Raw genomic sequence first — 110,608 nt, 5'->3', positions numbered from 1 at the left:
TCCGATGCTGGTGCGATTTGCGTTGCACTCTCGCCCGCCTCCCGACTCGGCGGTCAGCAGGTGCCCGTTGGCCGTCAGAAAACTCGCCGTCCCGTCCCCATGCTTGATCAAACCCCAGCGCTCCCACGCGCCCACCTTCGGGCGGTTTGCGTAGACGCCCTTTCCGCCTCCATCGACAGCCGAGAAATGACCCATGTGCGAGATCAGCGAAACCTCGCTGCTGTCGCGGCAGGTTCCGATTTCGAACGCTTCCCATTCACCGACCTGGTTGCGGTTTGCGACCACGGGGCCGAAGGTGTTGGGGTCGGGCTCGCTGTCGAGCACCAGGCCCAGCGCCGCGCCGATTGCAAGGCCGAGTGGCGTCCCGATCGAGACCGCATTGGCGATCGCCGCCAGGGGCGCAAACTGCAGTGCGCTTGCAAGAGCCGGTGACTTCGAAATGGCCGCGACGAGCCAGGCGGTGATGGTTACCCCGGCGACGCCGATCCTTGCGCTGTCAGCGAGAAGTTCGAACCGGCCTCCCATCAGGCGGGGATGAACGAGGATCCCCTGGACGCCGACGACACCATTGATCTCCACGCCATTGTTGCCGCCGAGCCGATCCACGAAGTTGATGTAGACGATGGAGGCGAAAAGGGCGCCGGCAACGACCGGAGCCGCGACGCCGGCTGCGGCAAGGAGCGGTCCTCCACCTTCGATGAGAACCTGCCGCAGCTTCGCCGTCTGATCGTGATCGAGGATCAGCGTCCACACCGGACCCTTCATCTTGAACTCGCCGGCCGACGGGCCTTCTCGAACGATCTCGTGGATCGCCTTATAGGTCTCGGGATCGGCCAGAAAGTGGTCGATGTCGAACGCGCCGCCATGCAGGAGCAGCCCTCGTTGCGACCGGTCGGGATCGGCAACACGATCCTCGACGCGCCCGATCGGCCCACCGCGATTGGCGCGGCCTTCAACCTGTCCTTCGGCACCTCCTATCGGTCGGAGAACCATCTGTCCCTCCATCGTTCAACAGGATATCTCGTCGCCCGTCATCTCAGGCGGATTGCACGAGGCCTTGTTCGACTGTCCTCCCTTCGGGCACATCGGCCGTCTTCCGGCTACGGAAGACCACCACGGCAAACAGGAGCATCGACGCGAGGGTGAGAACCGAGCCGACCTTGGCCAGCAACTCGCCTGCACCCGAAAGTGCCATGGCTATTCCCGGGACGATCAGCACCACCCCGGCGGTGGCCACAGCGAAATGCAGCTTCGCCAGCACGTGTTCGCCGGCTTGGGGAACGAGGTGGTAGTAGATGCCGAAGAGTGCCAACGTTACCCAGCCGACGAGATTGAGATGGGCGTGGGCGGCCGCCAGCCTGTGGTCGCCGGTCGCGGCCATGACGATTCCCCAGATCATCCCGAGCGTCACGTAGACGACCGCCGTCATGAAAAACCAGAAGGAGATGCCACGCATGTCCGTTGCTCCTGTTCGCGCTTGCGAGATCAGGCCGCGCCGAGCGGCGGCCCGGTGAATGTCAGGCCGAAACGCGCGCCGATCGCGGTGACCTGATCCATGTCTTCGGGGATACGGCAATTGTGTTCGGCCATTTCGGCAAAGAAGCCTTCGAAGCCGCCGGGGGTCATGATCGTGAGCATTCGGGCCGGCAGATCACCGACGACCCGGAACGTGTGCTCCGTGCCGCGCGGTACGAAGACGACGCTGCCCGGACCTTCCAGTCGTCTTTGGCCATTCACCCAGAACTCCACTTCGCCGGACTGGATGTGAAAGGTCTCGTCCTCGCGATTGTGAATGTGGCGGGGAGGGCCGTAGCCCGGCTGGTCGAGGCTCTCGAAGATGCCGACGCGCGTCTGCGTCTGCTCCGCCGTCAGGGAAATCCTGTAGGTCGTACCGAGCCACTGGACGCTGTAGGGTACCGGACGCGCAACCATCGAAGCCTCCCGCCGTCGTGTCATCGTGATCGATGCGGGAAAGCGTGCCAGATCGGAGTCTATTATTGAAATCGATAGTTGTTATAGAATAAATTCGCCGAATGAATTTATCGAGCTTCGACCTCAATCTTCTGCGGGTGCTCGATGCTCTGTTGCACGAGCAATCCACCGTGCGGGCCGGCGAACGCATCGGCCTTTCGCAGCCGGCGGTCTCCTCGGCGCTCGGCCGTCTTCGCCATGCCCTGAACGATCCACTCTTCGTGCGAGAGGGGCAGCGTCTCGTTCCGACGGAATATGCAAGAAGTCTCGAGTTCCCTCTCCGTCACATCCTGGAGGATGTCGAGGCGCTCCTTGCCGGGCCTGCCAGCTTCGACCCGGCGAACGCCGAGCAGAGCTTCAAGATCTCCGGCTCGGACTTCTTTGCGGAAATGCTGATGCCCTCGCTTGCAAACGCGCTCTCGCGGCTGGCGCCGAAGATCCAGGTGCAACTCGTCGATCTGGTGCCTGACAATTACGTCGGGACCCTCGAAAGGCATGGGATAGACCTCGCCTTCGTGCCGAAGATCGACTTTCCGACCTGGACCGACTACGCGCCGGCCTTCCGCTCCCGCTTCGTGATGATTGCGCGCAGAGGACATCCGCGGCTCGGGCGGGCTGAAGTCCGGGAAGGCGAGATCGTGCCGATCGATCTCTTCTGCGATCTCGGCCACGTGGTGTTCTCGCCCGAAGGCAAACTCAAGGCCATGGGCGATGCGGCGCTGGCACGGGTCGGGCGGGAACGGCGTGTCGTCATGACCATGCCGGTCTTCGGAGGGGTCACTAATGCGGTCGCGGGCAGCGACCTCGTCGCGCTCTTGCCGGAGCAGCTCGCGCGCAAGGTGGCGCCCCGTCTGGGCCTCGCTATCTACACGCCACCCATGCCGATCAACCCGGTTCTGATCTGCATGATCTGGCACCGGCGCAACACCAATCACCCGACCCACCGCTGGCTGCGGGACCTGGTTTTGGAGCTTCTTGCACCCTTGAACGACGATGAAGAACGGGCGTAGTTCAGCGTCCGAGGAAGGCGACTGCCTGTTGGTTTTCTGAGTTTTGTTAACAGCCATCGCAGAGAAACCCGCGGTCTCGGCATATCCTCATGCCATACCCGATATCCGCGGCTGCCCCGGATAGGTCGAAAAATAACCTTGCAATTCTGGAATTAGGTTCCATAAATGCAAGGATGATCCCCAGGAGAAAAACCGCGCAGCTCGTTGAGCTACTAAACACCAACCCGGCCGTAGCGCTTCTCGGCCCAAGGCAGGTCGGAAAAACCACGCTCGCCCTTGAGCTTGGCGAAAACCGGTCCGCGGTGTACCTCGACCTCGAATCCGACGCCGACCGGGCAAAGCTTGCAGAACCCGAGCTTTTTCTTTCGAATTTCGAGAACCAGCTCGTCATCCTGGACGAAGTTCACCGGGTCCCGGATCTGTTCCAGAGCCTGCGAGGATTGATCGACCGTGGCCGTCGCAAAGGCATTCGTACCGGCCGCTTCCTTTTGCTCGGATCGGCATCTATTGATCTGTTGAAACAATCTGGAGAAACTCTTGCAGGTCGCATAGCGTATCTCGAACTCGCACCGATCGACGCGCTTGAGGTAACGGAAGGTGACCTCCAAAATCTGTGGCTCCGCGGAGGCTTTCCGGACAGCTTGCTTGCCGCGAGCGATCGGATCAGTCAGCGCTGGCGCCAGGATTTCATCCGGACATACCTCGAACGCGATATCCCGATGCTGGGTCCCAGGATTGCGGCAGAGACATTACGACGTTTCTGGACCATGCTCGCTCACCATCAATCGGGCTTGTTGAATGCAGCGGAATTTGCTCGATCTCTCGGTGTCGACGGCAAGACGGTTTCTTCTTATCTCGACCTGATGGTCGACCTGCTTCTGGTCCGCCGACTTGAGCCCTGGCACAGCAATGTCGGCAAGCGACTGGTCAAATCCCCTCGCGTCTATGTTCGAGACTCCGGCCTCCTTCACACGCTTCTTGGACTGGAAGGCCTGGATGACCTCCTTGGTCATCCAGTGAGCGGAGCTAGCTGGGAAGGCTTTGTGATCGAGACTCTAATTTCCGCTATGCCTGAGGGTTCTCTGCCGCACTTCTATCGCAGCTCCGCCGGCGCCGAGATCGATCTGGTTCTAACGCTGCCTCGTCAACGGCGGTGGGCAATCGAGATCAAGAGAAGCCTCAGTCCAAAAGTTGAACGCGGTTTCCATCACGCGTGCGAAGACATCCATCCCGAGCGACGGATTGTTGTCTATCCCGGTCGTGATGCTTACCCGCTCAGCGCTCAGACCGAGGTTCTTCCGTTACGTCAACTGGCAACCGAACTTGCCGAACTCGGGCAATGAGACGATGTCGAGCGGGCGAGGATCTTCGACGGTCGCAGAGCAGGTGTGATTGTTCCGGGTCTGATCGTATGTTCAGCGTTCTTCGAGCTCCGCCGGGAAGTACTCGGCCTCTCACCTCGCTCCGCGCTTACCTTCCACTCGTTGAAGGAGGGCCAGCAATCCTTCGAGCAAGTGGGTGGGCGAGGGCGGGCAGCCGGGGATATGAAGGTCGACCGGAACGACGTCGGACACGCCGCCCGTCACCGCATAGCTCCCGGCAAAGCAGCCGCCATCACGGGCGCAATCGCCGACCGCGACCACCCATTTGGGGCTGGGCGTTGCGGCATAGGTCCGCTCCAGCGCCTCGCGCATGTTCCTGGTCACCGGGCCGGTGACGAGGAGAACGTCAGCGTGGCGCGGCGAGGCAACGAAGCGGATGCCGAAGCGCTCGATGTCGTAGAAGGCGTTGTTGAGCGCGTGGATTTCGAGTTCGCAGCCGTTGCAGGACCCTGCATCGACCATCCGGATCGAGAGGCTGCGGCCGAGCCGGCGGCGCGCGATCTCGTCGACGGCCCTAGCCAGCTCATCGACTGCCACGTCCGAAGGAGCCGGGCCCTTCTCGGTCAACGGCTTTCGCACTAGGCTCTCGAAGAGGAGTTTGCGCATGGCTTCCGTTCCTCCCTAAAGATCCTGGCCCGAATAGGAGCAGTTGAACGACTTGTTGCAGAGCGGGAAGTCGGCGACGATGTTGCCTTCGATCGCGACCTCCAGAAGTGGCCACTGGAACCAGGACGGGTCGCGCAGGTGGCACCGTTCGACCGTGCCGCTCGCCGAAAGCCGCAGCCAGACGAAAATGTCCCCGCGAAAACCCTCGACGAGGGCCGCACCTTCGCAAGTCCTGGCGAGATCCGGCACGGGAACCGCGACCGGTCCGTCGGGCAGAAGGTCGAGCAGTTGCTCGACCATGGAGAGGCTCTGCTCCACTTCGCGGATGCGTACCCAGACCCGCGCGTTGACGTCGCCCTCGGCGAAGACCGGGACGTCGAAAATGAGCCGGTCATAGGGCGCGTAGCGCAGCACCTGGCGCGCGTCGAAGCCGCGTCCCGAGGCGCGGCCCACATAGCCGCCGGCGCCGTACTGTCGTGCCAGCTCCGGTTTCAGGATGCCGGTCGTGACCGTCCGGTCCTGGAGCGAGGCGGTGTTGTCGTAGAGTTCGACGAGATGCGGGAAGCGCCGGCGGATCTTGGTGACGAGCGCCCGGATTGCGGTAATCCCGTCGCCTTCGAGGTCGGCGGTCACGCCGCCCGGCACGATGCGGTCACGCATCAGCCGGTGGCCGAAGGCGGTGTCGGCGGCGCGCAGCACCTTCTCGCGCAGCACGCCGCAATGGGCGAGCATCAGCGGGAAGGCCGCGTCGTTGCAGATCGCGCCGATGTCGCCCAGATGGTTCGCCAGTCGTTCGAGTTCGGCCATCAGCGCGCGCAGCCAGACGGCCCGCGGCGGCGCCTCGAAGCCGATCGCTGCCTCGACGGCCCGCGCGAAGGCCAGACCGTAGGCGACCGTGCTGTCGCCGGAGATCCGCCCCGCAAGCTTGGCCGCCCGGCCTATGTCGGCGCCGGCCATCAGCCCCTCGATACCCTTGTGAACGTAGCCGAGCCGTGCCTCCAGCCGGACGATCGTCTCGCCGTTCGCGGTAAACCGGAAATGCCCCGGCTCGATGATGCCGGCGTGGACGGGACCGACGGGAATCTGATGCAGGCCTTCACCCTCCGCCGGCAGGAAGGCATAGGGACGGCCGGTGTCGCTCGCAGGCTCCGCCGCGCCGAGGGGCGCGCGGGCGCCCCAGCGCCCGTGGTCGAGCCACGGCCGCGGATCGGGAAGACCGGCCGGCTCCAGTCCGAAGAGATCGCGGACTGTTCGCTCGAGGCGGAGCGCCGGCGGATGATGGCGCGCGACGGAGGGATAGCTCCCGCTCAGGCCTTCGAGGCTGACGACCCCGATCGTTCCGGGCGCCTCGAAAAGCGCCATGTGGACGGCCTTCGCTTCGCCCCAAAGGCCGAGAAGCGTCCAGCGTCCGGTGGCGAGTCCCTCGCTCGCAGCGAGCCAGCCGGCCTCGTCGACGACCGCACGTGCGAACGGGCGATGCTGTTCGACTATTCGGCCTTCGAGGAGGAATTCGGCGAGTGTTGTCACAACGATCTCCCTCCCGTCAGCGAAGAAGGTTGGCGATGTGCTGGAACCAGGCGACCAGCGGCGGCGGCAGATAGACGCCGGCGATCAGTACCAGCGCAAGATGGGCATACATCGGCAGATAGGAAGCCTCCGCCGGCGCCGTGCTGCCGCGCGGCCGGCCGAAGGCAGCCCCCGTCAGCCGCAGGAGGAGCGCGCCAAAGGCGACGAGAAGCCCGAGGACCAGCAGGACGCCGAGCACGGGCTGCTTGGAGAAGGCCGAGCTCACGATCAGGAACTCGCTCATGAAGATGCCGCCGGGAGGCAGGCCGGCAATCGCCACGACTCCGGCGAGCAGCCCCCAGCCGAGGCCCGGATGGGTCTCGGTCAGCCCGCGGATCGCCGAAAGCCGCTGCGTCCCCTTGATCTGCGAGATGTGGCCGACGGCAAAGAAGATCGCCGACTTGGTGAGCGAATGCATGACCATGTGCAGCAGCCCGGCGAAGTTTGCGAGCGGCCCGCCGAGGCCGAAGGCAAAGACGATGATGCCCATGTGCTCGATCGAGGAATAGGCGAACATGCGCTTGATGTCGCGGCGCCGGTAGAGCATGAAGCCGGCGAAGATCAGCGAGGCGAGCCCCATCGTCATCATCAGCGGTCCGGGCGCCAGCGCCTCGGGACTTGCCGAAAGCAGCATCTTGAAGCGCAGAACGGCATAGAGCGCGACATTCAGCAACAGACCGGACAACACCGCCGAGATCGGCGTCGGGCCTTCTGCATGCGCGTCCGGCAGCCAGGCATGCAGGGGGGCGAGCCCCACCTTGGTGCCGTAGCCGAGGAAAAGGAAGACGAAGGCGATGTTGAGGAGCGCCGGGTCGAAGGCGGCGGCATGCTGGATCAGGATCGTCCAGACCATGGCGTCATAGCCTTCCCCGACCACGGGCTGGGCGGCGAGGTAGACGAGGATCGTCCCGAACAGGGCGAATGCGATGCCGACGCTGCCGAGGATGAAGTATTTCCACGCCGCCTCGAGCGCCTCGTGGGTCCTGTAGATGCCGACCATCAGCACGGTGGTCAGCGTCGCCAACTCAACCGCCACCCACATCAGCCCGATATTGTTCGATACGAAGGCGAGGTTCATGCCGAACATCATCACCTGGTACATCGCGTGGTAGAAGCGCAGGTTCGCCGGCGTCAGCCGGCCGATCTCCAGTTCATGGGCGATGTAGCTCGCGCTGAACACGCTGGTCGTAAAGCCGACGAAGGTGTTGAGCACGATGAAGACGATGTTGAGGTCGTCGACGAGCAGATACTGCCCGGCCTCGGGCCGCGGCGTGACGAAGAGCGAAAGGGCTGAAAGAAGGGTGAGCAGGCTCGCGACCACGTTGAGCCGGGCAGTGAGGCGGTAGCCGGGCAGGAGCGCGAGCACCACGGCCGCGACGATCGGGATGACGAGGACGGCGCGTTCGGCGTCGAAGGCGAGGAGGGGCGAGAGCGCATTCATTTGCGCATCCTCCCTTTGAAGTCGTCGAGAGCGGCGACATCGACGGTGTCGAAACGTTCGCGAATGCGGAAGAGGAAGACGCCGATGACGATGAAGGCGACGAGGATCGAGAAAGCCACGCTGATCTCGACGACGAGCGGCATGCCCTTGGCGCCGGTCGCGGCCAGCACCAGGCTGTTTTCGAGCGACATGAATCCGACCACCTGGCTCACCGCGTTGCGGCGTGTAACCATCACCAGCAGGCTGATCAGCAGCACCGAGAGCGCGAAGGCGAGGTCCTCGCGCACCAGCGGATTGGCGCCGGGGGTGACCCTGAGCATGACCACCATGGCGAGCGCGACGAGCCCGATGCCGGCGAGCATGGTCGGCCCGATACCAACGACAGTCTCGATTTCCCGGTGAATGCCGAGCTGGCGGATCATGCGGTGCAGCACAACCGGAATGACGATTGCCTTGAAGATGAGCGCGATCGCCGCCGTCACATAGAGGTGGGGTGCATCCTGGATATAGGCCTGCCAGGCGACCGAAAGGGTCAGCACCAGCGAATGCAGCGCAAAGACGTTCAGAAGCGCGTAGAGCCGGTCCTGATAGAGCATCATCATGCTGACGACGACGAGGCCGCCGGCGAGAAGATGTGCGATGTCGAAGACGAGACCGTGCATCAGAGGCTCCTCGAAACGAAACGCAGAAGGGTCGCGAGCAGCCCGAGCATCAGGGCCGCGCCGAGGAATTCCGGAACGCGGAATATCCGCATCTTGGCGGTCGCGGTTTCGAAGACGGCGAGCAGGACGCCGGCGACGGCGAGCTTGACGGGATAGGCGAGTGCCGCGGCCACGTAAGTCGCCGGCGCGTCACCGGGGCCGGCGAGCTGGAAGGGCACGAAGATGCAGGCGATCAGCGAGACGTAGAGCAGGAGCTTCAACGAGGCGGCAAGCTCGATCATCGCCAGATGCCGGCCGGAATATTCGAGCACCATCGCCTCGTGCACCATGGTGAGTTCGAGATGGGTCGCCGGATTGTCGACCGGAATGCGCGCATTCTCCGCAATCGCCACCATGACGATCGCGACGAGCGCGATGCCGAGCGAGACGCGCAGGCCGACCTCCGGCGAGTTGACGAAGGCGGCGATACTCGAAAGCTGCGTCGAGCCGGCGACGAGCGCCAGCGAGAAGATGATGAGCAGCATGGCCGGCTCGGCAAGGGTCGCGATCATCATTTCACGGCTCGAACCGATCCCGCCGAAACTCGTGCCGACATCCATGCCGGCAAGGGCGAGAAAGAAGCGGGCGCTGCCGAGAAGCGCCACGATGGCGATCAGGTCCGCCGTCCAGCTGAAGATGAGCCCGGTCGCAAAGGTCGGCACGATCGCCGCCGCAACCCAGGTCGCTGCGAAGATCAGATAAGGCGCCACCCGGAAGAGCCAGGAGGCGTTTTCCGCCACGATCGCTTCCTTGCGGAAGAGCCGCAGGAGGTCGCGGTAAGGCTGGAAGACCGGAGGCCCGCGGCGGCGCAGCAGACGTGCCTTCACCTTGCGCACGAAGCCGGTGAGCAAGGGCGCCAGCGATATCACCAACGCCATCTGCAGGGACTGGATCAGGAAGGAAGAGATCACGTCCATAGCGCCACCACCAGAAGCAGGAGGATCAAGGCGACGAAGACGAGGCTGAGATAACGACGGATCGTCAGGAATTGCAGGTGATTGAGCTTTTCGGCGACGTAGCCGACGACGCCGGTCAACGGCGCATAGAGCCAGTCCCAGATGAGATCGCGGGTCGTGACCGTCAACCGCGCCGGCCGCAACTCGCCCGGCGCCGGCATGTCGACGCGTTCGCGGGCGCGGAAGACCAGCGTGCCGAACACCCGGCGGATCGGCTGCGCGAAACTGCCCGCCGAATACTGCGTCATCGGGCTCGGCTCGGGGAAGCCGCAGTCCCATGCCGGCGCCCGCCGGAGCGCCCGCGAGCCGAGGCGGTGGACGAGGAAGGCGGATAGTGATGCGGAAAAGGCGATGAAGAGGAAGACCAGCAGGCCGTTATAGGAGCTGTGGGTTTCGGTGATCGGCACGATCGACAGCCAGGCAATGGCGGCCTGTTCCGGCAGGCGGTTGCCGAGAAGCGCAAGCGCGACCGGGGCGAGGCTATCCATGACGAGACCCGGCAGGATACCGGCGAGGAGGCAGAGTGCGGCAAGCACCAGCATCGCGGCAAGCGAGAAGTGGTCGACCTCCGTCGCCGTGGAGGCGATTGCCGTGCGCGGGCGCCCGAGGAAGGTGACGCCGAACGCCTTGACGAAGCAGGTCGCAGCGAGTGCCGCCGAGAGTGCCAGCAGTCCGCCGATCGCCGGCACGATGATCTTCAGGCCCCATTGTGGCAGGTCGGGACTCTGCAGGATCGCCTGGAATGCCAGCCATTCCGAGGCGAAGCCGTTGAAGGGCGGCAGCGCCGAGATCGCTACGCTGCCGACGAGGAAGGCGAAGCTTGTGACCGGCATCCGGTGGATGAGGCCGCCGAGTTTTTCCATGTCCCGCTCACCGGTTGCGCTCAGCACCGCACCGGCACCGAAGAAGAGCAGGCTCTTGAAGAAGGAATGGTTGAGGACATGGAAGAGCGCCGCCGTGAAGGCGAGCGCCGCCGGGCCCGTCATTCCGTTCGACGCAAAGGCAAGCGTCAGCCCGAGGCTCACGAAGATGATGCCGATGTTCTCGATCGTGCTGTAGGCGAGCAGGCGCTTGAGGTCGCGTTCCATCAGCGCGTGCAGGATGCCGAAGGTCGCCGTCGCCCCGCCGATCACAAGGACGAGGATGCCCTGCCAGGGTGCGGGCTGCCCGAGCAGGTCGAACACGATGCGGATGAAGCCGTAGATGGCGACTTTGGTCATGACGCCGCTCATCAGCGCCGAAACATGGCTGGGTGCTGCCGGATGGGCGAGCGGCAGCCAGACGTGCAGCGGCACGAGCCCCGCCTTCGAGCCGGCGCCGAGAAGGAGAAGAACGAGCACGGTCCCGGCGACAGCCGGCGTATGCTCCGCGGCGCGGATCGCCGCAAAGGCGTAATTGCCGTCCGCTCCCGCCAGCAGCCCGAAAGCGAGCAGCAGCGCGAGTGTACCGAAGCTCGCCATGACGATGTAGATATAGCCCGCCTTTCGGTTGGCGGCCTCCTGGTGATGCGCCATCACCAGCGCCCAGGACGCGAGCGACATGAATTCCCATGAGATGAGGAAGGTGAAGGCGTCGGCCGCCAGGATCACGAGGTTCATCCCGGCGAGGAAGGCGGGAAAGAAGGGAAGCACGCGCTGCGGCGCCTCTTCATGGTGCCCGTAGCCGAGGCCATAGAGACTCGAAAGGACGCCGCCGAGCCCGACGACGGAAAGAAAGAAAGCCGAGAGCGCATCGATCCGCAGATGCGACCCGAGCCAGGGAAGCCCAAGCGGCAACGATATCTCCGAGGCCGGTCCCCCTGTCGCAGCGCCGAGCAGCTGCGAGACCGCGGTCGCGACGATTACCGCGGATATGCAAAGGGTGAGCGCGTAGACGAGGGATGTTGCCCAGGGCTGCCGTCCCGTCGCAGCGCCAAGCACCGTTGTGCCCAGATAGGCGCTGACCGAGACGAGGATGACCTGGAGCGCCGTCATGAGCGACCCCCCGCGTCCGGGGCGTTTCCGGCTTCTTCGGTTGCGCTGCGCGGTGGAGCCTTCAATCGCACGCCGCGTCCGCCGGTCTCGCTTGCCGCGCCCTCGTCGATCAGTTCGATGCCGGCGCCGTCGAGCGCACGCAGAAGGCGCACCAGCGAGTCGACATTGCCGCGGATGACATGGGGGCTCGCTTCCATGCGCTGGATGGTCGGGACGGACACACCGACGAGGCCGGCCAGTTGACGCTGGTCAATTCCGAGAAGAGCCCTGGCGGCTCGCAATTGAGCGGATGTAATCACGGTTCCGCCATCGCTTCTCATGTTTCAGCCTTGGTGATTCATGTTTACTACCAATCTTTTGATGTTTCAAACCATATTCTCTCGGCTCGGCGTTTCTCTGTCCGAGGCGAAAAGTCCTGCCACCCTCACCGTCCTCTTCTTAGGTTTCGTGATGTCATATCTTTCTGCCGAGCGCTGGAGGGACAAGTCCGCCCGCAAGATCGGAGCTGACGCCTCCGCACAATTGGTCGCGAGAACGTGCAGTTCGTGCCGTCCTCTTCCCGCGCAGGATGCCTGAAAGGCTGTCGTCTCCACACCAAAGCTCGCCTCGGTTTCCGGTCTGCGCAGGCGGCCAGCCTACCGGGAAAGGCAAGGCAAGTGGGCGAGAGGGAGAGTGGGGAAGGGGGTTTCTTGGCGGAGTGAGGCGTCCGGAGAGAGGCTCCGGGCGATCCGCCATGGAGAAACCCAGATGGCAAAGGCTTCTGAAAAGATCACACTCAATGCCGGGCGCGAAATCCCATTCAACAAGCTTGTCCTCAGTCAGCGGAATGTTCGTAAGACGAAGGCGGGCATATCCGTAGCGGATCTCGCCGAGGACATCGCCCGACGCGGACTTCTGACCAGTCTGAACGTTCGTGTTGAACATGACGCGCAAGGGCACGAAACCGGGTTCTTTCGTATTCCGGCCGGCGGGCGCCGTTACCGGGCGCTCGAGCTCCTCGTCAGCCAGGGACGGCTTGCCAGAACCGTCGCCGTTCCCTGCATCCTGAGCAAATCCACGACCGATGAGGTGGAGGACTCGCTTGCGGAAAACGTTCAGCGCCTCGACCTGCATCCACTGGATCAGTTTCGGGCGATCATGACGCTCTGGGAGGAGGGGGTCGGAGAAGAGGAAATCGCGGCACGCTTCTTCATATCTGTTGCGACTGTGCGGCAAAGGCTGCGGCTTGCATCCGTCTCTCCGCGCCTTCTCGAGCGGTATGCTGCCGACGAGATGACGCTCCAGCAGATCATGGCGTTTTCGATCACCGATGACCATGCACGCCAGGAGCAGGTCTGGGAGTTGATTTCGCTCCAGGCGTCGCGCGAACCCTACTTCATTCGTAGGCTCCTGACCGAAACGACCGTGCGCGCGACGGATCGCCGTGCAGTCTATGTCGGCATCGCGGCTTACGAAGCGGTGGGCGGGATCGTGATGCACGATCTCTTCGATGACGATAACGGCGGATGGCTGGAGGATCCATCCTTGCTGGAACAACTCGCAATCGAAAAGCTCAGGGTAGACGCCGAAGCTCTGAAGACTGACGAGGGCTGGAAATGGGTCGAGGCTGCCTTTGATTTCCCCTACGGTCACACCGCCGGTCTTCGTCGTTTCTACCCAGAGCGGGCCGAGTTGACGGACGACGAGTTTGCCCGCCGTCAAGAGGTTGAGACGCAGTACAAGACGCTCGACGCTGACTATGCAGAGGCGACCGAATACGACCCCGACATCGAACAGCGACTGGAGGAACTCGGCGATGAACTTGATCGTCTGAACCATCGCCCCTTTGTCTTTGATCGGCTGGAGGTTGCTCGCGGCGGCGCCTTTATCTCGCTTGGCGCGGACGGCAAGCCCACAATCGAGCGCGGTTTCGTCCGTCCTGAGGACGAGTCCGCTGGTGATGCTGAAGGCGACGACGCCAGCGGCAGTAGCGAGGAGGACGACGGCGACGGAGATGGTACCTCGTCCACAACGGAAGGTGCCCGCTCCGGCGCAGAGACGAACACGGTGGATGGAGCCGAGGAGGAAGATAGTACTGCGCGTGGGCTTTCCGACCGTGTCGTCGAAGACCTGACGGCCGCGCGCACCCTGGCACTCAGAAATGCGCTCGCCAACGCTCCAGCGATTGCCTTCGCCGCCGCCCTGCATGCTCTCGTGCTCAGGACCTTCTTTTTTCAAGGGTCAGTCTCCTGCCTTGAACTGACGGTCGGGAGCGCAAATCTCGGGCAGACGCCGGGTCTTTGCGACACCGTCTGGGCAAAGGAGATCGACCAGCGCCACGAGGCGTGGGGACATGAACTCCCACAGAATCCCGGCGCGCTCTGGGACTACCTGATCGCGCTCGACGATGTCAGTCGACTGGCCCTGTTCGCACACTGCATTTCGTTGTCGCTCAACGCCGTCGTCCAGGCATGGAACCGGCGGCCTGCCGCGATTTCGCATGCAGAACAGCTTGCCCGGTCCCTCGGCTTCGATATGGCCGAGGCAGGCTGGATACCGACCGTCGACAACTACCTCGGAAGGATCACCAAGACGCACATCCTAAAGGCCGTTCGCGAGGCATGTGGAGAGCAGTCGGTCCAGCTTATCGACCATCTCAAGAAACCCGACATGGCACGCGAGGCCGAGCGACTGTTACGGTGTAGCGGATGGCTCCCGGAACCGCTACGCGCACCTGTCCCCGAAGACCCGCTGCAAGAGCCCGCGGCTTGTGCCGGCGCGGTCGATGCGGATGCCGGTGGTGATGGGAGCAGCGCGACGGGTGTGAACACGCAAACAGGAGCACCGCGGTCTCCTGCGCAGGATCCGGACGCCGGAGATCTTACTTCCGGTCCCGTCGAGGATGGGGACGCTTTGGTCTCGGCCACAGGTTGACTCACGCCCCAAGAAGGTCCGGCGCGCGAGCCGGGCCTTCGCTCTAAACCGCCAGTTGCCCTCTCTTCTGCAGCAACCACCCCAACAGCCCGGCCCTTCGCGCCGGGCGATCTTGTCTTAGGAGACAGCACATGAATACCACGATCTCCAATTCAGCCCCTGCCTCGACAACAGGTTTCAAGGTCGACATCTCGCGTGGCGAGCGTATCGGACGTGTGTCGTCGGAGTGGTTTTCTCGCCCCGCCGACGAGCGCTATCTGTCGCTCGGCGCTCTCTACGACGCCGTGAAAACGCGATCTACCCGTGCTCAGGCCCGCACCGTCGAAAGTGCCGCGATCCGGGTCGAGGCCAAGCGCGCTGATGCCGACAGAATCGAGCTGATCGTCCCCGGTCAAAGTCGGCCCCTTCTCCCGACCCACTGGAGTTATGGACAGCTTTGCAGTCTCGTGGGCGCACCGGCGACCTATATGCGCCAGCTTCCCGCGCCCCTTGCCGGCATCAACCTCCAGCATGGACTGCTCTCCCACCGGTCTGAACTGCTGAAGACGCTGGAAACCGATGACGAACGTGTCGAACTCCGTGCCATCACGGGCCCGGAATATGGAAGGGTCTGGGATCATGAACTGGTGTCGGCAGTCATGCGTATTGCCGGAAACGGAACCGGTGACACGATCTGGAAAGTGCCAGGTGTTCTCGACTGGTCAACGATGACCCACAATCCCTTCGTTGAAGTCAGTGAAGAGACCACCACGCTCTATGCCAGCGATCGCGACGTTTTTCTATTTCTCGTTGACGACACCCACCCGATCGAAGCCGGGCGGTTGCCCAATGGCGAGCCGGATCTCTATTTCCGCGGCTTTTATTGCTGGAATAGTGAAGTCGGTTCGAAGACCCTGGGGATTGCGGCCTTCTACTTGCGGGCGGTATGCGCCAATCGCAATCTCTGGGGGACGGAGAACTTCGAGGAGATCGTGATCCGCCATTCGAAGTTCGCCGGCCATCGCTTCGCCCGTGAGGCCGCGCCAGCACTGACCAGCTTCGCCAACTCCTCTCCAGCAAATTTCATCGCCGGGATAAGGGCCGCGCGGGATCGTATCGTTGCCCGCACCGACGACGATCGCGAGGGTTTCCTGCGCAAGCGTGGCTTCTCGAAAGGTGATAGCGCGAGGATCATCGAAACGGTCCTGCAGGAGGAGGGGAGGCCTCCGGAATCCATCTTCGACTTCGTTCAGGGCATGACGGCGCTTGCCCGAAGAAAAACCCATCAGGACGCTCGTCTTGAACTGGAGGGGAAGGCAAGGAGGCTGCTCGCGCAAGCCTCGTGAGAATTCTCCGGCGCGCCTCGATCCGCATCGTTTCCCGGAAATGAGGATCGCTGATGCGCCGGTTCATGTGGACTTGACTTTTGGTTCATATGACCGACATTTGTTCCACTGGAGGTGACCATGCAGGTTGCAGAGAAAGCACGCGAGCCCGCTAACATCAACGCAGTTGCGCTGAAAGCCTACGCACGTGTAGTCGACGCCTGGAGCCTGAGCCTGAAGGAGGCAGCTGGTCTTGCAGACATGTCCGAGAGCACATGGAAGCGCGCCAGAAAGCCCGATTTCGCAGGAGAGCTGACGAAGGATCAACTCCTGCGTCTCAGTGCGGTGATCGGCATCTACAAGTCGCTCGAGCTCTATTTTTCCGAGCCGCTTGCGCGCAGCTGGTTCTCGCGTCCAAATGCGGGTCCGCTGTTCGGTGGCAGCCGACCGGTGGACACCGCGATCGACGGAGGCCTGCCGCAGATCCTGACCATCCGCACCTATCTCGACGCCTTGCGTGGTGGCGCATGAAGCGGACCGAGATTTCCGACCGAGGTCTGGTCCGCCTTTTGCCCGCTACCTACCACAAGCCGCCGGCGCTTCGCCGTCTCGTGGATACCGACGACGAACTCAAAATTCTCGCAGAAATCGAGGGGTTGACCAGCGGGCGCCTTCTTGCCGAACGGGGCAGAAACCCTCACCTCGACCCGCGCGAGCTTGCCTGGCGGCGCCGCAGCCGTGATCTTCGCATCTATGGAGACACGCATGTTAATGCTGCCTTCGTCTATACGCGCGCTGGAGGAAACCGCTTCAATTCAGACGAGCGTGGTGCCTGGTACTGTGCCTGGGATGTCATGGTCTCCGTCAGCGAGGTGGCCTGGCACCGTACAAGGGAGCTTGGCTACACAGGTTCATTCAGCGACAGCGCCCGATACGTCGAATTGCTGGCGGACTTCATCGGGGAGTTCCATGACATCACTGATGAACCGGGCCATCCAGCGCTGAACCCTGATCCTGATGTCGGCTATCCCGAAGGGCAGAGCCTTGCCCAGCATCTGCGGCGCGATGGCTCGCGCGGCTTGATCTATCCGTCCGTCCGGGCGCCGGCTCCCGGAGGAGACTGTCTTGTTTGCTTCGAGCCTCGCGCCATTCAGAACGTCCGCCCGGGCACATCCTGGGATCTCGTCTGGAATGGAACCCCGGACTATTCGATCCTTGCTGTCGGCTAATGCTGCTGGTGTCGCCCTTATCGGAATTGTCTATCCTTCGGGTGCAAACTCCGACCAACCTGGCGTCCCGGGGTTCAGAGCACTCAATGTGTAGAGCCTGGACCTTTCAGCGCTGCACCGTGGCCGATTCAGCAGTTACGGCAATCTCGGCATTTCTCCGTCGGCGACACGCCAGACCCACGGCGTGATTTCGGGCCTTGCGCCTGTCATTTCCGCAACGTTACGCTCGTAACTCTCCTCCGCTCGCGCCGGCACGATGAACATTGCCACGGGAGCGGGCCGCTGATCCGGCAAGGTGACCGACACAATCGGTCGATCGCGAGCGAGGTTGAAACGCAGACCCTTAATGCTCTTACGTCGCAGACTTGCCAAACGCTTCAGAAGCAGCCGCTCGTGAGCATTTTCGAACGGGATCCAGTTCTCGTTCACCACCATCACCGCAAGCTCTTCGACGGTCGCGACACCGCAGGCGGAAATTCCGAACGTGGCGATCAGGATCAGGTGATCGTCTTCGCTCGATCGCCAGAGCTCGAGTTCGGGCTTGAACCTAGCATTCAATCGCTTCCATGCGGCTTCCCCGATGATCAACGGAAACGGATGATGCCGCAACGCGGCGCGGTAACAGTCACGCCCTGGCTTGAATTCCTTGACCTCCGCAATTGCGATCATCAGCGTGCGCGGTCCCGTTCCGGATACCTGTGCGGCGGCCAACGCTGCTGCCCGCCGTGTCGCGATTCCCTCCCTATCGCCCGGATGAAAAACCTCCGGCACGAATAGAAGCGCGCTGAACTCCTTGCCCTGCACGGTCATCTGTGCGGCGGCACCCAGAAGACTCGCGCGAACGCGACCCCAGCCGCGTTTGCCTGCCCAGGAAGACCTCCACTCGGTCAGTTCCCCCGCCTCCCAGAGATAGTGCAGCACTGCCCGCAAAGAGAGCTTCTTCGCCTCGTTTCGTATGGGCGCCTCTGCAGGCTCGATAGGCTCAGAAGGCGTCTTTCGCGATCCTCTCTTCGTGATCGGAAAATCCAGTTTCAAGCTTGCTCGCCCGTTTGCACCGATCCTGATGGCGCCGCCGACCAAGAGCCCGAGACCCGACAGCTCGTAAGGCGGTTCATAGGACGGGCAGGATGGATCGTGGGCCCGCCCCGAAAGGGGCATGCGTTTGACGATATAATTGCCATCGACCCGGGCAATGTACATGGGGATCGGCGGCTCCCGGCACAGGCAGTGCGGTCGAACGTCCTGTTCATAGGCACGCGACAGGAACGACCGGATCGCGTTCGAGTCCTCATCGATGATCATGCCGTCGATCAAAAATCGTCGCATGTGCTTCCTCTTGTTGTCTTCTCGCCGGGCGTGCGTCGGACCAACGCGCTCCGGCGGAAGGCGTACGGGCTCCCACTCTTTACTGCATCATATAGAGCAGTATAATGCAGTTTTGAGGCGCGTGGAAGGCGGATGAAGGTCCCGGAAGCTCACGGGCCAAATGATCGATGACGAGATTATCCAAGGAGGGAAAGACGGGTCCCATATTGGGCGGCTAGGCCGGTTTGGAGCGCGCCGGCGGGTCGTCCCTGCACGACGCGCTCGACAAGGATTCCTATGGATATGCCCCCTTTTTCCAAGAGCGTGCGCAGGCGCCGCAACGCTCACCCGAACTGACCCGGGCAGAAGCGGCGGCGCGCTGCGCACTTCTGGCGCGTCACGTGCTCCTTTTTCTATGCCCGTGCCGCTCGGCCCGACCGCGATGAACGCCGCCGCGCTTCTTACGAAGTTCCCAAGGTTTCCGGAAGCGCGCCTCATGTCCGAGGCGACCGGCCGGCCGTGATGGAGGTCCCCATGCTTTCAGCCTCACAACTGGCGGACCGTCTGGCGAGAACCGCCGAGACGGTTTGCCGTCATTATCTTTCGGCCGGTCGTCGTCTCGGCAATTATTGGATCGTCGGGGACGTTGCCAACAATAGCGGCCGCTCACTCTATGTCCATCTGGCCGGTCCACGTGCGGGTCGTTGGACCGATTCCGCAACCGGACAGCACGGCGACTTGCTCGATCTCGTGCGGGAAACCTGCAGCCTTAACGATTTCCGCAGCCTCGCCGACGAGGTCCGACGCTTTCTCAGCCTTCCGCACCCGCCCTTGGTCGATGCGGATCGGCTGCCCTCCCGCGGGGGTGACGGGAACGATCATTCGTCGGCCGCGGCATCTGCGGTCGATCGCGCCAGGCGCCTGTTCCGTATGACACAGCCGCTCGCCGGTACAGTTGCAGACGGATACCTGCGCGGACGCGCGATCCCGCACGCGACGCTACACCCGGCCCTACGCTTCCATCCGTGCTGCTATTATCGGGATCTCGCGACGGGCCTGACGAGCAGCTTTCCGGCCATGATCGCCGCGGTGACCGATGAAGTCGGTTTGATCACGGGCGTTCATCGCACCTATCTCGACAGCGCGGCGCTCAATCCGCGCAGCATCGGCAAGGCCCGGGTCGACACGCCGCGCCGAGCGCTCGGCAGGCTTCTCGGCAATGCGGTCCGCTTTCACTTCCCCCTCCGTGGTCCTGTTCCGGTGATGGTCGCCGGCGAGGGGATCGAGAGCATCCTCTCGCTCTCGGAGGTGATGCCCGCCATCCCGATGGTTGCCGCACTCAGCGCCAATCACCTTGCTGCGTTCCGGCTCCCGTCTGGGTGTCGCCGCCTCTACATCGCCACCGATGCGGATGCGGCCGGCCGCCATGGGGTCGAGGGCTTGAGCCGACGGGCGCAGGCACTCCAGATCCTGCCGCTCGTGCTTGCGCCGCAACTCGGAGATTTCAACGAGGATCTGCGTCGGCTCGGTCCCGACCGTCTCATAGCCAACTTGCGATCGCAACTCGCCCCTGACGATGCCCCGGTCTTCCTTTCGTCGTGACGCCGCTCCTATCGACGCGGGCAGGTCCGGCGTGGCGGGGAGGCCGGGTCAGATGGTCTGCGTTTCTGCGGTGCGCCCGCGTGCCTGCCGAGGGCGACCCTTACCATACGGCTGTCGGGCCTTCAGCGGGTCAGGCGGGTTTCTTCCCCTGAGAGGCCGCGGAGCGGCCCCTCATTCCTCGCGGGTCAAGAAACCCTTCTTCCGCCGCCCGGCGCTTCGCTGGGCCGCGGCGCGCCAGCGCCGCGGTTCCGGCCGGCCGCCGTATGGAGAAGGATCGCCGTCAGGCCGCGAGAGGCGCGGCCGCAACCGAACGGAGACCATCATGAACCTTACCTTGTCCCTCGACGACGCCTTTGAGCCCCGCCACGCCTCGTCCCCGACCGATCGCTTCATCTACGAGATGCAGATCTACGGGCATCGTCCTTTCCAGGACGAACCGGATCCACGGCCATTGCCCGAAGAGCCGGCCGTCCAGTCGACGCTGACCGCGGTCTTTGACGCCCTCAACGAGATGCTCGGCGATACACGCCTGGAGCCTGATCTCGAAGACCTGCTCTGGTCGACGGTCAACCTCTTCCATCGGGCCGGCGAGCGCATCCAGCGTGAGCTTCAGCGCAATGAGGACGCCCAGCGCACCGGTCAGCGCGAGCAGGACGGCTCGGAGGTCAAGAGCGTCGAGCTGGAGCGCCAAGTCGCCGAGGGCATCACGCTTCTGGAGCGCCGCAACGCCTTCGAGTTCATGCGCGACTATGCCGCCGACCTCTTCGAAGTCCAGACCGGTTCGGCATGGCGGCCGCGCACCGGTTCGAAGGTCAGCCACGCCAATATGACCGCGGCGATGATCGACAGTCGCGACTTTCTCTCCGCCCGCCGCCGCGCCGAGACCGAGGTGCTGATCCCCGTCGGCACCAAGATCGCCTTCGGCGGCGGCATCGACTACAACGATCACGAACGGATCTGGGCGAAGCTCGACCAGGCCCTCGCCAAGTATCCCGACATGGTGCTGCTGCATGGCGGCTCGCCGAAGGGGGCCGAACGCATCGCCGCCTGCTGGGCCGAGGCGCGCAAGGTGACGCAGATCGCCTTCAAACCGAACTGGACGAAGCATGCCAAGGCGGCACCCTTCCGCCGCAACGACGACATGCTGTCGGTGATGCCCGCCGGCGTCCTCATCTTCCCCGGCTCCGGCATCACCGGCAATCTCGCCGACAAGGCGCGCCGCTTCGGCATTCCGGTCTGGCAGCTCTCGAGAGACGGCGCGTGAGCGCCGTTTTCGCTCTATTCTCACGCCGTTGTTCATCACTGTGACTGCACCCACGGCGCCAGAAGCAAAGTATTGCAATCCGCGTTACGGCGATGTATATACGATCGCAGTACAGGAGCGGAACATGGCCACGACAACGCCCAGGAAGGAAACACCCGTCTCGATGCGGTTCCGCGACGATGACCTGATGATCATCGATCGTGGTGCGGAGCTGCTTGGCCTGTCGCGCACAGAGTTCATGCGTCGTGCGGCGTTGCATGAGGCGCAGGCGGCTATCCTCAACGAAACGGTCATCCGCGTCTCGCCCGACGCCTATGACGCCTTCATGCAGGCGATCTCCTCCCCGCCTGCTGCTCCGCCGCCGAAGGCGGCCGAGCGGTTGCGCCGGTCAGCGCCCTGGGAGCGCTAGGTGGCGCTTTCAGGCATCGAACTCCTCGACGACTCGCACCGGCTCGACGCTTTCGACTGCGGCAAGCCGGCCCTCAATGCGTGGCTGACCGGGTTTGCCAGGACCAATCAGGCGCGCGACTTCACCCGTGTTCTCGTTGTTCACGACGAGAGTGCCGTTGTCGGCTATTACGGGCTCGCGCCCAGCGTGATCCAGCCAAACAGCGCGCCGCGCGCAATCCGCACCGGGCGTCCCCCAGACCCTATTCCCTGCCTCCTCATCGGACAGCTTGCCGTCGATCAACACTATGCCGGACAAGGCATCGGCAGCGGACTGGTCAAGGATGCGCTACGCCGCTGCGTCGCCGGAGCCGAGATCGTCGGCGGCCGCGCCGTCGTCGTTCGGGCGATCGACGCCGAAGCCGAACGCTACTGGCAGGGCTGGGGCTTCATCGCATCCCGCGACAATCCATCGATTCTCATGCGCTCCATTCAGGACGTCCGCCTCTGGTTGGCGGACACGACGCACTAGATTCTCGGACGGCACTTGGCGCGAGCGAGCCAAAGCTTATAGCGACCAGCCCTCCACCTGCAGGTTTTCAACCCGGTCGAACTCGTCGGCAGTTGGTGACGAGAAGATACGAGATCACTGAAACACTGTGTCTAGCTCCGGCCGATCCTGCTGTTCCGACTGCACGCGCCCGCTCGCCCTGAAGTGTTCACTCATGCCACGCGCCAGCGCTGCCTTCAGCGGCGACCACGGCTCGCCCGCCTGGACATGCGGGCGGAGAATGAGGGCATCGCCCTCCTGCGTGATCTCCACGCGCTCGACGTTGAAGCGAAATTCTCTCGGCAGGCGGACGACCTGCGAGTTTCCGGACTGGAATACCCGTGCAAGATGGGGCATGGGCGCCTCCTTTTTGTATATACTGAGGCGCATATACGGCTTTTTGGTCCTCAGTTCAAAAAGGACAGGTCCCTTGATCGCATCCGGCGATCCGCCCGACCGGGCTCAATTTTCGTCTGCAGGCAGTCTTCGCGCCTGACGACGTAACGATCCCTTGCGGTGTCCCATGTCACCGGCCTGCCTGATCGCCGAGGCCGTCACGCTTCTGGACCGCTGCAACGCCTTCGAGCTCAGCGCTCTACCCTTCAAGGTTCCTACACATCGGGAAAATCTGGATAATGCGGAGGATCAACAAAGGAGTGGGAAATGCGGCAGTTTACGACACGCGACCTGAGCAAGGACATTGGCGATGTCACCGCCGCCGTCGGCCGCGAACCCGTCGTGCTCACCCGGCATGGGAAACCCCGGTTCGTGCTGATGAGCTACGAGCATTACGAGAAAATGCGAGCCGGTGGAGATCCTCGACGCGGCCATCGTGCCTCCGAGATGCCGGAAGAAAACAAGCAACTCTTCGCCGCGGCGATCGACCGGCTGGCGAACGGCGAGGGGTATGACGCCGACCCGTGAGCTCCTGCCCGCGCGATTTCACCGACGTCAAGCGATGTCGGCGCCGGTTGCTCAGGACCGACAGACGGGGGCAGGCGGGCGTTTGTCGAGGCGACTGCCGTCGTGCCGAGACCGGACGGGGGCGGTTTCATTGAAGATCGCCTAGTCGATATCGGCGGGAGGCAGCTTCACGAGATGTTGCGGCGCCGTTTGCTGGCGATATGGTCACCGCGATCGTCTCAACGTGCACCCGAGAGATGTGGCGGCCAGTCGACACTCCTTGCTGACCGCGCTTGGCCGGGAAGTCCGAGGGGACATCGGGCCGGCCGGTGTGACCGCAACGGACGGTGCTGGCAGTCTCTTGCAGTGCCGGACCGGGCGGCCCCAATGGTTTGTCGCCGGCTTCGGTTGCACGAGACCATTCCCGTTTCTATGTCGCCCTTTAGCCGACCGCCTGCCTTTGCGGTCAACCCCTGAAGGGGTACGTCTCGGCGAAAATTCAGCAAAATTCGATTTGGGTTCTTCATGCGGGCGCCTGGCGCTTCCCTCCCGCAAGCGGGACGAAAGCGCGCCCGCTTTTTAGCGGAAAATAGAATTTTGCAGAATTTTCGCCGAGATGACCGCAGCAGATCGGCCGTCTCCTCGCGCGCCATCGGGAATGGTCCCGAGCAACCGAAGGAGACAATACCATGGCCACCACGATCGCAACCCTGACGCAGAAGACCGACGGCACCCTCGAAGGCGTCTTCGCCACCATCCGGGTCAACGCCCCCATCGCCATCGTCCCGAATGCCAGCAAGGCAAGCGAGGAAGCGCCCGACTACCGCGTCATCCACCGCAAGACCGGCTTCGAGATCGGCGCAGCGTGGAACCGCATCGCCCGACAGACCGGCGAGGAATACCTCTCGGTCAAGCTGGAGGCTCCGGAGATCGGCGTCATCTTCGGTAACGTCGCTCCCGCACCCGGCGGCGATCCGAACCGCAAGGTGATCCTCTGGAACAACCCGAACTGAGCCGAAAGCAGCCGGCCCCGAGAAATCGGGGCCGGCCTCGTCGCTTCTACAATTCTCCGATGTTGTCACCACCGGGTCGTCGCCCCGTCCTCGGCAATCGCCCACTTCGTCTGCGGGTCTCCCGGGTTTTTCAAGTTCCGTGCCGAGAATCACGGACATCTGACCACCCGTGTTTTCTGTTACGACAGGCCTGAGGCCTCACCTCCTGGGGGTGACGAAGCGGCTGGTCTTTGCCGCTCGCTTCATGTCTTTCCGACGGAAATACATGGCTCGGCCGCAGCGAATGGGACTGTGCCCCTGCACGATGATAATCTGTTCGTCCTTGCGCATCGCCTGGGTGATCTCATGCGGCATGATCAACGGCCGGCGTTGGAAGCTCACGCTCTCGGACTTGCGCGATGTGTTCCCCTTTGTAGCCCAGCCGATGCTGCGCGAGCTTCCCTTCACCTCCACCGTCATCTCGCCGCACAGCGCCGAAACATGGCGGGCGGTGTCGAATGCCTTGATCGCGGCATAGGACGCGAAGGCGCAACCCTCGATCCATGACGTCGCGCCGTCCTTTCCGAAATGCCGCTCCAACTGAGCCACCGACTGGTACATCAGCATCATCGTGATGCCGTATTTTCGACCACGGTCGCGCGCTTCTTCGAGCAGGCGCATGTAGCCAAGGAGATCTGCTTCATCGAGCATGAAGAGAGCCCGGCGCTCGAAAACGCCGTCCGCCTGCACCATGGTGTTGATCAGGGAGCCGACGATGACACGCGCGATCCCCGGATACGAACGAAGGACCGAGGCAGGTAGGTTGAGGAAGACGTCCTTTGTGCCGCTGGCGATCTCGTTGGCCTTGAAGGCATTGCCGCATACGAGCGCGGCGTAGGCGTCCAGCGACAGCCATTGGGTATCCTTCGATGCAGTCGAATAGACGCCGCTGAACGTCTGTTCGGTCATGTTGGTGAAGACGCCCAAGGTTTCGCGGATGAACGCCGAGGCGGAGTGCTCCTGTATGTCGCGCAGCCTTGCCAGGACAGAGGGTTCCGGCTCGGACACGATTTGGCGCAGACTGCGCAGTGTCCGCTGGCCCGCATATTCGGGCGAGAACATGACATGTGCCAGCAGACCGGTCAGGAGATTATGTGCCTGGTTCTGGAAATAGGAGGCGGTCGAGCTTTCCAGCCGCGCGCTTTCAGAAAGCAGCATATGCGCGATGGCGATGATGTCTTCTTCCTTGTGCCGTGACGTTTCTATTCCATCGAGAACATCGAAACCCATGATCGGGTTCGTCGGATCGAGCACCATCACGTCCCGCCCGAGCACCCGGCTGCGGTGCTCAATGACCATCGGCGCGACCTCTGCAGATGGATCCAGGCAAATCAGCGGTCCCGTATAGCGCAGGGCGGTCGGTACGACATTGCTGGTGGTCTTGTATCCTCCCGAGCCGGCAAAAAAGAGCATGTGCGTCGAGTCGAAGTCCTGTTTGAACGTCAGCAACGGGACCTTGCCGCCGCGGCCCCACGTGGCGGGATCGCCCGGGTCGAAGGGCAGTTTGTGGACGTTGTCTTTGTCGACGCGATAACGTTCGCCGACGACGATTTCACCATCTGGCGGGAAAAGGCGTCCGGCCGCCGGCATCGGCAGCCAGTCCGCGTCTCCGAACGTCGCGCGACGCGCGCGCTTTACCGGTTCCCGCACGGCCGTGGACATGCGAGCAGCGATGCCGGCCGATATGAAGCCGCCGACCGCACCGATCACGGCTGCCATGTCGAGGAATGAGAGCGCCCGAGCCCACGAAACCTCGCCGCTCGCCACGTAGGGCGCGAGTCTGCCGAACTCTCGCAGCCCATAGGATCCAGCCACTGCCAGGAAGCAAACTAGAGTCGCCATTGCGACAGGCTTCCGCCTGTGCATGGGCAGGATCGACACGCTCACAAGGCCGGCGAGTGGTCCGAGCAGGAGAGGCGGCAAGGGCGAGGCCCGCAGGAACCAGAACTGCGTGTGTCCGGACAGGTCGAGGGCGAGCCGCGACCAGTGCCATCCGACGACATAGACGGCCAGACCCGTCACGGCAACGGGTGCCAGGAAGACCAAACGTCTCCCTGTTTTCGCCATCATTCGGTCGCCTCCCCGATCGGGGACGGTGCTGCCGGCGGCTCCGCCCCGAACGCTTCCTCACCCGCCTTGCGCAGGCGTTGATGTTCCGGTGAATCAGGACCGAGCCTTGCCAGTTCGATGAGGCCGCCGAGCAGAAATGCCCTGTCGGCTCGGGCCAAACCCGCCTTGACCACGATGCTGCCAAGCAGCAATCGCTCCCGCGTGTCGGTCTTCCGATCAATGGTCATGAGGAGCCTCCGCCGGCGCTCCAGTCTCGCCACTTGGCGAGCGATGCAATGAAGTGCTTGCGGCGACGCTCGCCCTTCTTTCCGGTTTGCGAAATCGCGTCGCGATTTCGTCCACGATCCGTTCGACCTCTGCGTCGGCGATTTCCATTTCCGCGAGCCCCGATTTGATCGCCGCACGGGCAAACCGCTCCGCCGATTTAACTACCAGAAATTCTCGTCGCTCTCTCAGCCGTTCCATCTGTGCGTCCAGATCGGAGATCGAAGATTTCGGCCTCATTTCCGTGCCTCCAACAATTCTACGGGATCGGTTGCGTCGATTATACAAACTAGAATAAATCAGTAAAATCGAATAGTCTAGGCCGGTCAGCAGGTGGCACGCGACGCTTTGGTTGACGGCCATCTGGCAGAAGGACGAACCGGCCCCTCGGGTTCGGTCCGTCGAGGGCGCAATATACGTCGCTTCCGCGACGTGCTCGAAGTGGTCTGGAGACGGTCTTGGCGATCATGTTCGTCAGAGCGCAGGTGATCAGCAGGGGAGCGGGACGCGGCGTCGTCTCGGCCGCCGCCTATCGCCACCGAGCCCGCATGACGGACGAGCTCACCGGAGAGACGTTCAGCTATCGCGGCGGGTCCCGCGAACTGGTACACGAGGAGTTGGCATTGCCGGATCAGGCGCCGGAGTGGATCAGATCGCTCATCGACGGAAAGCCCGTGGCAAGGGCAAGCGAGGCTCTCTGGAATGCGGTAGATGCCTTCGAGGCGCGGGCGGACGCACAGCTCGCCCGCGAGGTGATCATTGCTTTGCCGGAGGAACTGACGCGGTGCGAGAACATCGCGCTCGTCCGTGAGTTTGTCCATGATGCCCTCACCTCAAAAGGCATGGTGGCCGACTGGGTCTATCACGACAAGGACGGCAATCCGCACATCCATCTGATGACGACCTTGCGGCCCCTGACGGCGGGAGGCTTCGGACCGAAGAAGGTCCCTGTGCTTGACGGGAACGGCGAGCCATTGCGTGTCGTCACGCCGGGCAGGCCAAGCGGGAAGATCGTCTACAGGCTCTGGGCTGGCGATAAGGAAACCATGAAGGAATGGAAGATCGCGTGGGCGGAAACCGCCAACCGGCATCTGACGCTTGCCGGCCATGACATCCGCCTTGATGGTCGCCCCTATGCCGAACAGGGCCTGGAGGGGATGGCCCAAAGACACCTCGGGCCGGAGAAGGCGGCGCTCGTGCGCAGGGGCACGGAGATGTACTTCGCGCCCGCCGACCTGGCATACCGGCAGGCGATGTCCGATCGGCTTATGGGGGATCCCGAGCTTCTCCTCAGGCAGCTCGCAAATGAACGCTCCACCTTTAGCGAGAGGGACATCGCCAGGGCGCTTCATCGCTACGTCGATGATCCGGTGGATTTCGCAAACATCCGCGCGCGGCTTATGAGCTCTGACAGCCTGCTCCTGCTGAGGCCTCAGGGGCTTGCTGCCGAAAAGGGTCAGGTGACGGAACCGGCGATCTTCACGACGCGCGAGATCCTGCGCACCGAATATGACATGGCACAGGCGGCGCGCATCCTGTCGAAGCGCCGTGGCTTTGCGATTTCGGTCGATGTGGTCGCCGCCGCGATTGCACAGATCGAACAGGATCCACGAAAGCCCCTCCGGCTCGATCCGGAGCAGGTCGATGCCATCCGTCACGTGACGGGTGACCATGCCATCGCAGCGGTCGTCGGTCTTGCGGGCGCAGGCAAGTCGAGCCTGCTTTCGGCCGCGTGCATCGCCTGGGAAAGCGACAGCCGTCGGGTGATCGGCGCCGCACTTGCCGGCAAGGCGGCCGAAGGGCTGGAGGACAGTTCGGGGATCAGATCGCGTACGTTGGCCTCCTGGGAACTGGCCTGGGCCTCCGGCCGGGAACAGCTCAAACGCGGTGACGTCCTCGTGATTGACGAAGCCGGCATGATCTCCTCACAACAAATGTCACGCGTCCTCGACTTCGTCGCGAGGGCAAGGGCAAAGGTCGTGCTCGTCGGCGACGCCATGCAGTTGCAGCCGATCCAGGCGGGCGCGGCATTCAGGGCAATGACTGAACGGATCGGCTTTGCAGAACTGTCCGGAGTGCGCCGCCAGCGCGATGCCTGGGCTCGTCACGCATCGCGTCTGTTTGCGCGCGGCAGGGTCGAGGAGGGCCTTGATGCCTACGCCCAACGAGGCCGCATTATCGAGTCCGAAACACGTCCTGATGTCATCGAGCGCCTTGTTGCCGACTGGGCCGAAGCCCGCAGCGACCTCATCAGGAAGTCCGCCGCAATTGAACAACCAAGCCGCCCACGCGGTGACGAACTGCTCGTCCTTGCCCACACCAACGATGATGTTCGAGAGCTTAACGAGACCTTGCGCAACGTAATTATCGGTGAGGGCGCTTTGACCGGCGCGCGTCAATTCCAGACGGCGCGTGGCCGTCGCGAATTCGCTGCCGGCGACCGCATCATCTTCCTTGAGAACGCCCGTTTCGTCGAGCCGCGGGCGAAATCGTGCGGCCCTCAATATATCAGGAACGGCATGCTCGGCACGGTCGTTTCAACCGGCAGCAAACGAGGCGATCCGCTTCTGACGGTGCGCCTCGACAACGGCCGTGACCTCGTCATCAGCGAGGACAGCTACCGCAACGTCGATCACGGTTATGCCGCGACCATCCATAAGTCCCAAGGGTCGACGGTGGAGCGGACCTTCGTGCTCGCGACCGGGATGATGGATCAGCACCTGACCTATGTGGCAATGACACGCCATCGCGACCGCGCCGATCTCTATGCCGCGAAGGAAGATTTTGAACCGAAGCGGGACTGGGACCGCAAGCCCCGCGTCGATCATGCCGCCGGCGTCACCGGCGAGCTTGTGGCGGCCGGACGAGCCAGGTTCCGCCCCACTGAGCAGGATACGGAAGAGAGCCCTTATGCCGACGTGATGGCGGACGACGGAACCGTCCATCGGCTTTGGGGCGTGAGCCTGCCGAAGGCGCTCAAGGAGGGTGGCATTTCAAAAGGCGACACGGTCACGCTGCGAAAGGACGGCGTGGAGCGGGTCAAGGTCAAGGTTCCCGTTACCGATGAGAACACCGGGCAAAGGCGCTTCGAGGAAAGGGAGGTCGACCGAAACGTATGGACCGCAAGGCAGATCGAAACTGCCGATAGACGCCGGGAGAGGATCGAGCGGGAAAGCCGAAGGCCGGAGTTGTTCAAGCAACTTGTCGAGCGCCTCGGCCGATCCGGGGCGAAGACCACGACCCTCGATTTTGAAAGCGAGGAGGGTTATCAGGCGCACGCCCGCGATTTCGCACGTCGGCGCGGGATCGACACACTCGCCAACGCCACAGCCGGGATGGAGGAAGGCGTTGCCCGGCGACTGGCGTGGATTGCGGAAAAGCGCGGGCAGGTGGCTAAGCTCTGGGAGCGGGCGAGCGTTGCACTCGGCTTTGCGATTGAGCGCGAACGACGTGTCTCGTACAACGAGGGACGGACCGCATCGCTCTCGCCCGAAAACGCGTTGCGTGAAGCGGGAATCCCGTTGGGTGAAAAATATCTCATCCCGCCCACCACGAAATTCTCCCGCAGCGTCGAGGAGGATGCACGTCTTGCTCAGGTCTCCTCGCAGCGGTGGAAGGAACGTGAGGCCATCCTGCGCCCAGTGCTCACCCGGATCTATCGCGACCCGGATCGCGCGATGTCGGCGTTGAACGCGCTCGCATCGGCCGCCAGGATTGAGCCGCGCGAGCTTGCCGATGGTCTCAGGTCTGCACCAGAACGCCTCGGCCGTCTGCGCGGTTCCGACCTGATCATCGATGGTCGTGCAGCCCGCAATGAGCGCAGAGGTGCAATGGCCGCCGTATCAGCGATGTTGCCGTTGGCGCGTGCGCATGCGGTCGAGTTTTGCAGGCAGGCAGGATGCTTTGCCAGGGGTGAGCAGCAGCGGCGTGCACATATGGCATTGTCGGTCCCTGCGCTCTCGAGACAGGCAATGGCGCGTCTTGTCGAAATCGAGACCGTCCGCGAACGCGGTGGGAATGATGCCTACAAAACGGCCTTCACCTATGCCGCCGAGGACCGTCCGCTGGTTCGGGAGGTCAAAGCCGCCGACGAGGCGCTGACCGCGCGCTTCGGCTCTGACGCGTTCACCGAAAAGGCGCGTGCAGTTGCCGAACGCAAGATGCTCGAACGGATGCCTGAGGATCTTCATCCAGAGCGTCGGGAGGCGCTTGTCCGGCTCTTTCGCGCCGTAAGGCGCTTTGCCGATGAACAGCAGCTGGCCGAGAGGCACGACCGCTCGAAGATCGTTGCCGGCGCGAGCATCGCGGCCACGAGCGGGCCTGCCAACATGCTGCCGATCCTCGCTGCCGTGACGGAGTTCAAAACAACGATTGCGGATGAGGCGAGGGAGCGCGCACTCGCCTCTGTGCCCTACCGGGATAATCGGCTCGCACTCGCCGAGACGGCTAGCCGTATATGGCGCGATCCCGCAGGCGCCGTCGACAAGATCGAGGCCTTGATCATGGAGGGCTTTGCCGGCGAGAGGATCGCTGCAGCCGTGGCCAACGACCCGTCTGCGTACGGTGCGTTGCGCGGCTCGAGTCGCCTGATGAACCGAATGCTTGCCTCCGGCGCAGAACGGAAGGAGGCACAGCGTTCGGTCGCGCAAGCGAGCGTCCGTCTGCGCGCTCTCGCGGCGGCTTACGTCGGCGCCTTCGCCGCGGAGCGCCGAGCGGTCGCGGAGGAACGACGCAGCATGGCCGTCGCCGTTCCCGGATTGTCGCAAGCCGCCGAAGAAGCCCTGCGGACCTTCGCGAGACGAATGAAGGACAAGGCCATAATACCCCGCGCGTCCTCAGCTTTCCTCGATCCCCTGGTACGACGCGAGTTGGCGTCCGTCAGCCGGGCACTCGACGAGCGGTTTGGCAAAGGCGCAATTCGGCGGGGCGAGCGGGAGATCATCAAGCGGGTACCGCCGGCGCAACGTCGCGCTCTGGAAGCGATGCTCGAAAAACTGAAAGCGTTGCAGCAAATCACGTGGGTGGAAGGCTTCGAGACCGTTCACGATCGTACCCCTCGGCCAAACAGGGGGTATGACATCGGTCGATGACGGCGATGCAGGTAGTCATCTTGAGGCGCAAGGTCCCAGTTTTTGCGCGTCATCGATCAAGGCCCCACCGCCTTCGTCCGGCGCCATAATACTCTGGGGTTCCGAACGGCCTCGACTGCGGCATCCGATCCATGCAATGGCACGAGCTTTCAGAGTTAGTCCGGGCGTATTTCTTTCTGCGGACGAACACGTCGTCGGTGGCGTCGGGGCCTGCCGGTGGAGCCGGTTTCCGCCTCGCATTTGCCGGGCGGGCTGCCCGGCAAATGCTCTCTTCTCAGGCGATGACCTTGATCCGCCCCTTCATGTTCGGGTGCCATCGGCAGAAGTAGTCCACGGTGTCACCCGGCGCGACCACATGTGTCGCCGATTTTCCAGGTGGGATCAGGACCTCCCAGCCGCCCTTGACCGTGGCGGTGTGCGCAAAGGGATCCCGGTTGGTCCATTCGATGGTCTCACCGACCCCCACCTCGATTTCAGCGGGGGTGAAAGCGAGCTTCTCGACGGCGACATGCACCGTGCCGTCGTGCGCTTTGGCCACCGCTTGGACGGTCAATAGCATCGGTCCGGCAAGCAGAAGGCTTCTGCGACGGATGAGGGTTGCGGTCATTTCAGACCTGCCGCGACGTATTCGGCATGCTGCTCGTGGCCTTGGAAGAGCTTGAGGCCGGTCTCGAGCAGGCCTTTCAACTCGGCGTTCTGTGCCGAGGGTATCAGCACGGTCTCGAGTGCTCCGTTGACCTGCTTGTGGTAGGCGACCTCGTTCTCGATATAGGCCTTGTCGAAGGCAGCGCCGTCGAGCTTGGCGAGTTCTGCACGTTTGTCCTCGGCGACCTTGGCAAGCGCCTGGCTTGTGGCATTGTCCTCGGGCGTGACGTTCAGCTTCTTCACGAGCGCGAGTGCCATGTCATTCACCGCCTCATGGTCCTTCTGCATGGACTCTGCAAAGGCTTTGACATCCGCATTGGTCGTCTTGGAAAGGGCGAGCTTGGCAGCTTCGACGTCGATGACGCCGGCGCTGTAGGCGATATGAGCGATCTGAGGATCGCTCGGCGCGTCGGCGGCCGAGGCGAGCGGGGCAATGAGCATGAGGCAGGCGGCACCGGCCGCGGCGATAAGCGTTTTCATCGGGGTCTCCTTGGCGCCGGCATTATGCGTGGGCGCTTGTTTTCGGTTGGCACTGCATTTGATGCCGGCCAGTCGTGGAGGTTCCCGCTATTTTGTCAGACCGAGTCTTGCGATGACGGTTTCCATCAATCGGTCGCAGCGTGTGCCCGCAAAGGGGAAGGCGTCCGTCATGACGGGCCCGATCCGCTCCTCCAGACGGCTCCTGATCAGCCTGCGAGCGCGGTGGAGCCGCGATTTGACGGTGGCGATCGGTATGTCGAGCAGGGATGCGGTTTCCTCGACGCTCAGACCTTCGATGACCCGCGTCACGAAAACGAGGCGGAAGGTTTCGGGAAGCGCGTCGGTCGCCTCTTCCACGAGACTGAGAAGTTGTCGCTGCGCCATGATGCGCTCCGGATCGGCTGTGGGGAGGGAGCCCGGGAAGGGAAGAATGTCTGCATCTGTCGAAGGTCGTGCCGGCGCTGCGCGTTTCAGGCGTTTTTGCGCGCGCAGCCGTGCCAGGGCGGCATTGAGGGCGATCCGCGAAAGCCACGTCGACAGGGAGGCGTCTCCAGCAAAGCGGTTGAGATTGGAAAACGCACTCAGATAGGCCTCCTGCAGCACATCCTCCGCGTCAGCATTGCTGCGGATGACGGCTCGCACCAACCTGTAAAGGCGCTGGTTGTGCGTGCGAATGATCGCCCTGACGGCCTGCACGTCGCCGGAAATGGCTCGCCGTACGAGGTCGGCCTCGGCCTCGGCGCCGGTGGGAAGCATGGGCATCTGCAAGGGTGACATGGCTCTATTCTCCGTTCGTCCGGCATTGGATGCCGGCCGGGACGAAAGGTTCCGGCCTTTGCGCGTCATTCTCGAAGGCGCATCGAGACACGGGCGACTTGCGTCATCGGAAGCGTCAGGGAAACCCGTGTCCTTCGAGAGCCGCGACCTCCACGATGTCAGGACAGCGCGTCACGCGAAATCGGAACGATCCGCATAGAATCTTCACCGCGATGAAAGGCGATTGCAAGACGAAAGGAGTGGGCGATGCGAAGCGCCCGATCGAGGAAGAGATTTGCCACCTCAGGTGGGCAGAGCTGCTCGACAGTGTCTCGAAACAGCGACAACCATCGACGGAAATGCTCCTCCGCCAATTCTGGGATGGCAAGGTGGGCCGGCAGCGGGCGGCCATCATACCGGTCGGTGCGAAGAAGTGTGGCGGACCAGAAGGCGCACATCTTGTCGAGATGTGACGGCCAGTCTTGCGGTGGGATGGCACCATCGAAGATCGGAGCCAGCAGTTCATCCTTGCGAATTCTGTCGTAGAATCCGTGGACAACGGAATGAACCATCGCTTCGTCGAGCACTGCGGGAAGCGGCTTCCCGTCGATGACGATCGTTCGTTCAGGAGCGGGGCGGCCTTTCATCGGATTGCCTTGTAGCTGTGCCAGGTGCCATGGCCGAGCAGCGGAAAGATGATGATGAGCCCGAGAAACCCCGTGACGATGCCAATGACGCTCAGTGCAAGCACGATTGCGCCCCAGACGAGCATGACCGGCAGATTGCGGAAGACGAACGAGATGCTTGTGCCCATCGCCGTGAAAGCGTCCGTCCGCTCGGCTAGGAGCATCGGGATGGCGAATGTGCTGATGGCGAAGGAGAAGGCGGCGAAAAGCCCGCCGACCACGGTGCCGACGAGGATCATCCCCAGTCCTTCGGTCGTCGTGAAGAGCGTTGTCACGATACGGTCCAGTCCCGGAAAGGGGCGCAATCCCATGAAGAGCGCGTAGATGATGACGGCTGCGCGCATCCAGACCAGCATCAGCAGGCAGAGGATAGCGCCCGTGTACCAGACCTGCGCACCGGAGGCGGCCTTTACGAGGACCATGCGTCCGAGGCTGGGGTGAACACCCTCTTCGATATCCCGGCTCTTGCGATAGAGACCGATGGCGACCAGCGGGCCGACCACCATAAAGCCTGCGAGAGCCGGAAAGAGGATATAGTCGAGCTGAAGGCGAAAGAGGCTCCAGACGATCGCAGCCGAGAGCAGGAAGACGGCAAAGCCGTAGAGGAGGCTCGGAAGCGGATTGTGCCAGAGGTCGCGCCAACCTGCCGAAAGCCAGCCGAACGCGGCCTTGGCGGGCAGGTGACGTCGTCGCTGCTCGGCGAGAGGTATGCTCGTGTTGGCGGTTTTCTGCGTCGTTCCCATTTGTTCTTGCTCCTCTCAGCAGGCTGACGCTGCGGCACGATATGTGCCGTCGCTGCCTTCTGCCTTCAGGTGATCCACGCATGCGGACTGACTACCTGTTGCGACGTAGACGAGGTGGACATTTGCCCCGACAATGACGAATGCACCCACGCCGACAAGCAGCCAGGAGACGACACGCCAGTTGAGGCGCTCGCGCAGCCCGGTCTTCTCCATGACCTTACTCATTGGCGGTCTTCTCCGAGAGTGCCGACATAAAGTGCCAGCAGCTTCCTATCGACTGGGGAAAGTCGGCTTTCCCAGCTCGGCATCTGGCCTTGTCGTCCGGAATAGATCGTGGTGAAGACGGTTTGCGCGTCGCTGCCGTAGATCCAGGTCTCGTCGGTGAGATTCGGTGCGCCGATGTCGGTGTTGCCGCGAGCGTCCTCGCCGTGACACGCCGTGCAGTTCGCCGAAAAGATCTCCTTGCCGGCAGGGATCAGGGCCTTGTTGTCGGCGCTCGTCGGCAGGCCGGAGAGAGAGCGGACGTAAGCCGCGACGGCACGGACCTGCTCACGCTCGAGCGTCCCGTCCCGACCGAAGGCCAGCATCTGTGAGGTCCGCGTCTCCGCATGGGCGGAGTTTATGCCGACACGGATCGTCTCGAGGATGGCTTCCGGTTCGCCACCCCAAAGCCAGGCCTTCGCCGAAAGGTTCGGAAATCCGGGTCCACCGGTGCCTCCCGTTCCGTGACAGGCGGCGCAATTGTCGATGAAATGCGTCCGTCCGGTCTCGCGCACATGCCGCATCAGGTCCGGATCTGCCGCGATTTCACTGAGGCTCGCCTGGGCGATGCGGTCGGTCCAGGCGGCCCGGGCCGCCGCGGCATCCTCGACCTGTTTGGCGACGACCTTGCGCTGGTCAATGCCGAGCAGCCCTTTCGTGTAGGTTACCCCTAAAGGCCAGGCGGGCATGAGTATCCAATAACCGATTGCAATCAGTGTCGTGACGGCGAGAAAGAACAGGACGATCCGTGGGATTGGCGTTTCGAGTTCCTCGATGCCGTTCCATTCGTGTCCCGTCGTGCACCGCCCGGTGGCGGGATCGTGTCTCTCTTTGGCCATGCTCAGTCTCCCGGCCGATCGTCTTTGTCGAGGATGCTCTTCTTCGCGCGGTCAAATCGCTTCCGGTTGCCCGGCCAGAGCGCGTAGATCAGAATCCCAAGTGCCATGGCGACGAGGTAGAAAAGCCCCCAGCTCTTCACAAAGGCGACGACACTGTTGTGGTCGAACTCCACGTCAGTCCTCCTTCGCCGCGGTTTCCTGCCGCGCTGCCTGCGTCAGCTGACCGACGACCTGGAGGTAGGCGACCAGTGCGTCCATCTCGGTCAGCACACCCTGATTGCCGTCGAAGGCGCGCACATTGGTCGCCTCGCCGTAGCGTTCCGTCACGCCGGACGATTCAGGGCTGTCCGGTACTGCCTGGCCCCGGGCGTCGGCCGTTGCATTTTCGATCATGGCGTCCGTGTAGGGGGCTCCCACCGCGCGCTGAGCCGCGAGGTGCTCGCCGAGGTCATCGATCCGGAGTGGATTCCTCTTCAGCCAGCCGTAGCGCGGCATCACCGATTCCGGCACGACGTCACGCGGATTGAGGAGATGCGCTACGTGCCAGGCGTCTGAGTATTTGCCGCCGAGACGGGCAAGGTCCGGCCCTGTACGCTTGGAGCCCCACAGCATCGGGTGATCGTATTTCGACTCCACGGCAAGAGAGTACGGCCCGTAACGTTCCACCTCGTCGCGCAAGGTCCGGATCATCTGTGAGTGGCAGGCGTAACAGCCTTCGCGGATATAGATGTTGCGACCGGCGAGCTCGAGCGGGGTGTAGACACGCATGTCTGGCGCCGCCTCGACCGTCTCATGAATAGTAAACAGCGGGGCGATTTCGACGAACCCGCCGATTGAGGCGACGCCGACGATCGCCAGAACGAAGCCGATCGCGTTGCGTTCGATCTTGCGATGGAAAAATTCCTTCATGCTTATTCTCCTGCCTGCGTGACGCCTGGCGCGGCATAGAGCGGCACGTCGCCGTCAACCTCGGCCTTGCGGCGCCTGTGAGCCATCCGGATCGTCATCCCTACGTTGAAAGCGCAAATGACGGCGCCGGTCAGGAACAGAAGCCCCCCGAACGCACGGGCAATATAGTAGGGGTGCATGGCAACCAGGCTGTCGATGAAGGAATAGGCGAGCGTGCCGCTGTCGTTATAGGTTCGCCACATCAGGCCCTGAATGATGCCTGAGTTCCACATCGCGAAGACGTAGACGACGGTCCCGGCAAGGGCGAGCCAGAAGTGGACTTCGATCAGCTTGGGCGAGTACATGCGGTCCTGCTTCCACATCCACGGCACCAGAGCGTAGATCGATCCGAAGGTGATCATCGCGACCCAGCCGAGAGCTCCGGCGTGGACGTGGCCGACGGTCCAGTCGGTATAATGCGAGAGCGAGTTGACGGCGCGGATGGCCATGAATGAGCCCTCGAAGGTGGAAAGGCCGTAGAACACCGCGGCAACCATCATGAAGCGCAGTGTCGCGTCGTCGCGAACCCTGTGCCAGGCGCCGTTGAGGGTGGCGAGTGCATTGCCGGCGGACGCCCAGGACGGCACCAGCAGCACGATCGAGAAGGTCATGCCGAGCGTCTGCACCCATTGCGGCAAGGCCGTGTAATGCAGGTGGTGAGCGCCCGCCCACATGTACATGAAGGTGATGCCCCAGAAGCTGACGATGGAGAGCCGGTAGGAGAAGATCGGCCGCTCTGCCCGCTTCGGCAGGTAGTAGTACATCATGCCGAGGAAGCCTGCCGTCAGGAAGAAGGCAACGGCATTGTGCCCATACCACCACTGCGTCATTGCATCCTGCACGCCGGCAAACAGCGAGTAGCTCTTTGCATGGCCGAAGGAGACGGGGACCGCGAGGTTGTTGACGATGTGCAGCACCGCCACGACGAGGATAAACGCCATGTAGTACCAGTTCGCCACGTAGATATGCGGCTCCTTCCGCCGCTGCAGCGTGCGAATGTAGATCAGAAAATAGACGACCCAGACGACGACCAGCCAGATATCCGCGTACCACTCCGGTTCGGCGTATTCCTTGGACTGCGTGAGGCCCATCAGATAGCCCGTCGCGGCGATGACACAGAAGAGGTTGTATCCGATCAGGACGAACCAGGGGCTGAACTGATCCGGCAGCCGCGCGCGACAGGTACGCTGCAGCACGTGGAAGGAGGTGGCGATCAACGCATTGCCGCCGAATCCGAAGATGACGCCGGACGTGTGTATCGGGCGCAGGCGCCCAAAGCTCGCCCATGCCGAATCCACGAAGGTCAGTTCCGGCCAGGCGAGCAGGGCTGCGATCCATACGCCGACGAACATCCCGACGACGGCCCATGCGAGCGCCAGTATGATTCCAACCCGTGTCGGGTCGTCGTAATACTCCGAAAGCCGGCTCGCCGGCGGCTCGGGCGCAAAGACCACCGACAGCACCGCAGACCCCAGGCCGAGGCTGAAGACGAGGACGATGTAGCCGTGCGCGGCGAGCGGATCGCCGCGGCCGGCCACGGCCATCGCAAGCCCGATGAGGGAGAGCATACCGAGCACGACGAGGGCCAAGCGACGTTCCGTACCGGTCAGTCCCGTTACCATAAACTGTCTTCCTTTCGTAGATCAGGCGATCGCGGCATCAATGCCGAGCAGCGGACCAAGTGCGGACTTGTTGCGCACGAGGTCGGCGAGTGTGTATTTGTCGAGGACCACGAGGAAGGCGGACAGCGCCTCATGCAGCAATCCTTTGAGCCGACAGGCCGGCGAAATGGCGCAAGGCCTGCCGCAGGTCTGCATGCATTCGGCCAAGGAGAACTCTTCTTCTGTTGCCCGAACCAGCGCGCCGATTCCGATTTCCCCCGGCGGCCTCAACAATCGCAGTCCCCCCGTCCGGCCACGGGTCGTCTCCAGAAGGCCGAGGTCGCGTAGCGTCTGTGCCACCTTGATGAGATGATTGCGCGAGAGTTCGTAAGCTTCGGCGACATCCATGACCGTGCATGTGCGATCCGGCCGGGTCGCGATGTAGATCAGCATGCGCAAGGCATAGTCGGTGTGGAGGGTCATTCGCATGGGGTGATTTCCGGAGGCAGGGCCGTAGCCGAAATAAAATGGGTATTTGAAATACCACTTTTAACGCAGGATGCCCGATCATGAAAGTGCAATAACGTCGCAGGAGCGGACACAGCCCCTGTCCGACGCCCGGAATGGCCGTGCTCGGACCCCGCTTGCGACGGATTACGGATTTGACAGATGTCATTTTTCGAGGGAATAGACCCCCAGTCAATCAGAAGCGGAGCGTCGTCATGATCGAAGACCTTTTTATCCGCAACAGAGCATGGTCTGCAGAGCGCAAGGCAGAGAGGGCGGACTATTTCGAGCGCCTCTCGAAGCTGCAGGCGCCGGACTACTTGTGGATCGGCTGTTCCGACAGTCGCGTGCCGGCCAATGTGATCGCCGGCCTCGAACCGGGCGAGGTGTTCGTGCACCGCAATGTCGCCAATCTGATCCATCCGGCCGACCTCAACATGCTGTCGGTCGTAGAATATGCCGTGAACCAACTGGGCGTGAAGCACATCATCATCTGCGGGCACTACGGCTGCGGCGGCATTCGGGCCGCAGTAAGCGGAGAGCGCTTCGGGCTGATCGATCATTGGCTGCAGCCGGTTCGCGACGTGGCCGACAATCGCTTTGAGTGTCGCGAATGCTGGAGCGAGGAGGACCTCGACCGGCTGTGCGAAGCCTCCATCGCCGCGCAGGTCGAACGACTTGCCCGCACGCCGACGATGCAGGAGGCCTGGAAAGCAGGGAAGGATGTCTCTATCCACGGCTGGATCTACGGTCTTCAGGACGGGCTGCTGTCCAACCTCGATTGTACGGTGAGCGGAGGACGCCGGGGTGACGTATCCTGACCTTGGCGCTCTGCAAGCCACCGGGACCGCCGCCCTGCTGATTGAGAGGCATCGCGAAGAACGTCTGATCCTCCGTCGCGCGCTTTTGCCGGGATTGTTGTCGCGGCAGGGCGTATGCTGACCAAATGAGTCGGTGCGACACGTATGTTTCAGGCGGCGAAGTGACGAGAGTGGGATCCTATGTCTTGTGGTGCCTGGGCCGGTTCTTCGCGCCAGAACTTCGGGCCTGGCGAGGCGATATGCCTCTGTCTGCCGTATTCTGGGGCTATGGCGTCTTCCTGAGCTGCGAATTCGCGGCCTTGTATGCCCTCGCCGTCTACCTGGAACAGCTGCTGGTCCAGCAGATGCTCATAATCGCGTTCGGGATCTACACCCTGTGGATTTTGGTCGTCATCTGGCGCTGCGCGGATAATGCTGCCGCGTTCTGGGGGACGATGGCCAGGTGGCTGACCATGGCGTGGGGTCTCAACACCTTGTTCGTTCTCCTCTTTCTGCAGGTCGATCTGCTGGTGCAATATGGACACGGATAGAGGACATACGAAGGAGAATGTCCTCGCCGTCGCCGAGAGCGTCCCGCAGCACCCGATTCTTGGTGCGGCGGCCACGTTGTTCCCCGGGTATTTCGCATTGGTGATGGCGACCGGTGTGGTCTCCATCGCCTGCCAGCTCCTGGAAATGCGTATCCTTGCGCTAATGCTCGTCTTGGTAAACTGGATTGCCTATCCAGTGCTCTGGGTCTTGACGTTCGTTCGAGCGCTGCGGTTTCGCGACCTGCTCTTCCGTGACATTTCGGATCACCAGAGGGCGCCCGGATTCTTCACAATCGTTGCAAGCACCTGCGTTCTCGGAACGCAGAACATGGTCGTCCTGGGCGCGGTAGGGATCGCCACCGTGCTGTGGTGGTTCGGACTGCTTCTCTGGTTTGTGGTTATGTACACCTTCTTTACGGCCGTCACCGTACGGCGGGGCAAACCGACGCTCGCGCGAGGCATCAACGGTGCCTGGCTGATCGCCGCAGTCTCCACCCAGTCCGTAGTGGTGTTGCGGGGCGTGATCGATGTCGCAGAGGCACCGCCGGAGTTGGTCCAGTTCCAGGTGCTTGCCATGTTCCTGATCGGTTGCATGCTCTATCTCGCGATCATCCCGCTCATCTTCTACCGGCTCACCTTCATATCGCTCAGTCGCGAGGACTTTAGTCCACCCTATTGGATCAACATGGGCGCCGTGGCGATCACGGCTCTGGCCGGTTCCATTTTGGTCCTTCGCGGCGAGACCTGGCCGATGGTCGAGCCGCTCCTGCCATTTCTGAGAGGCTTTACCTTCTTCTTTTGGGCTGTCGCGAGCTGGTGGATCCCGTTCCTCTTTGCGCTTATGGCCTGGCGCTACATCTGGATGAAGGACCGGTTCACGTACGAACCTGCGGTGTGGGGAATGGTGTTTCCAATGGGCATGTACTGCACGAGCACATACCAGTTCGGCCGCGCCATGGGTTACGGGTTTCTTGATCCGGTGCCGAAGCTACTCGTCTTCGTTGCGCTGTCTGCCTGGCTCCTTGGCATGGCCGGACTCTTGCGGCGCATCAGCAGATCGCTCTTTCGTCGGTAGCTTTATCGGACTTGCGAAAGTGAGAGCGGCGTCGCGCCTTCAATCTTCGTCGGACGATTCGGTACGTGTAGGCGTCATTCACGTACTCCCTGGTCTGCCGACCGGCTGACGCGAAAGGCTAGGCTCGCGCGGCTGCTGCCACTCGCAGACCCTCGCGAAGAAGCGGCAACATTGCCGGATCGGTCCGTTCCGACGAAATCAGATAGGCCGGATAGGAAAATACGGGACTGTTGGGCACGATTTCCACCCGTCGGTCGGCAAGTTGCGGCTGAACAAATCCTTCGCGGAAGTAACCGGCGCCGCCGGCTGCGAGAATATAGTCGAGCGCCAGCGGCCCGTAACCGATGGAGACCGCGGGATTGGCGAGTTCGGGAAATGCCGCGCGGACGTTTACGGCGAATTCCTCACCCCAGTCTACGCCAACCATCTCGGCCTCGTCACCGGACGACGGTGTCCGCACGAGCACCAGGCGTTCCTCGAAGAGCAACTCGGCCACAAGTCCCGGCCTGCGCGGGGCGCCGTAGAGAACGGCCGCATCGAGAGCACCTTCCTGCACCAGCCCCAGCAATCGCTCGCCGGTTTCTATCGTCGTGCACAAGGCAATGTCCGGACACTCGCGCCGCATCCAGACGAGCCATTGCGACAGCAGTGGACTCCACAGGCTGAGTTCCGCGCCGAGCGTGATTACGGCTGCCCGGCCGGGCGGGAGCGCGACGGTGCTGCGCGCGGTCTCCCAGATCTGTACGAGACCGGCCGCAAAACGGAAAAACCGTTCGCCGGCCGGTGTCAGCCGCGCCCCGGCCTTGTTCCGCACGAATACGGCCCGCCCCAGATGCTCTTCCAGCACACGGATGCGCGCGCTCACAGCAGTCTGCGAAATGTGGAGGTTCTCTGCCGCGCCCACGAAGCTGCCAGTTTTGACGACCTCCAGAAAGGTGCGGGCGACGGCAATGTCCATGGGAGGCTTTCCTCGAAATCAGCGCAATATATTTGCGGATATATAGCAATAGAATTCATTTGCCAGTGATGTGGCTCCCCGCCATTTTCCAGCGGAAGCATCAGGAGTGGTACCAATGAGCGACAAGACGGCGCCGAGAGTTCAACCGGAAACGGTCGCCGCGGCGCATGGCGTCGCAAGTGATCCGGCTTTCCGAGCCGTGGCGTCGCCGCTCTATCTGTCAAGCACCTACGAATTCGCGGGATATGACGAACCCCGCGCGTACGACTATGGTCGCGGCGGCAACCCCACGAGAGACCTTTTGGCAGAGGCAATTGCCAAGCTCGAGGAAGGAACCGGCGCGGTCCTGACACCGAGCGGCATGGCTGCGATCGACCTTCTTGTCGGACGCCTGCCGGCCGGAAGCCTGGTTTTGGCTCCCTTCGATTGCTACGGCGGCACGATGCGACTGCTGAAGGCGCGTGCGGAACGCAGGCAAATCCACCTCGAACTGGTCGATCAATCGAATATCGATCTATTCGAAACGCATCTCGCGGCACGCCCCTCGCTGGTTCTCATCGAAAGTCCGAGCAACCCATTGATGCGCGTCGTCGACATTGCGGCGCTCTCGACGCGCGCCCGGGCCTCCGGGGCCCGTGTTGCCGTCGACAATACGTTTCTTTCACCGGCTCTTCAGAGGCCACTGTCGCTCGGTGCCGATTACGTGCTGCATTCGACGACTAAATTCCTCAACGGTCATTCCGACGTGATTGTCGGCGCCGTCATCGCCGCCGACGCCGACGAGTTTATGGCGCTGAAACACTGGGCCAACGTCACAGGAGCGGTGGCGGCTCCGTTCGATTCCTGGCTGACCTTGCGGGGGCTCAGGACCCTGTTCGTCCGGATGGGGCGGCAGGAACAGAACGCGATGGCCATCGCCGAACTGCTCAAAGCACACCCGACCGTTGCCCGCGTCCACTATCCGGGCCTCCCCGACCATCCGGACCACGCGCTTGCGGCGAGACAGCAGAAGGGCTTCGGTGCCATGATGAGCTTCGAGCTCGCCGGCGGCGTGCCGGCGGTGCAGCGTTTTCTCCGGTCGGTACGCAGTTTCACGCTCGCCGAATCTCTTGGCGGGGTCGAAAGCCTAGTGGCGCATCCCGCGACGATGACTCATCTCGACATGGGTCCCGAGGCCCGTTCGAGGGCCGGTATCGGTGACGGCCTGCTGAGGTTGTCGGTGGGGCTCGAACACATCGACGACCTGCGGGCCGGACTGGACGCGGGCCTGTCCGCTGTTGAGATGTAGCTCATCGAGACTCGTTCGGATCACCTGTTGTCGACGCTGTTGCGGCTTCACGCACCCCTAAAAGTGGTATATGCGTTACCACAATAACGGAGGTAATGATGGACCGGGATGAAGTGCGCAGGCCAATGGTCTTCTCCAGCGAGCATGTGAGCGGTCGAGATGTCGACGGCCGCAGCCTGATGCCGATGCTGATCGTTGGGCTTGTCCTGATCGCGATCGGCTATGCCGCAATCATGATTTTCGTGTAGGCGCTAGGTAAAGACACCGACGTCCTTCACTCCGACGGAAGCACGCTTCCGTGAGCAGGTGAGCCGGCCTCGTCCGGCGGAAAGTAATTTTGCGCTCGCGCCCGGTGTCCAGCCCCAATGAGTTAGGGCGGGAGCGGTTCGGTCTGCAGTGGTGTCCGGTTCCGAACGGTCTTGCCGGCCCGCCCAGGGTGAGCGAGGTTGACCGCGGACAAGCGCCGCGGCTCTTCAGCGTAACGGGAACACCAGCCGAAGGCAGACCGAGAATCCGTCAGCGAATCCACTCGTTCCACCGCTGTAGCATCATCGCAGCATTTTCATTGATCCACTCAGCATCTGGAACAATGACGTAGTCCCGCACCTCCTCGCCTTGGGGCATCGTTTGTCGAGCCTCGTCGGACATCAACGAAATGGCGTCACGACTCGGCGGTGTACATGAGAGAATTTCGCAAGCCTCGGCCTGGGCTTTCGGCGAGTTGAGCCAGAAGGCCATCAATTTCAGTGCGTTCTCGCGGTTTGGCGCATTCTTGAGGAGCGCTATCCGATCTCCTACCAGGAAGGACGCCTTGTAGGACCAGGCGATCGGAAGGCCTTCGTTTCGCATTGCCTTTGCTCGCGTTAGCCAGATCTGTCCAAGCGCGTACTCACCGTTGCGGAATCCTTGTACGCTCTGGTCACCCGTCTTCCACCAAAGGGAAACGGCCGGTCGGATCTGATCGAGTTTTGCAAGTGCGCGGTCAACATCCAGGGGAAAAAGCTTGTCGCGCGTAACGCCGTCGGCGAGAAGCGCCGCAGCCATCACGCGCCACGGATCATCGAAATTGGGGAAAGCCCGCTGGCCAGGAAATTTCTTCGTGTCCCACATGTCTGCCCAGGTCGCGGGCACCGGTCCTCCAGGAAGATCCGCTCGGTAAGCCAGGAGGGTTGCCGTCGACTGGAGAAGCACGCCGCCGGCGGAACATGCTTCGGCGCCGAGATCCTTGCGATCTGCGAACTGACGGCAGAATTCCGTCAGATCTTCTGTGACTTCACGATGCGCGTTCGATGCGGCCTGTATCTCGCCATCGAGGTACAGATCCCAGGTAACGTTTCCGGTTTTCGCCATCGCCGCAGCCTTGGAACGCATTTCCGAGTTGGTTGCGACTACCGTGACAACCTCGATGCCGGTCGCGGTCGTAAAGGGGGCAAACCAGGCTTCTTTCAATGCGCGGTCATAGGCACCACCAGTGGAGGCGATAACCACCCGTTCGCCGGCAGAAACTGGCGAAGAAATCACGGCCAAGAACAAGAATCCGGCTGCGATGGGATTGAGTGTCTTTGCAGCGCTTGGAAGGTGAGCGGTCATGAGGATGTTCCTTTCTCAATTCGGAGGTCGCGATTACGCGCTCGGCTTTCGGACATTCAGAATGTGAACCGCGCCCATCAGTAAGAGAGATGTCGCGACGAGGATCGTCGACGCTGCGGCGATGATTGGAGTCAGGTTGAAATCGATGTCCTCGAACATCTTGCGCCCGATCGACTTCCCGCCTGTGTCAGAAATGAAGAACGCCACGGTCGCTTCGTCGAAGGAGGCGAGAAAGGCAAATACAGCTGCCGCGGCGATTCCCGGCACAATGTTCGGCAGAACAACCAAGAAGAACGCCTGCAGTCTGTTCGCCCCGCAGCTCAATGCTGCCAATTCGAGTGCCGGATCGAACCTCTGGAGCGACGCTGTAACCGTGATGATCACGTAGGGAACTGCAAGTACGGTATGTGCGATAAGAAAGCCGAGAAGACTTCCGGTGAGTTGCAGCGGTGAGAACGCGAGGTAGAGTGCAACGCCGAGAATGATATGGGGTACAATCATCGGTCCGAGCGCCAGGGCTTGCAGAAAGGACCTAAACGGCAAACTCCCTCGAACGATCGCGAGTGCTGCCATTGTGCCGACGACAGTTGCGGTCGCGGTCGTGGCAAGAGCGATCTTTAGACTGAACCAGGTTGCCGCCATCCAGTCGGCATCGCCGAAGTAGGCGCTGTACCATTTGAATGTAAGACCTTGGGGAGGGAATTCGATGTAGTCGGTCTCGCTGAGCGACATCGGTATCACAATCAATGTCGGCAGGAGCAGAAAAAAGAGAATGCCTCCAATGACTGCACCAGCGATGATGATGCCTAGTCCCTTCGAGTAGGCGTGAAGGACGGGAGTGGCGAAAACGTCATGGGCGACCGGAATTCGGCCCGGCTCCTGGGTGTGATCAATAGACACTGTTCAATCCCTTGCTGCGTGATAGCGCCCGGCGAAACAGCAGGACGGATAGGAGAGTGACGGTGAGAAGAAGGGTCGAAAGGGCTGCCGCAAATGGCCAGTCGAGCAGCACCGTTGTTTGCTGGCCGATGAGCGTCGCCATCAACATGGAACTAGGTCCACCCACCAAGGCCGGGGTGATGTAAAAGCCAAGCGCAAGCACGAAGCACATCACAGAGCCGGCAAATACGCCGGGGAGGCTTAGGGGCAGTGTCACCTCGACGAATGCCCGCATTGGTCCGGCGCCGAGATTGCGCGCGGCGCGAACGTAATCGGGGGGAAGCGCACGTAGTGCCGAATAAATCGGAAGGATCATGAAGGGCATCAACACGTGCGTCATGGCGACGATGACAGCACCTTTCGAGTAGATCAGCTTGAGAGGTCCATCTACGATCCCCGTTTCGATAAATAGACTGTTGATGACGCCTTGGCGCTGCAGCAGGACCACCCATGCATAGGAGCGAATGAGGACGGAGGTCCATAAGGGGATGAAGACGCAGGCGGCGATCGCGATGGCCTTACCCCGGCTGAGCCGCGCCATGAGATAGGCAATCGGAAAACCAAGAACGAGACTCGCAACAGTCACAACTGCGGCCACCTCTACCGTGCTCGCTAGGACGCCGAGGTGAAGCGGCTCGGTGAAGATGCGCCGGTAATGGCTGAGAGTTCCGCCGGAAAAACTCAGCGCGATCAGTCGTGCAACGGGGTAGAGGAAGCCGACAACCAGTGCTGCAATCAGCGGAGCGGCCAAACCTATGGATGTGGCTTGGGAATAGAATCGCGGCGATGATGACATTGTTCGACCGGACGAGGGAGCGCGTCGTTTGGATGTCGATGCATGGTTCGTCATGCTGCGCACCTCTCTGCCATCGGGAAGACATGCACGGCAGCGTCATCGAGGATAACGTCCACCTCGTCGTCCTTCTGGAATGGCACCAATCCGTCGGCAGCAATCTGCACCTGCAGGTTGGTCCCCGGTTGGTCGACAAGGCGGATGAGGTAGATATAAGTTGAGCCGACGAAGACAGTGGCATCCAGGATTCCCGGCAGCGCAGCCAAACCGCCGTGGCCTCGCTTTGCAATGCGCGTTCGTTCTGGGCGGATCGCCAAGCGGAGGGTTGTGCCCGCCCTGTGTTCTTTCGCGTGACCGCCCGGTGTTTGACGGAGACTGATCACGGTTCTCTCCGACAAGCGGACAGTAGTTCGCTCGGTCGTGCAGTCGAGGCACTCGCCATCGACAAAGTTCATTCGGCCAATGAAGTCCGCGACAAACTCACTCTTCGGTTGCCGATAGAGCTCGCTCGGCGTGCCGAGCTGCATCAAGCGCCCATCGGCCATGATGGCCACGCGGTCCGACATTGTCAGCGCTTCATCTTGATCGTGCGTTACATAGACGACCGTGGCGCCAAGCCGCTCCTGCAGCCGCTTGATTTCGAACTGCATCGCCTCACGCAATTTCTTGTCGAGCGCGCCGAGCGGCTCATCCATCAGAAGGACGGGCGGCTCGAACGCCAGGGCGCGCGCTACGGCGACGCGCTGCTGCTGACCACCGGACAGCTGATTGGGGTAGCGCTCGGCGTAGCTCGTGAGTTGTACGAGTTCCAGCATCTCGTCGACTCGTCGCGCGATTGCAATCTTTTGCATCCGACGCCTCATTCGGAGCGGGAAACCGATGTTCTGCCGGATCGTCAGGTGTGGAAAAAGGGCGTACTTCTGGAACACCATTCCGATGTTCCGGTGGTTGGGCACTAGGGAGGTCACGTCCCGGCCTCCTATGGTTATCCTGCCGGCGCTCGGGACCTCGAAACCAGCGATCATGGTCAAGGCTGTTGTCTTTCCAGATCCTGATGGCCCCAAAAGGGAGACGAACTCCCCGGCCGCGATGTTGAGCGACAGGTCGCGAACCGCAACGGTCTCCCCGTACCGCTTTTGAAGTCCTGCAAGAGTCAAAGATTGACCGATCAATTCTGTATTCCTTTCAGCTGTAGACGCTCGCCGGCGCATTCTCCTTGGGCTGCGGCCGTGGCCAGACCGCAATCAGGTGCCTCCATCCGACCTGTGACAGGTCAGGATTATCTGCTTGTTGCTGAGACGTGGGTGTCACGCTGGCCGCCTGAGCTGGTTTGCGTGACGGTGTGTGCGAAAGCTGCTAATAGGGATTGATGTGACAAAAACTTTGCAAATCCTTCACACGCTGTTTTTGTTGCATCAAAAATTCGCAGTGTCAACCGACTTTGGGGGGAGAAATGGCCGATAAGGCGACCGAACTGTCAGATCTTGAACGAGCCTCTGAGAGGCTCGGTGATGCCGCCTATCGGCAATTGAAGGAACGCATCATCCGCGGCGTCTATGGGCCGGGGCACAAATTGACAGTGCGAGCTGTCGCCCAGGATCTCGATGTGAGTACAACGCCTGCGCGCGACGCGATCAATCGACTGACCAGCGAGGGCGCGCTCGTCTATACCGGACCGAAGACGGTCGTCGTCCCAGTCCTTGATGCGGCCGCACTGCGAGAAATAACGCTTACGCGCTTGGCGCTGGAGGGGCTTGCGTCAGAACAGGCTGCTCAGCGCGGGGCTCCGGAAAGTGTCGAGAGGCTGAAGTCTTTGCAAGAACTTATCAATTCCGCCCTCGATGAGAGGCGCTATGCCGAGGCGCTGTGGCACAACAAGGAATTCCATTTCACAATCTATCGCCTTTCCGCGCTTCCCCATCTTGTCTCAATGATCGAGAGTCTATGGTTGAGGATTGGGCCGTCCTTGCACAATCTCTACCCAGAGTTTGCCGAGGAGAAGTACGGTGTTCGTAACCACGAACTTGCCATAGAGGCCTTAGAGGAGCGCGATGGCGCAAGTCTCCGGGCGGCCATGGAGAATGATATTCGCGATGGATATCGCCGCCTGAAGCGCGCCAATCAGGAGAGGGGTGCTGGTTCTCTGGCATAAGATTTTTGTTGCATGGACTTGACGAGCCGCATTTTTGTTGCAACAAAATTGTGAAGCTCGTGCAAAGCGAGCGATCGATTTCTCACTTTAGGAATCTGGGATTATGCTCGTTCAAGCAACAAACAAACTGCGGCAGGCGTTTGCCCGCAGCGGATCTGTACATTTATTCAACCGTGCCAAGGCAGTGTTTCCGGATGGAACCACCCGCGTAACGGTGGAGAGGGACCCTTTTCCCACCTATGCTCGACGGGGTGAGGGGGCGTACCTCGTCGACGTCGACGGGAACCGGTTCCTCGATCTCAACAACAACTTCACCACGCTCATCCACGGGCATGGCTTCGCACCGGTGTCCGAGGTCGTGGTTGGTTTGCTGAACTCGGGCACCTGTTTTGCCAATCCGACGGAACATGAAATCGGTTTGGCGGAACTGCTGACCGCTCGCATTCCTGCAATGGAACGTGTCCGCTTCGTCAATAGCGGAACGGAAGCAGTGATGTTTGCGATTAAGGCGGCGCGCGCCTTCACCGGGAGGCCCGCAATCGCGCGAATTGAAGGTGCCTACCATGGTGCCTACGACTGGGCGGAGGCAGGACAAAGCGTTTCGCCAGGTAATTCGGGATGGGATCAATTCCCCGTCGCGATTCCGGCCTACCGTGGTGCACCGCAAAGCGTCATTGATGACGTGCATCTTCTGCGGTTCAATGACGCCGACGGCCTCGAAAGGCGCTTGAGCGCCGTTCGCGACCGCGTCGCCTGCGTGTTGATCGATCCGATGCCCAGTCGAGCTGGTTTGATGTCCCCGGACCCCGCTTTTGTCGCGGCATTGTCGGAAACGGCGACCAAGTACGGCATCCTGATCGTCGCCGATGAAGTGCTCAATCTTCGGCAAGGCTATGCAGGCGCTTCAGCACGGTATGGACTGAAGCCCGACCTGATTACTGCCGGAAAAATCATTGGAGGCGGCTTCCCGATCGGCGCCATCGGCGGACGAGAGGAAGTGATGCGCGTTTTCGGGGCCGAAGATGTAAGGCCTTTGCTGCCGCAGGGCGGCACTTTTTCCGCCAACCCCATTTCCATGGCCGCCGGTCGGGTAGCCATGGAGGCGTTGACACCGGAAGTCTTCGACCGCCTCGAGGCAATGGGAAACAGAGTGCGTGACGGACTCAGGGCAAGCATTGTCAGGCGGGACGCCCCGCTTTCGGTGACCGGCGCGGCCTCGCTCTTTAGAATTCATCCGACGCGCATCGCGCCGACCGAATATCGGGACGCCTATCTGCGTGCCGAAGGGGCGGGTCTGATGCGGCGACTGAGCCGTCACTTTCTGGAATCGGGCATTCTCCTCCCTTATGCAGCCGCCGCGTGCCTTTCGACGGCAATGGTCGACAGCGACATCGAGCGTGTTCTCAGCGCATTCGACGACTTCCTCAACACAGAGATCCAATCCGGAAAGGGGTGCGCGCAATGATGCAGCAGAGTTCAAGCGAAACAGTTGCCCAGCGTATAGCGGCGATCCTTCGGCGCCACGATGTGGAATTTATCTTTGGCCAAAGTCTCCCGTCGGCCGTAATTCTCGCCGCCGAGGCGAATGGCATTCGCCAGATTGCCTACAGGCAGGAGAACATGGGCGGCGTCATGGCCGACGGGTATGCACGCGTGTCTGGCAAAGTCGGTGTCGTCGCAGCGCAGAATGGCCCTGCGGCCACCTTGTTGGTACCTCCGCTTGCAGAGGCTCTAAAAGCCAGCGTGCCGGTCATCGCACTTGTGCAGGATGTCGAGCGCGATCAAACCGACAAGAATGCGTTTCAGGACTTCGATCACATTTCGCTCTTTCAGTCGTGCACCAAATGGGTGCGGCGTGTCGCGGTTCCTGAGCGCATCGACGATTACCTCGATGCAGCCTTCACTGCCGCGACGTCCGGCCGTGCAGGTCCCGTAGCGCTTCTACTTCCGGCTGATCTCCTGAGGGCGCAGGTGCAGGCGCCGGCAATCCCGCGCTCAAAGAACTTGGGTCATTGGCCATTGGACCGTACTCGTCCGTCGGACAGCGCGCTGGCAGAAGTCGCCTCGCTGATTGCGGTTGCAAAGGCGCCGGTTGTCATTGCCGGCGGGGGCGTCCATTGTGGTGGTGCTGCGGAGGAGCTTTCGCTGCTCCAGCAGCAAGCATGCCTGCCTGTATTCACTACCAACATGGGTAAGGGAGCGGTCGACGAGTACCATCCGCTGTCCGCTGGCGTGTTAGGTTCGCTTGTCGGGCCACGTTCGCTCGGGCGTCACTCCTCCGTCTTGGTCGAGCGCGCCGATCTGGTCCTTCTTGTCGGCACGCGAACGAACCAGAATGGCACTGACAACTGGAGCCAGATTCCGTCCGGCGCGACGGTCGTGCACATCGATGTCGATCCGGCAGAGATCGGGCGTAATTACGAGTCAGTTCGACTCGTTGGCGACGCGCGCGAGACGCTCGCGGCTCTGCGCGCGGCGTTCACCGGAGTTGATCTCACGAAACGGCATGCGGATCGCACATATCTGGAAGAATGCATCGCAGCATACTGGAAAGACTTCGAGCTCGACCGCCACGACGTGGCGACATCTAGCGCCAGCCCGATACGCCCGGAGCGGCTCATGTCGGAACTTCAAACCCTCCTGACTGACGATGTGATGATCGTTGCCGATGCTAGCTATTCTTCCATGTGGGTTTTGGGCCAACTGAGAGCGCCTGCTGGCGGGATGCGCTTTATCACTCCGCGGGGACTCGCTGGACTTGGTTGGGGGGTACCACTCGCAATCGGTGCCAAAACCGCCCGTCCTGACAAGGCGGTCGTTGCGATTGTCGGCGATGGCGGCTTTGCGCATAGCTGGGCGGAGCTGGAAACGATGATGCGGATGAACCTTCCCGTGACCGTCATCGTCCTCAACAACGGTATTCTTGGCTTCCAGCGCGACGCCGAGACTGTGAAATTCGGCAGCTATACATCCGCATGCCACTTCGCGGAGGTCGACCATGCGAAACTTGCCGAAGCATGTGGTTGCCCGGCTGTTCGTGTCGAGGATCCGAGTGAGCTTGCGTATCATCTGCAACGCGGGATGAAACAGGGGCCGCTTCTCATAGAGGTTATGACCGACCCGGCGGCACATCCACCCCTCTCCCTCTTCGCCCGACTGGACGAAGCGGCATGAGGTGCCGCGTGGCACAGAGGATCGCCGTCGTAACCGGCGGCACCTCCGGCATCGGGCTGGCGACGGCCCGGTACCTTCTTGAATGCGGACGCCGGGTGGCAATCTTCGGTCAGAAACCCGCCAACGTTGAAAGTGCCGTTCAAGCCCTTTCGCGCGACTTTGGCGCCGAGCACTTGTTTGCACGCGTGACGGATCTGGGCGAGCCCTCCCAGATAACCACCTTCTTTGAGGAACTGCACGACTACTGGGGCAAGACCGAGATCCTCGTCTGCAATGCGGGGATATCGCCGAAGGGGGCCGATGGTCCCACTCCGTTCCAACAGGTCACGTTGGATGAATGGAACAACGTCCTTTCCGTCAATCTGACGGGAGCAATGCTGTGCTGCCAAGCGGCCTTGCCGAGCATGATCGAAGGAGGTTTCGGCCGGATCGTGTTTGTTGGCTCCATCGCGGGACGCGCAATGCCCAGGATTGCCGGCGTCGCCTACGTCACGTCGAAAGCTGCCCTTTCGGGGCTAGCTCGGTCGCTTATCCCTGCTAACGCCCCGCGGGGAATTACTGTGAACGTGGTTGCGCCGGGTCGGATCGCCACGGAGATGGCCGGCCCAAGCGACAGTGCACTCAACCATGCGGCAGTTGCCCGTATACCGACAGGGCGGATGGGCAAGCCGGAGGAGGTCGCTGCCGTGATCGGATTCTTATCGTCCGATGAAGCGGCATTCATCAACGGAGCGACCATAGACGTAAATGGCGGAGAATTCGCGCCGGTCTGAAGTTGGAGGCGGGATGCAGTCTCATGGTCATGTCCTGATCTATACGGGAAACGCCGAGCTTTTCCGCCTTCTTGAGTACATTCTCGAGACGGAGGGTTTTTCCGTCCGACTCTGCGACGATCCGGGCGGGTTGGTGACCGCGATCCGGGCCGAAAGGCCACTGGCTGTCCTGGCCGACTGCTCCGGTCCGCGCGCTGAGGCGCTCAGCTTGTGCCGAAGGATCAATGACGCAGGTGGTGGGCAGCTGCGAGTCGCTGCATTTGCACAAGCATACTGGGCGGATATCGGCCGTGATCTCGATGCCTTGGGTGTCGACATGGTTATATGCCGACCCATCGAACCGCGACGACTGCTTAGGTTCCTGTGGGACATCCGGGCAAACTTGGCAGCCGGCAGCCGCCCGTGTGTTGCGCCCGAGCAGACATTCCGGCATGCGGACGTTGAGATGAATCTCGCGAGGGTTCAGGTCACACGCAGCGGACAGACTGTTAGCCTTTCTGCGTTGCAGTTCCGATTGCTCCTGCAACTCATGAAGATGCCCGAGGTGGTGCATAGCCGGGACGAACTGATCGCCGTGGGTTGGCCACCTGAAACCGAGGTCGAGCCGCGCACCGTCGATATCCATATCGGCCATATCAGACGAGCGTTGAATAAATACGGCCCCGACATCATCCGCACCGTGCGGTCCGTCGGCTACTCGCTTAACATGCCGCCTCAATCGTCGAGGAGTTGAACCTTTTCGAGGTGCCAGCGCTGCATGGCCGTCGAAGGGTACCAGGTCTTCGGAAAGGCGTGGGACACGGTTGTCCGAATCATTACTCGTCCGTGTTGCACAGATTGCTGCAATTGTGGTTTGTATCTATCGTGTTAGTTCAATTTTATGGTGGCTTGTTGGAATGGTAACAGCTCACAAGAAGGGGCCGAACGAGGCTGACGTCCGCGCGGGCTCACGTCTCAAGAATGCGCGTCGCCTGAGGCGGATGACCCAGGCGGAACTCGGGGATCTGCTCGGCGTTACATTCCAGCAGATACAGAAGTACGAGAACGGAAAAAATCGGATCAGCGCCAGCAGAATTGTCGCGGCGGCAAATGCCCTCGGGGTGCCGCCGGACTTCTTTTTCGACGAAACAGAAAAGGCAACGCCGGATATCGCTGACACGTCGGCCGAAATGCGCAAGTTGGTCGACCTGATTGCCGCCGGCGATGCCCTCGAAATGAACAGGCATTTTTCCAATATCAAAAGCCCCGCGCTGCGAAAGGCGGTCGTGTCATTTGTCACCGCGATTGCCACGGCAGCGGATGACCAACCCTAGAGTTCAGTCGGCTGCCCGCGTTCGATATTGGTAAGCTCTTCAAGGACCATGGCCAAAAGGTATATCAGGAACAGATGTCCTCCCTGCCGGGCGGCTTGAACGGTATTCAGTATTTCCTGGCGCGCTTTGGAAATGTCCAAGGATGCCTCCTTTACCGAGGTGGCCATATGATGCCTCTTGTCCATTTCTATTGCGCCGCCACGACAGCCGATGGGGGGCAGTCCTTGAGCACCCGCTTGCTGTTTCCGCGCATGGCCTGCAGCATTTGGAGCGTGCGGTGATCGAATTTGGCAACGACAGCCACGACGCTATCTCCGCCGATTTCTCTCGGGATGCCAAGCGGCGTGACCATGAAATTGAGCTGAACCAATCGCAAGAGCCAAATCGGTTCCATCTCAATAATGATACGGTCGACGCCAGACTCCATGCCCCATTCCACGATGGCGGACAGCAGTGCGTTGGCGACCGGACTGAGTGCGCGTCCGCGCTCGCGGTGGGGTTTTGCGACGCAGTAGCGCGTCCATTCCCAAATGTGGTCACCGACCGGTCGCTCGACTTCGCATAGGTCGGCGAGGACGCTGGACAGCAGATGCGGCTTGGTGGTCGGCAGCATCCGTTGATAGCCGACAACCTTGCCGTTCTGCCTGCAGATCATGTGCAGGGCATGTTCGTTGTCGAACTGGTCGATCTCGCGCTGGTCCGCCTGCGCCAGATCGCGCCAGCCCTTTTCGTCGACAAAGACATCGTGGCGAAGCCGATATGCCTCATCCATTTCGGTCCGGTACAGGTGGATGTTCTCGGTGGTGATGATTTCGATCATGACAAGCCCCCAGCAAATTGGAGCAAGTCTGCTGTTTCAGAATGAGACAAAATAGTAGGGGAATCCCTACCTTGACAGCCGCTAGCTGATCAGTCTCAGGCGGAAAGCTTCGGCGACGGCATGCGCGCGGTTCACTGCACCCAGCTTCATGCGAATATTGTGTACGTGCTTGGCGACGGCCTTGTCGGAGACGCCGAAGATAACCCCTATTTCCCAGTCGGTCTTTCCGGCCGCGATCCAGGACAAGGTATCCCGTTCACGGGCGGTCAGGCGCACCTTCGCGCGGAGTTCGTTGTTCCTGAGTTCCACCGCCCGTCCGAAGGCAAAGCTCGCGATGAGTGTCATCACACCTTTCGCTTCCGGGCTGTCGTCTATGTGGGAGCCGGCAAACGAGAACCCCACATGGCGACCATCCAGAGATAGCAGCGGGACTGTGCAGCCATTGCGCAACGAGAAATCTGCGGCGCTGGCCATAACAAGGCGCTCGTTCTTGCCGAAATCCGGTTCGTTTGTTAACTCGGACCAGGCGAATGTCGGTTGGGTACGAAGAATCCTCCGGATGGTAGGATCTTGGAACAGCAATCCCTTTTGAAAGTAGATCGTCGCCCAATCCTCGGGCCAGTCGGAGAGGAGCACGTGGCGCAATTGCTCACTCGGCAGGGTTCCGGTTTTCGGGATGAAACCCGCCAGAATCTTCTCAACCCCAAACGTGGCCGTGGCTCGCTTCACGGCTGTCGTTAGGTCTGCGTGGTTGTTTATGTGTCGCACATCAGACAGAAACGAAAGCGTTCGATCAAGACCGACGGAAAGCTCGTTCGTCGCCATGTCGACACGTATAACGTGTCCGCCAGCCGCCATCCATAGCATCGTGCAACAAGCAGGCTGATGCAGCGCCCCACTCACGTGTTGCAGAGAAGCGTGCTCCATAAAGATAGGCCGCTATGGGAGACGGCCCTTGAGCCGCAGGAATAGCTCGAACCAGAAGCCATAGTCGCTATGCCGGCGTTCGGTCCATGCCTCCAGAGCGCAATAGGCTGCCGCAGTCGCGGCTTCGTCACCGTAGAGGCGGATCGCTGCGTCGATTACGTCTTCTTGCTGGTGCTCCTGCCAGAAGCCGTCTTTTCGGGGGCTTTGCTCCCCGGATACGGAATTGCAAAGATACTGGGACATGACGAATCTCCTGCCATCCGGCGCAGGGGATCAAGAGTTGCCGGACGTTAGAACTCGGTCGCGCGAGCCACAGAACCTGTGCGGTTCTTATCGTGCCGTCCCTGGCAAACATGTCCTGGAGAGTGTGACGGATTCAACCGTCGGCACTATCCACTTGGATTCGCAGTCGTTCGAGGTGCTCCTTGCATATGGTTTTGACCTGCGCGGTCAGGACTTCAACTCTCTCCGCGAGCCAGTCGAGTGCCTCTTGGCTGATTTCGTAGTAGTCCGAGTACCTGGCCTTCACATAGGCTTCATTGATGGCGTTGAACCAGGCGCTGTAGCGTTGTCTGTCGCGGGGCCAGACGTCGACAAGGCGTTGATCCCTGTCTTCCGCGAGTTGACGCAGATGCTTGAGATTGTGTGAGGGAGGGGAGTAGCTTGTGAGTGTCAGGAGTACGACGGAATATGAGCGTTCAATTGCTTGATGGAGCGTGAACGCTGCATGTTTTCGCCACTCCGCATCCTGTCTCGCTCGTTCGATTTGGAAACCCCCGGTTTCCAGAAGTAGCCGGAGATCTGGCGATCGATTGACAAAGTAATTTCTCGATATTTCGTAAGCGTCACTCGGACCGAGGGGCTTCGGCATCGCCAACGGTTCGTCGTCCATCTCGTAGAGAACGATGCCCTCCTTGCGGATGTCGACGAAGAAATATTGTCCCTCCCGTAAGGCCGTATTCACCTCACGTCGTGAATGGACGATGAAATTCACGGGCGTTTCCACGTCTTGCAGCCGCAAGAGCCGGTCCTGCGCCTTGTGCCAGTAGGTGGCGAAGTCCGTGAGCTTCTTGTTGTTGACGATGATCAGCAGATCGTAATCGGACTTGTAGCCCTTCTTGGTGTGCGGTTCGTCGACCCAGGTTCCGCGGGCATAGGACCCAAAGAGGATGATCTTCAGGATGCGGCCGCGCTTCTTGAACTCGGCCGTCCCCTCCTTCAAGGCGTCCTCGAACTCCTCGTGCAGTACCTCGACGATGCGGGCGAGCTCGCGCTGCTTTCGGTGCGGGAGATGATCGAGGCTGGTCTTCATGGGGTGCGGAGCGGTCCTTGAGGTCATTCAGAATGAATAGCGCCGAATTCATAGAGTGCCTATAGCGTGAGAAATTTCAACTAAAATGTTGCAACAAAAATAGACGCTCTATGGTCGAGAACATCCAGTTTATGCGGCAACGCCCGCGTCCCCGTAGAATTTTGCGGATGGCTCGCGCCATCGTGGCGATGTAGATGTTGATTTTGTGACATCAAAAGTTCGAACAATGACATTGAAGAGGGCTGGTTCACAGTATGAAAGCGCGGAACATGAGACGCTTGGTCCTGTTTGTTTCTGAAAATGCCGACCTCTACATGCTGCTTGCGCACATTCTGAATAGGGAAGGTTTTCGCACCGCATTGGTAAGCGAAGACGAGGTGCTCGAACGCGCGGCGGCAGGGGACGTCACTGCACTCATTCTGGATTCCGCGGAGGGGTCGGATTTGGTCCTGAGAGTATGTGCTGCAATCAAGGCCTCAGAACGGACATCCCAGATCCCGACAGTCGCAATCGTGCCGTCCGGGGACGAGCGCCACTACCTCGCACTGCTGAAAGCGGGGATTGATGAGAATTTCGTGCGGCCGATCTCGCCAGCAAGGTTGTTGGCGTATCTCGACTCATTGAACCCGTTCGACACAAGCGACCATCATCCGACGGACGAGGCCCAAGAAACAAAGGTGACGATCGGGCCGCTAAGAGTGGAAGCCAGGCGCCGGCTGGTCTCCCATGGCGACAACGAAGTTCAATTTGGGCCTATCGAATTCAACATATTAAGCCGCCTGCTGCACGCTCCGGGGCGAGTGTGTAGCCGGTCGGAACTCATTGAGGCGGCGTGGCCAGGGGGTCGCTACGTGCAGCCACGTACCGTTGACGTCCACGTTGGTCGATTGCGCCGAGCTCTTGAGCGCCTCACGGGGCGCACCCTTATTCGCACTATTCGCTCCACCGGCTATGCAATAGAGCTCGACAACGCCGCGGGGTGGTCAATGTTGAGGTAAAGAATTAGCAATTCCTTCACAATTGTCTTCGTGAACATTCAACTGAACGTCTTCGTGAAATCCGAAGCAATAATTTCGAATAATGTTTCGCGTGTGCTTCGTTGAGTCCAGCTATCAGCGAGGTAATGCTCCCCTCCATTGTGTTAATGTCATGGGAGAACATCCGAGATGGCAGGTGAAACGTCAGGGCAAGCGAGATTGCCAACCAAGAGTATCCCAAGGAACACTGCGAGTTTAATCCAGCACGCCCAAACCCACTTCGATGCCGCGCATTTTCACGGTTTGATGGCGATCTACGGGCGTCCCCTCGGCGATCGCGCTGTGGCGCTTCGCCATGATGGGGGGCGCCGGGTCGTCGACTTCGTGCGTTGTTCATATCTCGGCTTGGACAATCATCCGCAGATCGTCGCGGGTGCCATTGAGGCTCTGAAAGAGTACGGGGCGCTTCATTGGTCATGCGCCAGGACGCGCCTTAACTTTTCAATCCTCGGCGAACTGGAGGAAGCGTTGTCGGACTTGTTTCGTGCTCGGGTGATTACCTATACCACTGTCCTTGCTGCAAACATGGGCGCATTACCGCTAATCGCTTCTGGGCACCTGACCGGTGGCATCAAGCCCGTGATGGTGTTCGACCGCTTCGCCCATGCGACGCTCGCCTTTCACAAGGGGACTATTGCTGCCGAAACCCGCGTCGCGACAATTGCGCACAACGATCTCGATGCCCTGGAAACCCTGTGCCAGGCCAACAGTTCCGTCGCGTTCGTCTGTGACGGCGTATACTCAATGGGCGGAAACGCGGATATTGCACAACTGCGACGGCTGCAGGACCGGTATGGCCTCTTTCTCTATATAGATGATGCGCACGGCATTTCGATCTTCGGAGAGCATGGCGAGGGCTTTGCACGATCTCAGATCCAAGGTCCGCTGGGTGAACGAACGATCATCGCAGCTTCGCTCGGAAAGGGTTTCGGCGCCTCCGGCGGTCTGCTGATGCTTGGTACCGCGAGGCAAGAGGAACTGTTCCGGAGATTTGCCGTCGCTCACGCGTTTTCGGCGTCGCTGAATGTTGCGGCCATCGGGGCGGCAATGGCATCGCAGGTGCTGCATCGGACCGACGAACTCGCCAAGCTGCAACAGAGGCTCAGGAGTCGAACCGCACTGTTCGATAGCCTCGTCGCAACGGGGCTGCAAGGTTCTCCCTTGCCGATCCGAACGGTGGAGATAGGAGACGAACTGACGGCGATTGCAGCGGCACGCGGGTTGCTCGACCGGAGCTTTTACACGTCAGCCATTTTCTTTCCGACAGTCGCGCGGGACCGCGCAGGGTTGCGGCTTTGCCCTACGGCTGGACACTCGGAAGAGGATATCCGGGCTGTTGGAGGCGCGATCAACAATGTCTTGGTGGAGTTGGAAGAAGCTCGTCGACCTTAGGGACTGGTCGACATTCTGGATTCGCCATTGAACTCACTCGGCGGGCGTTCATGCGTGCACATATCTCGGAGTGTTGCGTCTATCTCCCAAATCCAAAGAGCCTGATCGAGAATATCTCCCCTCGCATCTCCGCGTTGGGCGTGTCGATCGTGGACAATGGTATGGAGAGGGTCTTCCTGTTCGATGACGGCCAGGCTGTCGCGAAGGCTGTCGACGGTCGACTCCTGATGCGAGTCGACGCCACAACGGTCATTGCTTCTCACGCTATAAGGATTGTCTTGGAGGTGAGCATTTTCGATGCGTCGGCACTGGCTCCTGCCAAATTCGTGTGGCTCCCGGTTTGAGAAGGGTTCACGATCGCGCGAACGATGCCAAGCCGAATCAAAGTCACCTATTTTGGAAACTTTCTTTGCCAGGACGGTGACTGGGAGAACCTTTCAAGTCGGTTGAAAGCTGCGTATCTTCTCAAAGATCTCCGGCGCAATCTCGAACTGACGTGCTTTGCCGCGGCCCATCGAATTCTTCACAAACGTCTCGGTCAGGAGGCCGCGTTTGACTAGGGGATCAACCGTCTCGGCAACGCCAGTGCGCGTTAATTTCGTTGTTTCTGTTATATTTGAGATAGTTAGTGCCTGATGCCCTTGATGCATGATGTAGAGGATGCTCATCATGCCAATCTGCTTCAATCGCGATTGGGGCGTTTCGTCCTCCATTGGATTATCCAGGATTTCGCGGAATATGAAGGCTGAGAAGGCAAGGTTGTGCCACTGGGCGTTGAGGGCTCTTGTCATTTTCATAACTGCATCATATAAGTGTGTATAAGTTCAAGAGGTGCCGAGCGTTGGCCGCGACAGCGAACCGCGCTCCGGTTTCGGAGGGTGTTGCATATGAGAAGCCTTCTGATTGGGTCGTTCTTCTTGATGGCCAACATCATTTCACCATACCTCATTTCGGCCGGCAACGCGCGCGCCGGCGACTGGGGATGCGAGGTTATCCTATGCCTTTCCAATCCCGGCGGCCCGACGCAATACGCCGAATGCCGTCCACCGGTCGAAAAGCTGTGGCGCGAACTTGCGAAAGGCCGTTCATTTCCGAGCTGCAGCGGTGTGGGATTCCATGCGTCTCAGTCGGGATATGAGCCTTATTATTGCGATGAGGGCTACCGGCTGACATTTCGCTACGGCGACCGTGGACGGGAGGCGATCTGTGTCTCGACCACCCCGCGGACAGTCCCACACAATGAATGCTACGCCGACCGAGATGGTGCGGAATCTTTCACCGGATGGCGTAGGAATGGCGGAGAACGTCCATGCCGGCGATACGTGACCACGCGGCCGAACGTCCGCCCGCAACCCCATTATGTCGACGTGACGATCGATGGCGTCGGCAAACAAAGGGTGTGGTACTGAGCATGCCTGTTGCTTTCCTCGATCTGACCCAAGCTTGCGCACCCATAGTTGCGGCCGAGACACTCGCAGGCGTCGTCAGCCTTGAAAGTCGATTCGAACCATTCGCCATTCGCATCAATAGCGGAGCGCCGCTCGCCACGCAGCCGAAGTCAAAGGCTGAGGCCATCGAGGTTGCGACGACACTCGCGGCAGAGCGGCGCGATATTCAACTCGGCCTCGGAGGGGTAGGCATGGAGGAGCTTCGTAAGCTGAAGCTCTCGATCGCCGATGCGTTCGATCCGTGTGTGAACCTTCAAGCCACCGCGACGCTACTCGACGAATATTACCGGCTCGCGGTGAAGGCCGGCGCGGATCCGAGCCAAGCCGAGCGGATCATGCTGCAATCCTACTACGGCCGGGACGATCCCTCCGTCGGCGCCATAGTCCAATACGACGAGCAAGTCCGCGAAGAAGTGAGGCGGCTCGGCAAAACCCTTGCGACTGTCGTGATCGGAGATGGGGGACAGGGGAGGAGGCTTACCGAAGCTAGCACTGTCGATGTGGCGGGTGCGGAGGCGAGGGGCGACCGGCCTGTCGACGAGACAGCAGCGGCGCCGTCGTGGGATGTTTTCAGTTCGCGACGGAAATCTTCCGTCCTCGTGTTTCAGAACAGTCAAATGGAGCAGAGTGAATGACCTTCAGTCCCCGTATCCGCCCGATCGCCGCATCCGCTGTCATGGCAGCGGCCATCGTGGCCACCATGGTCGAGCCCGCCTTCGCGCAGGCCGCCGGCATCGAAACCGTGTTGCAGAACATCGTCGATATGCTGACCGGCAACATCGCCAAGCTGCTGGCGGTCATCGCGGTGATCGTGATCTGCATCGCCTGGATGTTCGGCTACATGGATCTGAGACGGGCAGGATTCTGGATCATCGGCATCGGCGGCATCTTCGGCGCCACCGAACTCGTCAACACTATCGTCAGAAGCTGACGCCATGGCGAACGCACGGCCGGCGCTCGAGGAAGATACGCTGTTCATTGCCTGCACCCGGCCGGCGATGATCGCCGGCGTAACGATGGAAGCCATGGGCATGAATATCATGCTGACGACCATCCTCTACATCGTCGCCGGCTCGATCGCCTACGCTCTCGTCGGTGTCGTCATGCACCTGGTGTTCCGCGCGCTCGTCAAACACGACCACAACATGTTTCGCATCTTGCTGGCCTGGGTGGAGACACGCGGTCGGTCGCGCAACAGCGCCTATTGGGGCGGCACAACGCTTAGCCCCCTGAAGCTTGCCCGCAAATACGATGAAAGGGACCTCGGATTTGCTTGAGCGTACCACACTCAGATCTCGCGAACTCGGTCCGGAGACCTTCATCCCCTACGTTCGCCATGTCGACGAGTCGACAATTGCGCTCGATTCCCGGGCGCTGATGGTGATGATCGCGCTCGAAGGCGTCTCGTTCGAGACCGCGGATGTTCTCGACCTGAATGCACTGCATCGCGACCTCAACACGCTTTATCGGAACATCGCCGACGAGCGGCTTGCCTTGTGGACGCATCTCATCCGCCGTCGCGACAGCAGCTATCCGGATGGCACGTTCGCCACACCGTTCTCGGCCGCGCTCAACGATAAGTATCGCGCGCGAATGGTGGGCGAGGACCTGTTCCGCAACGACCTCTATCTGACGATCCTCTGGTCTCCGGCGCGCGATCCGGCCGACAAGGCGGCTAAGCTATTGGCGCGCCTGCGTCGGGCCCGCCGCGCGCGGGCCGAACTCGATGAGGAAGCCCTCAAGCATCTCCGCGACAAGGTCGTCGACGTCACGGCGGCGTTGAAGCGCTTCAGGCCTCGCGTGATGTCACTCTACGAGAGCGATGGCCTGCTGTTCTCGGAGCCGAGCGAAGTGCTTCATCAGATCGTCGGGGGCCGGTGGGAGCCGGTTCCCTTAACTGAGGGGCGTGTCGCGTCGGCGATCTACTCGGATCGTGTCATCGTCGGCCGCGAAACGATCGAAATACGCCACGAGGCTGAAAGCCGCTTTGCCGGCATGTTGAGCTTCATGGAATATCCGGCCCGTACGAGGACCGGCATGCTCGATGGCGTGCTCACCAGTCCTTCCGAACTGATCCTGACACAGTCATTCTCCTTCGTCTCGAAGGCGGACGCCCGCGTGATCATGGGCCGCAAGCAGAACCAGATGGTCAGTAGCGGCGACAAGGCGGCCTCGCAGATCGAGGAGCTCGACGGGGCGATGGACGATTTGGAGTCCAACCGCTTCGTGCTCGGCGAGCATCATCTCTCGCTTTCCGTCTTTGCCCCATCCGTGAAGGAACTGACGGACAATCTCGCCAAGGCACGCGCCAGCCTGACCAGTGGCGGCGCGGTCGTTGCGCGCGAGGACCTTGGTCTCGAGGCGGCCTGGTGGGCGCAACTGCCGGGCAATTTCCGCTATCGCGCTAGGTCTGGCGCGATCACGTCGCGGAACTTCGCCGCTCTGTCGCCCTTCCACTCCTATCCGATCGGTCAGAAGGACGGCAACGAATGGGGGGCTGCCGTCGCCCTGCTCAAGACCGCATCCGGGTCACCGTACTACTTCAATTTCCATTACGGCGATCTCGGGAACACCTTCGTCTGCGGACCGTCCGGCGCGGGCAAGACCGTGCTACTCAATTTCACGCTGTCGCAGCTCGAAAAGCACGATCCGCACGTGGTGTTCTTCGACAAGGACAGGGGCGCCGATCTCTATGTGCGCGCCGCCGGCGGCACCTATCTGCCCCTCAAGAACGGCGTCCCGACCGGCTGCGCCCCCTTAAAGGCCCTCGACCTGACACCAGAGAACAAGGTGTTCCTGACGCGTTGGGTCGGCAAGCTCGTTGGATCGTCGTCGCGCGAACTGTCCGTCACCGAACTCCGCGATATCGCGTCCGCCGTCGACGGCCTCGCCGACCTGCCGGTCGAGCGTCGGACGATCGGCGCGCTCAGGACCTTTCTCGACAACACGAACCCAGAAGGGATTGCGGCAAGGCTGCGGCGATGGGAGAGGGGCGGCCCACTCGGCTGGGTCTTTGACAACGTCATCGAGGAAATCGGTTTCGGCGAATTCGGCATCGGTGGCAAGTTCGTCGGTTACGACATGACCGACTTCCTCGACAACGAGGAGATTCGCACGCCCCTCATGGCATACCTCTTTCATCGCGTCGAGCAACTGATCGACGGCCGCAGGATCATCATCGTCATCGATGAGTTCTGGAAGGCGCTCCAGGATGAAGGGTTTCGCGATCTCGCCCAGAACAAGCTCAAGACGATCCGCAAGCAGAATGGGCTCATGCTCTTCGCCACGCAGAGTCCACGGGATGCGATCGTTTCGCCGATCGCTCACACCATCATCGAGCAGTGCCCGACCCAAATCTTCCTGCCGAACTCCCGCGGCAATCGTGCCGACTATGTCGATGGCTTCAAATTGACCGAGCGCGAATTCGAGCTGGTCGCGCGCGAGCTCTCCATCGAGAGCCGGCGGTTCGTGTTGAAGCAGGGACATAACAGCGTCGTCGCCGAGCTGGATCTCAAGGGCTTCGACGACGAACTCGCGATCCTCTCCGGACGAACCGCCAATGTCGAACTTGCCGATGCGGTCCGTGCAGAGGTCGGCAACGATGCCAGGAATTGGCTTCCCGCTTTCCAGCAACGAAGGAGTGCGAGCTGATGGCTTCCTTTCGAATTAATTGTGTGGTGATTGCCTCTGCGCTCATTCTTCCCGCCGCCGGTGCGGCAGGGCAGGGGATCCCGGTGATCGACCAGACGGCGATCGCCAAGCAGATCGAGAGCATCACGCAGCTGAAAAACCAACTCGATGCGCTCAATCAGCAGATCGAGCAAGCACAGCAGCTCTACGGTTCGCTCAACAAACTGACCGACATGGCGGATGTTGCCAGCGTCCTTAACGATCCCGCCATTCGTCAAGCGTTGCCGACGGACTTCAGCGCCATCGAGGGCCTGTTCAATGGAAACGGTACGGGCGTCTTCGCTGACTCGTCCTCAAAGTTCCTGGAGAGTAATTCGACCTATCGCACCAGCGCCGACGACTTCTATGCGCAAGAGCTTTCGCGCATCCAGAACAAAAACGCTGGGCAGATGAGCCTTGGCCAGCAGATTTATGATGCCGCGACCAAGCGTATCGACGGCATCGATGAGTTGCGCGAGAAGATATCGACCGCAAGTAACGCAAAGGAAATCGCCGACCTTCAGGCGCGGCTGCAAGCTGAGCAGGCCTTCCTTCAGACTGATGTGTTGCGGATGGAGGGGCTCCGCATGGTGCAGCAGGCGCTGGTTCAGGTCGATGAACAGCGCAAGGCCGAGGACTGGCGCCAGCGCATGGACGCGATGGGGGAGGCATTACAATGAGATCGCGGATCGCGTCTATTTCTCTCCTCCTTCTGGCCGGCTGCACGGAAGATGCGGAGCGTGTTTACACAGTGGATGAACTGATGGCCGACGAGGCGCTGCTTGCTGAGTGGGTCGACAAATGCCGCAGCAATCCGGGACTGTTAGGCGATATGCCGAACTGCCAGAATGCCGCTGCCGCAGACTTCAAGACGCGCCTCGGCAGGATGGGGAAGGCACCGGGAGGCTAAGGCATGTACCAGGTGTTTGCCTTCATCGACCAACAGTTCAAGACGCCACTCGAAACCTTTGTTTCAGATGGAACTTCGAACATCTCCGAGTGGGCCTCTGGCCCTCTGACGGTCGGGGTGACTCTTTACGTTGTCCTCTACGGATACCTTGTGCTCCGCGGCTCGGTTCCGGATCCAATCCTCGACTTCGCATTCCGCGCAATCAAGCTCGCCATCATCGTGATGCTGGTGAAGAACGCCACTGACTACCAAACCTATGTCTCGAACATCTTCTTTGACCTACTCCCGCGCGAGATCTCCCAGGCTCTGAACACCGGTATGGCGCCGAGCGCCTCGGCCTTCGACAGTTTGCTGGATAAGGGACAGAACTGTGCCAAGGAGATCTGGGCTCGGGGCTCGTGGCCCATCGATATCGTCACCGGCGTCGGCGGCATGATGGTGATCGCCGCTAGCTTCATCGTTGCCGGGATCGGCTACATCGTCTCCCTCTATGCACGGCTCGCGCTCGCCATTGTGCTCGCGATCGGGCCGGTTTTCGTGGCGCTCGCGATGTTCCAGTCGACGCGGCGCTTCACCGAAGCGTGGATCGGGCAACTAGCGAACTTCGTCATCCTCCAGGTCCTTGTCGTCGCCGTCGGCTCTTTGCTGATCACCTGTATCGAAACCACCTTCACGGCGATCGAGGGGTATAGCGACGTGCTGATGCGGCCGATCGCGCTTTGCGCCATATGCCTGGCCGCCCTCTACGTCTTTTACCAGCTTCCCAACATTGCCTCTGCATTGGCTTCTGGCGGGGCGTCGTTGACCTACGGCTACGGCGCGGCACGCGACGCCCACGAAAGCACGCTCGCCTGGGCGGCATCCCATACCGTCCGAGCGGCCGGACGCGGTGTCCGCGCCGTTGGTCGAACCTTCACCTCGAAAGGCGCCGGATCATGACGCTTTTCGCACGAACAAGAAAAAGGCTCTTCCGAAATGATCAGAACAATTCCGTTGCTCTGCATGGCGGCCGCCTTAAGCAGCTGCGCATCGCTGACCTATCCGCTCCCGAAATGCGACGGTTATTCGCGCCGCCCCCTCAATCGCTCGATGTGGCAGTGGGAAGACGATAGCAGTCTCAGGCAGAAGCAGTCCGATACACGACCGACGGCTTCTCGGTCTGTTGCTGCCGCTTATGTCGAAGAGGGCAGGGAACCTCCCGTCTCCGCTAATCTAGACATCGACGCCTCCTATCGTCCATGCGAGGGCTGAGACGATGGTTTCGGGGGACGAACTCAAGGCATATTTCGAGAAGGCGCGGCGCTTCGATCAGGACCGCATGATCGAGGTCGAACGCTCGGCGCGCATCGCCTGGTCCATTGCCATCGTAGCCAGCATCCTTGCCGGTGCTTCGATCTTCGCCGTCGCCGGCCTGACGCCACTCAAGACGGTGGAACCGTTTGTTGTGCGGGTCGACAATTCGACGGGCGTCGTCGATATCGTCTCGGCGTTGACATCGACCGCCGGCACTTACGACGAGGCCGTGACCAAATACTTCGCCGCAAAATATGTCCGCGCCCGGGAGGGCTATGTCTGGAGCGAGGCGGAGGAGAACTTCCGCACCGTCGCGCTTCTCTCGACGCAGCCGGAGCAGGCTCGGTTTTCGGCGATCTATCGCGGCAGCAATCCGGAGTCGCCACAGAACATCTACGGGCGCGGCGCCACCGCGCGCATCAGCATCGCCTCGATCTCGCTGATCAATCCGCATGTCGTATCCGTCCGCTACATGCGCACGGTCACCCGCGGAGAAGAAGTCCGGACAACCCATTGGGTTGCGTCGCTCACCTTCTCCTATGCAAACGCGCCGATGTCGTCGACGGATCGGCTGGTGAATCCTCTCGGGTTTGCGGTCAGCGAATACCGAGCCGATCCGGAGGCGATCAACTGATGCGAAGTATTTTGGTCACCACCCTCCTCCTGACGGCCTCCGCCTCCACGGCGCTTGCCCTCGAAATTCCGCGCGGCGCGTCGCAGGACAGCCGCGTCCGTTTCGTCGACTACCAGCCCTACAACATCACCCGCATTATTGGCTCGCTACGCTCCTCGGTGCAGGTGGAATTCGCTCCCGACGAGGAGATCGCGCATGTCGCGCTCGGCAACAGTGTCGCATGGGAGGTCGCGCCGGCGGGCAACATCCTGTTTCTCAAACCGCGGGAGAATCAGCCGGTCACCAATATCTCTGTCGTCACCACCCGGCGCGACGGATCGACCCGCAGCTACCAGATGGAGTTGACGGTGCGGGATGGGAAGGTGGAGGTCGGTCAAAACACCTACTTCTACGTCAAGTACCGCTATCCCGCCGACGAGGTCGAACGACGGCGACAGGCTGCGGCGGCGCGAGCGATTGCCGCGCAGGCGAAGGAGGTCGACAATGTGCTTGCTCTTCATGAAGCCTTTGGGCCGCGGAACTGGCACTACTCGGCGCAAGGCGCACAGGCCTTGGAGCCGCAATCGGTCTACGACAATGGCAAGGTCACGACCTTTGCCTTCGTTGGCAATCAGGAGATGCCGGCCATCTACATCGAGAACTCGGACGGCAGCGAGAGCCTGGTCCCGAAGTCGGTCGACGGCAATCTCGTGTTGGTCCACGCCATCAGCCGGAAGTTCATCCTGCGCAGGGGAGGGGACGTGCTTTGCGTCTTCAACGAGGCCTACGACCGCGTCGGTATTAATCCCGACACCAGCACCACCTCGCCATCCGTCGAGCGCGTCGTGAAGACCGACGTCACAGCACAGTAGGGAGTCGTCATGGTTCAGGAAGACGAAAGCCGGATATCGGGCGAGCGAGCCGAAACGGTTCCCGGCAGGAGGATCGACAACAACCCTGTCCTGAAGCGCGGCGCCGTTGCGCTTGCCATCGTCGCCTTTGTCGCCTTCGCCCTATGGTCGATGAGCGGGGAAGGGAAACGGCAGGAAAATGCTCAAGCCGAGCGGGTGGTCATCCGACAGACAACAAACTTCGAACCGGCCAAGGAGAAAGTGGAACCGGTACAGCCGGTACTGGAGGTGAAGCTGCCGACCCCCTCCGTCACCGAGGAGGTGAAGGAGGACGATCCGCTCCTCGACTCGGCGCGGCGAGCGCCCGTTATGGCCTATAGCGGCGCACAGAAAAACGCGACATCGCGCCATGACACCGAAAATCCTGCCACGTCGACGGAAAGCGCTTACCTGCCGCTTGATGCAAACACGGTGGGCCAGAATTCGGCCAATGCCGATGAGCAGCGTTTCGACGGGTTGCTACGGCCGACCAAGCTTGAAGGCTCGCGCGCCGGCACGCTCGGCAATCGGAACTTCATCGTCGCTATGGGAACCTCGATACCCTGTATCCTCGAAACTGCCATGGCGTCAGACCAACCCGGTTTCACCAGTTGCGTGATCAGCCGGGACGTCCTCTCGGACAATGGTCGGGTCGTGCTCATGGAAAAAGGCACGCAGATCGTCGGCGAATACCGGGGTGGCTTGCAGCGAGGACAGAAGCGCCTCTTCGTGCTCTGGAACCGCGCGAAAACCTCGAATGGCATCATCGTTGCATTGGCCTCGCCGGCGACGGATGCGCTCGGCCGGGCCGGGGTAGACGGCTATGTCGACACGCACTGGTGGGAGCGGTTTGGAAGCGCGCTTCTCCTTTCGATCGTCGGCGACGCCACGAGCTATGCCGGCCGCCGTTTTCAGGACAGCGACGTCGACGCGCAGAACACGACGAGCGCCGGCCAGCAGGCAGCGGCGATCGCCGTCGAGCAATCGATCAACATTCCGCCGACGCTCAACAAACACCAGGGCGAGACGGTCTCGATCTTCGTGGCGCGTGACCTCGACTTTTCCGGGGTCTACGGATTGCGGGTGACCGAGCCGAAAAACAAGGTCCTCGACCGGGCGGTGCTGGGGGATTTCAGCCCGCGGTCGACGCTCGTGACGAAGTAGGGTAGGGGCGATGATCGAAGGTCCCGACGCGACGGTCGTGCGTGAACTGCTCTCTCCGTTCACGCCGTTCCTGAATGACCAGTCGCTCTACGAAGTGATCGTTAATCGGCCCGGGCAGGTGTTGACGGAAGGCTCCGGTGGTTGGCGGACCCATGTTCTACCGGGGCTTTCGTTCGAAAAGTTGGTGCGCCTCGCCCGAGCCGTGGCCAGTTTCTCTCATCAGGCCATTGATGAGACACGACCGATCCTGTCGGCGACGCTGCCGGGCGACGAACGGATTCAGATTGTCATCCCGCCGGCGACGACCAGAGGCACAGTCAGCATCACTATTCGAAAGCCATCCTCCGTTGCCTTCACGCTTGACGATCTCGATGAGAGGGAGTTCTTCGCGGAGACGCGAGCAGCCGATGATGGCGCCGCGACACAGGACGTGGAATTGCGCGAGTTATACCGCGCCGGCCGCTTCAAGGAGTTTCTGCGGCAGGCCGTTATCGCACGAAAGAACATTATCATTTCTGGCACAACCGGTTCGGCCAAAACGACGCTTTCGAAGGCGCTGATCAGGCACATTCCAGACGAAGAGCGGATTATATCGATTGAGGACACGCCGGAACTGGTGATTCCGCAGGCGAACCACGTACGCCTCTTCTATTCCAAGGGCGCCCAGGGGCTCTCGATCGCCGGCGCGAAAGAACTGCTGGAATCGAGCCTGCGCATGCGGCCTGACCGCATCTTGTTGCAAGAACTTCGCGACGGCACTGCCTTCTACTACATCCGTAATGTCAATTCCGGTCACCCGGGATCGATAACGACAGTCCACGCAGGCTCTGCAAGGCTCGCCTTCCAGCAGCTGACACTGCTCGTGAAGGAATCTGAAGGCGGGCACAACCTGGAGCGTGAAGACATAGACGCATTGCTGAGACTCTCAATCGACGTGATCGTTCAATGCAGAAGAATGGAGGGACAGTTCCGGGCGACGGAGGTTTACTTCCGAACGTGAAGGTGTGGAGATCGTCCTACGGCAGTTCCTTTCTTCAAATCCTCGATCCCTCCGTGGCGTCAAGCTGCCATTAACCATGCTGGACATCGACTTACGTATCGCGGGAACCGATGCGGTCCGCAACCGTTGGTACTGGTTACCCAGTCGTGTGAATGTCCGCTCTGCGCTGTCGTGAGGTTTTTACATGTACGATGCATTTCAGGAAGAGTTGTCTCCTCAATCCCGTCATCTGGTGGAAGCCCTCCTGGACGGCGTTGCCGAGCCGGTCATCATCAAGGACGACGGATCGCGCTTCGTCTTTGTCAATGACGCAGCCTGCTCGCTTCTGTGCAAGAGCCGCGCGGAGCTTATCGGGCGCAGTGACTACGACTTCTTGCCGAAGGAAGAGGCGGACAAGATCGTCGCCCTGGACAGGCTCGTTCTTTCGACGGGGAGGGAACACCAGATGGAGGAGACGATCACCGTTGCGGACGGCTCGGCACGAACCCTCCTGACGAAGAGACGTTGCGGAACATTCCGGGTCGGGACGAATCCCCGGACGTTCCTGGTCGCCGTGTTCGTCGACATCACGAGGCTTCGCGAGGCCGAAGCAACGCTGCGAGCGAGCGAGCAGCACTACCGCTCGCTCGTTGATCTTCATCCGCAGGTTCCGTGGACGGCGGACGCCGCGGGGCACGTGCTCGAAGTCGGCCCGAGATGGACAGACCTGACCGGTCTCACTGTGCAGGAGACGCTCGGGAGCGGTTGGGCAAAAGCCGTGCATCCCGAGGATGCGGTGATGGTCCAGCGAGAATGGCAACGGTCGATCACGAGCGGTGAACCGTTCGACCTCGAATACCGGCTCGTCACCAAGACCGGAGAACGACGCTGGTTTCGGGCGCGCGCCGCCACCAAGCGCGACGATGAAGGAAACGTGGTGCGGTGGTACGGCGTCCTGGAGGATGTCGACGAGAGGCGGCGCGCCACGGATGCGCTGCGCGAAAGCGAAGCCCGGTTCCGGGCGATTGCGGATGACGCTCCCGTGGTGATCTGGGTTGCGGGCACGGATGAAGGTACGAGCTTCCTCAGTCGCCTCTGGCGGGAAACCACCGGCCAGAGCGAGAAGGAGGCGGAAGGCTTCGGCTGGCTCGACGTCATTCACCCGGATGATCGCGAAGAGGTGGAAAAAGCGTTCCTGCAGGCCAACAGAGACAAGACGCCGGTGCGCAGCGAATACCGTCTGAGGCGAGCGGACGGAAGCTGGGCCTGGGTGATCGATATCGGCCAGCCGCGCTTTGCCAGTGATGGTACCTTCCTCGGGTACATCGGTTCTGTTCTCGACATTACGGAGCGCCGAACCGCAGAATTGGCCCAGCAGGAGTCACAGGCCTTCATCACGAGCATCTTCGACAGCAGCCCCGATTGTGTGCGGGTGCTCGACATGGACGGACGGCCTTTGGGCATGAACAAGGCCTGCCGAAAAATATTCGGTGTTGATGAAGACGCGCCCGTATCTGAACAGACGTGGGACCTCGTCGGCGATCCGGCGGATGCAGAGCGGGTGCAAATCGGCTGGAACGAGGTGCGCGCGGGCAGGGAGGCCCGGTTTGAGATCTCTGTACGGGATGTCGCGGGAAACAATCGTTGCATGGACGTGATTGCGGCGCCCGTGCGCGACCGTCACGGAAAGCCGATCCGGATGCTGACGATCTGGCGGGACGTCACGGATGCGCGTCGCGCCAGCGAAGAGCTGAACAGGGCACACAAGGAGGCCGAAGCGGCAGCCACCCAGCTTGCCTCCGTGCTGGAGAGCACGATGGACAGCGTTATGTCGCTGGATGCGGACTGGCGAATTCACTACCTCAACCAGAATGCGAAGAAGTTGCTTCAGATCGGAGACGAAGCCGTCGGCCGCCCCTTGTGGACGCTCTTTCCCAAAGAGGGGACGGAGAGCTTTGCCGAACACTGCAAGGAAGTGATGGAGCGGCGTGTTCGGTCATTCTTCGAGGATTATCTCCCGTCACTCGACATCTGGGTCGAGGCGAACGCGTCGCCGACGCAGGAGGGGATCTCGATCTTCTTTCGGGACATCACCGAACGCCGCAGGGCGGAGGAGAACCGCCTTCTCGCGCAGAGGCAGATGGTACACATGGCTCGGCACGACATGTTGACGGGACTAGCAAACAGAGCATTCTTCCGCGAATGCTTCGATCTTGCCCTCGCGGAGCGACGGACTTCTGCCGGTATGGCGGTCCTGTGCATGGACCTCGACGGGTTCAAGGCCGTCAACGATACGTTTGGCCATCCGACCGGCGACGCTCTGCTGCGACAGGTGTCGACGCGGCTCGTCCAGATCGTGCGTGCATCCGACATTCTGGCGCGCCTGGGCGGCGATGAGTTCGCCATCATACAGCCGCTGTCGCATTCGACCGACGATGCCGTCGCGCTCGCCAAACGGGTCATCGAGACTCTGGCCCAACCCTTCAGCATCGACGGCGTCACCGCCGTCATCGGCGTCAGCGTGGGGATCGCTTTCGCGCCAAAAGACGGCACGTCCGCCGACGAACTCATCAAGGCGGCCGACATAGCGCTCTACAGCGCCAAGGCGGGTGGCCGCGGTACGTACCGGTGTTTCGACGAGGCGATGCATGCACAACTGCAGGCGCATCAGCAACTGATCGTCGCGTTGCGCGAGGCCCTTGAGAAAGGAGAACTCGAACTACACTACCAGCCGCTCGTGAGCTTGCAGACACGGCAGGTAACGGGCTGTGAAGCGCTCCTGAGGTGGCACCATCCCGAAAAGGGCACGATCCCCCCGTCCGACTTCATTCCGATTGCCGAAGAAACCGGCCTGCTCGTGCCGATCGGAGAATGGATCTTGCGGCAAGCCTGCCGTGAGGCAGCCGGGTGGCCCTCCCATATCAGCGTCGCTGTCAATCTGTCGCCGGTTCAGTTCAAGCACAAGGCGCTCGTCAGGGTGGTCGCCGATGCGCTTTCGGCCTCCGGGCTCGATCCGGCCCGCCTTCAGCTGGAGATTACCGAATCGGTGCTGCTCGAGGAAAGCGAGCACAATCTCGACATTCTTCAGGCCCTGCGGGATATCGGCGTGAAAATAGCCCTGGACGACTTCGGGACCGGCTATTCATCGCTCGGCTATCTGCGCAGCTTTCCTTTCGACAAGATCAAGGTGGACCAGGCCTTCGTGCGGGATCTGCCGCAAGGCAAGGAGTCTCTTGCGATCGTCCGTGCGGTCGCCGGCCTTGGCCACAGCCTCGGCATGATGACGACCGTTGAAGGCGTGGAAACCGAGGAGCAATTGACCGCCGTCAACGTCGAAGGTTTCGACGAGGCACAAGGTTATCTTTTCGCGCGTCCTCTGCCGGCAGCGCAAATCTACCAGCTGCTGCAGACCGGAACGGCGCAGGGGGAACTGGCCTTGTCGGCGCGCCAGTGAGCTGATTCAGCCTTGGTCCGGCTGCGGCTGGGTCTCGGGAGAGATTTCGGGGAAGACCGTCGGAGGAGGTGATGGACGAGTTCCGCGTAGCATTGGTCGCCGATGACGACGAATTTTTCAGGATAGCGCTCGCGTTCATTCTCAAGAGCGAAATCGGCTTCCTGGACGTCGTCGAGGCAAGGTCGCTTGATGAGGCGATAGAGGCTCTGTCCGAGCGCGCAGATATCGAGCTTGCCCTCTTCGACCTGCAGATGCCGGGCATGGAAAGTGCCGCCAGTCTTGCCGGCGTCCGCGACGTTCACCCGCAGCTGAAAATCGCCGTCGTGTCGGCCTCTTCGCGCCGGGCCGACATCCTCGCCGCCCTGACGGCCGGTATCAACGGATATGTGCCCAAAGGCCTTGGTGCGCGGGATCTTGCCGAGGCGGTGCGCAAGATTCTTGGGGGTACGGTGTATGTACCGCCCTCGATCACCCACCGGTCGTTCGACGAGAACGAAGCGGAGGCCGCGCCTGCCCCGGCTCGAGCGGGCGATCAGGCTTCCCGCATGCTCGGTTCGCTCACGCCTCGGCAGCGGGATGTCCTGTCCCTGTTGGTCGGTGGCCTGTCGAACAAGGAGATTGCCCGGAAACTCAAGCTCGGTGAGGGCACGATAAAGATCCATCTCGCCGCGCTGTTTCGCAGCCTTCAGGTGAGAAATCGCCAGGAGGCGGCGGTTGCCGGTGCGCGTCTCCTGTCGGACGACGTCGGACGATCTAGTCCCGTCGACCGGCCAAACTAGACCAACCGGCCGAATGGCGCGGAGGGCGCTCAAGACCTAGTAGTATCACAGGACGGAAGGTGGCTCGTGACCGGGACGGAAGTCAGCATAGACATCGGGCAGTTGGCCGAGCGTGTGGCAGCGGATGTGGGCCTGCGTTTCTCAGAGCCGAGACGCGGGCAAATCACCTCGGCGGTCCGGCGGGTCATGGCGGCGCATCAGGTCGGCGCCGACAGCCTTCTGCAACGGCTGAACTGGGATGAGGACCTCGTCCGGGACATCGTCTCCGCGCTGGCCGTGGGCGAGACGCATTTCTTCCGCGGTGCCGAGCAACTCGCGTTCATTCGCGACCAAATCCTGCCAGAGATACGCAGGAAGCGTTCCGGCACCCCGATCCGCATCTGCAGCATCGGCTGCTCGACTGGAGAGGAGCCCTATTCCCTCGCCATCCTCTGCGCGGAGGCCGGTCTGTCGGGCGAGGTTCGGATTACAGGTGTCGACGTTCGCCGCAATGCATTGGCACGGGCTCGCCTCGGGGATTATGACGCATGGTCCCTGAGAAATTTGGCTCCCGCCATCAGGCAGCGGTACTTCACGAGCAGCGGACGAGGTTTTCGCCTCAGGCGTTCGCTTGTCGCCCAGGTCCGGTTTCACCTCCTCGACGTCGCTATGCAAGACGTCGCGTGGCCGGATGCGCAGGACGGCTATGATCTCGTGCTCTGCCGGAACGTGCTGGTCTACTATGAACAAGCCTCCGTGAGCCGTATAGGCCGTCATCTTTTCGAGTGTCTTTCTGAAGGCGGCTGGCTGATCACTGCCCCTGTTGATCCCCTGCTTTCCAGAATTGCTCCGTTCGCGACCATGACGACCGAGGCGGGTATCGCCTACCGGCGGCTGCCGACCCTGGAACCCATGAGCAGGCCGGGAACGGGCGCAACGCACGAGGCGAAGCCGGAGAGCACTCGGTCCGTCGGGTCGAAGGGCTGCGGCTTTCTGCCAGGGGAGGCGTCGGCGTGACAACTCCCAGCCCACAGCCCGACGCCACAATCGATTGGGTCGATGTCCGATCGCGAATGAACGCGGCAATCGCGCAGACCGAAGGCCTTCTCTTCCCGACCGAGCGGCATCTCGCATCATTGCGGGATGCGAGAGGGGCGGAGGACGGCGTGGTTCCACAGGTGAAAGAGGATGCTCGCGCCGCGATGGCCTTCACTCTGTCGGGGCAGAGGTTCGCGATCGAACTTCCGCTGATTTGCGAGGTGGTTGCGAAGCTCCGGGTCACGCCGCTGGCCGGCGTGCCGTCCCATCTCGTCGGCATCCATGACATGCGCGGTGATCTGCTGCCGGTCTTCGATCTGCGTCCACTGCTGGAATTGCCGCACGAGGACGAATGCGACGCCGGTTGGGGCCTCGTTGTCGGCGAGGCTCGACCCGAATTTACCGTCCTTTGCGAGAGCATCCCCGAGATTATAGCGCTTCCCGCCAACAGGGGGCCTGGCGACGAGGCGTCTGGTGTCGAGGGGTTGGAAGACGATGTCGAGGGCGCCCGTGAGGTGACGCCCGAGCCGGATACCCGTCTTCTCGACGCCAGCTTCCTCCTCACCGATCCGCGTCTATTTCCCGTAGGCCCGGATGCGGGGTTGGTTCGGACCGCGGAGAAGGAGAGCCGCCCATGAGACGCATTTGGCGAAGCGGTCTCTATGGGCGGCTGGGCATTGCCGTATTCTTGCTCGTTGCCGCCGTGGCCCTGCTCCTCACATCGAGCTGGGTCGCCTTGAATCGCGTTCGGAGCGATCTTTCTCTTGCGTCATCGCTCGCCAACGGGCGGATATTTCACGAGATGCTTTACACCGCCAGCCGCCTTCAGGCCCCGGCGAGTCCCGTTTCCTTCGAACGGGCGCATCAGCTGAGGCACCTGATGGGCCGCTACGAGCAGGTGCTGGACGAGCTCGACACGAGCACGATGCAGTTGGAGCAGTCCGGACCAGGAACGACTGAAATCCTCAATTCGGCACGCATTCGTGCGCTCTGGCAGGCGGAGGTAAAGCCTGCACTCGAGTCTGCGATCGCGGCGGCACCGCTTGATGAGACGACGCTCGATGGGCTGGAGCAGAAGATCAGAGACTATGCTGCACATTTCGAGGGATATGTCGGCTCGATCGAGCAAACCGCCGCGGTGAGACTTCAACGTTCCGAACTGCTGCAACTCGGGCTCGCTGCCGTGACGATCGTGACGCTCTTCCTGATGCTGCGTGTCGTGCGTCAGTTCATCGCGCGGGTGCGCGCCCTCGCGGCGGTCGCCAAACTCATCAGCGCGGGTGACCTCACCCGGCGAGCGCCGGTCGAGGGCGAGGACGAACTGAGCACCCTGAACGCATCCTTCAACGCAACGACGGACAAGCTAGCCGGCATGATCGAGAAGGAAAGGAACGCCAAGGAAAGGCTGGAGCGACTTCTCGGGACGATCGCCGAAACAGCGCAGCACCTCTCGTCTTCGGCCGCGGAAATTCTTGCCGGAACGACGCTGCAGGCGGAAGGCATGCGGGAGCAATCGGTCGCCGTCGCGGAGACGGTCAAGAGCGTCGACGATGTTCGTGGAACGGCGGTCCAGGCCGCCGAGCGCGCTCAGCAGGTTTCCGCCGCTTACGATTCCGCCGTCCGGATAAGCACTGAAGGACGACGGGCTCTCGACGAAACGGTCGATGCGATGAACACCGTCAGTCGGCGCACGGAGAGCATAGCGAACGATATCCTCTCGCTTGTCGAAAGCAGCCTGGAAATCGGTGAGATCGTGTCCGTGGTTTCGGAGATCGCCGATCAGACCAATCTTCTGGCATTGAACGCGGCGATCGAGGCGTCGCGCGCAGGCGAACACGGCAGAGGCTTCAACGCGGTCGCCACTGAGATCAGGTCCCTGGCGGACCAGTCGAAGGTCGCTACGGCCAGGGTAAGGCGCATCCTGATGGAGAATCAGAAGTCGACCAATGCCGCGGTGATCGGCACCGAAGAAGGCAGCAAGAGTGTCGGGCGTGCATTGGAAACGGTAACCCAGGCCGGCGAGACCATACGCCAGCTCGAGACCATCATCGCCGAGTCGGCGCGCTCGGTCGCCCAGATTGCCGCTTCGGCCGGGCAACAGAAAGCCGGCATGAAGCAGATCCAGGACGCCATGCACGATATTGAACAGGCGAGCAGCCAGAACCTCTCCGCGATCAGGCAGTCAGAGGAGGCCGCCAAGGACCTCAACAGACTGGGTTCCCGGCTCCAGCGGTTGCTCACCGAACACGGTGGTGAAGCGTGATGACATCCGACCCTTTGAGCCGTGAACTCCGCCAGATGTTCGCCCAGGAGCTCAGCGAGCGCTCCTCCAGCATCGAGAATCTCGTTCTCGCGCTCGAGCGGGCGGATGATCCCGGGAACGGCGAGGAGCTCCAGCGGCAGCTTCTCAAGGCAGTTCACAGCCTGAAGGGAGCCGCCGGTCTCATGCAGGTTCGCGCCGTCGAGGGCCTCTGTCACGCGATGGAAGAGATACTCTCGGCCGCGCTGAGGGAGAAGAGCATGATCGACGCCCACAAGCTCGGCCTCTTTCTGGCGGCGGCCGACAGGTTCCGCGAGGCGGGGAGCTCACTTGGGGAAGGGGAAACGGACACATCTGCCGAAGACCGCGAACTGCTCGAAGCGATGCGCCGGGCGGCGCAGGCGAGCGGTGGGTCTGGGCCTCGCACGCATCGACCGCCGACGAAGCTTCGTGCGGACGACCTGGATGGTTCGCTGCGCATTGCCGCCGAACGACTGGATGCCCTCCTCTACAGGAGCGGTGAACTGGTCACCTTCAACCACGTGCTGCGCCACCAGCTCGAAACGGCCCTTGCGGTGAGGGAGCAAATGCGCGCGATCCGCGTCCCGCCCGAGTACACGGGCGACATCGCAGGGATCAAGCGCGGCCTGCGTGAGCTCATTTCGTCGCTCCGCCGCAGCACGCATGAGATTGAACGCACCTCCATTGCCCTCGACGGCGAGGTTCGCGAGGCACGGACCCTTCCGTTTGCCGACGCCTGCAAGGGGCTGAACCGCATCATCCGGGATGTTGCGGAGGCTTCCGGCAAATCGGCGGAACTCGAGATCAGCGGGGGCGACATTCAGATCGATCGTTCCCTTCTCTCGAGCCTGCGGGATGCGCTGCGTCACCTGGTGCGAAACGCGATGGATCACGGCATCGAGCCTCCTGACGAACGCCGCAAGACCGGCAAGCCGGAGGTGGGAAAGATCGCAATATCAGCAGCCGTGACAGGAGACCGCATCCGGGTGAAGATCGAGGACGACGGGCGCGGCTTCGACTTTCCGGGCCTCCGGGACGCGGCGGACGGCGACGGCGACGGCGACGGTCCGGACCTCCTGCAGCAGATATTCAAGCCGGGCTTCTCGACGTCGAGGACGGTCACCCGTCTGTCGGGCCGTGGTCTCGGTCTGGACATCGTCAAGACCGCGGTGGAAAACCTGCGGGGAATGGTCGAGGTCTCGCAAATACCGCGGGGCGGAGCGGCATTCGTCCTCACCATTCCACTCTCCGTATCGACCATTCGGGTATTGGAGGTCGTCTGCGCGGACCGGATTTTTGCGATCGACACGGCCTCGGTGCGGCAAGTCATCCGTGTCGATCGGACGGCCGTTGCCGCGTCGTCCTCCGTTGAGACCTCGGAGGGAGCCATCCCCGTCGTCGATCTGGCGCGCTGGTTGGGGATCGCCCGTACCACTGAGCCCCCGGCGATGCGCGCGGTCGTGAGTGGCGTCGCCAGCCGGCGGATTGCCGTTCTCGTCGACGAAATCGAGGGAGAGCGAGAGCTCCTCGTCCGAAAGCTCGGCCCGAGACTGGCCGGATTCCGCCAGTATTGCGGCGCGATGAACCTGCCGGACGGGCGCCTTGCGCTGCTCCTGAACGTGGCTGCTCTTGCCGACGTCTCCCCCGAACTGCTGTCTCCGCAAACTCCGGTCATCGGGGACCCGAGGCCCAAGCCTGCTCGCGTGCTCATCGTCGACGATTCGAATGCGGTTCGCACGCTTCTCCGGATGATAACGGAGCGGGCCGGCTACGAGGTCGTCGTCGCGAGCAATGGTGCGGAGGCGCTGAAGCAACTGGCGCGGCAGGATGCAGACATCGTCATTTCCGATATCGACATGCCCGAGATGGACGGTCTGCAACTCGTGGAGACGATCCGACGATCCGACCGGCTCGCGGGATTGCCGGTTATCCTCGTCACGGGACGCGAGATCGGCGGTGCCGATTGCACGACCGTCCCCGGCGGGGCGAACGCCTGTCTGAGAAAAGACCGCTTCGACGCGGAAGAGCTCCTCGAAACCATGCGCCGGGTTGTTTGAGCGTTCGATGATCCGGCTCCTTCTTGTCACCACCTCCGCCGATCTTGCCGAGCGGACCTTTGCAGCCCTTCGGGCCGACACGTCGATGAGTCTCGTCGGTGTCGCACGGGATGGCGAGCAAGCTCTGGCAATGTCGGTCGATTTTCAACCCGAAGTCGTTGCCGTCGAACTCGGGCTTGCGGGCGGCGACAGCGTGGATACGATCCGGGAGATCATGATCGCCTCGCCGAGACCCGTCGTCGTGATTGCCGGGCAGGAAAGCGGCGGGGCCGGGGGAACATCGGAAAGGGCGCTCGAGGCCGGCGCGCTAGCCGTCATCGCGGCACCTTTGCCTGACGATGGTCCGTCGATGAGCAAATTTCTGTCGACGATCAGGGCAATGGCGCAGGTCATGGTCGTTCGCCAGCGGAGGAGGGAACGCAGAGCGGAGATCGTAACAGGGGTACCGGGAGGCGCGGCGCCGCGCCTTGCCTCGGTCGTTGGAATAGCGGCCTCGACGGGGGGGCCGGCGGCATTACGGAGCATTCTGGCAGCACTTCCGGCCGACTTTCCGGCGCCGATCCTGGTTGTCCAGCACATGTCGGACGGGTTTATCGAAGGCGTCGCCGCCCGTCTCGACGCGACCGTACCCCTGTCAGTCAGGGTCGCCGTCGATGGCGAGCGCCTGAGGCCGGGCTTCGTCTACCTTGCACCCGACGGCCGTCAGCTCGGCCTCTCCGGCAAGACGCGCATACGGGTTACGGACGACGCTCCCGTCGACGCGTTCAGGCCGTCCGCCACGCATCTGTTCCGAGCCATCGCCGACTGCTTCAGGGAGGAGGCCCTCGCCGTTGTCCTGACCGGCATGGGTGACGACGGGATCGCAGGCCTCGCCGATATCAGGCGCCGGGGCGGCCGGATCATAGCCCAGGACGAGAACACATCCGCCGTGTTCGGAATGCCGAAAGCCGCGATCCTGGCGGGCCTCGTGGACGACGTGCTTCCGCTGGAGGCGATAGCCGACAAGTTGGTTGCTCTGACGAACAAGTCCGATCAGGGGTGATCTGTCCCTATCCCGCTTCCTGGCGTTTCCTGAGAGTGGCGGCGTGAAGGACACACTCAGATATCCATGATCTGGATCACCGCCGGTGTTATGATGACGGCGAACAGGACCGGCAGGAAGAACACGATCATCGGGACCGTCAGCTTCGGCGGAAGGGACGCTGCCTTCTTCTCTGCCTCGCTCATGCGCATGTCACGGTTCTCCTGCGCCATGACGCGCAGCGCCTGCCCGAGCGGAGTGCCGTATTTTTCAGCCTGGATCAGGCTTGTCACCACGGCCCGGACACCGTCGAGCCCCGTCCGCCGCGCGAGATTGTCGTAGGCCTGGCGGCGGTCCTGGAGATAGGAAAGCTCGGCGGTGGTCAACATCATCTCTTCCGCGACCTCTGCCGACTGTACCGCGATTTCCTCGCCCACCTTACGAAACGCGCTTTCGACGCCCATGCCGGATTCGACCGTGATCAGCAGCAGGTCCAGCGCCTCGGGCCATGCCCGCCGGATCGCCTGCTGGCGTTTCGTAATCCGGTTTCTGATGTAGATCGCCGGGGCAAAGTAGCCCGTCGCACCCATGCCGGCCGCCATTGCCGCCATCAGGAGCGGCGGAAGATCGGGTCTCATGACCACGAAGCGATAGAGCAGGCCCACGACAAAGAGGATGAGCGGCGCCAGCAGACGCACGGCGAGGAAAGTCGTGACCGGCGCCTGGCCGCGGTAGCCGGCCATGTTCAGCTTCTCGATGATCTCGCCGTTTTCCGCCTGCCTTGCGAGATTGAACCGGTCGACGATCGCCTTGTAGAGCTTGCGGGGTTCCGCCCGAAGCGACGCCGGGCGGGCTTTCACATTCAGTCGAGCGCGTTCCCTGACCCGGATACGTTCCCGTTCCCCCTCGATCCTGCGCATGCGGGTGGCGAGATTGTTCGGAAAGACGTATGGCCATGACACTGCAAGAACGGCCGAGAAGGCTGCAAACGCCGACAGGGCGACCGTAAGCTGCTCAGGGTTGAGAAAGTTCATCGATGATGCCCTCTAGAAATCGAAGTTGATCATCTTGCGCATGACGAGAATTCCCGTGGCCATCCAGAGGCCGCAGCCCGCCAGCACGATCTTTCCCACGGGCGTCGAAAAGAGCAGCGACATGTAGTCCGGGCTGGTGAAATAGACTGCTCCGGCGACGAAGATCGGCAGGAACCCGATGATGCCGGCCGACGACTTGGCCTCGGCGCTCATCGCCTTGATCTTGGCCTTCATCTTCTTGCGGTCGCGAAGCACTTTCGAGAGGTTTCCGAGGGCTTCGGAGAGACTGCCGCCGGTGCGCGACTGGATGGCGATAACGATCGCGAAGAAGCTCGCCTCCGGCAGCGGAACACGGTCGCGCATCCTCTGTACCGCCTCTTCGAGCGGAATGCCCAGGGTCTGGTCCTGCACGATCAGGAGGAACTCGCTTCTCACAGGCTCCTGCGCTTCCGACGCGATCACCCGAAGACAATCTGCCACCGGCAGTCCGGCCTTCAGACCCCGCACGACGACGTCCACGGCATTCGGGAACTCGGCGCTGAAGCGGTTCAGGCGTCCGTTCCGCTTCGCATTGACATAGAGGTGCGGCAGCATGAGCCCACCCGTAACGGCAAAGCCCGCGGCGGCTGGATGGCCCACGCCCATTGACAGCGCCGCCACATAGGTGGCGAGCGCGCAGGCGATCCCGACCAGATAGTAGGTGTTCACCGACCAACGGAGATCGGCCTGCGCCAGCCGGATCGGCAGAGCGATCTTGCCGGCCTTCTTCGCCTTGCTCTTCTGCTTGGCTTCCATCTCGCGCAGGGTCTTCTCGACGGTCCGTCGGCGGTCATGGTCGTCGCCGGCACCGCTCTCATCGCGGGGATGGGCATCCGGCGCGGCCAATGCGGCGAACCGGCGACGGTAGGGGCTCAGCCTCGCAGCGCGCGGAAAAAAGACGGCCAGCAGGATTCCGCCGACACTCGTCGCCACAAGGACGAGGACAAGGAGCGGGGGAAGCGATTGGGGGAGCATGGCAAACCTCCTGGAACAGACGGCAGCGGCTATGCTGCCGCCGCGATTTCCGCGGCATCGAGAGCGGCGGCGAGCCGCTTTTCCTCTCCGTAATAGCGAGCGCGATCCCAGAATGCCGGGCGGCCAATCCCCGTCGAGCGGTGCCGCCCGATGATGTTGCCCCTGGCGTCTTCGCCGAGTAGTTCATAGACGAACAGGTCCTGCGTCGTCACCACATCGCCCTCCATGCCGAGCACTTCGGTTATGTGGGTGATCCGCCGGGAGCCGTCCCGCAGGCGGGCCGCCTGCACGATGACGTCGACGGACGAGACCAGCATCTCGCGGATCGCCTTGGCGGGAAGGCTGTGACCACCCATGGTTATCATCGCCTCGACACGGGAGATCGCCTCGCGCGGCGAGTTTGCGTGCAGCGTTCCCATGGATCCGTCGTGGCCGGTGTTCATCGCCTGAAGAAGATCGAACGCCTCCGGACCGCGGACTTCGCCGACGATGATGCGCTCGGGCCGCATGCGAAGGCAGTTCTTCACGAGACTGCGCATGGTGATCTCGCCCTGTCCCTCGATGTTCGGCGGGCGGGTCTCGAGCCTCACGACGTGGGGTTGCTGCAACTGGAGTTCGGCAGCGTCCTCACAGGTGATGATACGCTCGCCGTCGTCGATGTAGCCCGTCAGGCAGTTGAGCAGCGTCGTCTTGCCCGAACCGGTGCCTCCGGAAATCAGCACGTTGCAGCGAACCCGGCCAATGATCTTGAGGATCTCTGCGCCCTCGGGCGAGATCGAGCCGAAACGGACCAACTGATCGAGGTTCAGCTTTTCCTTCTTGAACTTACGGATGGTCAGGCTCGGCCCGTCGATTGCGAGCGGGGGGGCGATCACGTTCACACGAGAGCCATCGGCAAGACGGGCATCGCAGATCGGGCTGGATTCGTCGACACGGCGGCCGACCTTGCTGACGATCCGCTGGCAGATACTGACGAGCTGCTCGTTGTCGCGGAAGCGGACACCCGTTTCCTCGACCTTGCCTCCGACTTCGATGAAGACCTGATTGGCGCCGTTGACCATGATGTCGGCGATATCGTCGCGGGCCAGCAATGGCTCGAGAGGACCATAGCCCAGAATATCGTCGCAGATGTCGCGCAGCAGTGCATTCTGCTCCGCCATGGAAATTCCGGCCTTCTTCGCCGCAACGATGTCGTTGACGATGGCGCCGATTTCTTTGCGGGCCTGCTCGCCGTCCATGCCGGAAAGCGCCGCGACATCGATGGTTGCGATCAACGCACTGAAGACGTCCTTCTTCAGGAGATAGTACTGGTCGGACTTCTCGGCCTTGAGGGGAGGAGACGGCTCGACGGCCTGACGGGGAGGAGGAGCCATCGTCTCCGTCTCCTCTTCGTCCCGCAATGCATCTTCCTGTACGGCTGCAATGGCGTGTTCCGCATCGCTCAACGACTTCCTGCCGAACATGGGTGTCACCTCGTTTGCTGCTGCATCGGTCCTTACGCGAACGGGCCGGCGAGGATTCGCTCCGCCGCCGGCCCGCTCGTACTGCCTTGAAGCAAGTCGCGCTTATGCGGTCGGGAAGTTCAGGGCGGTCGCGATTGCCTGGAAGGCGCCGTTCACGTCGGTTCCGACGAGGCCGACCGTCGTGATGATTGCAACGGCGATCAGGCCGGCGATCAGGCCGTATTCGATGGCGGTGGCGCCGGACTCGTTGCGAACGAAGCGTGCGAGGAGGTTCTTCATCATTCAAGTTCCTTGTGTGGGGTTCTGGTTGAGCCGACACCAAGCATGCTTCGGCTGGTTCGGTACCACAGCCGGGTGGGCAACTCTTTGGCTTCCCGTGCTCTGTGTAGCCGTTATATAGCTGCTGAAGAGCCTGCCGATCTATTCGGCTTCATGGCCGATCTCAGCTGGACTACCCACTCGGCCTGGTGGCCTAGACCGCCCGTCCGGACATCTCCATCTCAGCCCCTTTGGATGCCAGCCGTCGAACCGAACGCTCGATCGTCGGGGCGCGGATGGCAGCAGTCCCGGCCGGCGACGGCGCCCTCCGGTTTCAACTGCGACGGGCGTCTCGCAGCTTCGTCTCAGCCGATCGGAATACGGCGCGAGAGCCCGATCGTGATCGGCGTGTCGATGAGGTCGGGCAGAAGGAAGGTGAATGGATACCGCAAGGTCAACACTCGGAAATCCGATCCATTCACCGTTTCTCTCGCCGTCGTGACCTGCAGCAGTGCGGGATCGCCGCTCCTGAAATTCGCCCGCACGGCGTCGTCGAGCCTGGTGGTGGCGTCCGTTTCCGAAAGGCTTGGACCGACCTGGCCGATCAGGACCTGGCGTGCCGCGACGTCTGCCGCATAGGACAGGTCGTTTTGCAGAAAGAACGCCCGCCCGAACTCGACCACCCCGAGTATCAGGAGAAACAATGGCAGGCCGACGAGCGCAAACTCGACGGCCGTGGTCCCGGACTGGCACCGGCGGGCGCGGTCGAGGCATGATAGAACGCACGTCATTGCACCTGTACCTGCATCGAGGAGCTCAGCCGGAAGGCCGGCAGGGCTTCCGGGAGAGACATCGGCTGATAGTCCTTGTGCGCCTGCATCCGGTAGTAGACGTATTGCGGCACCATGCCGGAGCAGGGCGTCCCGCAGGCGGGTGCGGCTTCCGGCGCCACGCTCGCGTTTTCCGGGCACGCGCAGTAGCGGTGAACCGGGTCGAGGACCACGGTGCTCGCTTCGCCGCTTCCTGCGAGGGTCGACTCCATGACGGCCTGCACCTTCGCTTCACCTGCATCCGACATGGCGGCCTGAGCACCGGCACGCAAGACGTGATCCATCGCCATGCGCTGATGCAAGGCAAGCGCAACATCGGCGGTCGCGACCAGGCCGATGGCGAAGACAGGCGCAATCAGCGCGAATTCGACGGCCGAAACGCCGCTCTCGGAGGCTTTCAGTTTTGTCAGCTGCTGTGCCGGCGAAAGCTTGTTGCCCGCTGGTTTCTTTCCTTTGAGAATTCCGGAAAGCAGCCCCCGAAACTTCGACTTCGGCTTTGTTCGGCGCTCGCGGGTTCCTCCGACCCGCCAGGCAAGCGACACCATCGCCTTGCCGGCCGTGGACTGCGGGGCGGTTTCGATGATCAGTCGGCCATCGTTGGCGGCCTTTCCGAACAATGGCATGTCGAGCGGCACCGTGACGTGCTCGTCCAGACCGACGGCATCGGCGAAGTCCTTCGGCTTGATCTCTCGAAGCTTCGGGGTGCCGATCCTGTTCAGAACCAGTCTCGGCGGCGGATCGTTCGGCCGAGCCTGTTTCAAGAAACTGATCATGTGTTTGGCGTTGCGCATGCTTGCGAGATCCGCAGTCGCCGTGATGACGATCTCGTCGGCTTCCATCAGGATCTTTCGTGTCCATTGGGTCCACAGATAAGGCAGATCGAGAACGACGTTCCAGGAACTCGACCGCGCGACATCGAGAAGGCGATCGACGTCGCTTTCCTTGAGGTTGACGGCCTTGCTGTAGTCGCCCGCAGCGGTGAGCAGATGCAGGTGATCCGAGTATTGCACGGCGAGGCGCCGCAACAGAACGTCGTCCAGCCGCTCGGTGCTCGCAAGCACCTCCTCCATTCCCTGAGGCGCATCGACGTCGAAGTTCAGGCCGAGCGTACCGGATTGCAGGTCCAGGTCGGCCAGCAGGACGTCCGCGCCCGTACGGTTCGACATCGCCATCGCAACGTTATGGGCGATGGTGGACGATCCGGTACCTCCCTTGGCGCCCACGAATGCGATGATGCGCCCGAGCTTCTCGCTGTCGGTATGGCGAAAACAACGCTGGACCGCGGCGATCAGCGCCATCGGATCGAGGGGCGAAAGCAGATAGTCGCTCACGCCGGCATCCAGCAGCGTCTTGTAGAGGCCGATGTCGTTGGAGCGGCCGACAATGATGACCTTCGTGCCGGTCACGCATTCTACGGCGAGGGCCTCCAACGCCGCCATGAGGCTCGCTTCGTCGTCATCGTTCTCTATCACGATCAGGTTCGGGGACGTGACGCCGCCGTAGAGCGCTGTGGCCTGCTTTATGCCCCCAGGCTTCACCGTCAACGTCACTCGCGCCATTCGGCGGTCTATCGCGGCCGTCTGGGCCGCGGCCGCGATGGCTTCGGACGTGCAGAAGACGGCGATATCCACTTTCGGGATGGATAGCGCCGGGGATGCGGCCACAGGCTGGATGGGCTTTGCCTCGTTGTCGGTCTGGGTCATGTGGGTGTCTGCCTTCCTGGAACCTCGATCAGCTCCCATTGGTGCCGGAGAGCGGCACCTGAACCACCATCTCGCGTCCACCGCCGAAGACCCGGACGACGCCTTGCCGCGTCTGCTCCCTCACGGAGGCCGAGACTTCGTTGTTGTCGGTCGTCGAACGCAATGCGAGTGACACGGTGCCCGAGGCCACCGCCGCCGTGATGATCGCGATCTGTTCGGGTTTCACCTCGAGCGTTGCGGTCTTGCCGACGACTGCCGCACCGCCCGCCCCATCCGAAGCGACCTGGTCGATCGCAAGCACCCTGACATTCGTCAGGAGCGTTCTGCTCGTGACCTTGCCCGCGGCTCCGGATGCGCCTGAACTGACGATCGTGTGGATGACGTCGACGCGATCGTCCGGAAGAATGAACCCGCCTGCAGTGCTTTCCGCCGTGACGCGTACCGCGATCGCACGCATCCCTCCGGGGAGAGAGCTGGACAGGAAGCCGGCCCCGCGCTCGGAGAGCCTGTCACGACGAATGGGTTCGCCTGTGACGAGATCGCCGAGCGTATGCCAGCCTTGATAGGACGCAGGCGCGTTCGGGACGTCAGCGCGGCTTATGAAGGCGGGGGGCACGTCGCCTTCCCACCGTTGCCAGCGCAACTGGCCTTTTTCGACGACCGCGCCTCTTGCCATGTCGGAAGACGCGACCAGGATCTCCTGAGATGACGTCGGCGTGGTCGCCGTAACGATGGTGTCTGCGGGCTCCTCGGAGGAGGCGGCCGCGAGCCAGGCGGCGACACCGCCGGACGAGAGAGCAAGCAGGAGTATGACGATCCGTATCATTGCAGCGGCGCTTTCCTTCGGAGACGATTTATAAGACTGCGTTGTACCAGTGGCTCTGTGGAAGCAGGACGACGGCTGCCATTGCGAGGGCCACGCCATACGGGATGCCCGTTTCCTCGTCGTGCATCCGCCGGAGCCATTGTCTCGATGTGAGCGGTGCCGGCACGGGAACCCGCCGCAACTGCAGGATCAGCAAGGTCAATGCTGCTCCGAACACGGACGCATAGAGAACGAACTCCAAAGCGAGACCGTGACCGAGCCAGAGGATTGCGACCGGAACGAGCTTGGCGTCTCCGCCCCCGATCCAGCCCATGGTAAAGAGGCCGATCGTGCAGGCGAGGGCCGTTGTCGCCGCCAAGGCGCTCAGGAATGCGGTATCGAAGCCGACACCGGCTGCCGGAGCGAGAACGATGTAGGCAGCGAAGAGGAGGACGACGAGACGATTGGAGATCGTCATCGTCAGGGCATCCTTGACTCCTGTAAAGGCCATCGTTCCTGCAAACAGAAGAAGCGCAATCCACGCGACGGGTGCCGAGAGCATGGTCCTACCTTTCGAAAGTGCCGAAAGCGGCTCGGGTGACGCTGCACTATGTGCCCGCTTCTCGTCGTCGGCGCCATTCGGCCTGATGGACTAAGGGGCCGCTGCCTATCAACGGTCTGGACTAGTCCGTCAGGCCGAATGGCGAGATGCGGACCTCTTCGCGTATAGCGATACCGACCGGAACCAGAGGATGTGGGACGCGGATGCGCCAGAAGTTGCAACAGTATCCTGCGATACGCTCCGCTCGCGAATTCGCGAGGCGTTTTGAGCGAGATGACGCCGGCGCCGTGGCCGTGATCGCCGCGATCGTGTTTCCGGTGGTCGTCGGCGCGATGGGGCTCGGGGCCGAGACGGGCTATTGGTACTTCAAACAGCGCGAATTGCAGCATGCGGCCGACGTGGCGGCCCATGCGGCGGCCGTCCGTTATCGCGCAGGCGACGGTCTTTCATCACTCGATGCGGCGGCGACAACCGTTGCCGTCGCCTCGGGCTTCGCCTCATCTTCCGGTGAACTTGATGTCAGTACCGAAGCCGGATCAGGGGGTGGTAAGGTGACTGTCGTCATCAGCGAGACGCATGCGCGGCTGTTTTCCTCCGTCTTCTCCAGTGCCCCGGTCGTTTTCGGCGCCCGCGCAGTGGCACAGGTCACGGGCGGTTCAAAGGCCTGCGTCCTGGCGCTGTCGAATTCCGCCTCGGGCGCGGTGACGGTGACGGGTTCGACGGAAGTTCAGTTGTCCGGATGCAGCGTCGTCTCGAACTCGACGGCATCCGATGCCTTTCTGATGAAGAATGGCAGCGCCATGATGTCCACGGACTGCGTCTACACCGTCGGCGGTGCGATGACCACCAGCGGTCTGACCCTCACGGGATGTGCTGCGCCCGTCGAGCGTGTTCCTCCGACAGCCGATCCCTTCGCGTCGGTCGCGGAGCCGGACGACATGCAGATTCAGCAGCTTCCTTGCCGCACCCTCGATTACATCTCGAATTCCACCTATGCGTTCGACCGGTTGCCGTCAGGGGAGGAGGCCATACGCTTCTGCGGCGGGCTGGACATCAAGGGGAACGTGACGCTGAAACCCGGGCTTTATATTCTCGACGGAGGCGATTTTACGGTTACCGCCGGCGCCAACCTGTCCGGCAGCGGCGTGACCCTGCTGCTGGTCAACGGCGCGGCAGCGAAGCTGACGGGAAACGGAGACATCGATCTCTCGGCGCCGACGAGCGGTCCCTACGCAGGGCTTCTCTTCTTCGCCAGCCGCAAGACGACAGGCCTCGTCCATGAAATAACGGGCAATTCTGAATCGATCCTGCAGGGGAACATATATATGCCGACCGGCCAGCTCGCATTCACCGGCAACTCCTCGGTGTCGGGAGGCTGCACGCAGATCGTCGCCGATCAGGTTGTCTTTACCGGAAATTCCTCGATGGAGACCTGCGCCCTGTCGAGCGATGAAATCCTGGTCGGCCAGACGGTCGCGCTCATCGAGTAGGATCGCAGCCGGATTGGCCGCGACGGCGGCCGGCGCTGAGAAGCGATCAACGCGACGAGCGCTCTTTTCGGGGCGGGGCCGCTATTCGTTCCAGCAGCTCGCTGAGCGTGTCCGCCTGCTCGTCGGAAAGGTGCTGCCCCACCGCGGCTTCGATCGCGGTGGAATAGACCGTCCAGATCTCGCGACGCGCCACCTTGCCGGCATCGGTTATCGTGATGATCTGGCCACGACCATCCTCTTCGCAATGCTGACGCGCAATGTATCCGGCCTCTTCGATCCGGCTCAGCAAGCGCGACAGGTTGTATTGCGCGAGCAACATGGCTTTCTCCAGTTCGAAGGGACGCAAACCTGCCGGTCCGGCCCGTTCGACCTCGAGAAGAACGTCATACCATGCGAGCGGCGGCAGTTTTGCGACCTTCAGGCGTTGCTCGATCACGGCCATGGCGCTTTGCTGCGCTCGCGTCAGGCGCGCCCAGGCGCGAATGGCGGCATCACTCGGTTTCTTTTCCATGACGGCGTCATAACACAAAGATGCAATTGCATCCAGATTGACAGATAGATGCATCTGCATTAATAAACATGCAGATGCATCTAAATGGAGTCGTCATGCTTCCCGCCACTTCGTCCGAATACGCTGGCCTTGTGCTGCGCCTCAGCCTCGGGCTGATGTATCTATCCCACAGCGTCCTTCTCAAGCTTCTGACTTACGGCCTCGGCGGAACGGCGATGTTCTTCGTGAACGTCGGCCTGCCCGGCTGGCTCGCCTACGTGACCTTCGCCGCCGAGGCGGCAGGCGGGATACTGCTTGTGCTGGGGGTGCAGACCCGATGGGTTGCGCTTGCGCTCACGCCGGCTCTGGTGGGTGCCGTCATTTGGGTCCATGGCGCCAATGGCTGGGTCTTCACCATGCCCACGGTGGTTGGGAATATCCGGTGTTTCTGCTGGCGATGAGCGCCGTCCAGTTTCTGCTCGGCGACGGCGCCTTCGCGCTTTCCCGTTCGAGGACGTTCGAGTTCGGCCGCGGCTGACACGAAAACCACAGGAGATCCATCATGAAACACGAACTCTGCAAGGTCGCCGACATTCCCGCCGAAGGCAGCGTCCTTGTCCCCTTCTTCGGGCGCGAACTGCATGTCTACGGCAGCGGCGAGCGGATAAGGGCGGCGGCCAATGTATGCCTGCATTTCGGAGGGCCACTCGACTGCCGTGACGGCAGGCTGGTCTGCCCGTGGCACAATGCAGCCTTCGACATGGCGACAGGCGATCGCGTGGAAGGGCCGGCGCCGAAGGGGTCGCGACTGATATTCCTGTCGACACGCGTCGAAGGCGACGCCCTCTACTATGTCTGGGGGGAGTGAAGGGCATGGCCTTGTTGACGTTGATCAGCCATCCGCTCTGCCCCTATGTGCAACGCGCAGTGATTTCGCTTTCCGAAAAATCCGTGCCGTTCAAGCGCATCGATATCGACCTTTCGCGGAAGCCGGACTGGTTCACGGCGATTTCCCCGCTGGGCAAGACACCGGTCCTCAAGGTCGGTGATCACCCCATCTTCGAAAGCGCCGTGATCCTCGAATACCTGGAAGAGACCGCGCCTAATCCGCTGCATCCTGCAGATGCCCTTTCGCGTGCCGATCATCGCGCCTGGATGGAGTTCGGCTCAGCGCTCCTGAACGACATTGCAGGTTTCTATTCCGCGCCGGACGAGGCAGCTTTCGAGGCCAGAGTGGTCGCCCTGGAGGCGAAGTTCGCCCGGATAGAACAGCGCCTCGGCGGCGGCCCGTTTTTCGACGGCGATCGGTTCTCCCTGGTCGATGCCGTCTTCGGACCGGCGTTTCGATATTTCGACGTCTTCGATTTGATCGGCGACTTCGGCGTCCTGGCGAACAAACCCAAGACGAACGTCTGGCGTTCGGCGCTCGCGGCGCGCCCCTCCGTCGCATCCGCAGTCGGCGCTGATTACAATATACGCCTCGAGGCCTTTCTGCGTGGACGCCAATCCCACCTGGCAAGACTGATGCATTGAGCTGCGCCGATCTCGGTCCTTTGAACGTCGCGGACGTGGCAGATGCGCCCTAGCGGATCCACGCGCCCGCCTCGAAGAGAAGATCAATCACCTCCGCGAGGATATCGACAAGGTTGACGAGCCGCAGCTCAAGGCAATGTTCGAGACGTCGGCGGAGGTTCTGGAAGGGCTGAGGACGGCGTTCGCGCACTACGAGAACCGTGGCGAAAGCGCGTGGCGCTGAGCGCATCGCCGCTGCTCGGGACGTAGTCAGGGTAAGGTCGACCGGCCGGTGGACGCCCCTTGGCCGGCGATCGAAGTCCAAGGACTTCGCGATGCCCCGCGCCGGAGGGCTCCACAAGCTCGATCAGGGCGTATCCGCCGTTCCGGCAGGGTTGCCCGATCCCTGGTCCCCATGCGGCCCCTCGCCAGACAGATAGATCCGCCGCAACTGCTCGATGAACGCTTCGAGTTCGGTCCCGGAAAAACGCGAGGTGAAGCGCTTCTCGTGAGCGGCGATCAGGTCGCGGGCCTCCTGCAGCACCTCCTGCCCTTGTTTTGTCAGGAAGAGGTCCTTTCGCCGGCGGTCGATGGTGGAGGTCCGTCGTTCGAGGAGATTGCGTGCCTCCAGCCGGTCGACGAGTGCCATCGTCGTCGCCTTGTCCATGCTGAGAAGCTCGGCGATGTCTATCTGCACGACGCCCGGATTGCGGCCGACGAGTTCCAGCACCGTGAACTGTTTCGGCGTCAGGGAAAGACCGGCCATCGTCTGCTGATAGTCCTGGAATATGGCAACGTTCGCCATCCTGAGGTGGAAGCCGAGGATCTCCGTCAGGCACCCCATGTCCAGACGGGGCTTTCCCGCGCCGCCCGGGCCGGGCGCCAGGCCTTCTCCGTCTTCCAGTTTTCCGTCTCCCGCCACGCCGGTCTCCTCGCAAGCTTCACGATCGCGGCACTCCTATCATTTTCCGCTTGTGCCGGCGAACGGATTATATAATATGTAACACATACTAATTTGGTTCGTATGGGAGTGCGGACCGTGGAGGAGAAGATGGACCAGCACGCTCTTGCCGGCGTCTCGATGGATACGGCCTTCGCGCTCGGTGACCCGGTCGGTTACCGCGCTCTGGTCGGTCCCGGCCGGCCCGCGGTTTACGAGGTGGAGACCGGCCGCGATCTCACCTATGGCGAACTCGACGACATGGTTGCCCGGATCGCCGCGGTGATCCTGAATATCGTCGCCACGCCCGAACCCTTTCCTCGGATCGCCTACCTCGGCCGCAATTCGATTGCCGCGGTCGCCGTCTGTCTCGCCTGCCAGCGCGCCGGCTATGTCTTCGTTCCGATGAACTGGCGTCTCGGTCCCGCCGAGATCCGCGAAATCGTCGCCGACTGCCGGCCGTCCCTGGTGGTCCACACCGCCGAGTTCGCCGCCACTGCTGGTGAGATGCTCGATACGTCTCCCGCGCTGCTCTCCGTCGAAGGCGAGCACGGCCTGTTGGTGCTGGCGGCCGAAAGCCCGCGTGCGGAGCCCGAGGCGGCGGCCGACGACGGTCCCTGCATCATGCTCTACACCTCCGGAACGACCGGGGCGCCGAAGGGCGTCGTCGTGACGCGCCGCAACGCCTTCGCCGCAGCGCTCAATTTCGCACTGGTCGGAGAGGTGACGGCGCGCTCGGTCGCACTTCTCGACCTGCCGCTTTTCCACACCATCGGTCTCGTCGCGATCGCCCGCACCACGCTGATGATGGGCGGGCGGCTGGTAATCTCCGACCGCTTCCTGCCCGAGCGGACGCTTGCAACGCTCGGCGATCCCTCGCTCGGCGTGAGCCACTACTTCGCCGTGCCGCAGATGGCGGCAGCGCTGCGTGCCTCGCCGAACTGGAACGCCGCCGCGCTGAAGGCCCTGCAGGCGATCTTCATCGGCGGCGCGCCGCTTTCTCCGGTCCTGATCGAGACCTTCCTCGAGGACGGCATTCCGCTCGTCAACGGCTACGGCATGAGCGAGGCGGGAACGGCGATCCACATGCCACTCGATCGCGACATGGTGGCGAGCTTCCCCGGCAGCGTCGGCTTTCCGGCGCCGATGCTCGCCATCCGCCTCGTCGGCGAGGACGGCCGGGATGTCGCGGACGGCGAGGTCGGGGAAATATGGCTCAGCGGCCCCTCCGTGACCCCCGGCTACTGGAACAAGCCGGAGGAGACCGCGCGCGCCTTCGTCGACGGCTGGTATCGTAGCGGCGATCTCGGCCGCCGCGGTCCGGGTGGCGTCATCTACGTGCCCGACCGGCTGAAGGACATGTATATCAGCGGTGGCGAGAACGTCTTCCCTGCCGAGGTGGAAGCAGTGATCGGCGCCCATCCGAAGGTTCTGGACGTCGCGGTCGTCGGCGCGCCGGACCCGAAATGGGGCGAATGCGGCATCGCCTTCGTCGTTGCCGCTGTGGCGGATGCGACCGCGGACGAGATCCTCCTCCACTGCGCCGAGCGGCTCGCCTCCTACAAGCGGCCGGCCCGCGTGGTCTTCCTCGAGGCGATCCCACGCACGGCTTCCGGCAAGGCGCAGAAGCATGTGCTGCGCAGCCGCCATCTTCCCTCTTGATTTTCCGCTTCGCGGCCGGGTTCGGCCCTCACTCAGATTTGGATGAAAGGACAGCAACAATGACCGAAACCGACAAGACCAAGGCCGATCCGGTCGTCGTCGACTTCGACGGCGGCATCGCCTTCGTGACCCTCAACCGACCGGAAAAGCGAAACGCCATGAACCCGGCGCTCAACCGCCGGATGATGGAGGTCCTCGACGAGCTCGAGGGCGACGAACGCTGCGGCGTGCTGGTGCTGCGGGGCGCCGGCTCCTCCTGGTCGGCCGGCATGGATCTCAAGGAATACTTCCGTGACAACGACGGCAAGGGGCGTCACGTTACGCTGAAGAGCCGCCGGCAGTCCGGCGGCTGGTGGAACCGCCTGATGTTCTTCGAGAAACCGACCATCGCCATGGTCAACGGCTGGTGCTTCGGCGGAGCCTTCACGCCGCTCGTCGCCTGCGACCTCGCGATTGCGGCGAACGAGGCGACCTTCGGCCTTTCGGAGATCAACTGGGGCATCCTGCCCGGCGGTAACGTCACCCGCGCCGTCGCCGAGGTGATGAACCACCGCGACTCCCTCTACTACATCATGACCGGCGAGACCTTCGGTGGCGAGAAGGCCCGCGAGATGGGCCTCGTCAACGAGTCCGTGCCGCTCGCCGATCTGGAGGCCCGTGTCCGGCAGATCTGCGCGAGCCTCCTTGAAAAGAACCCGGTCACCCTGAAAGCGGCGAAGGACACGTTCAAGCGCGTCCGCAACATGCCCTGGGATCTTGCCGACGACTACATCTACGCCAAGCTCGAGCAGATGCTCTATCTCGACAAGACGCGTGGCCGCGACGAGGGCCTGAAGCAGTTCCTCGACGACAAGACCTACCGGCCGGGCCTCGGCGCCTACAAGCGCTGACCCCGGACGGAGCCGCGCCCGCCGCCCGCCGTCACCCCAGCTGCGGCGTGGCGGTTCCGGCGGCATCGAGATAGTCGCCGAGTTCGTGTCCCGCGACCGGCGGCGAATAGAAATAGCCCTGGATCAGGACGGCCCCGAGCGCTGCAAGGGCGTCCATTTCTTCCTGCGTCTCCACGCCCTCGATCACGCAATCGAGGTGCATGTCGCGGCTGAGCGCGAGCAGCGACTTCACGATCTTGTAGCTTGCCGGGTTCTTGTGGAGGTCCTTCACGAAGCTGCGGTCGATCTTGATCTTGGTCAGCGGCAGCGCGTGAAGCCGGGTCAGGCTCGAATAGCCGGTGCCGAAATCGTCGAGCGAGATTCCGCAGCCCATCACGCGCAGTGCCTCGACCGACGTCCGCACCTGCTCGAAATCATGGGCGAAGGCCGTCTCGGTGATCTCGAAATCGATGCGGCGGCTGTCGAAACTGCTGCGACCGAGAATAGCCGCGATCGCGAGCACGCTTTCTTCGGTATTGAGGTCGTGTGCCGAGAGATTGAACGAGAGCCGCATGCCGGCGGGCCAGCACTCCGCAGCCATCACCGCCTTCCGCAACAGGGTGCGCGTGAGCCTGCCGACGAAGCCGCCGCGCTCTGCGACCGGGATGAACTCGCCGGGCGGAACGCGGCCGAGGACCGGGCTATCCCACCGGGCGAGTGCCTCGAAGCCGATCGTTCTTCCGCTCGAACTGTCGACGATCGGTTGGAAAACGACGGTGAGTTCCTCGTCCATGTCGGTCTGCTTCAGGACCTGCTCGATCAGTGCCTCGCGGCGGATCTGCGCATCCATCACGTGCGAAAACAGGGTGCAGGTGCCGCGGCGCGTCCGTTTCCCGTGATAGAGCGCATAATCGGCATGGTCGAACAGCATCTCCGGCGATGAGGCCGAGTCCGGATGGACGGCGGCTCCGACCGAGGCGGAGATCTGCACCGTGGCGGCGGGCAACGCGAAGGGCTCCTGCAGGGCGCGACAGATGTCCGCGCCGAACGAGACGAGTACCTCGGTCTCGCACAGATCCGTGGTCACGAAGGCGAACTCGTCGCCGCCGAGACGGAAGAAGCGGGTTTCGTCGGTCCCGAGATGTTCCAGACGACCGCCGACCTCGACCAGAAGCTTGTCGCCGGTCGAGTGGCCGTAGATGTCGTTGACCGGCTTGAAGCCGTCGAGATCGAGGACGCCGACGGCGACGCGGTTCCGGGCGGCGTCCGCGCGGTTCCAGACCGCCTGCAGGTGGGCGAAGAAGGCGCGCCGGTTCGGCAGGCCGGTCAGGCTGTCGAGGTTGGCAAGCCGCAAGTTCTCGTCGCTCAGCGCTTCGGTCCGAACCTGCGCATCCACCATCTCGGCGAAATTGCGGTAGTTGACCATCAGGATCACCAGCATGCCGGCGCTGACGAGGGCGATGTTGACGGCGATGGCGATAAAGGTCGGCTGGCCGGTCAGGGCATAGAACGGGATGAAGGTGCCGTTGACGATGGCCGTCACGGTGACGGCCGCGGACCGCAGGAACATCAGGCAGAAAATGCAGCTGATGACCGTGATCGACATGTAGAAGGCGAGGTGCGATCGCGCGTAGGCGTCGCCATAGGGAAAGAGCATGTAGGACCAGCCGGCGAAGACGGCCGCGATAATGAAGGCGAGCCGGTTGGTCCGCCGGAGCGCATGGAGTGCCGCCTCGGGCGTCGGTTCGATATTGCGCGATCTCCACCAGTGCAGGATGCGGCCGAGGCTCGCCGCGGTGAAGAGGGAAGGGAGCCCGATCGTCAGCCAGAGGGGGGCCGTCGCCATGTGGGTTGCTGCGACCGCCCAGGTGCTCGTCATCAGGATGAAGTACATCATCGGCATCTGGCGGGCGAAGGCGCGGTACTGCTCCTTGAGAAGCGACGGGTTGCCGGAGGGCACCGACATGAAGGCGGTGACACGCGACACGGCCGATTTCAAAGGGTGCCCCCGTGCTTCGGGGGTATGTCCGGCAAAGGGCTCGAGTAATCTCATTCAGGCAGATCGCATAATGAACGTCCCGCATTATCGGCAGCGGACGCTAAGAATCGGTTACACGCCGCGGCTGAGTCGCCGCTCCTTCAGGGGCAGGATGATATCGGAGGCGGTGCAACAAGCAGCATCGGGCAAGATCGGATCGCAATCGGGCCCCGCCAGTCGGAGGTCACCTGCGTCCTCCGTCGAGGACAGACACGCAAATGGGGCTCTTCGGCTGCCCGCCTCGACCTCGTCGAAGCAGGTCGACCGAAGGAGCGGGTGCCCTCGTGTCATGGTCGATGCGGCCGCTTGACCATATCGGTGGATATGGCCTTCGCGTCTCTGTTGGATATTGCCCAGGTCGTTTTGCCAGAACGAAACCGGATTGGCCGGATATGGTCCGGTCCTTCTATCTCACTTCTTGCCACCAACGCGTCGGGTCTTGTCGAGTTTGCCCTTTGCCGATGATGTCTTTGCATCATAGGCTTGACCGTGGTTCGTGCCCCCAAGGTGCCCGCCGGCACTGGTGTTTGCCACCTGCCGCTGCGCCCTGAGGATCTGTTGTCCTGCATCCGTCTTTTTCATGAGAGTCTTTCCTGGTTGAAAATGAGAAAAGGTCGGGCGAGCCCGACCTTGCCATATGGTTCTGCGGTTTGTGTCGCCTACGGTGGCCAGAGACCTGAAGCCGGTCAGGCTTATGCCGTCTGAAGATTTTCGGCGGCAGCTCTGCCTGAGCGCTGGTCGGTGACGACGTCATAGCTGATCTTCTGACCTTCCATGAGGTGCGTCATGCCAGACCGTTCGACCGCCGAGATGTGTACGAATACGTCTTTTGCGCCATCCGCGGGCTCGATAAAGCCAAAGCCTTTTGTCGTGTTGAAGAACTTCACGATGCCGTTGCTCATAACAATTTCCTCTCGATATTGCAGGAATTTTCAGCCGGCAATATGCGGGCTGTGCAGTCATCGATTTTGAAATGGAAGATCACATCTGCAAAAACGGCACAAAAATGAAGCTAAACAGCAAAATTCGATTGGTAGCAACTATCAGTCGATTGTGTTTGCCACAAGGCGCTTTTGGTTTTTATTTTGTTGCATCTTTCGTTGGTGGAGTACATTATAGCTAATCGGCAGCCATGTTCAGGGCGCTGCTGCTTCGAGGCGACCATGCCCCGGCCCCAACGAAAGGAGGACACTCGTGTCTTCCGACCTTCAGCTACACCGAAATCTCCTCAGCGTAAGCGGGCCTGGATACCGTGAGAACATCCAGCGTCATGAGACCAGGCCATCGAACGCCGCTGCACGAATTGTAAGGCGATTCCGGACGGTTCTTTCGGCATCGGGTCAGGTCCTGCCATATTCGTTATCCTTCTGCTCCATGTCGGCTTTGCTGGGTGGGCGTACGGATACCGCAGTTCCTCAAAGCTGAGTTCCATCCGGCCGCCGCCCGTCCACTTCGGGACAGACGTCCGCCCAAGTGGTCCGCTGGGCCGCTTCCTTTCACCAGACAGCCAACCTTGGAGGAATTGCCATGGCAAAGGGCCAATTGCGAAGTAACCGCGAAGCGCGGAAACCAAAGAAGGAGAAGGCCACGTCAGCCCCGCCCGTCGCTTCGGGCATTCAGGTCAAGCTCGCGAACAGCGGATTGAGCCTCGGCAAGAAGCAGCGATAGCTGCCGCGATCAAGGCAACAGGCCCCTTCGCGGACGGTTTGGATCACGAGCGCTTCCGATTTCCCGATTGACCGGATTGGCCGGCTCCTGGCGGTACTGCCCTTCCAAGGAGCGTACCGACCTCGGGCCTCCGCCAGAACGACTCGGGATTGGCCGGAAATGCTCGAGGACACAGCTCATGACAGATATAGCCTGCCGTTTGGCCGAGAGTTCCTTCCGGTCCTTCGCTTGCGCTGGCAGGAGCGGGGCCGCTGCGGCGGTTTCCCCGCGTGTTCGGCTCCAAAAGAGAGGAATTGGACCAGTGACGAATGTTGATTACGCTGCCGCCGCGGGACTTTATCCCTGCAAGACCGTGCGCCGCACGAGCAAGCTTCGATACAAGAGGTTTGAAAGCGTGGCGGAAGCTCTCCGTTTCGCAATCGAGGACATGCCCAGCTCGATGCTCAGGGGCTGCGTCCTCGAGGTCGATGAGGACCGCTTCGATGGAATGCAGATGCAGAAGCTCTACGAAGCCGACGGCTATCCGTTTCCGCGGCGCGGCCCCTCGGGCCGTCAGCGCCGGTGACGGGTGTCCTGCAATTCGCTCGGCTATTGATCTGCGCGGGTGCGTCTATCGCCGGATATACTATCAGGGGTAGAAAATCAGAGAAAAGCAAAACAAAAAGTTGACGAAGGTTCGGCGACCGCATATGGAGCGGCCATCGATACTTTGTTTGCTGATATTTGTTTTGGCTGCGCCTCGCGCTTCGTGACGAACTTCCCCTTTCAAAAGTCGAAAACACCGCCGTGCGTCGCCCGGCGGTACTTAACGCTGCTAAGAAAGGGCTCGTTGTGGCCACTGGCACAGTCAAATGGTTCAATTCCACCAAAGGTTTCGGCTTCATTCAGCCTGACGATGGCAGCGCGGACGTTTTCGTCCATGTCTCCGCTGTCGAGCGGGCAGGCATGAACACGATCGTTGAAGGCCAGAAGATCGGCTTTGAACTCGAGCGTGACCGCAAGTCAGGCAAAATGTCGGCTGGCATGCTTCGCGCCGCCTGAAGCTTCAGCCGCAGATGACCACGGATGTACTGGCATCGCGGCGCAGGGTTTGGAAAGGCCAGGCATGTGTCTGGCCTTTTACTTAAGTTGCACACCGCTGCAAATTCAGGACCCGGTCTTGCTCAGGGTGAGACGTGGGGGAGTTCTCGAACTGACGAGCTCCAAAGGATGAGAGATTGAGACACCCGAACGACAACGGCTTTCATGCGCGCCGTGCGGCCGCGGCCGAGGCGAAGCGCGCACTATTGGAAAAATTCGCATCCGCACCCAAGGCGATCGATCCGCAGATGCAGGAGCGATTGGCCGCTCGTGAAGCGGTCGCCATCGCCAGAGAGCAGCGCCGGGCCGAGCGGCAGGCGACGAAAGTCGCAGAGCGCCAGCAAATCCTCGCAGACGCAGGAGCCCGCGCGGCGGCCGCAGAAGCCGAGGAAGCAGCCGCCGCCAAAACACGGCAGGACGACGTCAATACTCGCATGATCGCAGACGAGGCTGCCCGCAAGGCGGAACGGGATCGTCGCTATGCGGCCCGAAAGGCGCGCCGGTCCTGACGATTCGAGGTGCGCCCGTGATCGGGCGCGAGTAACAACACCGCCGCCTGCACTCTCATGCAGCGAAGCGAGTGAACGGATGGTTTTCCGATGAACACTATGATCCAAGCGCCTGCGAGGCCCGCCGAAGTCGATGCCGCGGCCTGGTTGAAAACCTTGTCGCGATATCGCCAACCACGGGTACGGCGCAGCGTCTTTGAGCTCCTGGTCACGATCGTTCCCTTCGCGCTTTTCTGGTTTCTCGCATATCTCTCCATCTCCCGCGGTCTTTGGCTGGGGCTGATATTCGTCATACCGGCAGCCGCATTTCTCTTGCGCCTGTTCATGATTCAGCACGATTGCGGGCACGGTTCGTTTTTCGCTCGTCGCGGTCTCGATGATTGGGTCGGGCGTCTGCTCGGCGTGCTTACCTTGACGCCTTATGACTACTGGCGTCGCGCGCATGCTGCCCACCACGCCTCGGCCGGGAATCTGGACGAACGGGGCGTCGGCGACATCACCACGCTGACGGTCGCCGAGTATCGTTCGCTCTCCCGCTTGGGACGTCTCGGTTACAACCTCTACCGGCACCCGCTGGTGATGTTCGGCATCGGTCCCGCGTGGCTCTTCCTCTTCAAGCAACGGCTGCCGTTCGGGATGATGCGATCCGGCGCCTTGCCGTGGGTTTCGACGATGGCCACCAATGCGGCCATTGTCGTACTGGCAGGCGTAATGGCATGGCTCATCGGAATCGAGCCCTTTGTTGCCATTCACCTGCCGATCGTGCTTTTGGCGGGTGCGGCCGGCGTCTGGCTCTTCTACGTCCAGCATCAATTCGAGACGACCCACTGGGCCAAGGGCGACGACTGGCATTTCCCGGAGGCGGCGCTTCACGGCGCTTCCCACTACGACTTGCCGCTGGTATTGCGATGGATCACCGGCAACATCGGCATTCACCACGTGCATCACCTGTCGAGCCGCATCCCTTATTACCGGCTCCCGGAGGTGCTGCGTCATCACCCGGAACTCGCTTCCATCGGACGCATCACGTTGTGGGAGAGCCTGAAGTGCGTCAGGCTCGTCCTCTGGGACGAGAGAAGCCGAAAACTCCTCTCCTTCCGGGATGCCGCGCAGGTTGCCGCCGGCGCGTGAACGCGTTGCGGCCGGCTGCTTGTCGGCCGCGCTTCCTCACCACGACAATGAAAGACGATCATGATCGAACTGACACCGATACAGGTGCGAGGTCTGAAACTCGCGAAGGACGGCGATGTGTTTCTCCAGGACGGCAAGAAATGGAAGCATCTCGACGCCACCGAAACCTATGCAAAGACGGACCGGTTCAAGGAACGACCGCAGAAGGTCAAGTTCATGAAGACAAGCACGCTGACTGAACTGACCGAACTCGGTCTCCTGAAGAGGCTCGATCCCGAAGCGCAGACGGAAGAATCCGCTCACGCCATCACGATGGCAGGCAAGATGTGGCTTCTCAAGAACAAGTGACGTCCGCCCAGGGAGCATTGGCTGAGCACCATCAAGACGCATTCGCGGTGCGGGCGCGGCCATCTCCTTCAGCGCGTTCGTCGGAACACGAATCTCCGGCCAAGCCCCTTTCGCTACGGCAGATTCGCGCAGCTCGGTCTTGTGGGCCTCAGGCCCAGCATTGCACCGTTGTGGCGGATCTGTGCTGCGCGATGCTCTTCGCCGAGCATCCCTAGATGCCGTCATGCCGCCAGCAGGGGCGGAAAAAAGGGATTTTCCAGAACTCCGGCGCCCGAAACGCTGTGGTGAGCGACGAAGCCCCTTTCTCCGAGGTCACCATTCCGCAGCAGGGACAGGAGGCCCGCCGCGTAACCTGCCGCGACGGACGTCATCGCGTTGAAGGGGCCGAGGGCCGGGCTCGGGCGGAACCGATAGGACGACGAGGCTTCGAGCTTGCGTGCACCTCTCGCGGAACGGGCCGTCAGGAACATCACCAGCTCATCCTCCTCGATAATGGGCAGACCATTGAGCAGGAGCGAGCGCAGCATGTCGCGGCGGTTCTTGAGGCCGAGGTCGTCGAGGAGGAACTGCATGTGCTCGAGGTGCCCGGGATAGCGCAGCGTCTTGAAGGTGACGTTGCCGACACCGGCTGCGGCGAACATTGCGAGGTCCTTTAATCCGCGCGAGGTCGTGAAGCCCTCATAAGTCACGCCGTCGAGCACGACGTGTTCCTTGCCCTCGAGTGGCGCGAGATGAACGCGCTCTCCACGGCGCAGCGCCTCGCAAGGCATCGTGTACTCGTCGATCAACCCGTCGATGTCCCAGATCTGTCCGTAGCCGAGGCGGTTCGTCGGTAGACGCGGTATGGAGCCGACGCGGATCGTCAGTTCGGAGACTGGTGCGCACCGGGCAACGAGGCTGCTTGCGATGTTTTCGACGAGACCCGGCGACACGCCGCAGCCATTGAGCACGACACGCTCGCCGGCAAGCCGCTCCAGCGCCTGCCGGGTGTCGGCATGCAGTGGCGAGAAGTCGAGGAAATGCGTGCCGGCCGATGCCGCCGCCCGGGCGATCGCCGGCACCGCCCGCTCGGGCACGGCCGCGACTGTGACATCGCTCTGCTTGAGGAGGTTCGCAAGCGGCTCCTGCGAGCCGAGGCGGTGTAGAGAAACGGGCAGGTTCAGATCCAGCAGCCGGTCGAGAGCCTCTTCCGAAGGATCGATGACCTCCGCGGCAAAGCCTCCCGCCGTGCCGAGGCAGGCGGCAAGCGCCGAGCCGATATTGCCTGCGCCGACGATCGATACACGGAAGTCAACCATCGGTTCACCCTCTGAAGCGTGAGACGAACGCCTGAAGGCGTGGGTTCTGCGGGTTGAGAATGACCTCGTCGGCCGATCCGGCTTCGGCGATCACGCCCTGATCGAGGAAGAGGACGCGATTGGCGACCTCGGCAGCAAACGCCATTTCGTGGGTGACGATCGCCATCGTCATGCCGGCGTCCGCCAGCTGGCGGATGACCGTCAGGACCTCGCCGACCAGTTCGGGATCGAGTGCGCTGGTCACCTCGTCGAGCAAGAGAACCTCGGGGTCCATGGCAAGTGCACGGGCGATCGCCACCCGCTGCTTCTGTCCGCCCGACAGATGGCTCGGATAGGCGGCGTGCTTTTCGGCGAGGCCGACCTTGGCGAGCAGGTCCATGGCGCGCTCCTCGGCTTCTCGGTGGGGCGTCTTGCAGACCACGATCGGGCCTTCCGTGACGTTCTGGAGAACGGTCTTGTGCGGAAAGAGATTGAAGTGCTGGAAGACCATGCCGACATGGCGGCGAAGCGTGCCGATGCCGATGTCGCCGTCCTTGTCTCGGAAACGGTCGCCGACCTTCTTCTGGCGAAAGAGGATCGTGCCGCCGCTCGGGATCTCCATCATGTTGAGACAGCGAATGAAGGTCGATTTGCCGGAGCCTGACGGACCGATCAGCGCCACCACCTCGCCGCGGGCAAGGCTGAGATCCAGCCCCTTCAAGACCTCGAGCGGGCCGTAGCTCTTGCGTAGCGATACCGCTTCGATGACCGGCGCGCTTGTTTCTTTGTTCATGCTCATGGTCGTACCGTTTCCTTAGTCGCTCGCCCTGAGGCGTCTTTCGATCCAGTCGGCAGCCTGCGTCAGCGGCAGGAGCATGACGATGTAGAGCCCGGCCATGATGGTGTAGGACTCCAGCGGCCGGTAGGTCTGCCCGTTGACGACGGCCGCCATGTAGGCGAGGTCGGCGACGGAGATCACCGAGACCAGCGAGGTGTTCTTGAACTGGATCACCGACTGGTTGATGAAGGAGGGCAGCATGCGCTTGATCGCCTGCGGCAGGATGATACGCGTCATCGATTGCCAGGGGCTCATGCCGATGGCGGCGGCCGCCTCGCGCTGGCCACGGTCGATCGAGACGATGCCGCCGCGGAAAATCTCGGCGTAGAAGGCGCCGACATAGAGCGAAAGCGTCAGCATGGCCGCCACGCGATTGTCGATGGAGCCGCCGACCAGCAGTGGGAAGGCATAGTAGAACCAGAGCAACTGGACGAGGAGCGGCGTGCAGCGGAAGATCTCCTGGTAGACCCGCGCCACCGCCTTGAGAACCTTGAAGCGCGACAGACGCGCTCCGCAGGTGGCGAAGCCGATGATCACGCCGAAGAAGATCGACCCGAAGGTGTAGAGAACAGTGATCCACAGCCCTTCGAGAAAAAGGTCGTAGTAGACCCAGACCGAGTGGAAATCCCATTTATAGGTCATCTTGGTCTTCTCTCCTGCAGGCGTTTCCACCGCCAGTGTAGCGGGTGTTACTGGCTCTCATGGTCGTTCCCCATTTTCTTCGTGATCCAGGACTGGCGTGGTCCAGCCATCGTTTCATGGTCCTATCTTCCGCGGCGGGCGGCAATGCAAAGCTGCGGCGGGCGCTTACCGCATTTCTTGGAAGGCGGCCGTGGCCGCGCTGTAGCGGCCGAGGATTCCGGTGAGGCGTTCGCGGTTTGCGTCCGAGACAGGCACCATCGGCAGGCGGAGTTCCGGACCCACGAGGTTCGACAAGGCGAGTGCCGCCTTGACCGGTCCGGGATTGGACTCGATGAACATCCCTTCCGTGAGCTCGGCGATGATATCGTTGAGCGCCAGCGCGAGGCTGGTGTCGCCGTTCTCCCATGCCTTTACCATCTCGACCATCTCACGGGGTGCAACGTTCGCGACGACGCTTGTGACGCCGCAGGCGCCGAGAGAGAGGAAAGGCAGGGTGAGGCCATCGTCGCCGGAGTGGATGATCAGGTCATGGCCGCAGGTGCGGCGCAGTGCGGTCACGCGGCCCGGATTGCCGCCGGCCTCCTTGATCGCCACGATATTGGCGTACCGTTCCGTCAGGGCGGCACAGGTTTCCGGGGCGATTTCGACACAGCAGCGGCCGGGGACGGAATAAAGCATGATCGGCAGGCTGGTCGCCTCGGCCACGGCCCCGTAATGGGCGATCAGTCCGGCCTGGGTCGGCTTGTTGTAGTAGGGCGTGACCACCAGCAGCGCATCGGCTCCGGCTGCTTCCGCCGCCTTCGCCTTCTCGACGGCCTTTCGCGTGTTGTTGGCGCCCGCGCCGGCAACGACAAGCGCGCGGCCCTTCGCGAGCGCTGCGGTGCGGGCGATGAGCTCGACCGCTTCCTCATCCGACAAGGTCGCGGCCTCGCCGGTGGTGCCGACGGGAACGAGGCCCGTGACGCCGGCCGAGAGCTGCCGCTCGACGAGCGCGTCGAAGGCGGCGATGTCGACGCTGCCATTCCTGAAGGGGGTGACGAGCGCGGTGAAGACGCCTTTGAAGCGTTGGGCCGAATCCTGCATGTGCCTCAATCCTTTCCTGTCTCTTGTTACCTGGCCAGACTGTCGGCCAGCGTGTAGCGCCCGTTGGCGCGTGGTTCCGATATCAGCCACTCGGCTGCTGCAAGTGCGCCTTCTGCGTAGGCCGCGAGCGTATGGACGCGATAGGTGAAGGTGACGTTCGCCGAACCGAGATCGAAGCGGACTTCGTTGACGCCGACGGTGTCACCTTCGCGATGGACGGCGATCGGCGGCTCGGGAGCGGCAAATCCCATGACCTGACTGCGCGTCGCATGCAGTTCGCTTGCCAGCAGTCGCGAAGTGCCGGACGGCTCGCTCTTCTTGCGCGCGTGGTAGATCTCGGCGACGGAAGGCTCCGCCGCAGCCATGCGACGCATGAAATCGACGGCGCCGAGGCGGAAGGCCTCGAAACTACGCGCGAAATTGGCGCTGACCAGCATCGGCCGGTATGCGGCGTAGCGTGCGAGCGCCTCGCTCTCCTCCACGGAGAAGCCGGTCGTGCCGATCACCATGGGAATGGGTTTCTCGCCGACCTGCTCCTGGAAGGCCAAGCTTGCCGCTGGCGTCGAAAAGTCGATGACGACGTCGCAATGGCTGTTCATTGCACCGTCGGCCGGCCGGTATTCGATGCTGCCGCCGGCAACCGCCGTGCCGCAGAGCCGGGACACGGGGGAGACGAAGGCCGCCGCCAGTTGCAGGCCCGGATTGGCCAGGACGAGCTCGACCAGCCTTGTGCCGACGCGGCCGGATGCGCCGAGAATGCCTACTCTCATCGTCCCGGCCCTCAATCGATCACCACCTTGGGCTCGGACATTTCCCTGAGCGCAATGCGGACTCCTTCGCGGCCGAGGCCCGAACGCTTCACACCGCCGAACGGCACGTGTTCGGCCCGGAAGTCCGGACCCTCGTTGATCATGACGCCGCCGACCACGAGGTCGCGTGAGAACTGCTTGATGACCGCGTGATCGTTGGTGAAGACCCCCGCCTGCAACCCGTACTCTCCGGCATTGACTTCTGCGATCGCTTCGGCCGCTTCATTGAAGGTGCGGATGGCGATGACGGGGCCGAAGGTCTCGTCCGCGATCACCGGCGCGTCGGCGGCGATCTCCGAAATGACGGTCGGTGCAAACAGTGCACCGGCATGATTGCCACCGGTCAAGAGCTTGCCGCGCCTGCCGGCGATGGTCGCATCGATCCGCTCCTGGACGTTGCGCGCGGCGGCCGCATCGATGAGGGGACCCATGTCGGTGTCGTCGAGGGACGGATCGCCGAATTCGACCGCGTCGACTTCGGCGAGCAGCTTCTCCGTGAACGCCCGCTCGATGTCGCGGTGGAGATAGAGTTTCTTGACGGCCGCGCAGCTCTGGCCGGCGATCTCGAAACGGTGGCCGATCGTGGTGGCAACCGCCTTGTCGAGGTCTGCGTCCGGCATCACGAAGAGGGGATCATTGCCACCGAGTTCCATCAGGCAGCGGACGAGCCCGGTCGCGTTCTTCAGCGCGAGACCCGCCGTCGGGCCGCCGGTGAAGGAGAGAAGGTTGATCGGCGACCGGGCGAGCGAGAGGGCCGTGTCGGCGCCGCCATGGACGACCTGGAAGAGATTGCGGGGCCAACCGGATCTTTCAGCGAGCGCGCAAAGCCTTTCGGCCGCGAGTGGCGCCTTCGGCGAGGGCTTGGCGACGACAGCATTGCCGGCGGCGATGGCGGGGCCGAGCTTGTGGCAAAGAAGGTTCAGCGGATAGTTGAACGGGGTTATGGCGGCAGCGACGCCGACGGGTTCGTACGTGATCGTTGCCAGTCGATCGGCTCCCCCCTCGACGATCGCGCAGTGGAGCGCCTCGCCGTCGAGGAAGGTCGCCGCATCACCCGAGAGTTTCAACGTGTTCTGGGCCCGACGGACCTCGTTGCGGGCTTCGCGAATGGTCTTTCCCATCTCCGACGAGATGATCCGTGCCAGCTCTTCGGCATCCGCTGCGATTTCGGCGGCAAGCGCACTCAGCAGGCTGCGACGAAGCGCCGGCGTGGAGCGCCGGAATTCCTGCTGGGCAATCTTTGCCCGGGCCACGGCCGCGGCAATTCCAGACAGCGTGCTCTCGGCGATTTCTCCGACGATCTCACCGTTGAACGGGTTACGGACGGTGATCGTCGAACCGGCCTTGAAGGTCGCGACTTGGGTCATCAGGGTGCCTCTTCTAATCTTGCTGTTCGTCTTCAGGGATCGTCTCTTCGGCATGCGCGGCGACAAAGGCGCCGATCGGCAAGGGTCGTGTCGGCCAGCGTCGGCCGGTCAGATCCTCAGGGGAGGGGGGCGGGCGGTCGGGTCCGGGTGCTGCCATCAGAGCTGCGGTGTTGTCGGCGCAGAACCGCCCTTGGCAGGATCCCATGGCGAAGCGACCGTTGTGCTTCACCTCGCGTCCACTCGGGGTATCCGGTCCGGCGCATAGCCGTCTCAGGTCGCCGACAGTGCGGTTTTCGCAGCGGCAAAGGATCGTTTCGTCCGGCAACCGCATCAGAGGATCAGCGCCATCGACCGGTTGGAAGAGACGGGCAAGGACATCCTGAGCCCGCCGCAGTCTTGCGATTTCCCGCACCTGCCGCCAGCCCGCGCCGGCGAGCCGTTCGAGGATTTCGCCGGCCGCACGCCGGCCGTCCGCGATCGCTGCCTTCGCGCCCAGCGCTTCTCGGCAATCGCCGGCGCGCAGGATGACGGGAAGCGACGCGTCCTTCGCGGTTTCGAGGGGAAGCCCGAACTCGTTGGGCCGAATGCCGTCGTGAAGGCCGATGCGATCGACGTCGAAGACATGCTCGCGGCCGCGAACGTCGCGCACGACGGCGCGCAGCAGTCCCTTCTCTCGTCGCTCGATCCTGGCAACCAATGCGGCGCGCATCCAGAGAATACGGTGGAGATGGACCGTCTGCAGATAGGACAGCGCCTCGGTGACGAGTTCCGGATAAGCGCAAAGCCCGATGCCGGCCGCAAACCGGCGGATGGGGTCGCCGGCCTCAATGATGGCGACGGGAGGATTGCGGAGCTTCGCCATCTGCGCGGCGACCGCAATGAGGAGCGGGCCGTTGCCGGCGAGCAGAACGCGCCCGCCTGGTGCCCGGCCGGTTTCCTTCATCATCACCTGAAGGCCGCCCGCCGTCGACACGCCGGCAAGCTGCCAGCCGGGACGAGGCAATACCTTCTCCACAGCGCCAACGGCGAGGACCACGCCTCGGGCCGCGACTTTCCGGATTTTTCCGGCATGACGGTCTTCGATGAGCACCAGGCCGGCTCCGTCGATGCCGACGAAGACGCAGGCATGCCGGACCGGAATGCCGCTCGCGGCAAAGTCATCGGCAAGCGCGCGCCAGCGCCGCTCCGCGCCCGTCGCCTGCCGCACGGGGCGGACTCCGGCGATCGGCTGGCGATAGATCGCACCCCCTATCGTCTCGCGCTGCTCGATGATTTCGACCGAGAGGCCGGCACGGCGGACCTCCAAGGCTGCGGCCAGCCCGGCGGGGCCGGCACCGACGATCAGGACATCGACGTCAGTCATGGTGCGCCCCTAAGCTCTCGACCTTCATTCCTGCGCGCGCGGGTGTCAGGCAGGCCTCGCGCGCTACGCCGTCGATCAGTGTGAGGCAGGACTGGCAGGCGCCGATCCCGCAGAAGTAGCGTGCCTCCACGTCGAGGCCGTCACGGCCGAGGATCGTGATGCCGGCTGCATCCAATGCCGCGGCCACGCTTTCGCCCGGGCGGAACGGAATCTCCCGGCCCATGAAATCGAAGAGATGCCCACTCATGCCGCCCTACCTTTCAGATGCTGTGTGAACAGCGCCTTGCGGTTTGCTACTGCCGTGGCAAAATTTCCGCCGGGCGGCGCTGCCGGGATGGTTTTCATGCTG

The 110,608-nt window shown here is 62.1% G+C and carries 117 protein-coding genes (1 of these 117 cut by a window edge); 58 read left to right on the top strand and 59 right to left on the bottom strand.

Annotated elements, in window-relative coordinates:
* The 3 genes in view from EUU22_RS03760 to EUU22_RS03750 are tightly spaced (at most 43 nt apart) and all read right to left on the bottom strand, a layout consistent with a single transcriptional unit that may run on beyond the window.
* Positions 1-993, bottom strand: partial view of a fascin domain-containing protein gene (locus EUU22_RS03760; protein ID WP_129330759.1) — the 5' portion only. 96 nt of this gene lie to the left of the window's left edge; 993 of the gene's 1,089 nt are visible here — the first part of the coding sequence; it begins with the start codon at positions 991-993; the stop codon falls past the left edge of the window.
* Between the two features lie 43 nt (positions 994-1,036).
* Entirely contained in the window at positions 1,037-1,456 is a 420-nt protein-coding gene (locus EUU22_RS03755; protein WP_129330758.1) for a hypothetical protein, read from the bottom strand.
* A gap of 29 nt (positions 1,457-1,485) precedes the next feature.
* Complete coding sequence (locus tag EUU22_RS03750) at positions 1,486-1,932, bottom strand: cupin domain-containing protein (RefSeq protein WP_129330757.1); 447 nt, start codon at positions 1,930-1,932, stop codon at positions 1,486-1,488.
* Positions 1,933-2,033: 101 nt separating this feature from the next.
* Here EUU22_RS03750 and EUU22_RS03745 point away from each other — a divergent pair, with 101 nt between their 5' ends.
* Both EUU22_RS03745 and EUU22_RS03740 read left to right on the top strand, forming a co-directional pair.
* A complete protein-coding gene (locus EUU22_RS03745; RefSeq protein ID WP_129330756.1) occupies positions 2,034-2,981 on the top strand; it encodes a LysR family transcriptional regulator in 948 nt (315 codons plus the stop codon).
* Between the two features lie 173 nt (positions 2,982-3,154).
* Positions 3,155-4,324 carry an ATP-binding protein gene (locus tag EUU22_RS03740; protein ID WP_129330755.1) on the top strand — a complete coding sequence of 390 codons (1,170 nt, stop codon included), beginning with the start codon at positions 3,155-3,157 and terminating at the stop codon, positions 4,322-4,324.
* 111 nt (positions 4,325-4,435) lie between these two features.
* Here EUU22_RS03740 and EUU22_RS03735 read toward each other — a convergent pair whose 3' ends face one another.
* The 7 genes from EUU22_RS03735 to EUU22_RS03705 are packed head-to-tail and all read right to left on the bottom strand — an operon-like array spanning position 4,436 to position 11,926.
* Complete coding sequence (locus EUU22_RS03735) at positions 4,436-4,969, bottom strand: NADH-quinone oxidoreductase subunit B family protein (RefSeq protein ID WP_129330754.1); 534 nt, start codon at positions 4,967-4,969, stop codon at positions 4,436-4,438.
* Positions 4,970-4,984: 15 nt separating this feature from the next.
* Positions 4,985-6,496 (bottom strand): hydrogenase large subunit, encoded by a 1,512-nt coding sequence (locus EUU22_RS03730; protein WP_129330753.1) that lies wholly within the window; start codon positions 6,494-6,496, stop codon positions 4,985-4,987.
* A gap of 16 nt (positions 6,497-6,512) precedes the next feature.
* Positions 6,513-7,976 carry a hydrogenase 4 subunit F gene (locus tag EUU22_RS03725; RefSeq protein WP_129330752.1) on the bottom strand — a complete coding sequence of 488 codons (1,464 nt, stop codon included), beginning with the start codon at positions 7,974-7,976 and terminating at the stop codon, positions 6,513-6,515.
* A complete protein-coding gene (locus tag EUU22_RS03720; RefSeq protein WP_129330751.1) occupies positions 7,973-8,638 on the bottom strand; it encodes a hydrogenase-4 component E in 666 nt (221 codons plus the stop codon). The genes EUU22_RS03725 and EUU22_RS03720 overlap by 4 nt, the downstream gene beginning before the upstream one ends.
* The gene (locus EUU22_RS03715) at positions 8,638-9,594 is read right to left on the bottom strand and encodes a respiratory chain complex I subunit 1 family protein (RefSeq protein ID WP_129330750.1); all 957 of its coding nucleotides are present in this window, start codon (positions 9,592-9,594) and stop codon (positions 8,638-8,640) included. The genes EUU22_RS03720 and EUU22_RS03715 overlap by 1 nt, the downstream gene beginning before the upstream one ends.
* Complete coding sequence (hyfB, locus tag EUU22_RS03710) at positions 9,585-11,606, bottom strand: hydrogenase 4 subunit B (protein ID WP_129330749.1); 2,022 nt, start codon at positions 11,604-11,606, stop codon at positions 9,585-9,587. The genes EUU22_RS03715 and hyfB overlap by 10 nt, the downstream gene beginning before the upstream one ends.
* The gene (locus EUU22_RS03705) at positions 11,603-11,926 is read right to left on the bottom strand and encodes a helix-turn-helix domain-containing protein (protein WP_129330748.1); all 324 of its coding nucleotides are present in this window, start codon (positions 11,924-11,926) and stop codon (positions 11,603-11,605) included. Before EUU22_RS03705 ends, hyfB begins: the two co-directional genes overlap by 4 nt.
* A gap of 427 nt (positions 11,927-12,353) precedes the next feature.
* Here EUU22_RS03705 and EUU22_RS03700 point away from each other — a divergent pair, with 427 nt between their 5' ends.
* The 4 genes from EUU22_RS03700 to EUU22_RS03685 all read left to right on the top strand — a co-directional run bounded on the left by EUU22_RS03700 (position 12,354) and on the right by EUU22_RS03685 (position 17,052).
* Entirely contained in the window at positions 12,354-14,519 is a 2,166-nt protein-coding gene (locus EUU22_RS03700; protein WP_129330747.1) for a ParB/RepB/Spo0J family partition protein, read from the top strand.
* A 131-nt stretch (positions 14,520-14,650) separates the two neighbouring features.
* On the top strand, positions 14,651-15,844 hold the full coding sequence (locus EUU22_RS03695; RefSeq protein ID WP_129330746.1) for a DUF932 domain-containing protein: 1,194 nt from the start codon (positions 14,651-14,653) through the stop codon (positions 15,842-15,844).
* A gap of 120 nt (positions 15,845-15,964) precedes the next feature.
* Entirely contained in the window at positions 15,965-16,354 is a 390-nt protein-coding gene (locus tag EUU22_RS03690) for an MbcA/ParS/Xre antitoxin family protein (protein ID WP_129330745.1), read from the top strand.
* A complete protein-coding gene (locus EUU22_RS03685; RefSeq protein WP_129330744.1) occupies positions 16,351-17,052 on the top strand; it encodes an RES family NAD+ phosphorylase in 702 nt (233 codons plus the stop codon). Before EUU22_RS03690 ends, EUU22_RS03685 begins: the two co-directional genes overlap by 4 nt.
* A gap of 135 nt (positions 17,053-17,187) precedes the next feature.
* On the opposite strand, the gene EUU22_RS03680 is transcribed toward EUU22_RS03685, so the two are convergent.
* Complete coding sequence (locus EUU22_RS03680; protein WP_129330743.1) at positions 17,188-18,378, bottom strand: DUF1173 domain-containing protein; 1,191 nt, start codon at positions 18,376-18,378, stop codon at positions 17,188-17,190.
* A 513-nt stretch (positions 18,379-18,891) separates the two neighbouring features.
* Between EUU22_RS03680 and EUU22_RS03675 the strand changes: the two genes are divergently transcribed.
* The 4 genes from EUU22_RS03675 (at position 18,892) to EUU22_RS03660 (ending at position 22,142) form a co-directional block, all read left to right on the top strand.
* Positions 18,892-19,959 carry a DUF7146 domain-containing protein gene (locus EUU22_RS03675; RefSeq protein WP_129330742.1) on the top strand — a complete coding sequence of 356 codons (1,068 nt, stop codon included), beginning with the start codon at positions 18,892-18,894 and terminating at the stop codon, positions 19,957-19,959.
* 322 nt (positions 19,960-20,281) lie between these two features.
* Entirely contained in the window at positions 20,282-21,223 is a 942-nt protein-coding gene (locus EUU22_RS03670) for a DUF2493 domain-containing protein (protein WP_129330741.1), read from the top strand.
* A 124-nt stretch (positions 21,224-21,347) separates the two neighbouring features.
* On the top strand, positions 21,348-21,632 hold the full coding sequence (locus EUU22_RS03665) for a type II toxin-antitoxin system TacA family antitoxin (protein ID WP_129330740.1): 285 nt from the start codon (positions 21,348-21,350) through the stop codon (positions 21,630-21,632).
* Positions 21,633-22,142, top strand: a complete 510-nt coding sequence (locus tag EUU22_RS03660) for a GNAT family N-acetyltransferase (protein ID WP_129330739.1) — start codon at positions 21,633-21,635, stop codon at positions 22,140-22,142. It abuts the gene before it with no gap.
* Positions 22,143-22,256: 114 nt separating this feature from the next.
* On the opposite strand, the gene EUU22_RS03655 is transcribed toward EUU22_RS03660, so the two are convergent.
* On the bottom strand, positions 22,257-22,517 hold the full coding sequence (locus EUU22_RS03655) for an antitoxin (RefSeq protein WP_129330738.1): 261 nt from the start codon (positions 22,515-22,517) through the stop codon (positions 22,257-22,259).
* A 306-nt stretch (positions 22,518-22,823) separates the two neighbouring features.
* Here EUU22_RS03655 and EUU22_RS03650 point away from each other — a divergent pair, with 306 nt between their 5' ends.
* Entirely contained in the window at positions 22,824-23,084 is a 261-nt protein-coding gene (locus EUU22_RS03650; protein WP_129330737.1) for a type II toxin-antitoxin system Phd/YefM family antitoxin, read from the top strand.
* A 668-nt stretch (positions 23,085-23,752) separates the two neighbouring features.
* Positions 23,753-24,076, top strand: coding sequence for a DUF736 domain-containing protein (locus EUU22_RS03645; RefSeq protein ID WP_129330736.1), 324 nt, complete (start codon positions 23,753-23,755; stop codon positions 24,074-24,076).
* Between the two features lie 198 nt (positions 24,077-24,274).
* On the opposite strand, the gene traG is transcribed toward EUU22_RS03645, so the two are convergent.
* Genes traG through EUU22_RS03630 form a run of 3 tightly spaced genes read right to left on the bottom strand, consistent with a single transcriptional unit; the run spans position 24,275 to position 26,689 of the window.
* The gene (gene traG, locus EUU22_RS03640; protein ID WP_439329119.1) at positions 24,275-26,185 is read right to left on the bottom strand and encodes a Ti-type conjugative transfer system protein TraG; all 1,911 of its coding nucleotides are present in this window, start codon (positions 26,183-26,185) and stop codon (positions 24,275-24,277) included.
* Complete coding sequence (locus EUU22_RS03635; RefSeq protein WP_129330735.1) at positions 26,182-26,412, bottom strand: conjugal transfer protein TraD; 231 nt, start codon at positions 26,410-26,412, stop codon at positions 26,182-26,184. The genes traG and EUU22_RS03635 overlap by 4 nt, the downstream gene beginning before the upstream one ends.
* Entirely contained in the window at positions 26,402-26,689 is a 288-nt protein-coding gene (locus EUU22_RS03630) for a TraC family protein (RefSeq protein WP_129330795.1), read from the bottom strand. The genes EUU22_RS03635 and EUU22_RS03630 overlap by 11 nt, the downstream gene beginning before the upstream one ends.
* Before the next feature lie 218 nt (positions 26,690-26,907).
* Here EUU22_RS03630 and traA point away from each other — a divergent pair, with 218 nt between their 5' ends.
* A complete protein-coding gene (gene traA / locus EUU22_RS03625; protein WP_129330734.1) occupies positions 26,908-31,539 on the top strand; it encodes a Ti-type conjugative transfer relaxase TraA in 4,632 nt (1,543 codons plus the stop codon).
* A gap of 274 nt (positions 31,540-31,813) precedes the next feature.
* On the opposite strand, the gene EUU22_RS03620 is transcribed toward traA, so the two are convergent.
* From EUU22_RS03620 to EUU22_RS03570, 11 genes are all read right to left on the bottom strand, one after another.
* The gene (locus EUU22_RS03620; RefSeq protein WP_165351070.1) at positions 31,814-32,146 is read right to left on the bottom strand and encodes a cupredoxin domain-containing protein; all 333 of its coding nucleotides are present in this window, start codon (positions 32,144-32,146) and stop codon (positions 31,814-31,816) included.
* Positions 32,143-32,664: a DUF4142 domain-containing protein gene (locus tag EUU22_RS03615; protein WP_129330733.1), complete on the bottom strand. Its 522-nt coding sequence runs from the start codon at positions 32,662-32,664 to the stop codon at positions 32,143-32,145. The genes EUU22_RS03620 and EUU22_RS03615 overlap by 4 nt, the downstream gene beginning before the upstream one ends.
* Before the next feature lie 87 nt (positions 32,665-32,751).
* The gene (locus tag EUU22_RS03610; protein ID WP_165351069.1) at positions 32,752-33,441 is read right to left on the bottom strand and encodes an RNA polymerase sigma factor; all 690 of its coding nucleotides are present in this window, start codon (positions 33,439-33,441) and stop codon (positions 32,752-32,754) included.
* Positions 33,442-33,599: 158 nt separating this feature from the next.
* Positions 33,600-34,007 carry a group III truncated hemoglobin gene (locus EUU22_RS03605; protein ID WP_245484899.1) on the bottom strand — a complete coding sequence of 136 codons (408 nt, stop codon included), beginning with the start codon at positions 34,005-34,007 and terminating at the stop codon, positions 33,600-33,602.
* A 56-nt stretch (positions 34,008-34,063) separates the two neighbouring features.
* Positions 34,064-34,849, bottom strand: a complete 786-nt coding sequence (locus tag EUU22_RS03600) for a DUF2189 domain-containing protein (protein ID WP_129330730.1) — start codon at positions 34,847-34,849, stop codon at positions 34,064-34,066.
* 15 nt (positions 34,850-34,864) lie between these two features.
* Positions 34,865-35,074 carry a hypothetical protein gene (locus EUU22_RS03595; protein ID WP_245484898.1) on the bottom strand — a complete coding sequence of 70 codons (210 nt, stop codon included), beginning with the start codon at positions 35,072-35,074 and terminating at the stop codon, positions 34,865-34,867.
* Positions 35,071-35,949: a cytochrome-c oxidase, cbb3-type subunit III gene (gene ccoP, locus EUU22_RS03590; RefSeq protein ID WP_129330729.1), complete on the bottom strand. Its 879-nt coding sequence runs from the start codon at positions 35,947-35,949 to the stop codon at positions 35,071-35,073. Before ccoP ends, EUU22_RS03595 begins: the two co-directional genes overlap by 4 nt.
* Before the next feature lie 2 nt (positions 35,950-35,951).
* The gene (locus EUU22_RS03585; RefSeq protein ID WP_129330728.1) at positions 35,952-36,122 is read right to left on the bottom strand and encodes a cbb3-type cytochrome c oxidase subunit 3; all 171 of its coding nucleotides are present in this window, start codon (positions 36,120-36,122) and stop codon (positions 35,952-35,954) included.
* Position 36,123: 1 nt separating this feature from the next.
* A complete protein-coding gene (ccoO, locus tag EUU22_RS03580) occupies positions 36,124-36,858 on the bottom strand; it encodes a cytochrome-c oxidase, cbb3-type subunit II (RefSeq protein ID WP_129330727.1) in 735 nt (244 codons plus the stop codon).
* Between the two features lie 2 nt (positions 36,859-36,860).
* Positions 36,861-38,519 (bottom strand): cytochrome-c oxidase, cbb3-type subunit I, encoded by a 1,659-nt coding sequence (gene ccoN / locus EUU22_RS03575; RefSeq protein WP_129330726.1) that lies wholly within the window; start codon positions 38,517-38,519, stop codon positions 36,861-36,863.
* A gap of 21 nt (positions 38,520-38,540) precedes the next feature.
* The gene (locus EUU22_RS03570) at positions 38,541-38,987 is read right to left on the bottom strand and encodes an Rrf2 family transcriptional regulator (RefSeq protein ID WP_129330725.1); all 447 of its coding nucleotides are present in this window, start codon (positions 38,985-38,987) and stop codon (positions 38,541-38,543) included.
* Between the two features lie 233 nt (positions 38,988-39,220).
* Here EUU22_RS03570 and EUU22_RS03565 point away from each other — a divergent pair, with 233 nt between their 5' ends.
* The 3 genes from EUU22_RS03565 to EUU22_RS03555 all read left to right on the top strand — a co-directional run bounded on the left by EUU22_RS03565 (position 39,221) and on the right by EUU22_RS03555 (position 41,431).
* A complete protein-coding gene (locus tag EUU22_RS03565; RefSeq protein WP_129330724.1) occupies positions 39,221-39,826 on the top strand; it encodes a carbonic anhydrase in 606 nt (201 codons plus the stop codon).
* A gap of 170 nt (positions 39,827-39,996) precedes the next feature.
* Positions 39,997-40,356 carry a hypothetical protein gene (locus EUU22_RS03560; protein WP_129330723.1) on the top strand — a complete coding sequence of 120 codons (360 nt, stop codon included), beginning with the start codon at positions 39,997-39,999 and terminating at the stop codon, positions 40,354-40,356.
* Positions 40,343-41,431 carry a tellurite resistance/C4-dicarboxylate transporter family protein gene (locus tag EUU22_RS03555; RefSeq protein WP_129330722.1) on the top strand — a complete coding sequence of 363 codons (1,089 nt, stop codon included), beginning with the start codon at positions 40,343-40,345 and terminating at the stop codon, positions 41,429-41,431. Before EUU22_RS03560 ends, EUU22_RS03555 begins: the two co-directional genes overlap by 14 nt.
* Positions 41,432-41,549: 118 nt before the next feature.
* Here EUU22_RS03555 and EUU22_RS03550 read toward each other — a convergent pair whose 3' ends face one another.
* On the bottom strand, positions 41,550-42,389 hold the full coding sequence (locus EUU22_RS03550) for a LysR family transcriptional regulator (RefSeq protein ID WP_129330721.1): 840 nt from the start codon (positions 42,387-42,389) through the stop codon (positions 41,550-41,552).
* Positions 42,390-42,504: 115 nt separating this feature from the next.
* On the opposite strand from EUU22_RS03550, the gene metB reads away from it, so the two are divergent.
* Both metB and EUU22_RS25165 read left to right on the top strand, forming a co-directional pair.
* Positions 42,505-43,677 carry a cystathionine gamma-synthase gene (gene metB, locus EUU22_RS03545; protein WP_129330720.1) on the top strand — a complete coding sequence of 391 codons (1,173 nt, stop codon included), beginning with the start codon at positions 42,505-42,507 and terminating at the stop codon, positions 43,675-43,677.
* Between the two features lie 98 nt (positions 43,678-43,775).
* Positions 43,776-43,925, top strand: a complete 150-nt coding sequence (locus tag EUU22_RS25165; protein WP_165351061.1) for a hypothetical protein — start codon at positions 43,776-43,778, stop codon at positions 43,923-43,925.
* Positions 43,926-44,193: 268 nt separating this feature from the next.
* On the opposite strand, the gene EUU22_RS03540 is transcribed toward EUU22_RS25165, so the two are convergent.
* Genes EUU22_RS03540 through EUU22_RS03525 form a run of 4 tightly spaced genes read right to left on the bottom strand, consistent with a single transcriptional unit; the run spans position 44,194 to position 48,171 of the window.
* Positions 44,194-45,267, bottom strand: a complete 1,074-nt coding sequence (locus EUU22_RS03540) for an ABC transporter substrate-binding protein (RefSeq protein ID WP_129330719.1) — start codon at positions 45,265-45,267, stop codon at positions 44,194-44,196.
* A gap of 33 nt (positions 45,268-45,300) precedes the next feature.
* Positions 45,301-46,167 carry an ABC transporter permease gene (locus EUU22_RS03535; RefSeq protein WP_129330718.1) on the bottom strand — a complete coding sequence of 289 codons (867 nt, stop codon included), beginning with the start codon at positions 46,165-46,167 and terminating at the stop codon, positions 45,301-45,303.
* The gene (locus EUU22_RS03530) at positions 46,157-47,056 is read right to left on the bottom strand and encodes an ABC transporter permease (protein ID WP_129330717.1); all 900 of its coding nucleotides are present in this window, start codon (positions 47,054-47,056) and stop codon (positions 46,157-46,159) included. The genes EUU22_RS03535 and EUU22_RS03530 overlap by 11 nt, the downstream gene beginning before the upstream one ends.
* Positions 47,053-48,171, bottom strand: coding sequence for an ABC transporter ATP-binding protein (locus EUU22_RS03525; protein WP_129330716.1), 1,119 nt, complete (start codon positions 48,169-48,171; stop codon positions 47,053-47,055). Before EUU22_RS03525 ends, EUU22_RS03530 begins: the two co-directional genes overlap by 4 nt.
* A 281-nt stretch (positions 48,172-48,452) precedes the next feature.
* Here EUU22_RS03525 and EUU22_RS03520 point away from each other — a divergent pair, with 281 nt between their 5' ends.
* The 6 genes from EUU22_RS03520 (at position 48,453) to EUU22_RS03495 (ending at position 54,411) form a co-directional block, all read left to right on the top strand.
* Positions 48,453-49,151, top strand: a complete 699-nt coding sequence (locus tag EUU22_RS03520) for a GntR family transcriptional regulator (protein WP_129330715.1) — start codon at positions 48,453-48,455, stop codon at positions 49,149-49,151.
* A 103-nt stretch (positions 49,152-49,254) separates the two neighbouring features.
* Positions 49,255-50,616 (top strand): aspartate aminotransferase family protein, encoded by a 1,362-nt coding sequence (locus tag EUU22_RS03515; protein WP_129330714.1) that lies wholly within the window; start codon positions 49,255-49,257, stop codon positions 50,614-50,616.
* Positions 50,613-52,325: an acetolactate synthase catalytic subunit gene (locus tag EUU22_RS03510; RefSeq protein WP_165351068.1), complete on the top strand. Its 1,713-nt coding sequence runs from the start codon at positions 50,613-50,615 to the stop codon at positions 52,323-52,325. Before EUU22_RS03515 ends, EUU22_RS03510 begins: the two co-directional genes overlap by 4 nt.
* Positions 52,322-53,098, top strand: a complete 777-nt coding sequence (locus EUU22_RS03505) for an SDR family oxidoreductase (RefSeq protein ID WP_129330713.1) — start codon at positions 52,322-52,324, stop codon at positions 53,096-53,098. Before EUU22_RS03510 ends, EUU22_RS03505 begins: the two co-directional genes overlap by 4 nt.
* Positions 53,099-53,111: 13 nt before the next feature.
* Positions 53,112-53,831: a winged helix-turn-helix transcriptional regulator gene (locus tag EUU22_RS03500; RefSeq protein WP_129330790.1), complete on the top strand. Its 720-nt coding sequence runs from the start codon at positions 53,112-53,114 to the stop codon at positions 53,829-53,831.
* Positions 53,832-53,994: 163 nt separating this feature from the next.
* Entirely contained in the window at positions 53,995-54,411 is a 417-nt protein-coding gene (locus EUU22_RS03495; RefSeq protein WP_165351067.1) for a helix-turn-helix domain-containing protein, read from the top strand.
* Here the strand turns inward: EUU22_RS03495 and EUU22_RS25160 are convergent.
* The 5 genes from EUU22_RS25160 to EUU22_RS03475 form a co-directional block, all read right to left on the bottom strand.
* Positions 54,408-54,551 carry a hypothetical protein gene (locus EUU22_RS25160; protein ID WP_165351066.1) on the bottom strand — a complete coding sequence of 48 codons (144 nt, stop codon included), beginning with the start codon at positions 54,549-54,551 and terminating at the stop codon, positions 54,408-54,410. The genes EUU22_RS03495 and EUU22_RS25160 overlap by 4 nt on opposite strands.
* Before the next feature lie 47 nt (positions 54,552-54,598).
* Positions 54,599-55,231: an acyl-homoserine-lactone synthase gene (locus EUU22_RS03490; RefSeq protein ID WP_129330711.1), complete on the bottom strand. Its 633-nt coding sequence runs from the start codon at positions 55,229-55,231 to the stop codon at positions 54,599-54,601.
* A gap of 81 nt (positions 55,232-55,312) precedes the next feature.
* Positions 55,313-56,056 (bottom strand): helix-turn-helix transcriptional regulator, encoded by a 744-nt coding sequence (locus EUU22_RS03485; RefSeq protein ID WP_165351065.1) that lies wholly within the window; start codon positions 56,054-56,056, stop codon positions 55,313-55,315.
* Between the two features lie 114 nt (positions 56,057-56,170).
* Positions 56,171-56,401, bottom strand: coding sequence for a Y4oE-related protein (locus EUU22_RS03480; protein ID WP_129330709.1), 231 nt, complete (start codon positions 56,399-56,401; stop codon positions 56,171-56,173).
* A 133-nt stretch (positions 56,402-56,534) separates the two neighbouring features.
* Entirely contained in the window at positions 56,535-57,470 is a 936-nt protein-coding gene (locus EUU22_RS03475) for a nucleotidyltransferase and HEPN domain-containing protein (protein WP_129330708.1), read from the bottom strand.
* Between the two features lie 269 nt (positions 57,471-57,739).
* Here EUU22_RS03475 and EUU22_RS03470 point away from each other — a divergent pair, with 269 nt between their 5' ends.
* The 3 genes from EUU22_RS03470 (at position 57,740) to rctB (ending at position 60,243) form a co-directional block, all read left to right on the top strand.
* Positions 57,740-58,468 (top strand): winged helix-turn-helix transcriptional regulator, encoded by a 729-nt coding sequence (locus EUU22_RS03470; protein WP_245484896.1) that lies wholly within the window; start codon positions 57,740-57,742, stop codon positions 58,466-58,468.
* Positions 58,469-58,636: 168 nt separating this feature from the next.
* A complete protein-coding gene (locus EUU22_RS03465) occupies positions 58,637-59,899 on the top strand; it encodes an 8-amino-7-oxononanoate synthase family protein (protein WP_129330706.1) in 1,263 nt (420 codons plus the stop codon).
* Positions 59,900-59,949: 50 nt separating this feature from the next.
* Complete coding sequence (gene rctB / locus EUU22_RS03460) at positions 59,950-60,243, top strand: SMa0974 family conjugal transfer regulator (RefSeq protein ID WP_112690528.1); 294 nt, start codon at positions 59,950-59,952, stop codon at positions 60,241-60,243.
* Between the two features lie 93 nt (positions 60,244-60,336).
* On the opposite strand, the gene EUU22_RS03455 is transcribed toward rctB, so the two are convergent.
* Positions 60,337-60,690 (bottom strand): helix-turn-helix domain-containing protein, encoded by a 354-nt coding sequence (locus EUU22_RS03455; protein ID WP_112690527.1) that lies wholly within the window; start codon positions 60,688-60,690, stop codon positions 60,337-60,339.
* A 96-nt stretch (positions 60,691-60,786) separates the two neighbouring features.
* Here EUU22_RS03455 and EUU22_RS25780 point away from each other — a divergent pair, with 96 nt between their 5' ends.
* The 20 genes from EUU22_RS25780 to EUU22_RS03355 all read left to right on the top strand — a co-directional run bounded on the left by EUU22_RS25780 (position 60,787) and on the right by EUU22_RS03355 (position 81,495).
* Positions 60,787-61,308 carry a hypothetical protein gene (locus tag EUU22_RS25780; RefSeq protein WP_129330705.1) on the top strand — a complete coding sequence of 174 codons (522 nt, stop codon included), beginning with the start codon at positions 60,787-60,789 and terminating at the stop codon, positions 61,306-61,308.
* 2 nt (positions 61,309-61,310) lie between these two features.
* On the top strand, positions 61,311-61,982 hold the full coding sequence (locus tag EUU22_RS03445; RefSeq protein ID WP_129330704.1) for a lytic transglycosylase domain-containing protein: 672 nt from the start codon (positions 61,311-61,313) through the stop codon (positions 61,980-61,982).
* Entirely contained in the window at positions 61,979-62,278 is a 300-nt protein-coding gene (locus EUU22_RS03440) for a TrbC/VirB2 family protein (RefSeq protein WP_129330703.1), read from the top strand. Before EUU22_RS03445 ends, EUU22_RS03440 begins: the two co-directional genes overlap by 4 nt.
* A gap of 4 nt (positions 62,279-62,282) precedes the next feature.
* Positions 62,283-62,624 carry a VirB3 family type IV secretion system protein gene (locus EUU22_RS03435; protein ID WP_129330702.1) on the top strand — a complete coding sequence of 114 codons (342 nt, stop codon included), beginning with the start codon at positions 62,283-62,285 and terminating at the stop codon, positions 62,622-62,624.
* The gene (locus EUU22_RS03430; protein ID WP_205687841.1) at positions 62,599-64,998 is read left to right on the top strand and encodes a VirB4 family type IV secretion/conjugal transfer ATPase; all 2,400 of its coding nucleotides are present in this window, start codon (positions 62,599-62,601) and stop codon (positions 64,996-64,998) included. Before EUU22_RS03435 ends, EUU22_RS03430 begins: the two co-directional genes overlap by 26 nt.
* Positions 64,998-65,696: a P-type DNA transfer protein VirB5 gene (virB5, locus tag EUU22_RS03425; protein ID WP_129330700.1), complete on the top strand. Its 699-nt coding sequence runs from the start codon at positions 64,998-65,000 to the stop codon at positions 65,694-65,696. Before EUU22_RS03430 ends, virB5 begins: the two co-directional genes overlap by 1 nt.
* Positions 65,693-65,926 carry an EexN family lipoprotein gene (locus EUU22_RS03420; RefSeq protein ID WP_129330699.1) on the top strand — a complete coding sequence of 78 codons (234 nt, stop codon included), beginning with the start codon at positions 65,693-65,695 and terminating at the stop codon, positions 65,924-65,926. The genes virB5 and EUU22_RS03420 overlap by 4 nt, the downstream gene beginning before the upstream one ends.
* Positions 65,927-65,929: 3 nt before the next feature.
* Positions 65,930-66,865, top strand: a complete 936-nt coding sequence (locus EUU22_RS03415; protein WP_129330698.1) for a TrbL/VirB6 family protein — start codon at positions 65,930-65,932, stop codon at positions 66,863-66,865.
* 36 nt (positions 66,866-66,901) lie between these two features.
* The gene (locus EUU22_RS25775) at positions 66,902-67,177 is read left to right on the top strand and encodes a hypothetical protein (RefSeq protein ID WP_129330697.1); all 276 of its coding nucleotides are present in this window, start codon (positions 66,902-66,904) and stop codon (positions 67,175-67,177) included.
* A gap of 4 nt (positions 67,178-67,181) precedes the next feature.
* Positions 67,182-67,853 carry a VirB8 family type IV secretion system protein gene (locus EUU22_RS03405; protein WP_129330696.1) on the top strand — a complete coding sequence of 224 codons (672 nt, stop codon included), beginning with the start codon at positions 67,182-67,184 and terminating at the stop codon, positions 67,851-67,853.
* On the top strand, positions 67,853-68,704 hold the full coding sequence (gene virB9, locus EUU22_RS03400; protein WP_129330695.1) for a P-type conjugative transfer protein VirB9: 852 nt from the start codon (positions 67,853-67,855) through the stop codon (positions 68,702-68,704). Before EUU22_RS03405 ends, virB9 begins: the two co-directional genes overlap by 1 nt.
* Before the next feature lie 9 nt (positions 68,705-68,713).
* Positions 68,714-69,886 carry a type IV secretion system protein VirB10 gene (virB10, locus tag EUU22_RS03395; RefSeq protein ID WP_129330694.1) on the top strand — a complete coding sequence of 391 codons (1,173 nt, stop codon included), beginning with the start codon at positions 68,714-68,716 and terminating at the stop codon, positions 69,884-69,886.
* A 10-nt stretch (positions 69,887-69,896) separates the two neighbouring features.
* The gene (gene virB11, locus EUU22_RS03390; protein ID WP_129330693.1) at positions 69,897-70,886 is read left to right on the top strand and encodes a P-type DNA transfer ATPase VirB11; all 990 of its coding nucleotides are present in this window, start codon (positions 69,897-69,899) and stop codon (positions 70,884-70,886) included.
* 184 nt (positions 70,887-71,070) lie between these two features.
* Complete coding sequence (locus tag EUU22_RS03385; protein ID WP_129330692.1) at positions 71,071-74,319, top strand: PAS domain S-box protein; 3,249 nt, start codon at positions 71,071-71,073, stop codon at positions 74,317-74,319.
* Positions 74,320-74,390: 71 nt separating this feature from the next.
* A complete protein-coding gene (locus tag EUU22_RS03380) occupies positions 74,391-75,098 on the top strand; it encodes a response regulator (RefSeq protein ID WP_129330691.1) in 708 nt (235 codons plus the stop codon).
* A gap of 66 nt (positions 75,099-75,164) precedes the next feature.
* Complete coding sequence (locus tag EUU22_RS03375) at positions 75,165-76,094, top strand: CheR family methyltransferase (protein WP_129330690.1); 930 nt, start codon at positions 75,165-75,167, stop codon at positions 76,092-76,094.
* Entirely contained in the window at positions 76,091-76,753 is a 663-nt protein-coding gene (locus EUU22_RS03370) for a chemotaxis protein CheW (RefSeq protein WP_165351064.1), read from the top strand. Before EUU22_RS03375 ends, EUU22_RS03370 begins: the two co-directional genes overlap by 4 nt.
* Positions 76,750-78,378: a methyl-accepting chemotaxis protein gene (locus EUU22_RS03365; RefSeq protein ID WP_129330688.1), complete on the top strand. Its 1,629-nt coding sequence runs from the start codon at positions 76,750-76,752 to the stop codon at positions 78,376-78,378. The genes EUU22_RS03370 and EUU22_RS03365 overlap by 4 nt, the downstream gene beginning before the upstream one ends.
* A complete protein-coding gene (locus EUU22_RS03360) occupies positions 78,378-80,453 on the top strand; it encodes a hybrid sensor histidine kinase/response regulator (RefSeq protein ID WP_245484895.1) in 2,076 nt (691 codons plus the stop codon). The genes EUU22_RS03365 and EUU22_RS03360 overlap by 1 nt, the downstream gene beginning before the upstream one ends.
* Positions 80,454-80,460: 7 nt before the next feature.
* Positions 80,461-81,495 (top strand): chemotaxis protein CheB, encoded by a 1,035-nt coding sequence (locus EUU22_RS03355; protein WP_129330687.1) that lies wholly within the window; start codon positions 80,461-80,463, stop codon positions 81,493-81,495.
* 56 nt (positions 81,496-81,551) lie between these two features.
* Here the strand turns inward: EUU22_RS03355 and EUU22_RS03350 are convergent, their stop codons facing one another.
* The 8 genes from EUU22_RS03350 to EUU22_RS03315 all read right to left on the bottom strand — a co-directional run bounded on the left by EUU22_RS03350 (position 81,552) and on the right by EUU22_RS03315 (position 89,143).
* Complete coding sequence (locus EUU22_RS03350; RefSeq protein WP_129330686.1) at positions 81,552-82,508, bottom strand: type II secretion system F family protein; 957 nt, start codon at positions 82,506-82,508, stop codon at positions 81,552-81,554.
* A 12-nt stretch (positions 82,509-82,520) separates the two neighbouring features.
* On the bottom strand, positions 82,521-83,522 hold the full coding sequence (locus EUU22_RS03345; RefSeq protein WP_129330685.1) for a type II secretion system F family protein: 1,002 nt from the start codon (positions 83,520-83,522) through the stop codon (positions 82,521-82,523).
* 29 nt (positions 83,523-83,551) lie between these two features.
* On the bottom strand, positions 83,552-84,985 hold the full coding sequence (locus tag EUU22_RS03340) for a TadA family conjugal transfer-associated ATPase (protein ID WP_129330684.1): 1,434 nt from the start codon (positions 84,983-84,985) through the stop codon (positions 83,552-83,554).
* A gap of 102 nt (positions 84,986-85,087) precedes the next feature.
* On the bottom strand, positions 85,088-85,264 hold the full coding sequence (locus tag EUU22_RS03335; RefSeq protein WP_129330788.1) for a Flp family type IVb pilin: 177 nt from the start codon (positions 85,262-85,264) through the stop codon (positions 85,088-85,090).
* A gap of 344 nt (positions 85,265-85,608) precedes the next feature.
* On the bottom strand, positions 85,609-86,034 hold the full coding sequence (locus EUU22_RS03330; protein ID WP_129330683.1) for a TadE/TadG family type IV pilus assembly protein: 426 nt from the start codon (positions 86,032-86,034) through the stop codon (positions 85,609-85,611).
* Positions 86,031-87,776, bottom strand: coding sequence for an AAA family ATPase (locus EUU22_RS03325; RefSeq protein WP_129330682.1), 1,746 nt, complete (start codon positions 87,774-87,776; stop codon positions 86,031-86,033). Before EUU22_RS03325 ends, EUU22_RS03330 begins: the two co-directional genes overlap by 4 nt.
* A 28-nt stretch (positions 87,777-87,804) precedes the next feature.
* Positions 87,805-88,602 carry a Flp pilus assembly protein CpaB gene (cpaB, locus tag EUU22_RS03320; protein ID WP_129330681.1) on the bottom strand — a complete coding sequence of 266 codons (798 nt, stop codon included), beginning with the start codon at positions 88,600-88,602 and terminating at the stop codon, positions 87,805-87,807.
* A gap of 28 nt (positions 88,603-88,630) precedes the next feature.
* Complete coding sequence (locus tag EUU22_RS03315) at positions 88,631-89,143, bottom strand: A24 family peptidase (RefSeq protein WP_129330680.1); 513 nt, start codon at positions 89,141-89,143, stop codon at positions 88,631-88,633.
* A 203-nt stretch (positions 89,144-89,346) separates the two neighbouring features.
* On the opposite strand from EUU22_RS03315, the gene EUU22_RS03310 reads away from it, so the two are divergent.
* Complete coding sequence (locus EUU22_RS03310; RefSeq protein WP_129330679.1) at positions 89,347-90,633, top strand: pilus assembly protein TadG-related protein; 1,287 nt, start codon at positions 89,347-89,349, stop codon at positions 90,631-90,633.
* Positions 90,634-90,679: 46 nt separating this feature from the next.
* On the opposite strand, the gene EUU22_RS03305 is transcribed toward EUU22_RS03310, so the two are convergent.
* A complete protein-coding gene (locus EUU22_RS03305) occupies positions 90,680-91,204 on the bottom strand; it encodes a MarR family winged helix-turn-helix transcriptional regulator (protein WP_245484894.1) in 525 nt (174 codons plus the stop codon).
* Between the two features lie 35 nt (positions 91,205-91,239).
* Here EUU22_RS03305 and EUU22_RS03300 point away from each other — a divergent pair, with 35 nt between their 5' ends.
* From EUU22_RS03300 to EUU22_RS03290, 3 genes are all read left to right on the top strand, one after another.
* Complete coding sequence (locus tag EUU22_RS03300; protein ID WP_439329116.1) at positions 91,240-91,584, top strand: DoxX family protein; 345 nt, start codon at positions 91,240-91,242, stop codon at positions 91,582-91,584.
* A 101-nt stretch (positions 91,585-91,685) separates the two neighbouring features.
* Positions 91,686-91,991 carry a Rieske (2Fe-2S) protein gene (locus EUU22_RS03295; RefSeq protein ID WP_129330678.1) on the top strand — a complete coding sequence of 102 codons (306 nt, stop codon included), beginning with the start codon at positions 91,686-91,688 and terminating at the stop codon, positions 91,989-91,991.
* A 5-nt stretch (positions 91,992-91,996) separates the two neighbouring features.
* The gene (locus tag EUU22_RS03290; protein ID WP_129330677.1) at positions 91,997-92,656 is read left to right on the top strand and encodes a glutathione S-transferase family protein; all 660 of its coding nucleotides are present in this window, start codon (positions 91,997-91,999) and stop codon (positions 92,654-92,656) included.
* 49 nt (positions 92,657-92,705) lie between these two features.
* Here the strand turns inward: EUU22_RS03290 and EUU22_RS25155 are convergent, their stop codons facing one another.
* Positions 92,706-92,885: a hypothetical protein gene (locus tag EUU22_RS25155; RefSeq protein WP_165351063.1), complete on the bottom strand. Its 180-nt coding sequence runs from the start codon at positions 92,883-92,885 to the stop codon at positions 92,706-92,708.
* 117 nt (positions 92,886-93,002) lie between these two features.
* The gene (locus EUU22_RS03280; protein ID WP_439329115.1) at positions 93,003-93,557 is read right to left on the bottom strand and encodes a MarR family winged helix-turn-helix transcriptional regulator; all 555 of its coding nucleotides are present in this window, start codon (positions 93,555-93,557) and stop codon (positions 93,003-93,005) included.
* A 129-nt stretch (positions 93,558-93,686) separates the two neighbouring features.
* On the opposite strand from EUU22_RS03280, the gene EUU22_RS03275 reads away from it, so the two are divergent.
* Together EUU22_RS03275 and EUU22_RS03270 are read left to right on the top strand one after the other, a co-directional pair.
* Entirely contained in the window at positions 93,687-95,237 is a 1,551-nt protein-coding gene (locus EUU22_RS03275; RefSeq protein ID WP_129330676.1) for an AMP-binding protein, read from the top strand.
* A 59-nt stretch (positions 95,238-95,296) separates the two neighbouring features.
* Positions 95,297-96,127, top strand: coding sequence for a p-hydroxycinnamoyl CoA hydratase/lyase (locus tag EUU22_RS03270; RefSeq protein WP_129330675.1), 831 nt, complete (start codon positions 95,297-95,299; stop codon positions 96,125-96,127).
* 31 nt (positions 96,128-96,158) lie between these two features.
* Here the strand turns inward: EUU22_RS03270 and EUU22_RS03265 are convergent, their stop codons facing one another.
* From EUU22_RS03265 to EUU22_RS03260, 3 genes are all read right to left on the bottom strand, one after another.
* Complete coding sequence (locus EUU22_RS03265; protein ID WP_129330784.1) at positions 96,159-98,072, bottom strand: putative bifunctional diguanylate cyclase/phosphodiesterase; 1,914 nt, start codon at positions 98,070-98,072, stop codon at positions 96,159-96,161.
* A 483-nt stretch (positions 98,073-98,555) separates the two neighbouring features.
* Positions 98,556-98,726, bottom strand: coding sequence for a hypothetical protein (locus EUU22_RS25150; RefSeq protein WP_165351062.1), 171 nt, complete (start codon positions 98,724-98,726; stop codon positions 98,556-98,558).
* Between the two features lie 110 nt (positions 98,727-98,836).
* Complete coding sequence (locus EUU22_RS03260; RefSeq protein ID WP_129330674.1) at positions 98,837-99,046, bottom strand: cold-shock protein; 210 nt, start codon at positions 99,044-99,046, stop codon at positions 98,837-98,839.
* Between the two features lie 1,067 nt (positions 99,047-100,113).
* Between EUU22_RS03260 and EUU22_RS03255 the strand changes: the two genes are divergently transcribed.
* The 5 genes from EUU22_RS03255 to EUU22_RS03235 all read left to right on the top strand — a co-directional run bounded on the left by EUU22_RS03255 (position 100,114) and on the right by EUU22_RS03235 (position 102,880).
* The gene (locus EUU22_RS03255; protein ID WP_129330673.1) at positions 100,114-100,377 is read left to right on the top strand and encodes a hypothetical protein; all 264 of its coding nucleotides are present in this window, start codon (positions 100,114-100,116) and stop codon (positions 100,375-100,377) included.
* Between the two features lie 266 nt (positions 100,378-100,643).
* Positions 100,644-100,853 (top strand): cold-shock protein, encoded by a 210-nt coding sequence (locus EUU22_RS03250; RefSeq protein WP_129330783.1) that lies wholly within the window; start codon positions 100,644-100,646, stop codon positions 100,851-100,853.
* Positions 100,854-101,029: 176 nt separating this feature from the next.
* The gene (locus EUU22_RS03245; RefSeq protein WP_129330672.1) at positions 101,030-101,401 is read left to right on the top strand and encodes a DUF6481 family protein; all 372 of its coding nucleotides are present in this window, start codon (positions 101,030-101,032) and stop codon (positions 101,399-101,401) included.
* 90 nt (positions 101,402-101,491) lie between these two features.
* A complete protein-coding gene (locus tag EUU22_RS03240) occupies positions 101,492-102,532 on the top strand; it encodes a fatty acid desaturase (protein ID WP_129330671.1) in 1,041 nt (346 codons plus the stop codon).
* A 60-nt stretch (positions 102,533-102,592) separates the two neighbouring features.
* Positions 102,593-102,880, top strand: coding sequence for a hypothetical protein (locus EUU22_RS03235; RefSeq protein WP_129330670.1), 288 nt, complete (start codon positions 102,593-102,595; stop codon positions 102,878-102,880).
* Positions 102,881-103,101: 221 nt separating this feature from the next.
* Here the strand turns inward: EUU22_RS03235 and EUU22_RS03230 are convergent, their stop codons facing one another.
* The 8 genes from EUU22_RS03230 to EUU22_RS03195 form a co-directional block, all read right to left on the bottom strand.
* Positions 103,102-104,178: a saccharopine dehydrogenase family protein gene (locus tag EUU22_RS03230; protein WP_129330669.1), complete on the bottom strand. Its 1,077-nt coding sequence runs from the start codon at positions 104,176-104,178 to the stop codon at positions 103,102-103,104.
* A gap of 4 nt (positions 104,179-104,182) precedes the next feature.
* Positions 104,183-104,956: an amino acid ABC transporter ATP-binding protein gene (locus tag EUU22_RS03225; RefSeq protein WP_129330668.1), complete on the bottom strand. Its 774-nt coding sequence runs from the start codon at positions 104,954-104,956 to the stop codon at positions 104,183-104,185.
* A gap of 15 nt (positions 104,957-104,971) precedes the next feature.
* Complete coding sequence (locus EUU22_RS03220) at positions 104,972-105,637, bottom strand: amino acid ABC transporter permease (protein ID WP_112690498.1); 666 nt, start codon at positions 105,635-105,637, stop codon at positions 104,972-104,974.
* Between the two features lie 165 nt (positions 105,638-105,802).
* The gene (dapA, locus tag EUU22_RS03215) at positions 105,803-106,720 is read right to left on the bottom strand and encodes a 4-hydroxy-tetrahydrodipicolinate synthase (RefSeq protein WP_129330667.1); all 918 of its coding nucleotides are present in this window, start codon (positions 106,718-106,720) and stop codon (positions 105,803-105,805) included.
* Positions 106,721-106,746: 26 nt separating this feature from the next.
* Complete coding sequence (locus EUU22_RS03210; RefSeq protein ID WP_129330666.1) at positions 106,747-107,490, bottom strand: dihydrodipicolinate reductase C-terminal domain-containing protein; 744 nt, start codon at positions 107,488-107,490, stop codon at positions 106,747-106,749.
* Between the two features lie 11 nt (positions 107,491-107,501).
* Positions 107,502-108,896: an aldehyde dehydrogenase family protein gene (locus EUU22_RS03205; RefSeq protein WP_129330665.1), complete on the bottom strand. Its 1,395-nt coding sequence runs from the start codon at positions 108,894-108,896 to the stop codon at positions 107,502-107,504.
* Positions 108,897-108,909: 13 nt separating this feature from the next.
* Entirely contained in the window at positions 108,910-110,259 is a 1,350-nt protein-coding gene (locus EUU22_RS03200; protein ID WP_129330664.1) for an FAD-dependent oxidoreductase, read from the bottom strand.
* A complete protein-coding gene (locus EUU22_RS03195) occupies positions 110,252-110,506 on the bottom strand; it encodes a 2Fe-2S iron-sulfur cluster-binding protein (RefSeq protein WP_129330663.1) in 255 nt (84 codons plus the stop codon). The genes EUU22_RS03200 and EUU22_RS03195 overlap by 8 nt, the downstream gene beginning before the upstream one ends.
* Positions 110,507-110,608 lie beyond the last annotated feature (102 nt).

The organism is Ciceribacter ferrooxidans, from assembly GCF_004137355.1.
GTDB lineage: Bacteria > Pseudomonadota > Alphaproteobacteria > Rhizobiales > Rhizobiaceae > Allorhizobium > Allorhizobium ferrooxidans.
Note: the sequence above shows the minus strand (reverse complement) of the source record. Positions and strands in the feature narration are given on the sequence as shown.

Coding starts and splice junctions, on each gene's coding strand:
- EUU22_RS03755 (WP_129330758.1), bottom strand. CDS start 1,456: ATGCGTGGCATCTCCTTCTGGTTTTTCATGACGGCGGTCGTCTACGTG.
- EUU22_RS03750 (WP_129330757.1), bottom strand. CDS start 1,932: ATGGTTGCGCGTCCGGTACCCTACAGCGTCCAGTGGCTCGGTACGACC.
- EUU22_RS03745 (WP_129330756.1), top strand. CDS start 2,034: ATGAATTTATCGAGCTTCGACCTCAATCTTCTGCGGGTGCTCGATGCT.
- EUU22_RS03740 (WP_129330755.1), top strand. CDS start 3,155: ATGATCCCCAGGAGAAAAACCGCGCAGCTCGTTGAGCTACTAAACACC.
- EUU22_RS03735 (WP_129330754.1), bottom strand. CDS start 4,969: ATGCGCAAACTCCTCTTCGAGAGCCTAGTGCGAAAGCCGTTGACCGAG.
- EUU22_RS03725 (WP_129330752.1), bottom strand. CDS start 7,976: ATGAATGCGCTCTCGCCCCTCCTCGCCTTCGACGCCGAACGCGCCGTC.
- EUU22_RS03720 (WP_129330751.1), bottom strand. CDS start 8,638: ATGCACGGTCTCGTCTTCGACATCGCACATCTTCTCGCCGGCGGCCTC.
- EUU22_RS03715 (WP_129330750.1), bottom strand. CDS start 9,594: ATGGACGTGATCTCTTCCTTCCTGATCCAGTCCCTGCAGATGGCGTTG.
- hyfB (WP_129330749.1), bottom strand. CDS start 11,606: ATGACGGCGCTCCAGGTCATCCTCGTCTCGGTCAGCGCCTATCTGGGC.
- EUU22_RS03705 (WP_129330748.1), bottom strand. CDS start 11,926: ATGAGAAGCGATGGCGGAACCGTGATTACATCCGCTCAATTGCGAGCC.
- EUU22_RS03700 (WP_129330747.1), top strand. CDS start 12,354: ATGGCAAAGGCTTCTGAAAAGATCACACTCAATGCCGGGCGCGAAATC.
- EUU22_RS03695 (WP_129330746.1), top strand. CDS start 14,651: ATGAATACCACGATCTCCAATTCAGCCCCTGCCTCGACAACAGGTTTC.
- EUU22_RS03690 (WP_129330745.1), top strand. CDS start 15,965: ATGCAGGTTGCAGAGAAAGCACGCGAGCCCGCTAACATCAACGCAGTT.
- EUU22_RS03685 (WP_129330744.1), top strand. CDS start 16,351: ATGAAGCGGACCGAGATTTCCGACCGAGGTCTGGTCCGCCTTTTGCCC.
- EUU22_RS03680 (WP_129330743.1), bottom strand. CDS start 18,378: ATGCGACGATTTTTGATCGACGGCATGATCATCGATGAGGACTCGAAC.
- EUU22_RS03675 (WP_129330742.1), top strand. CDS start 18,892: ATGCTTTCAGCCTCACAACTGGCGGACCGTCTGGCGAGAACCGCCGAG.
- EUU22_RS03670 (WP_129330741.1), top strand. CDS start 20,282: ATGAACCTTACCTTGTCCCTCGACGACGCCTTTGAGCCCCGCCACGCC.
- EUU22_RS03665 (WP_129330740.1), top strand. CDS start 21,348: ATGGCCACGACAACGCCCAGGAAGGAAACACCCGTCTCGATGCGGTTC.
- EUU22_RS03655 (WP_129330738.1), bottom strand. CDS start 22,517: ATGCCCCATCTTGCACGGGTATTCCAGTCCGGAAACTCGCAGGTCGTC.
- EUU22_RS03650 (WP_129330737.1), top strand. CDS start 22,824: ATGCGGCAGTTTACGACACGCGACCTGAGCAAGGACATTGGCGATGTC.
- EUU22_RS03645 (WP_129330736.1), top strand. CDS start 23,753: ATGGCCACCACGATCGCAACCCTGACGCAGAAGACCGACGGCACCCTC.
- traG (WP_439329119.1), bottom strand. CDS start 26,185: ATGATGGCGAAAACAGGGAGACGTTTGGTCTTCCTGGCACCCGTTGCC.
- EUU22_RS03635 (WP_129330735.1), bottom strand. CDS start 26,412: ATGACCATTGATCGGAAGACCGACACGCGGGAGCGATTGCTGCTTGGC.
- EUU22_RS03630 (WP_129330795.1), bottom strand. CDS start 26,689: ATGAGGCCGAAATCTTCGATCTCCGATCTGGACGCACAGATGGAACGG.
- EUU22_RS03620 (WP_165351070.1), bottom strand. CDS start 32,146: ATGACCGCAACCCTCATCCGTCGCAGAAGCCTTCTGCTTGCCGGACCG.
- EUU22_RS03615 (WP_129330733.1), bottom strand. CDS start 32,664: ATGAAAACGCTTATCGCCGCGGCCGGTGCCGCCTGCCTCATGCTCATT.
- EUU22_RS03610 (WP_165351069.1), bottom strand. CDS start 33,441: ATGTCACCCTTGCAGATGCCCATGCTTCCCACCGGCGCCGAGGCCGAG.
- EUU22_RS03600 (WP_129330730.1), bottom strand. CDS start 34,849: ATGGGAACGACGCAGAAAACCGCCAACACGAGCATACCTCTCGCCGAG.
- EUU22_RS03595 (WP_245484898.1), bottom strand. CDS start 35,074: ATGAGTAAGGTCATGGAGAAGACCGGGCTGCGCGAGCGCCTCAACTGG.
- ccoP (WP_129330729.1), bottom strand. CDS start 35,949: ATGGCCAAAGAGAGACACGATCCCGCCACCGGGCGGTGCACGACGGGA.
- ccoO (WP_129330727.1), bottom strand. CDS start 36,858: ATGAAGGAATTTTTCCATCGCAAGATCGAACGCAACGCGATCGGCTTC.
- ccoN (WP_129330726.1), bottom strand. CDS start 38,519: ATGGTAACGGGACTGACCGGTACGGAACGTCGCTTGGCCCTCGTCGTG.
- EUU22_RS03570 (WP_129330725.1), bottom strand. CDS start 38,987: ATGCGAATGACCCTCCACACCGACTATGCCTTGCGCATGCTGATCTAC.
- EUU22_RS03565 (WP_129330724.1), top strand. CDS start 39,221: ATGATCGAAGACCTTTTTATCCGCAACAGAGCATGGTCTGCAGAGCGC.
- EUU22_RS03555 (WP_129330722.1), top strand. CDS start 40,343: ATGGACACGGATAGAGGACATACGAAGGAGAATGTCCTCGCCGTCGCC.
- EUU22_RS03550 (WP_129330721.1), bottom strand. CDS start 42,389: ATGGACATTGCCGTCGCCCGCACCTTTCTGGAGGTCGTCAAAACTGGC.
- metB (WP_129330720.1), top strand. CDS start 42,505: ATGAGCGACAAGACGGCGCCGAGAGTTCAACCGGAAACGGTCGCCGCG.
- EUU22_RS25165 (WP_165351061.1), top strand. CDS start 43,776: ATGGACCGGGATGAAGTGCGCAGGCCAATGGTCTTCTCCAGCGAGCAT.
- EUU22_RS03540 (WP_129330719.1), bottom strand. CDS start 45,267: ATGACCGCTCACCTTCCAAGCGCTGCAAAGACACTCAATCCCATCGCA.
- EUU22_RS03530 (WP_129330717.1), bottom strand. CDS start 47,056: ATGACGAACCATGCATCGACATCCAAACGACGCGCTCCCTCGTCCGGT.
- EUU22_RS03520 (WP_129330715.1), top strand. CDS start 48,453: ATGGCCGATAAGGCGACCGAACTGTCAGATCTTGAACGAGCCTCTGAG.
- EUU22_RS03515 (WP_129330714.1), top strand. CDS start 49,255: ATGCTCGTTCAAGCAACAAACAAACTGCGGCAGGCGTTTGCCCGCAGC.
- EUU22_RS03510 (WP_165351068.1), top strand. CDS start 50,613: ATGATGCAGCAGAGTTCAAGCGAAACAGTTGCCCAGCGTATAGCGGCG.
- EUU22_RS03505 (WP_129330713.1), top strand. CDS start 52,322: ATGAGGTGCCGCGTGGCACAGAGGATCGCCGTCGTAACCGGCGGCACC.
- EUU22_RS03500 (WP_129330790.1), top strand. CDS start 53,112: ATGCAGTCTCATGGTCATGTCCTGATCTATACGGGAAACGCCGAGCTT.
- EUU22_RS03495 (WP_165351067.1), top strand. CDS start 53,995: ATGGTAACAGCTCACAAGAAGGGGCCGAACGAGGCTGACGTCCGCGCG.
- EUU22_RS03490 (WP_129330711.1), bottom strand. CDS start 55,231: ATGATCGAAATCATCACCACCGAGAACATCCACCTGTACCGGACCGAA.
- EUU22_RS03485 (WP_165351065.1), bottom strand. CDS start 56,056: ATGGCGACGAACGAGCTTTCCGTCGGTCTTGATCGAACGCTTTCGTTT.
- EUU22_RS03480 (WP_129330709.1), bottom strand. CDS start 56,401: ATGTCCCAGTATCTTTGCAATTCCGTATCCGGGGAGCAAAGCCCCCGA.
- EUU22_RS03475 (WP_129330708.1), bottom strand. CDS start 57,470: ATGAAGACCAGCCTCGATCATCTCCCGCACCGAAAGCAGCGCGAGCTC.
- EUU22_RS03470 (WP_245484896.1), top strand. CDS start 57,740: ATGAGACGCTTGGTCCTGTTTGTTTCTGAAAATGCCGACCTCTACATG.
- EUU22_RS03465 (WP_129330706.1), top strand. CDS start 58,637: ATGGCAGGTGAAACGTCAGGGCAAGCGAGATTGCCAACCAAGAGTATC.
- rctB (WP_112690528.1), top strand. CDS start 59,950: ATGCGTGCACATATCTCGGAGTGTTGCGTCTATCTCCCAAATCCAAAG.
- EUU22_RS03455 (WP_112690527.1), bottom strand. CDS start 60,690: ATGACAAGAGCCCTCAACGCCCAGTGGCACAACCTTGCCTTCTCAGCC.
- EUU22_RS25780 (WP_129330705.1), top strand. CDS start 60,787: ATGAGAAGCCTTCTGATTGGGTCGTTCTTCTTGATGGCCAACATCATT.
- EUU22_RS03445 (WP_129330704.1), top strand. CDS start 61,311: ATGCCTGTTGCTTTCCTCGATCTGACCCAAGCTTGCGCACCCATAGTT.
- EUU22_RS03440 (WP_129330703.1), top strand. CDS start 61,979: ATGACCTTCAGTCCCCGTATCCGCCCGATCGCCGCATCCGCTGTCATG.
- EUU22_RS03435 (WP_129330702.1), top strand. CDS start 62,283: ATGGCGAACGCACGGCCGGCGCTCGAGGAAGATACGCTGTTCATTGCC.
- EUU22_RS03430 (WP_205687841.1), top strand. CDS start 62,599: ATGAAAGGGACCTCGGATTTGCTTGAGCGTACCACACTCAGATCTCGC.
- virB5 (WP_129330700.1), top strand. CDS start 64,998: ATGGCTTCCTTTCGAATTAATTGTGTGGTGATTGCCTCTGCGCTCATT.
- EUU22_RS03420 (WP_129330699.1), top strand. CDS start 65,693: ATGAGATCGCGGATCGCGTCTATTTCTCTCCTCCTTCTGGCCGGCTGC.
- EUU22_RS03415 (WP_129330698.1), top strand. CDS start 65,930: ATGTACCAGGTGTTTGCCTTCATCGACCAACAGTTCAAGACGCCACTC.
- EUU22_RS25775 (WP_129330697.1), top strand. CDS start 66,902: ATGATCAGAACAATTCCGTTGCTCTGCATGGCGGCCGCCTTAAGCAGC.
- EUU22_RS03405 (WP_129330696.1), top strand. CDS start 67,182: ATGGTTTCGGGGGACGAACTCAAGGCATATTTCGAGAAGGCGCGGCGC.
- virB9 (WP_129330695.1), top strand. CDS start 67,853: ATGCGAAGTATTTTGGTCACCACCCTCCTCCTGACGGCCTCCGCCTCC.
- virB10 (WP_129330694.1), top strand. CDS start 68,714: ATGGTTCAGGAAGACGAAAGCCGGATATCGGGCGAGCGAGCCGAAACG.
- virB11 (WP_129330693.1), top strand. CDS start 69,897: ATGATCGAAGGTCCCGACGCGACGGTCGTGCGTGAACTGCTCTCTCCG.
- EUU22_RS03385 (WP_129330692.1), top strand. CDS start 71,071: ATGTACGATGCATTTCAGGAAGAGTTGTCTCCTCAATCCCGTCATCTG.
- EUU22_RS03380 (WP_129330691.1), top strand. CDS start 74,391: ATGGACGAGTTCCGCGTAGCATTGGTCGCCGATGACGACGAATTTTTC.
- EUU22_RS03365 (WP_129330688.1), top strand. CDS start 76,750: ATGAGACGCATTTGGCGAAGCGGTCTCTATGGGCGGCTGGGCATTGCC.
- EUU22_RS03360 (WP_245484895.1), top strand. CDS start 78,378: ATGACATCCGACCCTTTGAGCCGTGAACTCCGCCAGATGTTCGCCCAG.
- EUU22_RS03355 (WP_129330687.1), top strand. CDS start 80,461: ATGATCCGGCTCCTTCTTGTCACCACCTCCGCCGATCTTGCCGAGCGG.
- EUU22_RS03350 (WP_129330686.1), bottom strand. CDS start 82,508: ATGAACTTTCTCAACCCTGAGCAGCTTACGGTCGCCCTGTCGGCGTTT.
- EUU22_RS03345 (WP_129330685.1), bottom strand. CDS start 83,522: ATGCTCCCCCAATCGCTTCCCCCGCTCCTTGTCCTCGTCCTTGTGGCG.
- EUU22_RS03340 (WP_129330684.1), bottom strand. CDS start 84,985: ATGTTCGGCAGGAAGTCGTTGAGCGATGCGGAACACGCCATTGCAGCC.
- EUU22_RS03335 (WP_129330788.1), bottom strand. CDS start 85,264: ATGAAGAACCTCCTCGCACGCTTCGTTCGCAACGAGTCCGGCGCCACC.
- EUU22_RS03330 (WP_129330683.1), bottom strand. CDS start 86,034: ATGACGTGCGTTCTATCATGCCTCGACCGCGCCCGCCGGTGCCAGTCC.
- EUU22_RS03325 (WP_129330682.1), bottom strand. CDS start 87,776: ATGACCCAGACCGACAACGAGGCAAAGCCCATCCAGCCTGTGGCCGCA.
- cpaB (WP_129330681.1), bottom strand. CDS start 88,602: ATGATACGGATCGTCATACTCCTGCTTGCTCTCTCGTCCGGCGGTGTC.
- EUU22_RS03315 (WP_129330680.1), bottom strand. CDS start 89,143: ATGCTCTCGGCACCCGTCGCGTGGATTGCGCTTCTTCTGTTTGCAGGA.
- EUU22_RS03310 (WP_129330679.1), top strand. CDS start 89,347: ATGCGCCAGAAGTTGCAACAGTATCCTGCGATACGCTCCGCTCGCGAA.
- EUU22_RS03305 (WP_245484894.1), bottom strand. CDS start 91,204: ATGCAGATGCATCTATCTGTCAATCTGGATGCAATTGCATCTTTGTGT.
- EUU22_RS03300 (WP_439329116.1), top strand. CDS start 91,240: ATGCTTCCCGCCACTTCGTCCGAATACGCTGGCCTTGTGCTGCGCCTC.
- EUU22_RS03295 (WP_129330678.1), top strand. CDS start 91,686: ATGAAACACGAACTCTGCAAGGTCGCCGACATTCCCGCCGAAGGCAGC.
- EUU22_RS03290 (WP_129330677.1), top strand. CDS start 91,997: ATGGCCTTGTTGACGTTGATCAGCCATCCGCTCTGCCCCTATGTGCAA.
- EUU22_RS25155 (WP_165351063.1), bottom strand. CDS start 92,885: ATGCGCTCAGCGCCACGCGCTTTCGCCACGGTTCTCGTAGTGCGCGAA.
- EUU22_RS03275 (WP_129330676.1), top strand. CDS start 93,687: ATGGACCAGCACGCTCTTGCCGGCGTCTCGATGGATACGGCCTTCGCG.
- EUU22_RS03270 (WP_129330675.1), top strand. CDS start 95,297: ATGACCGAAACCGACAAGACCAAGGCCGATCCGGTCGTCGTCGACTTC.
- EUU22_RS03265 (WP_129330784.1), bottom strand. CDS start 98,072: ATGTCGGTGCCCTCCGGCAACCCGTCGCTTCTCAAGGAGCAGTACCGC.
- EUU22_RS25150 (WP_165351062.1), bottom strand. CDS start 98,726: ATGAAAAAGACGGATGCAGGACAACAGATCCTCAGGGCGCAGCGGCAG.
- EUU22_RS03260 (WP_129330674.1), bottom strand. CDS start 99,046: ATGAGCAACGGCATCGTGAAGTTCTTCAACACGACAAAAGGCTTTGGC.
- EUU22_RS03240 (WP_129330671.1), top strand. CDS start 101,492: ATGAACACTATGATCCAAGCGCCTGCGAGGCCCGCCGAAGTCGATGCC.
- EUU22_RS03235 (WP_129330670.1), top strand. CDS start 102,593: ATGATCGAACTGACACCGATACAGGTGCGAGGTCTGAAACTCGCGAAG.
- EUU22_RS03230 (WP_129330669.1), bottom strand. CDS start 104,178: ATGGTTGACTTCCGTGTATCGATCGTCGGCGCAGGCAATATCGGCTCG.
- EUU22_RS03225 (WP_129330668.1), bottom strand. CDS start 104,956: ATGAGCATGAACAAAGAAACAAGCGCGCCGGTCATCGAAGCGGTATCG.
- EUU22_RS03220 (WP_112690498.1), bottom strand. CDS start 105,637: ATGACCTATAAATGGGATTTCCACTCGGTCTGGGTCTACTACGACCTT.
- dapA (WP_129330667.1), bottom strand. CDS start 106,720: ATGCAGGATTCGGCCCAACGCTTCAAAGGCGTCTTCACCGCGCTCGTC.
- EUU22_RS03210 (WP_129330666.1), bottom strand. CDS start 107,490: ATGAGAGTAGGCATTCTCGGCGCATCCGGCCGCGTCGGCACAAGGCTG.
- EUU22_RS03205 (WP_129330665.1), bottom strand. CDS start 108,896: ATGACCCAAGTCGCGACCTTCAAGGCCGGTTCGACGATCACCGTCCGT.
- EUU22_RS03200 (WP_129330664.1), bottom strand. CDS start 110,259: ATGACTGACGTCGATGTCCTGATCGTCGGTGCCGGCCCCGCCGGGCTG.
- EUU22_RS03195 (WP_129330663.1), bottom strand. CDS start 110,506: ATGAGTGGGCATCTCTTCGATTTCATGGGCCGGGAGATTCCGTTCCGC.